The sequence below is a fragment of the Nocardiopsis alba genome (assembly GCF_000710955.1).
Lineage (GTDB): Bacteria > Actinomycetota > Actinomycetes > Streptosporangiales > Streptosporangiaceae > Nocardiopsis > Nocardiopsis alba.
On record NZ_BAZE01000010.1, the window covers coordinates 173,014 to 273,619 of the forward strand.

Sequence of the window (100,606 nt, forward strand, 5' to 3'; positions counted from 1 at the left end):
GAAACCCGAGTGGGGAGGCCTGATCGGGGAGAGGTCGTCCCTGCTCGGCCGGGTTTCGAGGGGGATGCGGGGTGGATCGTGGGCGAGGCCGCTCGTCCGCTTCGGTCGGTGGGTGGCGCCACGCGGATCCTCGACGTGGCGGGGGTTGCGTTGTCGTCGTGTGTGCGATCGGTGACCGTCTCGCTACAGTCTACGTCGATACCTATCGGGCGTTATGCCCAGTTTCACGATGCTTGATGTCGTCTCCCCCTCGAAGTGGTCCTCCTACCGCCTTCACATGCGAAAAGAAGGTCGGAGGGGGCCGAGAAACCTGGTGTACCAGGTTGTCCGACGGCGTGGCGCTCGCCCTTTCGGAGCGGATGATGACGACGAACGCGGGGGTCGTGTCCACGAAAACCTGGGAGGAACGTGACACTCAGTTGGCGTGCTCCAGAGCGCGCACCGACCTCCAACGTCGAGTGATCCTCCTGCGCAGCTCCACCACGCGACCTCCGTCACCCTTCGCCAGCGCCTCGATGGCGTCGGAGATCTCGGCCACCGAATGGTCCTCGCTCAGATGGTCGTCGCTGAGCAGATGGGGGAGCCCTCCGTAGTCCAGTTCGAGCAGGGACTCGGGGTGGGCCACCAGGGACAGCCACTCGATGAGCCGTTCGGTCGAGGCCGAGACGGCGTGGTCCCCGATGTGCTCGCGCAACACCGCCACGGTGTGCTCCAACCGTCGCCGGGCCTGCGAGGTCCGGGTCAGGTACAACAGGGTCCTGGTGGTCCCGGCCGACAGGACCAGACACCGCTCCCGATGCTCGAAGGGGATGAACCACGGCACCGGGATCGTCCAATTGCTCGACAGGATGCCCGGGCTGGTCTCGCCCCCCGAATCGCGCCATCGTCGATAGCCCACCTCGGCCCGAGAGACCTCGGTGGTGGGCACGAAGGCGTCGAGCAGGGGCTCGGGTGTGGCGTCGGAGAACTCCGCGAAGGCGCGCCACGAACGCAGACGGGTCTGCCACGGGCACACGTACAGTCGCTCGTTCACCCGGCGCAGATAGGCGTCGCGGCTCTCCTCCGGCGGGGCGATCACCGGAGGGGTCGTGATGACCCGCCCCAGGCTCTCGGCGTGCTCGGCGGTCAGCGCGTTGATCCGCTTGGGCCGGTTCCGGGACGCGGAGTATCCCTCCCAGTACCTGCGGTCATGGGGAGAGAAGGCCGTGATCGGCTGATAGACGCGGAGGTAGGCGGTGTAGGGCAGCACGATCGCATCGTGGCACAGATCGTTGCGTCAGGCACTCACCTTGGGAAAGGCCAGGTCGCAGGGGGTTTGGTACGCACGCCACATCCATCACCCCCGGGTGGCGTAGGCAGGGCGTGGTCCGACCAGGTACGGTTGTGTGTGTACGTAAGCTGACGCCTGCCGTCAGTCTCGTTTGACGGCCGTCAGCCTGGTAGTGCGGGTTAGTAAGTGATCTGGGGTTCGTCGGAACCCAATCGTTGAGGGGGTCGAGCCAATGGGGCGCGGCCGAGCCAAGGCCAAGCAGCAGAAGGTCGCCCGGAAGCTCAAGTACAGCACCGGTGGCACCGACCTTGATCGGCTGCGGTCGGAGCTGGGTGTCGCTGAGGGCGAGGGGTCTACCTCCGGACCATCCGGTCCGGAAGATCCTTACGCGGATGCTCACGACGACCTGGTCGACCGTTACGCGGATCTTGCCGACAAGTACTCGGACTCCGACAAGTAGTCGCACGTCGGCCGAGACTTTCAGGTCGCTCGGATGACAACCGCTGACCTGTAGCGGCCGCGGCTTTCTCATGGAAGTCGCCGCGGACAGGTGGATATAGCCGGTGCGAACCACTCAGGTGGTTCGCACCGGCTATATTCGCGTCCGTTTTTCTCACGCGTTCCGGTACTCGCCGTCGAGCACGGCCCGCCCGGAGCCGGAGGTCACCACACCCAGGCGCCACGCCGGGACCCCGCGGTCGGTGAGCACCTCCAGCGCGCGTTCGGCGTCCCGCTCCGCGACGATCGCCACCATGCCCACGCCCATGTTGAACGTGGACTCCATGTCCTCCCGGGACACGTCGCCCTCGCGGGCCAGGTATCCGAAGATCGGCAGCGGTGACCAGGTGGAACGGTCCAGTCGGGCGTCCAGGCCCTCCGGCAGCGAACGGGACAGGTTCGCGGCCAGACCACCGCCGGTGATGTGCGAGTAGGCGTGCACCTCCACCGCCTCGGTCAACGCCACACAGTCCTTGGCGTAGACCCGGGTCGGGGTGAGCAGGACCTCTCCCAGGACCCCGCCCAGCTCCGGGACCTCCGAGAACAGATCCAGGTCGGCGCCGTCCACGATGTGCCGCACCAGCGAATAACCGTTGGAGTGCGGACCGGAGGCGCCCATCGCGATCACGACGTCGCCCTCGCGGACCCGGTCCGGGCCGAGGATCGCGTCGCCCTCGACCACGCCGGTGCCGGCGCCGGCCAGATCGTACTCATCGGGGTCCATCGATCCCGGGTGCTCGGCGGTCTCGCCGCCGACCAGCGCGCATCCCGCCTGGTGGCAACCCTCCGCGATCCCGCCGACGATCTCCGCGATCCGCTCGGGCACCACGGAACCGGTCGCGATGTAGTCCGTCATGAACAGGGGTTCGGCGCCACTGACCACCAGGTCGTCGACGACCATCGCGACCAGGTCGATGCCGATGGTGTCGTGCGTGTCCATCTGTCGGGCGAGCATCACCTTGGTGCCCACCCCGTCGGTGGAGGTGGCCAGGACCGGGTCCTTGTACTTCGCGGTGTCCAGGCGGAACAGGCCCGCGAACCCGCTGGCGTCGGTGACCTGCTCGGGCCGGCGTGTCCGTGCGACGTGACGCTTCATCAGGTCGACGGCGCGCTCCCCGGCGGCGATGTCGACACCCGCGGCCGCGTACGCGCCCGTCGCCCCTGTGCTGTCGGCTGCCACGCGAGTTCTCCTCGTGATTCTCTGCGGTGATGTGCGGGAACGCTCCGCCGCCCCGTCTTCGGGAACGCCGGAGGAACCGGCCGGACGTGAACGTGGCGGGCCGAACGGCCCGCCACGTGGATCAATGGCCGCCTGCGGCCACCGTGGACCCCTCAGGGGTGCCACAGGACTTCTCCAGCAGGTACTTGCCCTGGGAGTCGGCGTCGACCTCCAGCGGGTAGACACCGTCGAAGCAGGCGCGGCACAGCCGTTCCTTCGGCTGCTCGGACGCGGCGATGAGCTCGTCCAGGTCCACATAGGCCAACGAGTCCGCGTTGACGGACTCGGCGATCTCGTCCACCGAGAGGTTCGCGGCGATCAGCTCGGCGCGGGTGGCGAAGTCGATGCCGTAGTAGCAGGGCCACAGGACGGGCGGGCTGGAGATGCGCACGTGCACCTCGGCCGCTCCGGCGTCGCGGAGCATGCGGACCAGGGCCCGCTGGGTGTTTCCGCGCACGATCGAGTCGTCCACGACCACCAGCCGTCGGCCCTCGATGACCTCGCGCAGCGGGTTGAGCTTGAGCCGGATGCCCAGCTGGCGCAGGGTCTGGCTCGGCTGGATGAAGGTGCGCCCCACGTAGGAGTTCTTCACCAGGCCCTGGGCGAACGGGATACCGCTGGCCTCCGCGTACCCCACCGCCGCGGGGGTGCCCGACTCGGGCACGGGGATCACCAGATCGGCGTCGACCGGGTGCTGCCTGGCGAGCCGGCGGCCGACCTCCACCCGGGTGGAGTTGACGTTGCGCCCGTTGATGGTGGTGTCGGGGCGGGCGAGGTAGACGTACTCGAACAGGCAGCCCTTGCGGCGGGCCGGGGCGAAACGGCGGGAGCGGACCCCGTCGCCGTCGATGACCAGCAGCTCTCCGGGCTCGATCTCGCGGACGACCTCGGCGCCCACGATGTCCAGTGCCGCGGTCTCGCTGGCCACGACCCAGCCGCCGGCGCCGGAGGTCTCACCGAGGCGCCCCAGCACGAACGGGCGGATTCCCTGGGGATCGCGGGCCGCGTAGAGGGTGTCCTCGTCCATGAACACCAGGGAGAAGGCGCCCTTGACCTGGGGGAGCAGTTCCAGGGCCGCGTCCTCCAGACGCAGACCCTCGCGGACCTTCGCGGCGAGCAGGTGGGTGAGGACCTCGGTGTCCGTGGTGGCCCCACCACGCTGTTCGGGCAGGGCGGCGGCCAGTTCGGGGGTGTTGATCAGATTGCCGTTGTGGCCGAGCGCCAGACCCCCCTCGCGCGCGGTGTAGAACGTCGGCTGGGCGTTCTCCCACACCGGCGACCCGGTGGTGGAGTAACGGCAGTGGCCGATCGCGAGGTGGCCTCTCAGAGAGTCGAGCGTCGCCTCGTTGAAGACCTGGGAGACCAGCCCCATGTCCTTGTAGACGACGATCCGCTCTCCATCGCTGGTGGCGATGCCCGCGGATTCCTGTCCGCGGTGTTGGAGCGCGTAGAGGCCGAAGTAGGTGAGCTTGCTGACTTCTTCGCCGGGTGCCCAGACCCCGAAAACGCCGCAGGCGTCCTGCGGGCCGCGTTCGAGCGGATCGAGGTCCATGGAGAGCCGGCCGTCGGAGAACGACACACGCACAGCTTAGCCGCTGGCCGATGGCGCACGGGCACGTGGGGGCGGGGTGGGGCCGGGAACCCCTCACAGGGCGGGGTCGGAGGGCCACAAGGGCAGTTGTCCGGAGAGGTCGGCCCGGACCCCGCTCGCGCGCACGTCGTGCCCGGCGACGGCCTCCTCCCAACCGAGCAGCCCACAGGCCAGGCGCAGCCAGGTGACGGGATCGGTCTCGACCACCCCGGGCGGGGTCCCCCGTGTGTGCCGGGGCCCCTCCACCGCCTGGACCGCCCCGTACGGAGGCACCCGTACCTCCAGGCTCCGACCCGGGGCCCGGTCGGCCAGGATCGCCAGGCTGCACCGCACCGCGGCCTTCACCGCGGGCCGCGACGGCCCCTCGGCGCGCAGGACCGCGCGGGCACAGGCGGCCACGGCCTCCTCGTCGGTTCCGGAGAAGGGAGGTTCGCCCAGAGCGGAGAGCTGTTCGTCCAGAGCGGCGCGCAGACGCCGGACGGACGCCGGGGACAGAGCTGAAGGCATGCCCGAAGCCTACGGGCGCGACGACCCGCGCGCGCTGGAGAAAGGTGAGGACGGCCCCGCGAGAAGGCACGCCGACACTCGGGAGGGGCGGGTGACGATCGGGTGAACGGAAGGGGTACTTGTCATGCCGAGGAGTTGGACCCAAGGTGGACGTCGGAGGAGAGAGGTGGAGGAGTCCGCCTCTCTCCACCCCCCTGGGTGATTCCTGTCTCATCGTTCCGCTGGCCGGCCGGGGCGGGACACGGTAGCGTCCCGAAGCGTCCCGGTGTCGTTGAGATTGGGAGGATTGCGGTGGAACCCACGCCCTGCTGGTGTTCACCGCGCCGACACAGGCGGATGAACAAGGGGTGACCCGGACCGGACCCACCTCCCCCACACCGGGGCCCGGGCCCGGCGAGCCCTGCGCTGTCGCGCTGAAGCAACTGGTCAGCGCCCTTAACATCCACCAAGGAAGACCACCGCACCATCGGGAGAACGACGTGCGCCTGCGCTTGCGCCCGCGTGATGACAGCTACTACGAGATGTTCACCGACTCGGCGAACAACCTGGTCATCGGAGCCCGCCTGCTGGTGGAACTGATGAGCGACGGAGCCGACCGGGAGGCCATCACCGAGAAGATGCGTGCCTGCGAGCACGCCGGTGACGACGCCACCCACGCCATCATGCGCCGACTCAACAAGAGCTCGGCACCTCCGCTCCACCGCGAGGACATCTACCGTCTCGCCTCCAACCTCGACGACGTCATGGACTCGATGGAGGCCGCCGTCGACCTCATCGGCCTGTACGGCCTGGAGCGTCTCCCCAAGGGGATCATCGACCAGATCGAAGTGCTCGAACGCGCCGCCGAACTCACCGCGGAGGCCATGCCCCGGCTCCGGACGATGAAGGATCTCACCCGCTACTGGATCGAGATCAACCAGCTGGAGAACCAGGCCGACCGCATCTACCGGAAACTCCTCGCCAAACTGTTCAGCGGCGAGTACGACGCCCTCACCGTGCTCAAGCTCAAGGACGTGATCGAGGAACTCGAGACCGCCGCCGACGCCTTCGAACACGTCGCCAACACGGTCGAGACCATTGTGGTCAAGCACGGATAAGGCCGGGGTTAGTCCGGGGGTCGGTGCACACGCCCTCCCGTGCCGGTCTCCGGGTCAGGGGTTCTCGGCGTAGGCCTCCAGGGTGATGGCCAGGGCCAGCCGGGCGCGGGGGTCGTCCAGGCGCAGTGCCGTCACGTCGGCCATCCTGCGCATGCGGTGTCGGATCGTGTTCGGGTGGACGCCCAGCTCGTGGGCGGCCCGGTTCGGGTCGCCCTGGGCGCCGAGCCAGGCGCGCAGCGTCTCGGCGTAGCGGGTGCCGTGCTCGGCGTCGTAACGGGTCAGGTCGGCGACCGGGCCGTCGGCCGGCCGACGGCCCGAGGCGGAGGCCATCCGGAGCCGGTGCACCAGGACCTCGTCCCAGGACTCGTCGTAGGCCACGGCGGGCCGGTCGGTCCCGTCGGGGCGGTCGGCGTGCAGGGCGAGGCTCTCGTCGGCCTCGCGACGGCTCGCGGGCAGCCGCGCCAGGTCCGCCGGGCCTCCGATCCCGGCGTTCACCACCACGTGCGGGGGCAGCCCTCGTGTGGTCTCGGCCACCCACGCGCGCGCCGGGGCCGGGTCGGCTCCGCAGGGCAGCACCGTGTAGACGGTGCTGCCGAACACCGTGCTGCGGCCCGGCCTCGACCAGCCGAAGCCGGTGGTGGCCCGCTCGAAGGTCAGCAGGGTGGCGGAATGGCGCTCGTCGGACGTGTGCGCCTGGAGGGCGACCACACGGTGGGGCGTCGCCGCCAGCCCGAGCCGTCCGGCCGCCTCGGTCGGATCCATGGCCCCGGCCAGCAGCCGGTTCACCAGGTCCGACTCCACCTGGCGTTCCAGGTCCGCGCTCACTCGGGTGCGCAGCATGTGCAGCGCGACGGTCCGGGCGCCCTCGGTCAGCAGCGTCGAACGCTCGGGGTCCAGTGGACGCTCGCAGGACGTCCACAGGGAGCCCAGGAACTCGCGACCCACCCGGACGGCCACGGCGGTGCGGCCGCCCAGGCCCAGGGACGGCTCCGGCGGCAGGAACAGGGGCTCGTTCGAGGACTCCAGGTGCGCGGTGACCCCCTGGCGTTCCAGATGGCGCTGCATCTCGTCGGAGACGCGACGGCCGAGGATGGTGTCCAGCCGGGCCCGGTCGGCGTCGGTTTGTCGGTCGGAGTAGGCGAGGAGCCGGTAACGGGGGTCCTCGATGGTCACCGCCCCGCCGACCTGGGAGGCGATGGTGTCGGCCAGCGCGGGCAGGTCGGCCGGTCCGCGCCCGGCCTCCGTCTCGCCGCCCTCCAGCACCAGTCCGTAGACCACTCCGGCGACCTGACCCCACGAGACCGACGTGTCGACCACCAGAAGGGCGATGCCGTGCTCACGGGCCGCCTCGGCGGCCTCGACGTAGGGCTCGCCGCTCTCGGCGGCCTCCGGAACATGCGGTGGCCGCACCACGACGGCCATGGCGCGGGCACGCTCGGCGAGCGCGACGGCGTGCGCCGGGTCGCTCACCCCCATGGCCAACAGGACGTCGCCCTTCTCCCGGCCGGGGACCCCGGGGTCGTGCAGGGCCACGCCGCGCAGTACCGTTTCCGGCGACGGTCGTGGTCCCACCAGACGGGTCCCGTATGTGCCGAGGATGGTGACCAACCGGTCCAGCAGAACCATCCCGCCACCCCTCCCATTGTTCGAAACCCACTTCACACTAGGGCGAAATTGTGCTGTCCTGACAAGGATCTTCCCGTGTCGACGGGGGAGACTCGGAGCGGGCGCGGCACCGGGTCCGCTCATCAGCATGCACTAGGGAGAACGAGCCATGTCCGTGAAGGGCGCGGGGGTACCGCGTACCGTCATCGTCGTCGGCGCCGGGATCGTGGGCCTGTCGACCGCCTGGTACCTCCAGCGGTACGGGGTCGGGGTCACGGTGGTCGAACGCGACACGGTCGCGGCGGGATCGTCCTGGGGTAACGCGGGCTGGATCGCTCCAGGGTTGACGATTCCACTGAACGACCCGTCGGTGTTCGGCCACGGGGTGAGGGCCCTCCTCGACCCCCAGGCGCCGTTGTCCATTCCGCCCACCACCGACACCGGTCTGCTGGGCTTCCTGGCCGCCTTCGCCATCAACAGCAGGCGGTCCACCTGGGAGAGGGCGCTGGTCGGCAACGTGCCGCTCAGCTCCGTCAGCCTGGACGCCTTCACCGAGCTGACCGAGGCCGGTGTGGGTCTGAAGGACGGCCCCAAGACCGAGGACGCCCCGGTCACGGCCCTGTTCACCAGCGAGAAGCGCGCGGCGCACCTCCTGATGGAACTGGACCAGGTGCGGGCCGCCGGACTGCCTCTCTCCTACGCGGCCCTGGACGGAGAGGCGGCGCGCTCGCAGAGTCCGTTCGTCTCCGGGACCGTTCGGGCCGGGGTACGGATCGACGGGCAGCGCTACGTCAATCCGGGCCTGTTCACGCACGCGCTCGCGGACTCGGTACGGGAACGCGGCGGCAGCGTCGTCGAAGGCTTCCGGGTGACCGGGGTGGAGGCCCGCGGGGACGGCTTCCGACTCCGTTCGGCGCACGGCGAGACCGAGTCCGCGGACGCGGTCGTCGTGGCCACCGGTGCCTGGCTGGGACGTCAGGGACGCCCCTGGGGCGTCACCGTTCCACTCAGGGCGGGACGCGGATACAGCTTCACCGCCCCGACCGACGGTCCGGTACCCGGGCCGCTCTACCTGCCGGAGGCGCGGGTGGCGTGTACGCCTCTCGCCGAGGGGCTGAGAGTCGCCGGAACGATGGAGTTCCGGGACATCGACGCCCCACTCGCGGCGGACCGGATCTCGGCGATCGCGACCTCGGCCGCCCCCTACCTGACAGGGGTCGACCTGGAGGCCCGCACCGACACGTGGGTCGGCTCGCGTCCGGTCACGGCGGACGGACTGCCGGTGATCGGAGCCACCCGGATCCCGGGACTGTACGTGGCCGGCGGCCACGGCATGTGGGGCTTCACCCAGGGGCCGGCGACCGGCCGGCTGCTCGCCCGGGCGGTGGCGACCGGAAGCGTTCCGGCGACGCTACGCCCCTTCGACCCTCTCCGGTGAACGACGTTCTCGTCCACCGGGCGCCCCGCCGAACATCGGCGGGGCGCCCTTCCTCTTCCAAGGAGTCAACGATGTCCAACGACAGTACGGCCTGGCTCACGCCGGGCGCCCACCGTCGGCTCACCGTGGAGCTGGCCGCCCTCAACGGCCACACCGACACGGCCGAGGCCGAGAGTCTGGGGATCCGTCTCGCCGAGGGCAAGGACGCCCGTGAGGCGCGGATCCACAAGCTGGAGGAGCTCCTCAAGCACGCGGTGATCGGTGAGGCCCCGCCGGACGACGGCGTCGCCGAGCCCGGCATGATCCTGACCGTCCGCTATGGCGGCGAGGAGGACACGGAGACCTTCCTGCTCGGTGTGCGCGAGGGCGCGCTCGACGAGGAACTGAGCGTCTACTCTCCCCAGTCCCCGTTGGGGCAGGCCCTGCTCGGCGCGGTACGGGGCGAGGAGCGTTCCTATGCGGTCCCCAGCGGCCGGACCGTCAAGGTCACCCTCGTGGACGCGGTTCCCTACCAGGCCTGAAGCGGTGGGCCGCCCGTTGGAGGGCGGCCCACGCCGCGCTACGGTGAGGGCCCCGTGTTCGGAGGTGCCATGTCCGAAGAGATCACCCTCGACCTCGCCCGCCTGGTCCTGGAGGCCCAGCCGTTCAGCTCGCTGATCGGGGCGCGGCTGGTCGGTTTCGAGGAGGGGAGCGCCGTCCTGGAGGTGGACGTCCGGGACGAACTCCTCCAGCAGAACGGTTTCCTGCACGGCGGTGTGCTCTCCTACGCGGCGGACAACGCCCTCACCTTCGCGGGCGGCAGCGTCCTGGGCGCCTCCGTGCTCACCGGGGGGTTCACGATCGAGTACCTGCGTCCGGCGGTCGGCCGGACGCTCTCCGCCCGCGCGCACGTGGTGGAGTCCACGCGACGGCGCGCGCTGTGCCGCTGTGACCTGGTGATGGTCGGCGACGAGGGGGAGCGGACCGTCGCGGCGGCTCAGGGGACGATCACCCGGATCGAGTGAACCTCTCCTTTGAGCCAAGCGGGCGAATCGGGCATGGAAAAACAACCATCACATACGTGACATCACGCGGAGTGATGTGTGAACGTGGCGGAGTCACACTCTGTGCATGACGGCACATCGGCTCTGAAGTGGGTGCGCGACGATGGGGGACTTTCTCACCGGTGTCGAAGGCGGTCTTCGGATCGACTGGGCGACGATGCCGACCTACAACACGGTGATGGCGCTCGCGGCGGGGGCCGGCCTGATCCTGGTGGTGGCCCTGGGGCGCGCGCTGCTCCAGGGGCGCAGGATCGTCCCTGACGGCTGGGCGCTCGCCTTCGCGGCCCTGGGCCTGCTGTTGACGACGACCGGCCTGCACATGACGCTCACGTGGCCCCTGGCGGCCGGCGGGTTCCCCTTCGACAACATCATCTTCGGAGAGCCGAGCCTGGTGTTCGGTGTCCTCCTGCTGGTCGCCTCCTTCTACCTGTGGAAACGCGGCGAGGACCTCAACGGGCGTGAACGTCCCGTCGAGCACGCCGCCCGAGTGGCCGGCCCCGTCTCGGTGCTGATCTTCGGTATCGGCCTGGCCTCGTTCGGCATCGCCGCCGCCGGATGGGCCTTCACCCTGTTCGCCGCACCGCCGCAGGAACCGATCTCCGGCGTGTTCGGCGCCTACCCGTGGCTGGAGGCCACCTTCATCTCCGGCCTCTACGTGCTCGTGGGCATCGGCGCGGTGCTGTTCCCGTTCGCGCTCAGAGCGCTCGGCGGCCCCCTGTGGACCGTCATCGGGATCGTGTGGGGGATCGCCGGCATCGCGTTCCTGCTCTTCGGCGCGTTGAACTACTACACGCACATCGGCCTGGTCATCAACACCATGTGACCTCGTGAACCGCCCCGCGCCCGGGAGATCGGGTCACAGACCGCCGATCTCCCGGGCGGGGACGGTGCGTAGCGACAGCAGCGACACCAGGTACTCGAAGAACCCCTCGGAATCGATCTCCTCCACGACCCGGGCGTTGGCCTCCAGCCCGTGGACGCCCCAGGACATCGCCGAGTAGCCGCGGGTCAGCTCACCGGCGGTCTCCACGTCCACGTGGTAGGGCGTGGCCCTTCGCACCAGCTCCGGCCGGATCAGGGCCGCGGCGGTCAGGGAGTCGGGGTGGGTGGTGCCGTCGATCCCCACCTTGCGGTCGAACTCCAGCGTGGCCGAGCACACCCGGGTGAAGAACGAGGACAGCGGCGTCCCCAGAGCGGCGATCCGATCCAGCCGCTCCTGCCCGAACACCGCCTGCCGGAGCGTCAGCGGATCCCAGGGCACCACGGTGACGTCGAACCCGGCGGCGAACACCGACTTCGCCGCCTCGGGGTCCACGTAGAAGTTGAACTCGGCGGCGGCCGTGATGTTGCCCCGGCCGTTGTTGGAACCGCCCATGACGTACAACGCCTTCACGTTGTCGACGAAGGCGGGGTCCTTCGCGAGCGCCATGGCGATGTTGGTGAGCGGACCGATCGCCACGATCGAAAGCTCACCGGGGTTCTCAGCGGCCATCCGGACGAGGGCGTCCACCGCGTGCTCGGACTCGACGGCCAGACCCTCGCGGTCCATGTCCAGCCCGCCGGAGCCGTCCCCGTGCACGTTCTCCGCGCTCACCCACTCGCGTACGAGCGGGCGCCGGCATCCGAGGTGCACGGGCACCTCCCCGAGTCGCCCGGCGACGTTCAGGGTCAGGAGGGCGTTGCGCACCTGCTGTTCGAACCCGACGTTCCCGGCGACCATGGTGATCGCCCGCAGGTCCGCCTCGGGGTCGAGAAGACCCACCAACAGCGCCACGCAGTCGTCCTGCGCGGTATCGGTGTCGATGATGAGCGGCGTCGTCATGACGAGGTCCCGCCCTCTCCGTGTTCGTGCCGTTCGATCTACCCGAAGCGGCCGGTGATGTAGTTCTCGGTCTCCTTCTTCTCGGGACGGGTGAAGATCTGGTTGGTCTCGCCCATCTCGATCAGCTTGCCGGGCTTGCCCGGGGCGGAGAGGTTGAAGAAGGCGGTGCGGTCGGAGACGCGCGCGGCCTGCTGCATGTTGTGGGTGACGATCACGATCGTGTAGTCCTCCTTCAGCTTGTGAATGAGGTCCTCGATCGCCAGCGTCGAGATCGGGTCCAGGGCCGAGCAGGGCTCGTCCATCAGCAGCACGGACGGCTTGACCGCGGTGGCGCGCGCGATGCACAGACGCTGCTGCTGGCCGCCGGACAGACCCGAGCCGGGCTTGTCCAGGCGGTCCTTGACCTCTTCCCAGAGGTTGGCGCCGCGCAGGGACTCCTCGACGAGGTCGTCCGCCTCGGACTTGGGCATCCGCTTGTTGTTGAGCCGGGCCCCGGCGATCACGTTGTCGTAGATGGACATCGTGGGGAAGGGGTTGGCCTTCTGGAAGACCATGCCGATCTCGCTGCGGACCAGGACCGGGTCGACCTCGGCGCCGTAGATGTCCAGGTCGTCCAAGAGCACCTTGCCCTCGGCGCGGGCGCCGGGGGTGACCTCGTGCATCCGGTTGAGGGTGCGGAGGAAGGTGGACTTGCCACAGCCGGAGGAACCGATGAACGCCGTCACCGATCGCGGCTCGATGGTCATGGACACGTCCTCGACCGCGAGGAAGTCGCCGTAGTAGACGTGCAGTCCGGAGACGTCGATTCGTTTCGCCACAGGGTGTTCCTCGTGTGCTCTAGCGGGTCTTGGGTGCGAAGAGGCGGCCGATCACGCGTGCCAGGAAGAACAGCAGCATGACCACCAGGACCAGCGTCAACGCCGCCGCCCAGGCCCTCTCGTAGTTGACGGCCCCGCCCATACGGAACTGGGAGAAGATGAACACCGGCAGGTTCATCATCTGGCCGTCGAACAGGTTCCAGTTGATGGAGACCGCGGACGATCCCGCGGTGAGGACCAGTGGAGCGGTCTCTCCGATAACACGTGCGATGGCCAGCATGATTCCGGTGGTCAGACCGGCCGCCGAGGTGGGCAGTACGACCTTGACGATGGTGCGCCACTTGGGCACGCCCAGCGCGTAGGAGGCCTCGCGCAGGTCCTGGGGGACCAGGCGCAGCATCTCCTCGCTGGAGCGGACCACGACGGGGATCATGAGCACGGCCAACGAGATGGCGCCCGCGGCGCCGTTGGTCTTGCCGGGGCCGAAGAGCATCATCCACAGCGCCACGACGAACAGACCGGCGACGATGGACGGGATACCGGTCATGACGTCGACGAAGAACGTGATGACCTTCTTCAACCGCCCCTGGGCGTACTCGACCAGGTAGACGGCGGTGAGAACACCGATCGGCACCGCCATCAGGGTGGCCATGCCGGTGATGGCCAGGGTGCCGACGATGGCGTGGTAGACGCCGCCCGCGTCCATGCTCGGCAGGACGCCGTTCATCGACACGGTCAGGAAGTAGGGGCTGAACCGGTCCAGGCCCTTGTCGGCCACGGTGTACAGCAGGGACACCAGCGGGGCCATGGCCAGCAGGAAGCAGCCGTAGACGATCGCGGTGACCAGACGGTCCTTGGCCTTGCGGCCGCCCTCCACACGGACGGAGGCGGTCACGATGATCACCGTGTAGGCCACGGCGGTCAGTAGGGCCCAGGCGACCGGGCCGAAGGAGGAGAAGGCGGCCAGTACGCCGGCGACCACCAGGGCGGAGCCGGCGAGCAGCAGGAGCGGGAAGCGGCGCGGCAGGGCGCCGGTGCTGAGCTCGGTCCGGGAGCCGGCCTCCGAACCCGGGGCGGGAGGCTGCGTGGTCGTCATGCTCATGCGGACTCCTTGTTGCCCCGTGCCACGACGTAGCGGGCGCCCATGTTGACGGCGAGGGTGATCGCGAACAGGACCAGACCGGCGGCGATCAACGCCGACACCCCGTAGCCGGTGGCCTCCGGGTACTGGAGCGCGATGTGCGCGGCGATGGTCTGGTTACCGCTCTGCAACAGGTCGAAGGAGATGGCCAGGGAGGGGGAGAGGATCATGGCGACGGCCATGGTCTCGCCGAGCGCGCGGCCCATGCCGAGCATGGCGCCGCCGACGATCCCGGACTTGCCGAAGGGCAGGACCGCGAGGCGGATCATCTCCCAGCGGGTGGCGCCCATGGCGAGCGCGGCCTCGCGGTGTCCCTGCGGGACCTGCTGGAAGACGTCGCGGGACATCGCGGTGATGATCGGCAGGATCATGACGGCGAGCACGATGCCTGCGGTGAGCAGTGTGCGGGCCGAGGTGGAGGCGGGGCCGGCGAAGAGCGGGATCCAGCCCAGGTAGCGGGTCATGCCCTCGTAGACGGGGACCAGCTTCGGGGCGAGGATCATCATGCCCCAGAGGCCGTAGACCACGCTGGGGATCGCGGCGAGCAGGTCCACGAGGTAGCCGAGCGTGGCGGCGAGCCTGCGCGGGGCGTAGTAGACGATGAAGAGCGCGATGCCGATGGCGACCGGGGTGGCCAGGGCCAGCGCGATCGTCGCGGCGAGGACCGTGCCGAAGGCCAGGGCGGCGACACCGAACGACGGGTTCTCCCGGCTGTTGGCGTCCCACGACTGGTCGGTCAGGAAGTTGGAGGTGTTGGCCATCAGGGACGGCCAGGCCTGGACCAGGAGGAAGGCCGCCACACCGGCGAGGATCAGCAGGATCAGGATGCCCGAGCCTCGGGCGAGCCCGGCGAAAACGACGTCGCCGATACGGCGCTTGCCCGCGGGCGGTGGTGCCGCCTTGGGCGAGTCCGTGGTCGTCATGGATGCTCCGGTTCGGAAAGGGTTCGGGGCCGGTCACGCGAGGCCTGGGTGCCACCGCTCCGACTGGGCGCCGGGGCGGGGACGACCGCCGTGTTACGGAAGGATCGCCGAAGGCGCCCTTACCGTGACGATTGCGAAGGTAAGCGCCGGAAGTGACCAGTTCTCTCAGGGAAGATGAACGGAAGATGAACGTCGTGTCGCACCCTTGTGGCGGCAAGGGGTTCGATCGGTGAATGTGACGAGGCGCACGCCCGTGGGGTGTTCTCGGGGGTGCGTTCAGCCCTCGTGAGCGATAGGCGCGTACATCACGTCGGTGTCCCACATCGAGAAGCCGAGCGACTCGTACAGACGCACGGCGGCCCGGTTGTCACCGTCCACGTACAGGTGCACCCACGGCAGCCCGGAGTCGCGCAGGTGACGTAGACCGGCGAGGGTGAGGGCCCGGCCCAGACCGGTGCCCTGCCAGTCGGGGTCCACGCCCACCACGTAGACCTCGCCGACGGTCTCGTCGTCGCTCAGACCGGCGCCGTCGGCGTGGGTCTTGGTCCAGTGGTAGGCGGCGATCGTCCCGTTCTCGGTGGCGGCGACGAAGAAGCCGCGCGGGTCGAACCAGTCCTCGACCTCGCGCTGGAGCAGGTCGTCGAGGGTCAGGGAGCCCTGTTCGGGATGGTCGGCGAAGGCGCGGGAGTTCGCGGTCAGCCAGGCGTGTTCGTCCTGGCCGACGACGAAGGGGCGGATCCGCACCCGCTCGGCGACCTCGGGACGCAGCTCGGGTTCGGGGAGTTCCGGGGCGGTCCAGGGGCCTCCGGGCACCTCGGGGCCCAGGTTTCGCAGGGGCATCCGCATCTTGTGGAGTTCCCGGGCCGGGGTCCAGCCCTCGGCCTCGGCCGTGGCGACCGCCGCGGGGGTGCGCCCGTGGGCCCACACACGGATCCCGTTCGGTCCGGCGTCCTCTCGGATCGAACGCAACAGGGTCGCTCCGTATCCGCGGCCGCGCCGCTCGGGGTCGACGACGACCTCGCCGGAGTCGGGCTCGTCCTCGGAACGCTCGACGAAGGCGAAGCCCACGACGCGGCCCTCCTCGGCGAGGACGTGGAAGCGGCTGCTTCCGGCGGGGGCCCCGTGCCTGACCCGGAGCAGGGTCTGTTCGGACAGCGGGGCGACTCCGTCGGTGGCGCGGGCCGCCTCGGCGAGGACCAGGACGGGTTCGACCAGGTCGGAGGAGAGGTCATCGGTGACCGTCAGCGGGGTGCTCATGGCTCGGAATCCTAGATCCTGTTCGGCCTCGCGCGGGAGCCGGGCGCGTGCCGAACGTGCGATGGGGCGGTCAGCCCTTGCGGCGCCTGCCCTGGTACCCCGTTCCCAGGCGGACCCGACGGGTCGGCGCCAAGGGGGCGGCCAACAGCAGGGCCAGCAGGAACGCCGCGAGCAGGATCGCCGGGGTGATGGAGGGTCCCAGGTCGTCGTGGTCGGCGGCGACCTCGGTCTCGGCGTCGTCATCGGAGGTGGGGGTGACCAGGGGCAGGTCGGCCAGGTCCTCCGGGACCCCGGGAGCGAGTTCGGGCAGGTCGGCCTCGTCACGGGGCAGGGTCGGGGCCTGGGGGCCGCTGGTCGGGACGGTGCCTCCGCGCGGAACGTCGCCCCCGCCTCGGGACGGCGTGCGGTCGGGGGAGGGCCGCGGTGTGTTCGAGGGCCGGTCGGAGGGCGAGGCGGTCGTCTCCTCGCCGTTGGTCGGCGAAGGCGTCGTGGAGGGCCGGTCCGTGGGGGACGCGGAGTCGCTCGGGGAGGGGCTCCCGGTCGGCGGAGCGGTGGGGCTCGGCGACGCGGTGGGTTCCTCCGTGGGCCGATCGGTGGGGGGCTGGGTCGGAGGCTCCGTGGGTCTTTCGGTGGGCTCCTCGGTCGGGGTCTCCGTCGGCTCCTCGGTGGGCTCCTCCGTGGGCCGCTCGGTCGGCTCCTCGGTGGGGGTCGGCTCGGGTTCGGGTTCGGGCTCGGGGACGTCGATCCGCCAGGAGGAGGCCGCGGAGCCGCTCGGCTCGGTTCCGGCGCAGCCCTCCGCCTCGTCGGCGAAGGCGTAGGAGAGGGTGGCGGTCACCGTGGTCCCGTCGTCGGGGGAACCGCCCACGACGCCCGCGGGCGCGGACTCGCCGGGCGCGACCTCACGGGCGGAGAAGTCGTCCACCCGGAAGCCGGGATCGTTCACCTCCAGGGCCTGGAGGCACAGGGGCAGCGTGCCGCCGTTGGTCACCGAGAGCGGGTTGCCCGGCGCGGGCGATCCGGGCTCGACGGTGTCGGTGGTCCGCTCGAACGCCAGCACCACCCCGTCGGTGGGGGCGGCGTGGGCCAGGCCCGGGGGCGCGATCATGGTGGAGCCGATGAAGACCACGCCGAGCAGGGCGGGCACACGGCGGCGGAGCGGGGTGGGGTGGACGGGGGGTGTCGCGGCGGGGACGGGCATCGGGGCGATCTCACTCCTCCGGTGGCGCGCCAGGGCGTCTCGGTCCACACCCGGAGAGCTCCGCCGCGCCTGTCGTTACCCGCCGGGTGCGTCAACGATCTTAGGGCGTGAGGACTCCGAGTACGAGACTCCACACCGTCTGTTCCTCGACCGTTGGCTCTCCGGCGGGTTCCCGTCGCGACCCCGGTGGTACCGCTACGCGGTGCCGGCCTCCGCCGATCGCGCCTCGGCCGGCCCGTCGGTGAGCCCGGCCGGAGAGGCGGGGGCCTTGGCCACGGGGTCCGGCACGAACCGGTAGCCCACGTTGCGGACGGTCCCGATCAGGGACTCGTGCTCCGAGCCCAGCTTGGCGCGCAGCCGCCGGACGTGGACGTCTATGGTCCGGGTGCCGCCGAAGTAGTCGTATCCCCAGACCTCCTGGAGTAGTTGGGCCCTGGTGAACACCCGGCCGGGGTGCTGGGCCAGGAACTTGAGGAGTTCGAACTCCTTGAAGGTCAGGTCGAGGATGCGTCCGCGCAGTCGGGCGATGTAGGTGGCCTCGTCGATCACCAGGTCTCCCCGGCGGATCTCGCCGGGATCGTCGGCGCCGGCCTCGGCCGCGCCGACCGCCATCCGTAGACGCGCCTCCACCTCGGCGGGGCCCGCGTCGGCCAGGACGAAGTCGTCGATGGGCCATTCGGGTGTGAGCGCCGCGACGCCGCCTTCGGTGAGGACGGCCAGGAGGGGGCGGTCCAGGCCGGTGGTGTCGAGCAGGCGGCAGAAGTTACGGGCGGCCGCGAGGTCGGTTCGGGCGTCGACCAGAATGGCGTCGACCGGGCTTCCGGGCGTACCGCTCACCCCTGAGGCGAGGAGTGCGCCGGCCTCGGCGGGCGCCACGCGCACCGAGTGCAGGAGAAGCCCGAGTGCGGGCAGGACGTGATCGGACGGTTCGTTCGAGTTCGTCAGTAGCAGCAGCTGGCTCATGCGTCTCTTCTCGTCGGCCCGCGTCCGGCGGGCGATCGAAGGCGCCGTTGCCCCCGGTGAAGAATGGTCGAATACGTCGCCTCCGAGGACACCAAGGATAATCAACAGATGGCGAAGTGCACTATCAGGTACTGGGCATCGGCGAAGGAAGCGGCCGGGACGGCCGAGGACACGGTCGATGCCGGAACTCTCGAAGCCGCTCTCGAAGCGGCGCGCCGTCTGCACCCCGACGACCGTTTCCTGCGCGTACTGGGGGCCTCGTCGCTTCTCGTGGACGAGAAACCGGTCGGACGGAGAGAGCATGGCGGGATCGTGGTCGAGGACGGGACCGTGATCGAGGTCCTACCGCCCTTCGCCGGTGGATGAGCGGGGAGAGAACGTGGAGACGGAGCGGAACATGACGGGGACCTCGGTCTGGACGGAGCGGGCACGTGTGGTGATGCTCGGCAAGCCCGGATGTCACCTGTGCGAAGAGGCGTGGTCGGTGATCACCCGTGTGACGGACGAACTCGGAGTGGACCGCGCGGAGCGGAGCCTCGACGAGGTGTCCGAGGCCGAGCGCGAGGAGTACTGGGACAAGATCCCGGTGACGTTCGTCGACGGGCGTCGCCACGATTTCTGGCGGGTCTCCGAGGAACGGCTGCGCTCGGCCCTCTCCTCCTGAGCGTGCTCGGGAGGGCGACGGGTTCTCCCGCCCTTTTTCTCGGGGAACGAGCGCCACGTCGGGGCCGACGGGTTTTCCCTCCCGCCGGAAATGCCGATGATGTGATCTTTCGTTTTCGAGGGCCCTCGGGGAGGGGTGATTTGTGTGAACCCGCTCGTGGGCGCTCACATGCCACCCCACTTTGTGCGTGCTTTCACAAGCACGTAATCTGGAGTTCCCGTACATCCCGAAGGTCGGGGAACGCGCGGAACCGGTGGGTGAGGCCGGGGACGGGCGTGGCCCGCACCCCGCCCGAACCGACCCACCTCAGGAGCGCCCGCCTGTGATCAGTCGTCCGCCTCGACCCCGGGAAAAGGGAATACCGGAGGCCACCGTCGCCCGGCTCCCGGTGTATCTGCGAGCTCTCCAGGTCCTCCAGGACCGCGGCACCGCCACGGTCTCCTCGGAGGCCCTGGCCGGAGCGGCCGGGGTGAACTCGGCCAAGCTCCGTAAGGACCTGTCGCACCTGGGTTCCTACGGGACGCGCGGGGTGGGCTACGAGGTGGAGTACCTCATCTACCAGATCTCGCGTGAGCTTGGTCTCACTCAGGACTGGTCCGTCGCGATCGTCGGCATCGGCAACCTGGGGCGCGCTCTGGCCAACTACGGGGGCTTCGGCACCCGGGGCTTCCGGATCGCGGCCCTGCTCGACGCCGATCCGGAGGTGGTCGGGAGGACCGTCGCGTCGCTGGAGGTGAGGCATATTGACAGCCTGGAAGAGGTTGTGCATTCCAAGGGCGTGTCGATCGGGGTCATAGCCACACCGGCCGGCTCCGCCCAGGGGGTGGCCAGTCGCTTCGTCGAGGCGGGCGTGACCAGCATCCTCAACTTCGCTCCCGTCGTGCTGAATGTGCCGGACGGGGTCGATGTGCGTAAGGTCGACTTGTCCATCGAACTCCAGATCCTCGCCTTCCACGCGCAACGCAGGGCCGATGGCGACGGCCGCGAGGCGGAGCGGGTAGGGCTGGAGATGACGTAGACGTCCAGGGTCCTGCGGACCCGCACGGGCGGCGGCGAAGAGCGAGCGTGCGCCGCGTTTCGGGGGGCCGACGGCCGGGGGCCGCGGCCCTGCCCGAACATGGAGAGACTTAGTGCCTGCATAGGAGTACGGATGAGTGTCCTGGCCGTGGGGTTGAGCCACCGGAGTTCACCGGTGGCGCTGCTCGAACGCGTCGCGCTGAACGGGGAGGCGCGCAGCAGGGCGGTCGGGGAGATGGTCGGTTCCGACGCGGTCAACGAGGTCATGGTGGTCTCCACCTGCAACCGCACGGAGATCTACGCCGATGTCGCGGGCTACCACGACGGACTCGCGGCCATCACCGAACTCCTGTCCTGGCACAGCGGCGTGAGCCTGTCCGAGCTCTCCGAGCACCTCTACGCGCACTATGAGGACCAGGCCGTCCAGCACCTGTTCTCCGTCACCTGTGGACTCGACTCCATGGTGGTCGGCGAGGGTCAGATCCTCGGCCAGGTCCGCGACTCCCTCAAGGAGGGCCAGGAGACCGGCTCCGTGGGCCGCGTCCTCAACGACCTCGGCCAGCGCGCCCTGCGCGTGGGCAAGCGCGCCCACACCGAGACGCACCTCGACCACGCCGGCGCCGACATGGTGAGCTTCGGCCTCACCGTCGCCTCCAGACACCTCGCCGTCACCCCCAGCCCCGACCTCCCCTTCGGGTCGGTCACCCCGCCCGCCGGATGCCCGATGTCCGGCCAGGGACTCGCCGAGGCCGCCTCCGCCGAGCCGCGCTCCCTCACCGCCGACCTTCCCTCCGGCCCGCTCACCGGTACCCGCGTGCTGGTCCTGGGGGCCGGTTCCATGAGCGCCCTGTCCGCCAACACCGTCGCCCGTCAGGGCGCCGGAACGGTCATCGTCGCCAACCGCACCCACGAGCGCGCCGCGCGTCTGGCCGAGTGCCTCAACGAGGCCTACGAGACCGTCCGGGCCGACACCGTCCCCTTCGCCGACGCGGCCGAGGCCCTCCCCGACGTCGACCTCGTCATCTCCTGCACCGGAGCCCAGGGCCTCGTGCTCACCGCCGACGCCGTGGCCGACGCGACCCGGGGTCGTACCCGCCCCCTCGTCTTCCTCGACCTCGCGCTGCCCCGCGACATCGACCCCGCCGTCCGTGAACGCGAGGGCGTCCACCTCGTCGACATCGAGGACCTGCGTCAGGCCGCCGCGACCGGAACCGACACCGAGGCCGGCCGCTCCGGAGCGCTGACCCTCGTACGCGGGATCGTCGAGGAGGAGGTCGACGAGTTCCGCGCGGTACGCCGCGCCGACCAGGTCGCCCCCACCGTCGTCGCCCTGCGCGCCCAGGCCCGCGGCGTCGTGGACGCCGAACTCTCCCGCCTGCACGGTCGTCTCCCCGACGACCTCGACGAGCGCACCCGCGAGGAGATCGGCCGCGCCATGCGCCGCGTCGCCGACAAGCTTCTGCACAGACCCACCGTGCGCGTGAAGGAGCTGGCCGCCGCCCCCGACGGGGAGTCATACGAGGCCGCCCTGCGCCGATTGTTCGACCTCGACCCGAAGACCGCGGCCGACGCCGGGCGTTCCACCGCCGCGCGGCCCGCACAGGAGAAGGCATGACCGCCACCGCCGCCAAGCTCGGCACCCGACGCAGCACCATGGCCACCAACCAGTCCCAGAAGGTGGCCGACACGATCACCGAACGGACCGGCCACGCCATCGAACTGGAGCTGATCACCAGCTTCGGCGATGTCACCAAGGCCCACCTGACCCAGCTCGGCGGAACCGGGGTGTTCGTCAACGCCCTGCGAGACGAGCTGGTCGCCGACACCATCGACTTCGCGGTGCACTCTCTCAAGGACCTGCCCACCACCCCGGCCGACGGTCTGGTCCTGGCCGCCATCACCGAACGCGACGACCCGCGCGACGCCCTGTGCGCCAGGGACGGCCTCAAGTTCATGGACCTGCCCGCCGGTTCCAAGATCGGCACCGGCTCCCCGCGCCGGGTCGCCCAGCTCGCGGCCCTGCGCCCCGACCTGGTCTACGTGCCGATCCGCGGCAACGCCGAGACCCGCCTGGGCAAGGTGGCCTCCGGCGAACTCGACGCCGTGATCCTGGCCTACGCCGGTCTGGGCCGGGTGGGCCGCCGCGAGGACGTCACCGACGTCTTCGAGCCCGAGCAGATGCTGCCCGCCCCCGGCCAGGGCGCCCTCGCGGTGGAGTGCCGCACCGAGCGCGCCGACGGGGACCTGGCCTACCTGTCCTCCGTCGACCACGCGCCCACCCGCGCCGAGGTCGTCGCCGAACGCACCATCCTCGCGGAGTTGGAAGCCGGCTGCGCCGCACCGGTCGGCGCCTTCGCCGAGTACGGGGAGGGACGGCTGCGCCTGCGCGCCGCCGTCGTCGCCACCGACGGTTCCACCTCCGTCCGCCGCGAGCGGACCGTGGAGATGGCCTCGCCGGAGGACCTGGAGACGGCGATCGGGCTCGGCCGCGAACTGGCCCGACAGATGATCGCCGAAGGCGCCGACCGCATCGTCGCCGAGGCCTTCGCCGAAAGGGACAACCCCTGAGAACGACCCGGGCAGCACCTCGGCTGCCGGGGTGACACCCGCGCGGGTCGCCCCGACCATCACCGCCTCGGAGTTCGCGCCCCGAGGCGTGGGCGATCCACACAAGAGGAGCGAGTACGTGAACGCCAACGTCAACCCCCAGCCGGAGGACCCGCAGCGCGACGCGCGCGGAGCGGGCCACGTCGCCCTGATCGGCTCCGGTCCGGGCGGCGCCGACCTGTTGACGCTGCGCGGCGCAGAACTCCTGCGCCGCGCCGACGTGGTCATCACTCTGCGCGAGCCCGCGGCGGAGGAGCTCTCGGCCTTCCGTGAGGAGCTGCTCGCCCTGTGCCGTGAGGACGTCTCCGTGGTGGAGGCCGCCGAGTGCGGCGGCGACATCAACGCCCTCGCCGTCGAACACGCCCGTGAGGGGTGTCGGGTCGCCCGCCTGTACTCGGGCGACCCCTTCTTCGGCTGCCGCGGCGCCGAGCTCGTGGCCGCCTGTAAGGAGGCGGACATCGAGGTCGAGGTCGCGCCCGGGGTCTCCTCCGTCACCTCCGTGCCGACCTTCGGTGGTATCCCCCTGCTCGGGGACGACGTCGCCGAACTGCGCGTACTCCACGCCCGCCCGCACTCCGGCAAGGACGTCGACTGGCAGGAGGCGGCCGCCTCCGACGCCCCGCTCGTCATCCTGGGCGCCGACGCCCACGAGAGCGAGCCGCTCGAGCACCGCGGCCCCGGCTTCGACGTGGTGTGCAAGAACCTCATCGCGGGCGGTCGACCGGCGACCACCCCGGTCGCCGTCGTCCGGGCCGGCGGCACCACCCGACAGACCACCGTGACCTCCACGCTGGCCCGTCTGGTCGCCGAGCTCAAGTCCACCGACGCCAAGAACCACCACGTCACCGCGCCCGCCCTGATGGTCGTGGGCTCTCCGGTGGCCCGTCAGTCCGAGCTCTCCTGGTACGAGACCCGGCCGCTGTTCGGCTGGCGCGTCCTGGTGCCCCGCACCAAGGAGCAGGCGGCCTCCCTGTCCGAGCAGCTGCGCAACCACGGCGCGGTCCCCGAGGAGGTGCCCACCATCTCGGTGGAGCCGCCCCGGACCCCGCAGCAGATGGAACGCGCCGTCCGAGGCCTGGTCACCGGCCGCTACCAGTGGGTCGCCTTCACCTCGGTCAACGCGGTCAAGGCCATTCGGGAGCGTCTGGAGTCCTACGGTCTGGACGCCCGGGCCTTCGCCGGGGTCAAGGTCGCCGTGGTCGGAGACGCCACCGCGAAGGCCGTCCGCGACTTCGGTATCCAGCCCGACCTGGAGCCGCCGGAGGACGTCCAGTCCAGTAAGGGGTTGGTGTCGGTCTGGCCGCCCTACGACGCGGAGATCGACCCGATCGAGCGCGTCCTGCTGCCCCGGGCCGACATCGCCACCGAGGTGCTCTCGGCCGGCCTGAGCGACCTCGGCTGGGAGGTCGACGACGTCACGGCCTACCGCACCGTTCGCGCCGCGCCCCCGCCCCAGCCGATCCGTGAGGCCATCAAGGGCGGCGGCTTCGACGCCGTGCTCTTCACGTCCTCCTCGACGGTCCGCAACCTGGTGGGGATCGCCGGCAAGCCGCACAACACCACCGCCATCGCCGTGATCGGCCGAGAGACCGAGAAGACCGCCATCGAGTTCGGCCTGCGCGTCGACGTCGTGGCACCGAAAGCCTCGGTTTCCGCCCTGACGGAGGCTCTGGCGGAGTACGGTGCGGCCAAGCGCCGAGAGGCGATCGAGGCGGGCAAGCCCGTTCTGAAGCCGAGTCAGAAGCGTCGCGGTCGCCGCCGCAAGCTCTGACCGAGGGCACCACGACACGACGACACAGCAGTCCACTCCACGATCCGGGAGCATCCGAGATGACCTCTAACGACCACGACGCCGCGTTCCCCGTCGTCCGACCGCGTCGCCTGCGCCGGGGCACGGCGCTGCGTCGTCTGGTCTCGGAGACGCGGGTGCTTCCGGAGAACCTCATCCTGCCGATGTTCGTCAAGGAGGGGCTCACCGAACCGGTGGCGATCTCCTCGATGCCCGGCCAGGTCCAGCACACCCGGGACAGCCTGCGCAAGGCCGCGCGCGAGGCGGCCGAGGCGGGCGTCGGCGGGCTGATGCTCTTCGGCATCCCCGAGCACAAGGACTCCGTCGGCTCGCAGGCCGACGACCCGGACGGCGTCGTCCAGGTGGCCCTGCGCGACCTGGCCTCGGAGGTCGGCGACGACATCGTCGTCATGGCGGACCTGTGCCTGTGCGAGTACACCGACCACGGTCACTGCGGTCCGCTGGAGACCGACGGGCACGTGAACAACGACCTCACCCTGGAGCGGTACGCGTCCATCGCCGCCGCCCAGGCCGAGGCGGGGGCGGCCGTGGTCGCGCCCAGCGGGATGATGGACGGCCAGGTCGCGGCGATCCGCGCCGGACTGGACCGGGCCGGCCACCCCGAGGTGCCGATCCTGGCCTACGCCGCCAAGTACGCGTCCGTGTTCTACGGGCCCTTCCGCGAGGCGGCCGAGGGCGCTCCGCGGTTCGGGGACCGTTCCGGTTACCAGCAGGACCCGGCCAACGTCCGCGAGTCCCTGCGCGAGGTGGCCCTGGACGTGGCCGAGGGCGCGGACATGGTGATGGTCAAACCCGGCCTGGCCTACCTCGACGTGGTCGCCAAGGTGGCCGAATCCTCTCCGGTACCCGTGTCGGCCTATCAGGTGAGCGGCGAGTACGCGATGATCGAGGCCGCGGCGGAGAAGGGCTGGCTCGACCGGGAACGGGCGATCCTGGAGACCCTGACCTCCTACCGACGAGCTGGAGCGGAGCAGATCCTGACCTACTGGGCCACCGAGGCGGCACGTCTGCTGCGTTGAGCGCACCGGCTCGTCCCGGTCGCGGTCGCCGGGGGTTCGGGCCCCAGATCCGAACCCGGCCGCGCCCGCACCGATGAGACCGGGGAGCTCCTATGGCCGACGTGTTGTACCGAAGGAAACGCCGCCACGCGACGGACAGCATGCTGGAGTCCGCGCTGCGCTACGCCCGGCTCGGATGGCCGGTGGTCCGGGGCGCCTCCCCGGGGGAGGACCGCGCGTGTACGTGCGACCGGATGGGCTGTCCCGACCCGGCCGCCCACCCGGTCACCGCCGCTTGGGGCGTGGAGGCCAGCACCGACACCGAGACGATCCGCCGCTGGTGGACCGCGGCGCCCCACGCGAACGTGGTACTGCCGACCGGCCGCGTCTTCGACGTCCTGGACGTGCCCCGCGAGGCCGGTGTGATGGCCCTGGCACGGATGGGGCGCGCGGGGATCCCGGCGGGTCCGGTCGCCGCCATGGGGACCCGCTACCTGTTCTTCGTCGCCACCCGTTCCTCGGTGGACGAGGAGGAGTGGTGGTCCTGCCATCTGGACTGCGTACCCGAGGCCGTCGAGGAGATGCCGGGGCTGCGTTGGCACTGCCGGGACAGCTTCGTCCTCGGGGCCCCCTCGGCCCTGCCCTTCGACGACCGGGTCACCTGGATCCGCACCCCCTCCGACTCCGAGGGCTCCGTGCTCCTGCCCGACCCCATCGCCGTCCTGGACATCCTGTCGGACGCCAGCGAGGAGTTCTCCGCCCCCAGGCCCTGACCGGAACGGGGCACGTTGACCTCATCCGGCCACGACGGACGGGGCATGAGGGGTGATGCCCTAGCTTCGTTCGGGTGAGAGATCGCGCCGAGAAACACCCCCTGCCCCTTCGCCTCATGGTCCTGTGCGTCGCCATGGTGTTGTCCGTCGGCGCCTGCCGTGACGGGGACGATCAGTCCGTCGAGACTCCTCCCGAGACGTCCGACGCCCCGACGGAGAGCGGACCTCTGGCGGGCCGTGAGGACCTGGCCGCGTACGGGATCGCCTACCGCGTCCCCGAGGGCTGGGAGTCGATCTCCCCTCCACCCTCGGGGATGTCCCTGGGGTGGGAGGACGACGAGGTCGCGCACGTCCTCACACGCGCGGACGGCACCCACGTCGCAGCCGTCTCCGTCACCACGGTCGACGCGGAAACGTCGGACGGACGGGCCGTCTCGACCGCGGAGCTGGCGGTGAACCTGCGCCTGCTGCTCGGGCTGGCGGCCACGGACGCCCGGGACGACGCCCAGGAACAATATTCCGTGCCCGGCACCGAGGAGGCGACCCGTGTCGACCTCGTCTTCGATAGCCAGGACGCGACCCTGCTGTTGGTGGACACCGGTACCGGGGCCGCCGCGGTGCTCAGCGTGTTGATCGACCGATCCGCTCGCCCCACCCTCGACGAGGTCCCCGAGGGCATCACCGACGCGGTTCTCGCTTCGGTGAGCGTCGAGTGAGCCCACCACGGACCCTTGTCTCTCGGTCAGGTGTCCTGTCGGCCGACCCAGAGGGCCAGGCGGGTGCGATCGCGCAGATCCAGCTTGCGCAGGATGCTGGTGACGTGGTTCTTGGCCGTGCCCTCGGTGATGAACAGGGCACGGGCGATCTCCCGATTGGTGGCGCCCTCGCCCACCATGCGGGCCACCTCCCACTCCCGGTCGGACAGCGGTGTCGCCGTCTCGGAGACCGGGGGCGGGGCCACGGTGGTGTTCAGGGCCGCGACGAGCCGGTCGGCGGCCGGGCCGCCCAGGACCGTCTCGCCCCGCGCGGCCCGACGGATCGCCGAGACCAGCTCGTCGGGCGGCACGTCCTTGAGCAGGTAGCCTCGGGCGCCCGCGCGCAGCCCGCCGAAGACGAGCTCGTCGTCGTCGAAGGTGGTGAGGACGATGGCGGGGACCTTCGGATGTTCGACGCGCATCCGGGCGATGAGCTCGATCCCGTCCATGCGCGGCATCCGGGCGTCCACCAGGGCCACGTCCGGAGAGGGGTGCGCGGCCAGGAACTCCAGGGCCTCGACCCCGTCGGCGGCGTCACCGACGATCTCGATGCCCTCCTCGATCTCCAGCAGCTTGCGCAGCCCCTGTCGCAGCAGGATCTGGTCGTCCACGATCAGGACCGAAACCGACGTCACGCCGCACCTCCCGTCACGACCGTAGCGGCCCGTGCGACCGCCGGGACGGTCACCCTGAGCCGGAAGCCGCCCTCGGCCGGGCTCTCCGCGCTCATCGTCCCTTGTACAGAGGCCACCCGCTCTCGCAGACCGCGCAGGCCGAACCCGTTCCGGGCGGTCTCCTCGTCGGCGCCGTTCCCGTTGTCGGTCACCGTCACCGTCACGCCTTCGGGGGAGGAGGCCACCGTCACCTCGACCCGATCGCTCCCGGAGTGGCGCATCGCGTTGGTCAGCCCCTCCTGGAGCGCCCGGTAACAGACCAGCTCGGCCTCCTGCGACGGCTCCGGCCACTCCCCGGTCTCGGTGAAGACGATGCGCGCCCCGCCGCCGTCGAAGGACTCGGCCATCGCCCGCATGGCGGTCACGCCCGCGCGTCCCTCCAGCCGGAGAGGTCGTAGCGCCCTGACCCATCTGCGGGTGTCGGTGAGGGCCTCACGAGCCAGTTCCCGGGCCTGTTCGACCTCCTCCCAGGCGGACTCGGGGCGGGCGGTGCGAAAGCGTAGGGCGTTGGAGAGGTTCATGGTGAGGGCGGTGAGGTAGTGCCCGGTGCTGTCGTGCATCTCCCGGGACATGCGCGCCCGCTCCTCGGCGACGGTCAGTTCGCGTACCCGGTCGGAATGGCGGCGCAGCTCGGCGTGGGCCTCCTCCAGTTCGGCGAGGAGCTCCCGCGTGCGTTCGGCCCGTTGGGCGGAGATCACGAGTCCCATGTACACCAGCCCGGACAACAGGGCCAGCGTGGTGAGTCCGACCGCCATGGCCGCGCCGATGAACAGGTGTCCCTCGGGAAGGCCGATCGTCGTGATCGAGAACCCGATGAGGAGCGTCGCGTAACAGAGCAGGCCGGGGATCCCGAAGACCGCCACCGCGTTCATCGCGGCCACACAGACGAACAGGAAGGTGGTGTGGTTGCTGACGAACATCGAACACAGGCTCAGGAGGAGGAAGGTCGCGCTGGCGAGCCGTCCCGTCCAACGTGCCCCGGGGCTCCACGCCAGGAACGGCCACAGAGCGCAGGACAGGGTCAGGGCCACGCCGCTGGCGACGATGTAGACGATGATCAGGGGCCCGGCCGACCGGAGCTCCTCCATGCCCTCCGTGAACGCGGCGACCCCGAACATCAACGCGGTGGTGAGGACGGCGGCCCAGAAGAGCAACCCCAGGACCCGGGGCGGTCGGCCCTCCCGTAGGGCGACCCAGTCGGACAGGTCGGGGAACCGGCCGTTGTTCGTCATTGATCGAGGGTAACCGGGGGAGCAGGGCCGGGGCCGGCCGCCGAGGTCATGTCCGGGGCACGTCCACGACCATGACCTCCGGCATGCCCGAAGGCGCCCCGAAGCCATGACCGGAGCGTTCCTCCGGGGCGATGCGCCGATCCCGCGCGGCTCCGTAGCGTCGTTCGTGAAGGACGAGGGACGGAGGCGGAGCGCATGGGCGGAAGGACCTCGGGGAGGGTCCCCCTTCCCCGCTGGGGAACGCTGGGCACCCTGGCCACGGTGGTGTTCATGGTGGCGGTGTCGATCCATCTGTACCCCGGGCTCCCCGCCCGGGTGGACTCGGCGGAGTACGACATACTCCGCGGCTCCTCCGACCTGCCCGGATGGGCGGTCGCGTCGATCCTGCCCGCGGTGTCCCTGACCATGGTGGCCGTGTTCTCGCTGGTCTCGGTGGTGGGGGATCGGTTCCATCGGGCCTTGGAGACGCCCACACCGTGGTCGACGCGATCCCTGAGGCGGGTCGTCGACCTCTTCTCGCTGCTGTTGGCGCTGCTCTTGGCCGCGCTGCACGTCGTGACGCTGTACGAGGTGGCGGGCGGAGGCCCGTCGTTGCCCACGGACCGGATCGTCGCCCTGACCCTGGCGGCCTTCCTGGTGGGGATGGGGGCGATCGCCCCGCTCCTGCGCGCGGAACGGCCCGAGGAGACCCCGGCCGCGCGCTGGTGGGAACAGGCACGCGGGTGGGTGGGGGCGTCGATCGCCCTGGTCGGAGTGGCCACCGGGGTCATGGGACTCGTACTGCCCGACCCCACCGTCGCGGCCTACACGGTGATGCTGATGGGGCCCGCGATCCTCGTCGGCTGTGCCGTCCCCTTCGTCGGAGACCGGGAATGGAAGAAGGAGCCCAGGAGCGGCCCATGAAACACGAACACGTGATCACCACGAAGGGACTCACCCGGTCCTACGGGCCGGAGACGGGGATCTTCGACATCGACCTCGCGGTGCCGCGTGGCCGCGTTCTGGGCCTGGTAGGCCCGAACGGAGCGGGAAAGACCACCCTGTTGTCGATCCTCGCCGGTATGCGAGCGCCCGGAGAAGGGACGGTGTCGGCCCCCGAGGGGCGGGTCCTGCTCTGCCCCGACGTTCCCGACTTCGAACCCTGGCTGACCGCGGCCGAGGTGGTCGCCCTCAGCGCCCACATGGTCGGGGAGAAGGCCGGTGACGCCGAGATCGCCCGGGCTCTGGACCGCGTCGGGCTCGCCGAGGCCGCCGACCGGCGCAACGGCCGTTTCTCCCGGGGCATGCGTCAACGCCTGGGTCTGGCCGCCGCCCTCGTCTGCCGCCCCGAGGTGCTCATCCTCGACGAACCCGCCTCGGGCCTGGACCCTCAGGGCCGGGTGGACGTCCTCGACCTCATCACCTCGCTGAGAGGAGAGTGCACGATCATCGTCGCCAGCCATCTGCTCGGCGACGTGCAGAGGATCTGCGACGACGTCGCGGTGCTCGTCCGGGGCCGACTTGTCTACCAGGGGCCGGTCGCCGACATCGCCGACCGCGGCCGACCCAACGCCTGGTACCTGCGGACGCATGGACCGGTCGACCGTCTCGTCGGACTCCTGACGGCCGAGCCCTGGGTCACCCGGGCCTCCCGGGTGGAGGAGGACTGCGTCCATCTGGAGGCGGTGGACGCCGACTCGGGGGAGCTGGGGATCCCCCGGCTGCTCGCCGAACACGGGATGCCGCTGGTGTCCATGACCGGCTTCCAGGAGGACCTGGAGTCGGCGTTCCTCTCCCTCACGAACAGGACGGATCGATGAACGGCACGCTGTACCGGCTGGAGGCCCGGCGACTGCTCCGTACCCACACCCTGCTCGCCCTGGTGCTCGTCTTCGGGATCTTCGGGGCGGTCGGGCCGCTGCTCTCCTACTTCATGGAGGACTTCCTGACGTTGGCCGACCCTCGAGGGGAGTTGGCCGCCATGGACTTCCAACTGCCGGAGATGACCGCGGTCGACGCCCTGGGCTCCTACGTCGAACTGGCGGCCCCGGTGGGGACGCTCGTGGTGATCCTGGTGGCGACCATGGCCCTGACGGTGGACTCCGGGCCCGGACGGGCCGTCTTCTATCGGACCCGGGTCTCCGGGGCTGCGGAGATGCTCCTGCCCCGCTTCGTCCTTCCGGCGGCGGCCGCCGTCCTCGCCCACCTGGCGGGTTCCCTGGTGGCCTGGGCGCTCGCCTCGGCGCTCTTCGAACCCTTGTCGCCGTCGGTCCTGATCGGAGCCCTGATCGGCGGGGTCTTCCCGATCCTGGCCGTGGCGGTGGTGGCGCTGATGTCGTCCTTGATGCGCAACGCCCTCGCCGTGGTGGGGGCCTCCGCACTCGCCCTGATGCTCCTCTCGGGGATCGGGCAGATCCCCGCTCTCGCCGAGTGGGTGCCGAGCACGCTCATGCGCGGACCGGCCCTTCTGGCCGCGGGGGCGCCGGTCGGAGACCTCCTCCCGGCCGCGGCGGTCGGTCTCGTGGGAACCGCGTTGCTCCTGTTCGTGACGGTGAACAGGAGCGGGGCCCGAGAGATCTGACGGGGCTGCGGGGGCGGCGGTCCCCGCCGCCCCCGCCGTCTCAGAGCCTCGTGGCGTTGACGACGATGCCGTCGTGGTCGCTGTAGAGCCACTTGCCGGGGACGAACGTGACGTCGCCGAAGGTGACCGGGACGTCCGCACGTCCGGCGGCGTCCTTGAGCGACTTGCGCGGGTTGGAGCCCAGCGCCTTCACCCCCAGCTCCAGCCCGGCCAGTGCGACCGTGTCGCGGACCGCGCCGTTGACGACCACTCCGGCCCAGCCGTTCTCCACCGCCGAGGCGGCGATCATGTCGCCCATCAGGGCGGTGCGCAGAGAGCCGTTGCCGTCCACGACCAGCACGGCGCCGTCACCGGGAGTGGCGAGGATCCGCTTCACCAACCCGTTGTCCTCGTGGCAGCGCACGGTACGGATCGGCCCGGAGAAGACGTCGTGCCCGCCGTACCGACGGAACTGCGTCGAACAGCTGCGCAGGGTGTCACCGTGGTCGTCGATCAGATCCGCCGTGGTGAAGTTCGTGGCCATGACAACTCCGGTCTGTGGGAGACGGATGGACCCCGCCACGCTATCCACCTCCGTCACCACGCCTTTTGTTCAGGGGTGGCCGTCTCTTTCGTGGGGTTTCGTCATCTCTTTGGTCGATTTCCCCACCGGAACGGCTTTGCGGGCTTCGGGTTGATGACAGGATAAGGGCTTCCGTTCATTCGCCCGTGGGAGTCCCGTCACCGGGACGTCGCCCAGCCTTCTCCGCTGCACGCGCGACCTTCTCCCCGTACGACCCCAATGGAGAGAGATGGTCTCTGAGATCTTCGCCATCAGCGCCGCCTGGTCCCGGGCCGTGATCGAGTTCGCGGCCGGCCTCGATCCCTGGATGCAGACCGCCGCCGAGTGGGGTACCGACCTCTTCCTCGGTGTCTTCGCGCTCCTGTTCCTCATGGCCTGGTGGCGTGCCCGGTCCGCCGGCTCACGCCTGGTCGGCCTCGCGCTCTTCGCGCCGGTCGCCACCGTCATCGCCTACTTCGTCAGTCTGACGATCAAGTCCTTCTTCGAACAGCTCAGGCCATGTCAGGCCATGACCGACCTGACGACCATCGCCACCTGCGACCCCATAGGTGACTGGTCCTTCCCGAGCAACCACGCCGCCATCGCGGGCGCCGCGGCCGCGGCCATCATCGTGGCCTGGCGCCGCTACGCCTTCGCGGCGATCCTGTTCGCTCTTCTGGAGGCCTTCTCCCGGGTCCTCGTCGGCGTCCACTACCCGCACGACGTCACGGTCGGACTCCTGGTCGGCGCGATCGTCGCGACGCTGGTCAGCCTCGCGATGTCCCGCCCCATGACCCTCCTCGTCGACAAGGTGGCCGAGAACGACCGCCTGCGGCCCCTCGTCCGCTCCGGGGACCGCGTCGCCCAAGAGGCACCGAAACACGACACCTACGCCTAGGGATCCCTCTCCCCGTGCCCCGCCCCGTCCCCCGGTGGCGGGGCACACCCCTTCCCGGACCCGGAGTTTGAGAGCCAGGGGCCGTGGCATGCTGATGGTGGTGGGTTTTCCACACGGAAGATGGTGAAGCCACCCTGAAGCAAGGGAGTAGGCCCTCATGCTGCTGAGTTTTCGCGTGGAGAACCACAAGTCCGTCCGTCACGAGCAGCAACTCCTCCTCACCCCGACCTATGAGGACGCCCACCCGGAGAACGCCGACTGGGAGGCCACCACCGTCGCGGGGATCTTCGGGGCCAACGCCTCGGGCAAATCGAACCTGCTCGACGCCCTCGTCTACATGAGGGACACCGTGCGCTGGTCGATGAGCACGGGGGAGCCCGGCGGCGGCATCGCGCGATCGTCCTTCGCGCTGGACCTCGACGCGGACGAGGAGCCCTCCACCTTCGTGGTCGACCTGATGCTCTCCGGGGTACGGCACACCTACGGCTTCGCCGTCGACGACGAAAGCGTGGTCGAGGAGTGGCTCTACACCTACCCGAAGCGGCGTAAGCGCGTCCTCTTCGAACGTGACGGCGCGGAATTCTCGTTCGGAGAGGGCGTTCCGGCCAAACTCCGCCAGGTCAGGGACATCACCGGCCCGAACGTGCTCTTCTTGACGGTGGCCGCGCGCGCCTCCAACGCGGACGTGGAACCGATCTACCGGTGGTTCTCCGAGGCACTCCTCTTCGCGGAGGAGAGGGGGACCGCGGCGCCTTCTTGGTTGCGAGGCCGCCGAGCGACCGAAGAGCAGATGACGCGACTCGGCGAGCTGCTGAGCTCCGCCGGAACCGGTGTGCGGTCGGTGGAGCTGAGGAACCCAGGTGGGCTTTCCAAAGATGAGGAAGTCGAGGAAGAGACTCCATCAGGAGAGTTCTCCTCTGAGGACATGAACATCGTTATTCAAGCAAGCCTCCCTCCGCTAGACCGGAGGGTGCAGAGGCCAGTCAGATTGGACAGTCGGCGCCCATGGCCTCGCCCCGAACTTCTGTTCCACCACGGCGAGGGCGACCGCTCCCGTCCCCTGGCCTGGAGGGAGGAGTCCAAGGGAACCCGGACCCTCACCGCTCTCGGCTATGAGGCCCAGCGGGTCCTGGAGGCCGGTGGGGTCCTGATCGTCGACGAGATCGACGCCAGTCTGCATCCCTACCTCTCCGCCAGGGTGATCTCGCTCTTCCGGAGCGAGACGCACAACCCGCATGGGGCGCAGTTGGTCTTCACCAGCCACGACGCCGCTCTCCTTGGCAGGATCCGGGGGGAAGAGGTCCTCAAACGCGATCACATCTGGTTCGTGGACAAGGACGGAGAAGGTCGCAGCACCCTCTATCCGCTCAGTGACTTCAAGCCCCGGGGGGACGACAACCGGGCCCGTCGCTATCTCACCGGTCGCTATGGCGCGGTGCCCGACGTCGACGACGAACTGTTCCAGAGGGCTCTCGTCCGAAGGGTGGCGGAGGGCGACGACGGAGTCGAGGGTGTGACGGAGTGAGCCGACGAGCCGGACGGAGGCGGGAGAGCGACCTCAGGCGTCGTCCCGCGCGCCGCGAGGAACGACGGGTCTATCTGGTCGTCTGCGAGGGGGCGACGGAGAAGGGCTACTTCGACTCGATGCGCGGGCATCCGGAGGTTCGGATCCACACGGTGCACGTCAAGCGGGCGAAACACCCGCAGCGCGAGCGGGTGGTCCGTACCGCGAGGGAGGCGGACCGAGACGACTACACCGAGGTCTGGGCGGTCTTCGATACCGATGGGGACGATGTCACCGTGCTCTGTGACCGGGCGCGAGGGGAAGGTATCGAGACGGCCCCCTCGACCCCCTCCTTCGAGACCTGGCTTCTGCTGCACCTCACCGATCGACGTGCGGCCCTCATGACCGGTGCCAAGGCCGAGAAGGCCCTCAAAGCGCTTCTGCCCGGATGGTCCAAGGGGCGGACACGATTCGACGACTTCTCCCACGGCCTTCAGGACGCCCTCGACCGGGCGGAGAGCCTTCCACCGGGCAAGGATCCCGGCACGGAGGTGCACCGGCTCGTACGGGCTCTCCTTCGAACTTGAGAGGCCTGTGGGGGTGGGGGCATCGTGACCAGGTCTTCGGGGTGGGGCATGGACGGAACGGGGAGGACGGCTGACACACTGGTGAGGTGGGTACACAACAGACTTCCGCAGAGCTCTTCCAACGGGCGTCCGCCGTCGTCCCCGGCGGCGTGAACTCGCCCGTCCGCGCCTTCGGTGCCGTAGGCGGCACCCCTCCGTTCTTCGTCAAGGGCGAGGGCCCCTACCTCACGGACTCCGACGGTCGTCGCTACGTCGACCTCGTCTGCTCTTGGGGTCCGCTCATCCTCGGGCACGCCGAGCCCTCCGTGGTGGAGGCCCTCCACGGCCAGGTCGCGGCCGGGACCTCCTACGGGGCGCCGACGCCGGGCGAGGTCGAACTCGCCGAGCTGATCGTCGAGCGCGCCCCGGTGGAGAAGGTCCGTCTGGTCAACTCCGGGACCGAGGCGACCATGTCCGCGATCCGTCTCGCGCGCGGGTTCACCGGGCGGAGCAAGATCGTCAAGTTCGCGGGCAACTACCACGGTCACGTGGACGCGCTCCTGGCCGCGGCCGGTTCGGGTCTGGCGACCTTCGCCCTGCCCGACTCCCCGGGTGTGACCGGCGCCAGCGCCGCCGACACCCTCGTGCTGCCGTACAACGACGTGGAGGCCGTCGAGAACGCCTTCGCCGAGCACGGTGACGAGATCGCCTGCGTGATCGCCGAGGCCTGCCCCGCGAACATGGGGGTCGTCCCGCCCAAGGACGGTTTCAACGCCCGTCTCAAGGAGATCGCGCACGCCAACGGCGCCCTGCTGATCCTCGACGAGGTCCTCACCGGGTTCCGGGTCAGCGCCTCGGGCTGGTTCGGTCTGGAGGGCGTGACGCCCGACCTGATGACCTTCGGCAAGGTCATGGGCGGTGGCCTGCCGGCCGCGGCCTTCGGCGGCCGGGCCGACGTCATGGACCGTCTGGCCCCGAACGGCCCGGTCTACCAGGCGGGCACGCTGTCCGGTAACCCGCTGGCCACGGCCGCGGGCCTGGCCACGCTGCGCGGTGCCACCCCCGAGGTCTACGAGCACATCGACCGGGTCTCCGCCCAGGTCGAGGGCGAGGTCTCCAAGGCGCTGTCCGCGGCCGGGGTCGCCCACCGCGTCCAGGGCGGCGGGAACCTGTTCACCGTGTTCTTCACCGACCAGGAGGTCGTCGACTTCGACACCGCGCGTCGGACCGACACGAAGGTGTTCTCGGCGTTCTTCCACGCGATGCTCGACCAGGGCGTCTACCTGCCGCCCGCGGCGTTCGAGGCCTGGTTCTTCTCGGCCGCCCACGACGAGGCCGCGATCGACGTGGTGGTCTCCGCTCTGCCGAAGGCCGCCCGGGCCGCGGCCGAGGCCCAGGGCTGATCATGCTCGGACCCAGGACGGAAGGACTTCCACGATGACCACGACCACCGTCGTCCACCTGCTCCGCCACGGCGAGGTGTACAACCCCCGGAAGGTCCTCTACGGGCGGTTGCCCGACTACCACCTGAGCGACCGGGGCCAGAGGATGGCGGAGATGGCCGCCGACTGGTTCGAGGGGCACGACATCGCGGCCCTGTACTCCTCCCCGCTGGACCGCACCCAGGAGACCGCGGCCCCGCTGCGGAAGGCGTTCGATCTACAGGTGACCCTGGACGAGCGGCTCATCGAGGCGGCCAACAGGTTCGAGGGGATGTCGTTGTCGGCCTCCTCCGCCCGTGACCCCCAGGTCCTCAGGCGGCTCTACAACCCCTTCAGGCCCTCGTGGGGCGAGCCCTACCAGGAGATCGTCTCCCGCATGGTCGAGGTCATCAAGGTCGTCCGCCGTGAGGCCTGGGGTCGTGAGGCCGTGTGCGTCAGCCACCAGCTTCCGATCTGGATGGCCCGTCGCGCGGCCGAGGGCAAACGCCTCTGGCACCGGCCGGACCTGCGTGAGTGCAATCTCGCCAGCGTCACGTCGTTGACCTTCGCCGATCAGCGTCTGGCCAGTGTCAGTTACGCGGAGCCGGCGGCGGAGCTCTACGGCGACGGTCCGTCCGTTCCCGGGGCCTGACCGGCCCGGTCCCGGGCCCGAGGGCGCCGGGACCAGGTCTTTTTCGGCTCGCTCCACCTGGGGACTTCGTGGGTCCACCGGGTGGAGGCCGCATGTCACGTGGCGGGGTGTGTGTCCACGGGACACGCCCTACGGGTAAGCTAAGGCCACGGGTGCGGTAGACGTGCGTGCTCAGCGCAGTCCTCCCCGGGGCCCGCCCCGGTCGCACCGGCCGCGTGCCTCGTGTACGCGTGCCTCAGCGAGCCCAGCAACCGCATCCGAACCAGAAGGTGTCCGCCACCGGTGGTTCGGCATGTCCGTACTCACTCGTCAGCGAGAAGGTGATCCCATGGGTTCCGTCATCAAGAAGCGCCGTAAGCGGATGGCGAAGAAGAAGCACCGCAAGCTGCTCAAGCGCACGCGCGTCGCGCGTCGCAACAAGAAGTAGGACTGTTCGCGGCGAACGTCTCTCCGCGGGCGTGGGCGCGCTTCGAGCACGCCCCGGACGCGGAGACACTCTCTTTCCTCACCCGGCGTCGGCCGGGATGAAGGAATTCTCCGGGTGGGACGCCGTTGTCGTGTTCCACGGGTCGCGGTCGCCGCTTCACCCTCCCCGGGTGAACGGTCCGCGAGCCTCCCGGAACCACCACCGTCTCCTCCCAAGGAACGTGTCGCCATGGCTCGTGTCGTACTCGTCACCGGGGTCTCAGGTCCCCTGGCCGCCAGGGTCGCGCAGACCCTGAGCGAGAACCCCGGCGTCGGCCGGGTGATCGGCGCGGACTCCTCTCCTCCGCCCGCGGGCGTCGAGGGGATCGAATACCAGAACGTCGACCTGCACGACGGGAGTCTGGACCGCATCGTCGCCGAGTCCGGTGCCGAACTGGTCCTGCACCTGGGTCTGGACGCCACCGAGACCTCCGACCGGGCGGACGGCCTCCTGGGCACTCTGCGGGTCCTGGGCGCGGCCCAGCGTTCCGACACCGTCCGCAGACTCGTGGTCCGTTCCAACGCGGCCCTGAACGCCGATGACACCGCCGAGGTCGAACGGCACGTCCACGCGCTGCGACGCCGTCGGCCGGATCTCTCCGTGGCCGTCATGCGGCTCGCGAACCTCATCGGACCCTCCGTGGACACCCCTCTCACCCGCTACATGCACTCCCGCGTCGTGCCCACGGTGATGGGACGCGACCCCAGGGTGCAGTTCCTGCACGAGGACGACGGCGCCGAGGCGCTCGTCCGGATGGCGCTCTGCGAGGAGACCGGTGTCTTCGACGCCTGCGGGGCGGACACGGTACCTCTCTCCCACTGCCTGCGCAGGGTCGGCGGACAGCGTCTCCCCGTTCCCGCGCGCGGTCTGAGGGCGCTGCGGGGTGTGGCCCGGCATGGACGGATCGGTTACGCCGGCGCGAGCGCGGCACGGAGCGTCGAGGTCGGACCCCACGTCTCCCGTCTGGATCCGGCGCCGTTGTGCGCCGCCCTGGGCTGGGCTCCCGCCTACAGCTCCATCGAGGCCTTCGAGTCCTACGCGCACAGCCGCGGCCGTGCGGCCCGTGGCGCGGGTCTGCGTCCGATCCACGTCCTCGCCCTGGCCCGGGCCACCTTCGGTCGCTGACGGACGTTCCTTCCGCGCGGCTCTCAGCGCGCCGTGAGCGCCTTGCGGTGTCTGACCGCGCGTAGCGCCACGGCCCCGGCCACGGCGCCCGCCACGGCGGCGGGCACGGCCACCTTCAACGCCTTGCGATGCTTGCGGAAGTCGTGGATGGGCCATTCGTGGTTGCGCGCGTACCGGCGCAGGTCCCCGTCGGGGTTGACCGCGTGAGGGTCGCCGACCAGTGACAGCAGCGGCAGATCGTTGGAGGAGTCGCTGTAGGCCGAACAGGAGCGCAGGTCCCATCCCTGCGCGCCGGCCAGCGCCCGGACCGCCACGGCCTTGGCGGGGCCGTGCAGCAGGTCTCCGTTGAGCCGTCCGGTGTACACCCCGTCCACGGTCTCGGCCTCGGTGCCCAGCGCTCCGGTCAGTCCCAGCCTGCGGCGGATGATCTCCGCGAGCTCGACGGGGGTGGCGGTGACCAGCCATACGGGCCGGCCGGCGTCCAGATGTCTCTGGACCAGGGCGCGGGCGCCCTCCCAGATGCGGTCGGACATGGTGTCGTCGTAGATCTCCTCGCAGAGCGAGACGAGGTCGTCGACGTCGTGTCCGGCGACGAAGGCCAGGGCGGCCTCCCGGGCGGCGTTGATGTGCTCGGGCTGCTCGCTGCCGGTCACCCGGAACACCGTCTGTCCCCATGCGAAACGCATCAGGTCACGTGTGGTGAACAGGTCGCGGGAGGCGAGTCCCCGGGCGAAGTGGTAGATCGACGCGCCCCGCATCAGGGTGTTGTCCACGTCGAAGAAGGCGGCTCCGGGGCCGACCGGTTCCGGGGACGATACGTCCTGTGACACGGTTCTCTCCTGGCTCGGGTGGGGGAGGCGATCCTCCGATGGGCGGGGGTGACGCTCCCCGAGTACTGTGAGCCTAAGGCCCTCCGGATGCCTCATGCGGCCTCCGTGCCCTGACACCAAACCTGGTGATGAAAATCACAGTGTAAGTCACGGTTTGCGCCTCCGTTCTGCGAGATCTCTCCCGGGAACGTGCCCTTAAAAGTGCATCCTGTGCACATCCACCCACTAACGTGCAGCATCATTATCGAGATGGTCACGGTAGGACTGACATTCATAAGCGCGTTGGTGGGCTGGAGCGCCACCGCCGCGCTGACCGCGTACGCCCAACGCCGCCCCGGTGTCGCCGCGATCGCGTGGTCGATCGCCGCCCTGGGGATCACGGTCGGTCTCAGCGCCGCGGTGATCGGCGTGATGTTCGACTTCGGCGGGGCCACCTTCCGGCTCCTGCACGTGGGCATCAGCCTCATCGGTCCCGTCTACCTGGCGTGGGGGGCCTTCGAGTACGCGGTTCGCGCGCCGAACGCCCGCTTCACCTCACGCCTGTTCCTCAGCGTCTTCACCATCGTCCCCCTGGTGGTACTGGCCGTCGATCGCGTCAGCGAGCGCTTCGGCGACTCCTTCCCCCCGCTGGAACACTACGACCTGATCCCGCGCGCGCTCGTGAACGGTGCGCAGGTCTTCGTCGTCGTCCTTCTCGTCACCGCGCTGGTCGCCGTCGTGCGCCGAGGCCTTGGAGGCCGAGGGAAGGTCGACCTGATCGTCGTCCTCCTGCTGCTCGTGGCCGCGCTCCTGTCCATCGTCGTGGGCCGTGCGGGCCTGGGCGCCATGGGACCGGTGCTCATGCTCGGCTCGCTCGCCGCTCTCTGGGGCGCGGGCGCGATGGCCGCCAAGCCCCGTCGTGACCCCTACGACGAGGTGGAGGACGACTACTACGACGACGAGTACGACGACGTGGACGACGAACTCGACGATCCGCAGGAGGAACCCGTGCGCCGTAAGCGCCGCCACGCCGAGAACCACGAGGAGGACCTCTACGGAGGGGCCCCCTCGGCCCCGCCCTCCAAGGTGCGCGGGGTCATCACGATCTATACGCTGGCCGAGGGCGAGGGCGAAGGGTTCGACCGGCTCGCCGCCGCCGTGGTCGCCCAGGTGTCCGCCCACGAGCCCGACACCCTGCTGTTCGCCGCGCACACCGTGCCCAGCGCGCCGCTACAGCGCATCGTCTACGCGATCTACCGGGACGAGCTGGCGCAGGAGGAACACGAGCGTCAGCCGCACATCCTGGAGTTCGGCCGCCTGCTCTCCGGGCACGTGGTCGCGACCAACGTGATCGAACTCTCCCTCGCCGACGCGGCGGCCAATGACGGCCTCGCGGCGATGCTGATGCCCCGCTGAGCGGGTCCGGCGTCCCCTCCGAACAGCCGTTTCGATGATGGCGTTCCTTCCCCTGTGCCGGGGAGGGAGACGCCCCCGGAAGTGCTCCCGCGTTCTCGACGCGAAACCGATCCCCGCCTTGTCGCAACCGATCCGGGGAGCGGGGCATCCAACGCGTGGTGAAGTACCCTTCCCTACAGGTTTTCCATGACCGGTGCCCATCGAGCACCGTTGGCGTGTGACCGAGACCGGCCGGATGACCCAGCCGAGAGGCGCGCCGGAGCGAAAGAAAGTGTGCTGGGATTCCGATGCGTAAGTTCCTTGTCGTCCTCCTGATCCTGCTCGCGGCGTTGGTCGTCGTGGCCGACATCGGGGCGCGTTCCTTCGCGCAGAGCACCCTCTCCGAACGGCTCGCCCAGCAGATGGACATGTCCGAGGAGCCGGACATCTCCATCGAGGGCTGGGCCTTCCTGCCCCAGGTGCTGAGCGGGACCTACACCGAGGTGAACATCGACGCCGCCAGCGCGACGATGAGCGGTGTCACGGTCGAACAGGTCGAGGCGACCGCCTCCGACGTCGAGGCGCCCCTGAGCGACCTCATGAACGAGCCCGACGTGGTCGCCGGCCAGGTCGACGGCTCCTTCGTGGTCCCCTACACCTACTTCAACCCGTACCTGCCCGAGGGCATGACCATCGGCACCGAGGAGGGCGACGCCCGCATCAGCGGTGAGCTCGCCCTGACCGAGCTGGGCCGCAGCATCCCGGTCTCCAGCGGTGTCGAGTTCACCGTCGACGGCGACGTCCTCACGGTCACCCCGGTCGACATCCAGATCGGCGATCTGCCGATCGACCTCGGGGACCAGGTCGCCGACGCACTGGGCTTCAGCGCCCAGGTGCCCGAGCTCCCGCTCGGCCTGTCCGTCACCGAGATGGAGGCCACCTCCAGCGGGCTGCGGATCACCGGCACCGGCTCGGACATCCCGCTGATGGGCTCCGAGGTCGCCTGATGTCCGTCGCGGTGGAGCGGCTCGGCGCCGAGGACATCGGCGCCGAGCCCGGCGCGAGGGCGACCCTCGTCCAGATCTCCAGCGCGTTCTGTCAGCCCTGCCGGGCCACCCGCCGGATCCTGGAGGAGGTGGCCGCGATGGTCGAGGGCGTGACCCACGTGGAGATCGACGCCGAGTCGCACCTGGACCTGGTGCGACGGCTGGAGATCCGCGGAACCCCGACGGTGTTCGTCCTGGACTCCTCGGGGCGGATCGTGCGGCGGGCCCAAGGGCAGCCCCGTAAGGCGGACGTGATCGCCGCTCTCGGTCGAGCCGTTCTCTGAGCTCCCGAACACGCGTTCTCGAGACGCCTCTCCCACATCCTGGACCCCATCCGTCTCCGGTTCCCCTTGTGGAGCGGGGACGATGGCTCCTCCTGTGATCCAGGACACCAGTGACAAGACGATGCCGTGCCTGTAGCGTCTAAAACGTGACTTCCTTGACGAGCGCGTATCTGACGAAGCGACGGGCGGTCGATTTCTGCCGCGTCGCCGCCGCGCTCTGTCCGTGTTCCTAGGGCGGACGGGCCTCGAGCCCGAGTCCGTTCCGTGCGACCGGATCCTTCGGTGCCCACACCCGCGGTCGAGATGACTTCCCGTACGTGTGGAACCCGGAGAACGGAGTCCCCTCATCCTCGTGGGTGATCGGACCCGAACTCCCCGTACACCGCGTATCCGGGCTCCGTGCGTCCACGTTCGCCCATCCCGAACAGCCCGTTCTCCACGTCCGATCGACACCCGAACCGGGTGCCACGGGGGTACCCCCCGAACGCCCCCGGACGCGGGAGCCCACCGGCGTACCCCGGTTCCGGCCCCATATCCGGAACCGACGCAACGACACACACGACACCGCACGTAGAAACACAGGAGGTTCCCCATGAGCCGCTCCGACGTCCTCGTGGACGCCGACTGGGTGGAGGCTCACCTGGACGACGCCGACGTCGTCCTCGTCGAGGTGGACGAGGACACGTCCGCCTACGACAAGGGCCACATCCGAGGCGCCGTCAAGATCGACTGGAAGACGGACCTCCAGGACCCGGTCCGTCGCGACTTCGTCGACAAGACCGGGTTCGAGAAGCTGCTGTCCGCCAAGGGCATCGGCAACGACGACCAGGTGATCCTGTACGGCGGCAACAACAACTGGTTCGCGGCCTACGCGTACTGGTACTTCAAGCTCTACGGCCACGACAACGTGCGCCTGCTCGACGGCGGCCGCAAGAAGTGGGAGCTCGACTCCCGCGAGCTCGTCGAGGAGGTCCCGGAGCGGGACGCCACCGAGTACCGGGCCCAGGAGCAGGACACCTCGATCCGCGCCTTCCGCGACGAGGTCGTCGGGGCCATCGGCGTCAAGGACCTCGTCGACGTCCGTTCGCCCGACGAGTTCACCGGCAAGCTGCTGGCCCCCGCGCACCTGCCGCAGGAGACCTCGCAGCGTCCGGGCCACATCCCGACCGCGCGCAACATCCCGTGGGCCAAGACCGCCAACGAGGACGGCACCTTCAAGTCCGCCGAGGAGCTGCGCGAGCTCTACACCGAGGCCGGGGTCGACCTGGACAAGGACATCATCGCCTATTGCAGGATCGGTGAGCGCTCGTCGCACACCTGGTTCGCGCTGCACGAGATCATCGGGCTGGAGAACGTCAAGAACTACGACGGCTCCTGGACCGAGTACGGCTCCCTGGTGGGCGTGCCGGTCGAGCTGGGGGAGGCCGAGGCCAAGTGACCGGTTGCGGAGCACCCGAGGGCGGAGTGGCCCTGGCCGACGTCGACGCCGGTGACCAGGCGGTCATCCAGGGCACGGTGACCCGGGACGGTCGACCGCTGCGCGGCGCCTACGCCCGGCTGTTGAACGAGTCCGACGACTTCGTCGGAGAGGTGGCCACCGGCGACGAGGGGACCTTCCGGTTCTTCGCCGCCGACGGCACCTGGAAGGTACGTGTCCTGGCCTCCCAGGGGTTCACCGGCGAGTACCCGGTCCTGGCCGAGGTCGGAAAGATCGTGAACCTCGAGGTCCAGGCCTGACCGTGCTCTGAGACCGAACGGTGCCGACGGCGCCGGTGACGACGGGGACCCCCGTCGCCGCCGGCGCCGTCGCGCCGTGTCGGGGAGAGACGCCCCGGAGAAGGGGCGACGCGCCCTGGAGCGGGCGTTCGCGCACGTGCCCGAGGGGTTGTCCACAGGCGGTGGTCCGGGACTGGAAAGCGGTGGGGCACCCTGCTTCACTGTGAGTGTCACGGTCACGCCATTCGGGGGTCTCGGACACGGAGCGTGTCCGAACCCCGGGCGGGTCGGCCGTGACGAGCGCGCAGGGTGTCGGCCACCGGTACCCGACCTCCGACCGTCCGGCGGCCGGAGCCCCCGCGTGGACGATTCCCCGGCGGTCCTCTCTCCCCGCCGTCGGGCAGGAGGTGTTCGGATGATGTCCACAGAACGGTCGTCGAAGGTCGACGTCGGTACGTCCCGGAACGATGCCGGGCGCACCTACCTCGGCTGGCGGCACAGGGTCCTCATCCCACCACCGGGTCCCGCACCGCGTCGTCCCGCGCCCGAGGACGCACACGGACTCAGCGAGGAGTGGATCGCGGGCCAACGCGACAGCGAGGCCCTCACCAACCGCCCCCTCTACTACGCCCTGGGCGGGCTCGCCCTGCTCGCTCTGCTGTTCCCCCTGCTGTGGTCGACACGCGTCCTGCCCGGACCACTGGCCCTGGGAGGGGTGTTCGCCTGCGCGGCCATCGCGGCACCGGTCGCCTTCGCCCTCGTCCAGAGCCGCCAGGTCATGGCCCGGCGTCTGGCCCGGGCCGAGGAACGCATCGGAGCGGAGCGCGCGGAGCGCGAACGGCTTCTGCGCGAGCGCCAGCACGACCACGCTCGGAAGTACACCGAGTGGCGGGCGGCCTGCCGCGCCTACGAGGCCCAGCCGCACTGGTACGGGGTGACGGTCCCCTCCGATACCTCGGCGGTCGTCGTGGTCGGCGGGACCGACTCCGGGTGGTCGGCCCTGCTCACCACGGTCGGGATCTCACGTCTGCGCGAGGGCGGCGACCTCACCGTCGTCGACCTCACCGGCCGCGGCGTCACGCGTGAACTCGTCCGGTTGGCCCGACGCTGCGCGGTGGGGCCCAGGCACTGGGTGCTCCCGGCCGACCTGCCCCGGATGACCCTGGGCACCGATCTGGACGCGGGGCAACGGGCGCGGATCCTCTCCGCGGTGGCCGCGGCCTCGGGGCGTGACGAGGATTCCGACGCCGACGAGACGCTCCTGCTGCGCCTGCTGGAGGTGCTCGGTCCGGACGTGGGCATCGACCGCCTGATCGGTGGTCTGCGCGCCCTGGTGACACCGGCCGAGGACATGGCCGAGGACGATCCGGCCCTGGCCCTGCTCGGCCCCCGGGAGCGTGAGCGGGTCCGCGAACGCTGTGCCGACGTCCCCGATGCCCGGGGGCGGGCATGGCGATTGGAACAACGGCTCAGTCCCTTCGAGGCCGTGGGCACCCGGGCCGAGGACGGCACCTACGCGCAGGTCAAGATCATCTCCACCGACCGGGCCTCCGGTCCGGGCGCGGCCCGGGTGTACGGCACCTACGCGGTCGCGGCGCTCAGCGAACTCCTGGAGGCGCGGACCCCGTCCAGGGGGTCGGCGGCGACCGCCTCCCGGAAGCGGAGGGAGCGGACCCGCACCGTGGTGGTCTGCGGAGCCGAGACCCTCCCCGAGGAGGAGGTCGACCAGGTTCTGTCCGCCGCAGAGGACGGCGGGGTGGAGGTGGTGCTCATGTTCCGGGAGGCGGTGCCCCTCGCGTTGCGTCATCTCGACGGCCCCTCCCGGCTCCCCGTGCTGATGCGTCAGTCCGGGCCGGAGGAGGGCGTCGAACGGCTCGCCGCTCTGGTGGCACGGGCCTCTGGAGGTCGAGGGGTCGACATGGCCGCGCACGGTCTCACCGAGGCGGTCGGCGGGGCCGTGGGCGAGACGGCGGCCGGGGGAGAGGACGGCGGCTCGGAGGGGGAGCCCGACGACGAGCCTCTCTTCCCTTCGCCGCACACCGAGTCCGGAGCGCTCATTCGCAACGCGGCCGCGGCCATCGCCCCGCTGGACCTGGTCCGCCATGTGAGATCCGCCACGGTGTGGGGTCGGGCGACGGCGAAGGCGGCCGAGGCCGACGCACCGAACCCGGAACGGGGCGCGGCGGGGGCGGACGCCGGGGGAACGGCCCCCGACACGGCCTCCCTGAGGTCCCTGGCGCCCACGACGGCTCTCGTCCTGACCCCCGACGGTCCGGTCCCGGCCGACACCAACCCGGGTATCCTCACCCTGGCCACCGCCACTCTCGCCACCGCCGAGGACCATCGGAACCCCGGCGTCGGCAGGGACGTTGTCCCCATGGGAGCGGAGGCGGGCGTCTCCCCGGAGTCACCGAGGGGACGGCGTTCCGGAGGCCTCGGCCGTGGAACGGCCCCCGCGGGGGGCGGCACACCGACCGACACGTCGGGGGACGGCGTGGTCCTCGAGGAGGATCGGGGCCCGATGACGGTCCCGGCCGACGACGGGCTCGATCCGTCGCAGGTCCCGCCCAACCTCGGGCCGCCGCCCGAGCGTTTGGACTGGCGGGTCTGAGCGTCGATGGAGAATAAGCTTGGCCTGACACATCGCCCGCCTTCGAAGCGCGTTCGTGCGGGTGATCTAGCGATCGTGGAGATTTGATGAGCGAGCTTCCCCTGCGCGCCCAACTGGCCTCGGTACTGGGCAGGAGCGCGGCAAGCCTGTCCAGGGCCACCGGACGAGGAGACGGCTCCGTCATCGGTGGACGCGTCGCCCTCAAGGTCGAACCGGACCTGCTCGCCAAGCTCGCCCAAGGGCGCAGGCTGGCCCTGGTCAGCGCCACCAACGGCAAGACCACCACGACCCGGCTCATCGCGCAGGCCCTGCGCGAGCTCGGTGAGGTGGCCACCAACGAGTACGGCGCGAACATGCCCACCGGGCACATCACCGCGCTCTCCGACAACAAGTCGGCGATCAACGGCGTGCTGGAGGTGGACGAGAAGTACCTGCCCCAGGTCCTCAAGGCCACCTCGCCCGCCTTCGTCGTGCTGATGAACCTCAGCCGCGACCAGATGGACCGCGCCTCGGAGATCAACCTGCTCGCGAAGAAGTGGCGTACCGCCCTGTCGCAGAGCAACACCCACGTGATCGCCAACGCCGACGACCCGCTCGTGGCCTGGGCCGGTCTGGGCGCCCCGAACGCCACCTGGGTCTCGGCCGGTCAGCGCTGGAAGGAGGACGCCTGGTGCTGCCCCGAGTGCGGCGGCCACCTCAAGCGTGACCAGGACCCGTACTGGGAGTGCCCCGAGTGCGGCCTCTCCCGGCCCGAGACCGCCTGGGCGGTGGACAACGACTCCGACACCCTGATCGCCCCCGGCGGTCAGCAGATCAAGCTCCGGCTCAACCTGCCGGGCGACGCCAACCGGTCCAACGCCGCGATCGCCGCCGCCACCGCGGCCGGGTACGGACTCCACCCCGAGCGCACGGTCGAGCGGTTGCGCGAGATCTCCTCGGTGGCCGGCCGCTACACCTCGGTGGTCACCATGGGCGTCGAGGTCCGTCTGCTGCTCGCCAAGAACCCGGCCGGTTGGCTGGAGTCCTTCGCGGTCCTCGACCCGCCGCGCGTCCCGGTGATCCTGGCGGTCAACGCCCAGATCCCCGACGGCAAGGACACCTCCTGGCTGTGGGACGTGGACTACCGCGTCCTCCGCGGCCGCCGGGTGTTCGTCATGGGCGAGCGTCGCACCGACCTCGCCCTGCGTCTGGAGACCGACGAGGTCCCCTTCGAGGTGGCCGACCGGGTGGACGAGATCCTGGGCCGCCTCAAGGCGGAGCGTCCCGACATCACCAAGGTCGACGTCATCGCCAACTACACCGCCTTCCAGCAGATCCGCACGGCGTACGGCCGCGTCCAGTAGGAGACCCCCATGTCGAACACCAGTAGTGCCCTGCGGATCGTGTGGATCTACCCCGACCTGCTCAGTACCTACGGGGACCAGGGCAACGTCCTCATCCTTCAGCGCCGCGCCGAGCAGCGCGGGATCCCCACCGAGATCGTGCGGGTCCACTCCAGCGACGCCGTGCCCGAGCAGGGCGACATCTACCTGCTCGGCGGCGGTGAGGATCGTCCGCAGATCCTGGCGGCCGAGCGTCTGCGCGCCGACGGCGGACTCGCCCGGGCCGCGGCCCGGGGCGCGTGCGTCTTCGCGGTCTGCGCCGGCTACCAGATCATCGGTGAGAGCTACGGCGACGACGAGGCCAACCCGCTTCCGGGCGTGGGCATCCTCGACATCCGCAGTGGTCGAGGCCAGACCCGCGCCGTGGGCGAGATCGTCGCCGACGTCGACCCCTCCCTGGGGGTGGGTCGGATCACCGGTTTCGAGAACCACCAGGGCCGCACCGCGATCGGTCCGCAGGCCCGTCCGCTCTCGACCACGGTGAAGGGCATCGGCAACGACGACCGCACCGAGGGCGCCTACCAGGGGCAGATCCTCGGCACCTACCTGCACGGGCCGGCGCTGCCGCGCAACCCGCAGCTGGCCGATCTGCTGCTGCGCTGGCGTGTGGGCGCGCTGAACCCGCTGCCGCCGGCGTGGGGTGAGCGTCTGCACGACGAGCGTCTGGCCGCGGCCCTGCGCTGATCGTCGAAGGACATGATGGAGCCCGGTGGGATCTCTCCCACCGGGCTCCATCATGTTCGTGTGCGGTGCGGCCGTCAGCGCGGTGTGCGGCGGAAGTCGCCGATGTCGGCGTTGGCGCCGGTGTCCGGGTCGACGATGACCTCCTGGCCGGCGGCGATGCCCTCGACGGTCAGGGTGGCGTCGGTGGGCACGGTCCGCTTCACCAGGCCGAGGGCGATCGGGCCGATCTCGTGGTGACGGGCGGAACCTCCCACGCGGCCGACCCGGCGGCCCTCCATCTCGATGTCGGCGCCCACGTGGGGGAGCCGGTCGGCGGTACCGTCCAGGTGCAGCATGACCAGCCGCCGGGGCGGGCGTCCCAGGTTGTGCACGCGCGCCACGGTCTCCTGACCGGGGTAGCAGCCCTTGTCCAGGTGGACGGCGGAGCCGATCCAGTCCATCTCATGGGGGATGGCCCGGTCGTCGGAGTCGATACCGGCCCGAGGCCGGTGGGAGGCGATCCGGTGGGCCTCGTAGGCCCACAGGCCGGCCGGGCGGGCCCCCGACCCGGTCAGACCCTCGGCGATGGCCACGAGGTCCTCTGAGGGGACGAACAGGTCGACCTGGTCCTCGGTGACGCGGGAGATCGGCCCCTCGACGGCGGCCAGGACCTCGTCCCGCTTCGGGCCGAGCACGCTGAGCACGGAGCGGCTCTCGGACAGGTCCTCGACCTCCACCCGCAGCATGAAGACCATCGAGTCCAGGAAGGCGGCCAGTTCCGCGCCCTGGCCCGGTTCGGTGTGGATCCAGGTGGCCTCGCCGTCGTCGACCAAGGAGAGGTGCCACCTCAGGTGGCCTCGAGTGTCCAGGATCAGGGCCTCGGTGCCCGTGCCCGGGGCGAGGCCCCGGGTGAGCTGGCTGGTGAGGTCGTTGAGCCAGCCCAGACGGTCGGGTCCGCTCACCCGCACCACGCCCCGGTTGCTCCGGTCGACCCAGGCGGCGGAGCGTTCGATCGCGCGGCCCTCGTGGGAGGGGTCGCCGTAGTGGGCGGCGACGTCGGAGTCGGGTGTCTCGGCGCTCACGGCACCGTGTGTGGTCAGCAGCGGCGAAGTCATACCGCCGAGGTTATCCGTAGCGGAGGTCGATGCGACAGGGCTTCGAAGCGGCTGCTCTGACCTGGGGATACACGTCACAGAAAAACATTTGCCCCGGGCCGGGAGGACGACATACCTTCGAGGCACGCAGGAAAGGAGGTGGTCCGAGAAATGATCGATTTCAGGACTGGCGAGGTGGCCGTCCGCTAGGACGACGCTGAGCGTTCGCTCGACGCGCGTCGTGGCGAATCCCAGACGGACACCCGAACCCCGGGCTGTCGGACCTGGTCCGACCCGACCCCGCTCAGGCGGGAACGGCCCGGGGTTCGTTCTGTCCGAAGACCCTCGAGGTCACTTCCCGTTGCCCGGGGTGCTCTCCGAGACCTTCTTCAGCTGAGCGGACATGTACGACTGGAGCCCGTGGCCGCGCGCGGCCAGGTCCCAGGCGTAGCCCAGGGTCTGGCTGCCGTCGTTGAACAGGCCGTACAGGCGGTGGGAGCCCTCGACCTCCAGGCCGGTGATGGTCCGCACGATGCCCGCGCTGCGCATCTCCACCCGGTTGGCGAACACGTTGCCCTCGTAGGACTCCAGATAGCCCTCGTTGTGGGCGATCATCACCTCGAGGTGGACGATGTTCTCCTCATCGTCCGCGGCGTACTGCGCGGTGTCCTCGGCGGACAGCGCACGCCAGTAGCCCGATTCCTCGGTGACCAGCTCACCGGTGGTCCCGTCGGGGTTCATACGCCAGGCCTTACCGGTGTAGGCCAGATAGGGCAGACCCGCACGCGGGCTGAACTCGACCTCCTGGCCGAACTGGAACTTTTCCTCTTCCACGTATCCGGCGACGCCGACGCCTTCCCAACGTCCGAACAGGAAGGACAGTTTCGCCAGATCAGGGTGTACCGCAGAGTCCATAACCACCGAGACTATCGGCGTCTCGGGGGTACCGGTGACGGTGCCGCGCGGGCGCTCCGGGCGGCGCCCCGGAGCCTTGGCCCGGCCATGCCCAATTGGCCCCGCTTTCCCGGAGAACTGGTAAAGATGGTGAACGGACACGGTGCGGCCACGGGGCTTGGAGTCGACCGCTGTCCCGACCTCCGACGCATTCTCCTAAGGGGCTGCCTGTGTTACTGGTGATCGGTGTGGCGCTGCTCGCCATCGCGGCGGTCCTGCTGCCACTGACCATCATCGGCCTGCGCCGTTGGCAGCGCCAGCGCGGGCTCGCCCGCCTGCTCCCCTCCGCGCTCGCCGACCGTGAGGGCCAGCGTGTGACCCTCACCGGGGTGGCCGCGCCCGGTCCCGGTGGAGGGCCCATCGAGTCCGGTCTGGCCGGTGTCGAATGTGTCTGGCACGGCCACGAGGTGCTCCGTCACTATCGCCCCCTGGCCCGCGACCAGGTCGAGGGCCAGGTCGTCGAACGCGCCTTCGACTCGATCGCCGACTACGGGTCCGATGACCTGTTCGGCCTGGTGGGGGAGGGGCGTCCGGCGGACGCCGAACGGATCTACGTCGACCCGGACGGTACCGAGCCGCGCGACGCCGAGCTCTGCCTCAAGCGTCTGGTCGGTCGGCCTCAGCCCGGGGTGGCCGCGGCGGCGGACGATCTCCTGTCCCGTGTCCGCAGCCCGATCTCCGGGGTCTTCCGAGGCGAGACCATCGAGTTCGAGTACCGCGAGTGGGTCATCCGGCAGGGCGCGCGCGTCCGTGTCACCGGCCTTCTGCGCGTGGTCGACGGCCGTGTGGTCCTGACCGCCCCGGACGAGGGCGGCCTGGTTATCGAACACGGTGTGCGCGAGCGCCCCTCGCGGGTCTCACCGCGTCGGACCGAGGCGCTGGCCCTCCTGACGGCCTTCATGGTCTGCCTGGTCGTGGGGGCGGCGCTCACCGTCGCCGGCCTGCCGCTAGGCTGAAGCACATGTCTCGTTCCCTGGTGATCAAGGTCACGGCCGGCGAGGATGCTCCCGAGCGGTGCAACCAGGCCTTCACCGTCGCGGCCGCCGCGTTGGCGAGCGGCGTCGACGTCTCCCTGTGGCTGACCGGCGAGGCGACCTGGTTCGCCGTCCCCGGACGGGCCGAGACCTTCGAACTGCCGCACGCGGCGCCCTTGGCCGACCTGCTGGCCTCCGTGCTGGCCGCCGGCCGGATGACGGTGTGCACTCAGTGCGCGGCCCGCCGGGAGCTCGGTCGGGACGACCTGATCGACGGTGTGCGTATCGCGGGGGCACCGACCTTCGTCGAGGAGAGCATCCGCGAAGGGGCCCAGGCCCTGGTCTACTGACGGTGCTCGCGGGGGCCGACTCCGAACGGACGACGTGCCCGCACCGCGAGGGCGGTACGGGCACGTGGAGGTCGGTTCAGTCGTGGTCCGGCGTCACTTCTTGCCCTGGTTGGCGACCGCCTCGATCGCGGCCTTCGCGGCCTCCGGGTCGAGGTAGGTGCCGCCCGGGTTCGTGGGCTTGAGGTCCTGGTCCAGCTCGTAGACCAGCGGGATCCCGGTGGGGATGTTCAGGCCGGCGATGTCGGCGTCGCCGATCCCGTCCAGGTGCTTGACCAGGGCGCGCAGCGAGTTGCCGTGGGCGGCGACCATGACGGTCCGGCCGGCGGCCAGGTCCGGGACGATGCGGTCGTACCAGTACGGCAGGGCCCGGTCGAGGACGTCCTTGAGGCACTCGGTACGCGGCAGCAGCTCCGGCGGGAGCAGCCTGTAGCGGGTGTCTCCGGCCTGCGAGTAGGGGTCGTCGTCGGCGATGGGCGGCGGCGGGGTGTCGTAGGAGCGACGCCAGATCATGAACTGTTCGTCGCCGTACTCGTCACGGGTCTGCGCCTTGTCCTTGCCCTGGAGGGCGCCGTAGTGGCGCTCGTTGAGGCGCCAGGTGCGTTCGACCGGAAGCCAGTGCAGGTCGGCGGTCTCCAACGCGAGGTTCGCGGTGCGGATGGCGCGCTTGAGCAGAGAGGTGTGCAGGATGTCCGGGGTCACCCCGGCGGACTTGAGCAGTTCACCGCCGCGGCGGGCCTCCTCTTCGCCCTGTGCGGACAGGTCCACGTCCACCCAGCCGGTGAACAGGCCCTTCGCGTTCCAGACACTCTCACCGTGTCGCAGCAGTACCAGAGTTCCCATGGGGACAAGCCTAGTCACTCGCCGATTCCGTTCGGCCGTCGCCCCGTGGCCGTTCGCGCGCGGGGCGGGCGGTTCCGCTCCCGGATCAGCCTTCGTCGGCGGTCTCGGCCAGATGGGCGAAGGCCCGCAGGTTCCGTGTGTCGTGGCCGCGCTCGGTACGCCACTTCCACTCCTTGCGGATCGCCGAGGCGAAACCGAGCTCCAGCGCCGTGTTGAAGTTCTCGTCGGAGTAGGTGAGCACGCATCCCAGCAACCGGTCGACCTCCTCCGGGGTGATTCCGGCCAGGGGGAGCCGGCCCCGGATGTACACGTCGCCGACCTCGTCGGAGGTGAACGCCATCCCGTACATGTCCGTGCCCAGGCGCGTCAGCCACTGATAGAAACCGGCGTGGTTCTCGTCCGGACGGCGACAGAAGAACGAGGTCAGGGTGAGACTGTGCGGCCCGGCCTCCAGCCAGACCAGGGTCTTGAGCTTGGCCTCGCCGGGGATCGTGACCAGGAAGGAGCCCTCACGAGGACGTTCGACCTCCAGGCCGGCCTCCGTCACGGCCTCGTCGATCGCCTTGATCGCGCTCTCACGCGCCGTCGTCTCCTCCACGTGCCTTCCTTCCTTTCCGGTCGCCGTCATCGGCCCGCGGCCTCGGCCAGGGGGAGGTCGTTCGGGGCGAGGGCGGACCGGTACACGTCCAACAACTCGTCCACGGTCCGAGACCATCCCAGGGTCGCCGCGTGCAGGGGCGCGGCCTCGGCCAGCTTGGCACGTCGGGCCGGTTCGTGGATCAGTCGGTGCAGCTCGGCGGCGTAGTGGCGCGGATCGTGCCCGTCGATCAGCACACCCGAGAAACCGTCGGAGACCGCCGTGGTCAGTCCGCCCACACGTGAGGCCACCACCGGGGTGCCGCACGCCTGGGACTCCACCGCGACCAGCCCGAAGGACTCGGAGTAGGACGGCACCACCGTCGCGGTGGCGGCCCGGTAGTAGTCGGCCAGGCGCGCGCGGTCCTGTGGCGGTTCCATACGCACGACGTCGGCGACGCCCAGCGATCGCGCCAGATCGTCGAGCATGCGGGGCTCGCGCGTCCCTCCGCCGGACAGGCCGCCGACCACACCCACCACGAGACGGTCGCGCAGGGAGGGGTCGCGTTCCAGGAGTTCGGCTGCGGCGCGGATGAGCACGTCCGGTGCCTTCAACCGCTGCACACGGCCGACGAAGAGCAGAAGGTGGGTGTCGCGGGGGAGACCGATCCGATCCAGCGCCTCGGTGCGCGATCCCGGGGTGAAGGTATCCAGGTCCACGCCGGGAGGGATCGTGTGGAGCTGATCACGGCGGGCGCCGTAGAAGTCGACGAGCTGACGGGCCTCGTCGTCGGTGTTGGCGATGAGCCGATCGGCCTGGCGGACCAGCTGGTCCTCTCCGCGCACCCGCTCCTCGGGTTCGGGGGTGTCGCCTTCGGCGAGGGCCGCGTTCTTCACTCTGGCCATGGTGTGCATCGTCTGCACCATCGGTACGCCCCAGCGACGGGCGGCCATCACACCGGCCCTGCCGGACAGCCAGTAGTGACCGTGCACGAGGTCGTAGTGGCCCGGGTCTCCCTGGGCCTCGGCTCTCAGCATGCCGAAGACGAACGGACACAGGTAGCGGGCGAGGGTGTTCTTGTCCAAGTGGCCGTAGGGGCCCGCGGGCACGTGCCGGACGTTCACCCCTGGGAAGAGTTCGACCACGGACGGAAGTGAGGGGGTGGTGGCCCGGGTGAACACGTCCACGGCCACTCCGCGTTCGGCCATGCGACGGGCCACCTCGACCACGTAGACGTTGAGGCCTCCGGCGTCACCGGTGCCGGGTTGGTCGAGGGGCGAGGTGTGCAGACTGACGGTCGCGATCCTCGAGGGGACCGCCGTCTGTTCTCCCAACGGAACGGGTCCGGACAACGGTGGTCCCTCCGGGTCGAGTGTGCGGGCAGTAGTCGACAACAGCGACGAAGGTACACACTGTTCCCGACCCGATCGTCCGAGGGGGCGGGGGTTGACGAACGGGGATATCAGGGTGAGGCGGCCCAACCGGAGACCAGAAAGTCCACGGCGTCGGGGAAGGTGCTCTTCCACGTGGTCAGATCATGGCCGCCCGGAGGCCGCAGGGTGGTGACCGTCATACCGCGTTCGGCGAGCAGCGAGGAGAAGCGTTCGGCCTCGCCGTGAATGGATCCCTCTTGGAGCGGCGTGTGGTCCTCACGGCCCTCCACCAGGAGGAACCGCAGATCCCGTGCCTTCTCCGAACCCAGGAGACGGTCGGGGGAGTGGCCGGTGGTGTTCTCGCCGAGGACGCCGTCGGGGTCGTCGACCCGGAAGTACCCCGCCCAGCTCACCACCTGGGAGTAGAGGTCGGGCGAGCGCAGGGCCAGGGCGGCCGCGCCGTATCCGCCCATGGAGAACCCGCCGATCGCCCGGAGCGATCGGGACCGGCGATGCTCCCCCTCCACGGCGGTGACGGCCGCTTCGGTGACGAACTCCTCCAGAGCGAAGCGGCCGTCATGGGCGTCGGCCCACTCCGTCGTGGAACCGTCGGCGACCTGGCCGTAGGGGGCGGCCACCACGAACTCGACCCCCATGCGGCACATCTGGCGGTCCAGGAGTTCGCCCACCCCCGCGTCCATGAGGGTGGTGTGGGTGGAGGAGGAACCGTGCAGCAGGTACAGCACGGGAAGGTCGGCGCTATCGGGCCCGGGGGGTCTGCGTATCCACAGAGGGCGTTCCTCCCCCGGGGCGCTCGGGCCGGGGAGGGCGACGATCTCGTCCCGGCCGGGTTCACCGCAGACCGCTACGTGCCCGGGGCGGGGGATCGGAGCGGGGGCGGAATCGGTGGGCGCGGGGGGCGGTACGTGGCCCAGGACCCTCTCGGGGTCGGGTTCGGTGAGCTCCGGCCCGAGCCGGTCGGCCGGATTCTCCTGGGCCGTGGTGGCCAGGGAGGCGGCGGTGAAGGCCACGGCGCAGGACGCGAGAAGCACGGTGACACGGCGGGAGAAGGAGACGAACACGTCGCGACCTCGGGGTTCGGGGGCACCGGTGAACGGTCTCGATACGACCGAGAATGTCACCCACTGTAGTCGAGTGGGGTCGTTGTGTGTGGAAGGTGCGGCGTGCCCTGGACGTCTCCTCCGAAATCCCCGCGGGTCCGCCGCTCTCCGTCAGACCGCCACCGGGTGCCGAAGGCGCAGCGCGTCGGGATAGGGGCGCAGGTAGGTCTGCCCACAGGCCCACTCCAGGTCCTCCGCCAGACAGTGGTGTCGCAACAGGGCCACCGGCAGACTGAGCGGACTCTGGCCCTCCCGGTACTCCTCGATTCCGGCCAGGAGATCGTGCCTGCGCGTGTCGTCCAGTGCCGGGCTCACCATGCCGAAGATGTGCTGGAGCACGTTGGCGTGCTTGCCCCGCGTGGTCCGCAGCGCGAGCGTCCGTTGGAAGGCCTCCGCGTAGGCGGCGGCGATCTCCTCGCGGTCGCCCCCGCCGGCCCGGGCCACGATCCGTCCCGTCTCCCGGTAGCCGTCCGGCGAGTGCGCCATCAGCTGGAGTTTGTGCCGAGTGTGGAACTCCACCAGGTCGCGCGGTCGCCATGCCCCTTCGAGTAGGGAGCGCAGTCGGGAGTGGGCGAACACCCGTTCCACGAAGTGCTCGCGCAGTACCGGGTCGGACAGCCGGCCCTGCTCCTCGACGGGCAGGAGGGGTAGAAGGGCGGTGAGCCTGGCCGCGAAGGCGCCCCGCCCGGTACCGCGTCGACGATCGCCCTTCTCGTCGAACACGGGCAGTGAGAGCAGCCCGCAACTCGGGGACTTGTTCTTGAGCACGTAGCCGTCCAGGCGGCGCAGCTCCTTGAGGTGGCGATCCGCGACACCCGCGAGGTCGTCGGTGTGGTCGACGCCGTCCTTGGTGGAGACCACCCGGTCCGAGCCGTCCGAGTCCCGCAGGCGCAGGGTCGGGCGAGGTACCCCCAGGCCGATCTCCGCCTCGGGGCAGACGGGGAGCCAGTTCACGTGTCGGTCCAGTTCGTCGGTGAGGAACCGGTAGCGCGAGTGCCCGCCGTTGTAACGCACCGGAGCGCCGAGCAGGCAACTGGAGACCCCGACCACGGGGCGAGGAGGCGGCTTCATGGTGGGGGCTCTACCCCGACCGGCGACGACCAACCGTCGACACGCACGGGCGGTAGTGTGATGATTCCATAGAGTGAAGGAGTCCTTTTGGGCACCCCCGTCCTCGTCCTCTTCACCCAGGACCTGCGCCTCCACGATCATCCCGCGTTGACCGCCGCGCTCGAAGAGTCCGAGACGGTCGTACCGCTCTTCGTCCTCGAACCCGGCCTCCTGCGTCGTGCCGCCCGTAACCGTCGGGCCTATCTGACCGAGGCCCTCGCCGACCTGCGCTCCGGCCTCCGCGACCTCGGTGGTGATCTGGTCCTGCGGCGGGGCGACACCGTGACCGAGGTGCGCGCTCTGGCCCGAGAGACCGGGGCCCGCGCCGTCCACCTGGGCGGGGGAGTGAGCCGGTTCGCGGCGCGGAGGGAGGCGGCCCTGCGCGCCACCGACCTCGAGGTGCGCGTCCATCCGGGGCCGACCATCGTGCCCCCCGGGGCGATCACACCGGCCAAGGGCGACCATTACAAGGTGTTCACGCCCTACTGGCGGGCCTGGGAGGCCGAGGAGCGACGGAAGATCCGGACCGCCCCCGCACGGGTCCGACCACCCGAGGGGATCGACCCGGGCCCGCTCCCCGACCTGGACGCCGAACCCGGCGGTATCGGGGCGCTCGCGCCGGAGAGGACACGGGGCGGTCCGACCCGGGCTCGCGAACGCCTACGGAGGTGGATCGACCGCGGCCTGGCCGACTATCCGGACCGGCACGACGATCTCCCCGGAGCGGCCACCTCGCACCTGTCCGCCGACCTGCGCTTCGGCTGTCTCTCACCGTTGGAGGTGGAGGCGGCGGCCCGCGATCTCCCCGGTGGTCCGGAGTACGTCCGCCAGCTCGCCTGGCGCGACTTCCACCACCAGGTCACGGCGGCCTTTCCGGAGATCGCCACCCGTGACTACCGCCCGCGCGATCGGGAGTGGCGCCACGACCCGGAGGCCCTGGAGGCCTGGAAGGAGGGACGGACGGGGGTCCCGATCGTGGACGCGGGCATGCGGCAACTGTTGGCGGAGGGGTTCATGCACAACAGGACCCGGATGATCACCGCCGCCTTCCTCACCCGGACCCTGCGCGTGCACTGGCGTGAGGGGGCCGCCCACTTCGACGCCCATCTCACCGACGGGGACGTCGCCGACGAGTACGGGAACTGGCAGTGGGTGGCCGGGACCGGCAACGACACTCGACCGAATCGAGCCTTCAACCCGCTGCGGCAGGCTCGCCGCTTCGACCCCGAGGGCGAGTACGTGCGGCGCCACCTGCCCGAACTGGCCGGACTGCCCGGTCGACGCGCCCACACCCCCTGGGAGGAGGCGGAAGGGGAGGGTACGGCCGGTTATCCACGACCGATCGCCGACCCCGGCCGCTGACCGGGTCCGTGTTCCCCGGCGTCGCGGGACGGTCCCGGAAGAACGTACGAGGGTCCCCCGTGGTCACCCCTCCGTCTCGGCCAGCCCGTCGATGACGTCGTCCAGCACCAGAGCGCGATCGGGGACCGACATCAGGCGCAGCTCACGTAGGGCGGGCACGGTGTCCACCTCCTGCGAGGCCGTCACCGTGCACACCCTCATGCAGTGACGTGTCGGCACCCACCACAGTTCCCGCTCGTCCATGGGGGCGACGCGGTACACCGTGGTCGGATATCGGGAGGGGCGGCCGGGCGAGTGCCAGCGCTGGACGCGGGAGAGGACGAAGCCGGTGAGCAGGGAATCGAAGATGCCGCCCGAGGCCAGATCGGAGAGGGCGTCCTCGTCGCCCTCGGCCCGGCAGTCGTCGCACCCGGCGAGCTCGGCGCGCAACAACCAACGGGCGCGCGCGTGACCCACCTCGGGGTTCTTGAGCCTGCTCGGATGCCGGTGTCCCATACAACGGAGGGTACGACGGTCCGTCGGGGCTCGGAGGTGGGACTCACGGGACCAGTGGGCAGGACGGGCGAGATCCGACACCCTCCCGGTACGGTGGAGTGACCGGGCCGCGCGAGGACGTCCCCGACCCGGGGGTCTCGAACCCCTTCCCCATAGGTCATCGCGAATTAACGTGGGGGTGCCACCGGGGGTAGTACTACCGCCCGTAGACTGGCGATATGAATCGGCTTGGCGAACTCGAACGCGCGGTGATGGATGTACTGTGGGCACGCAACGAACCAATGACGGTTCGCGAGGTCGGCAAAGCTCTCGCGGAGAGGGACCTGGCGCACACGACCGTCATGACCGTGCTCGACCGACTCGCCAAGAAGAAGGTCGTCACTCGGGCACGTGAGGGACGTGCGTGGCGGTACCGTCCGGCAGCCAGCCGTGAGAACTACGTGTCCGAGCTGATGTTCGACGCTCTCGGGCAGACGGTGGACCGTGACGCCGCCCTGGCCGCCTTCGTCCAATCCATGGACGGCCAGGAGGCTGAAGCGCTTCGGCGCGCACTCGCGGAAATCGAGCAGCCAAGGAACTAGGTCCGTATGGTCAGTGCCGCACTCCTCAGCATCGTCGCGGTCTGCTGCCTCGTCGCCATGGAAGCTCTCCACAGGGCGAAGTGGCCCTCCCGCGGCCCCTACACGGCCGTCATCGCCTGGCAGGCCCTCGGCCTGGCCTGGGGTGTCTCCACCATCGGTGCCCTGCTCGCCTTCGGACTGTCCTCCTACGAACTGGGGGCCGCCGGCGGCGTCATGGCCATGGTCTCCGACCTGATCACCGGCGAGTTCCTGCTCGCCGAGTTCTCCCAGGGGCTGGTGGGCATCAGCCACCTGGTCGCCATCGTCGTGGCGGTCACCCTGACCCTCGTGCTCTTCGCCGGACTGGTCGCCTCCTTCGTGCAGGTGGTCCGGGTCCGTCGACGCCACCACGACCTGCTCGAACTGGTCGCCAGCGACCACCCCGACGTTCCCGGCGCCCGCGTGGTCGACCATCCGGCCGCCGCCGCCTACTGCCTTCCCGGTGTCCTGCGGTCCCAGGTGGTGATCAGCGCGGGCGCTCTGGCGGTCCTCGACAACCGCGAACTGGCCGCCGTCCTCGCCCACGAGCACGCCCACCTACGGCAGCGGCACGACCTCGTCCTGTTGCCGTTCTCCTCGCTCAAGCGGGCCTTCCCGAAGGTGCGCCTGGTCCGCACCTACTACGAGACCGTGGCCCTCCTCATCGAGATGTGCGCCGACGACCAGGCCCGCCGTAAGAGCTCCTCCCGGGAGCTGGCGATGGCCCTGCTGCGCTTCGGCGCCGCCGGTCCCGCTCCGGTGCCGGCCGGCGCGATGGCCGCGGTCCAGCACGCCGAGCCGGACGTGATGCGTCGGGTGAATCGCCTTCTGCGCCCCGATGACGAGCTCCCCTACCACGCGGGTGCGATCATCATGGGCTCCTCGGCCTTCCTCTTGGCGGCCGTGACCTGTCTCTGGCACATTCCGGTCTGACGGACCGGTGTTTCGGGCCCGGGCCGAGGGGTAGCCCTCGAACACGCCCGAGGCCCCGATGGCTGTGATCCCTGCCTCCCACGGGCACGATTGTCGGATCCGGTCCGTTGACCGAGGAGAGGGGACGGAACCCCGCTCGGCCGCGCGTAGCTCTGGAGAGTGTCTTGTTTTACTGGATCTGGCAGCTCGTCTACCTGGTCACCTTCGTGGCCAGCCTCTACGCGTTCATCGAGGCGCTGCGCACCCCGCCGCAGGCGTTCGAGGTCATGGACAAGCAGACCAAGAAGCTGTGGGTGATCCTGACCGGTGTCGCCAGCGGTGTCTCCCTGCTCGCGGTCCTCACGGGTACGGGCATGTTCGTGATCCTCGGTCTGGTGGCCACGCTCATCTTCCTGCTGGACGTGCGTCCGGCGGTCAAGGGCGCGGGCGGCAACCGCAACAGCGGCCCCTACGGCCCCTGGTAGGAGACCGGACGCGGCCGCCCTCCGTGACGAGGTCGGCCCCCGCGCCGCCTACGGCCCTTGGCGGGGCGGCCTCTCGACCCCCGTGCTCTCCTCCTCGGAACGTTCCTTCGGCAGTACCCGCCACAACGCCTCGGCGTAGGCCGGGTCGCCGGTGTAGTACGAGTGGCCCAGGATCTCCGGTCTGCGCGCCTCGCCCGGAGGGGCGTCGTAGGAGCGCGGGTCCGGGAGCGGCTCGGCCGTGGCGACCGTCTCCGTGCCACTCGGACCTCGGCGACGCACGGGGCCGGCGATGGCGTCGGTGACCCGCCACAGGTTGCGCCAGGCCGAGACCCTCCCCGAGAGGTCGGCGAAGGCCGCCGGGCCGAAGTAGGCCGGGAAGTAGCGGGCGTACAGACGGTCCAGGGGAGAGCCGTGCGTGAGCAGTGAGACCCGCCCGCGGCATTCGTCGGGCAACTGCCACACCGTGGCCGCGGCCAGCACCGAACCCTGGGAGTGCCCGGAGAGCACCACCCCGGTGTTCTCCCCGGCCATCCTGCGCACCCTGGCGGTGAGCTGAGGAACGGCGCGCTCGGCGTAGGAGGGCGGGGCCAAGGGGTGCGCGGCCCGGGGCCAGAAGGTGCCCACGTCCCACAGCGCGCCCACCGCCTGTCGGGTCGGCCGGTCCCGATAGGCGCTGCGGCCGATCCACACCAGGGCGACCAGGGCGGCCCCGCCGATGAGCGATCCCACGGCCACCATGGCGTCGACGACGCTCTGCGCGACCCCCTGCACCCGGCCCGCGACCGCGGCCGGAGCGTCGACGGGGCCGGCCACGAGGGTCCCGGTGAGGATCGAGTACAGGGCCAGCCCGACCAGTGGTACCACCGGCAGCAGCAGTGTCGCCAGGATCCAGGGCACGGTCTCGGTCATCCGGCCCATCGCGCGGGCCCGGGCGATCTCCCGGGTCCGTCGGTCCTCGATCGGACGCGAGTACAGCGCGGCGACCTCCGGCAGCCGTGCCCGTGCCATGGCGCGCAGTTTCAGGGCCAGGACCAGGACGACGAGGGGCACGATGAGGGCCTCGAAGGAGAACGCCAACTGGAGCCAGGAGTAGGCGGTGGGCGGTGACAGGGTCACGCAACCGGCCTCCGCGGCGTCGATCGTGCCGCAGCCGCTCAGCCACCGGGCCCCCTGGTAGACCAGGGCGGCCGAGAAGCCACCGCCCAAGAGGATGCCCAGGGCGGCCGTGGACGGCCCGGCCAGACCGCGCATGGCGGTGCCCGAGTGCGGTCGGTCCGTCGCGAACAGCACCAGGGCCGCCACGACCAGGAGCAGGACCAGGGCCCCTTGGACGGCGAAGAGGGTGTTGAGCATGGTGCCGCCGCCGGGCAGCCTGCCCTCGGCGGTCCATCCGGGCCGAGGCCAGACCGTGTACACGGCCACGAGGACGGTCAGCGCCAGGGCGAGGTCGCGCAGGGCCCGGCAGAGCCGGTCGGCGCGTACGTTCCATCTCGGGTCCCGGCCGGGGATCAGCACGCTCGCGGTGCTCGCCGCGGTGACGACGCCCAACAGGATGGCCAGGGCCGTTCCCACCGCCCACGGCCCGGTCCCGGTCGCCCCCGGGGCGTCTCGACCGGCCAGATCGTGCAGTAGGGGCGGCAGAAGCAGCAAGGCGGCGACCGTCCCGACCGCGATCGCGATGTGCGCCGAACGGAGCCTCGCCATGATCTCGCTGTTGCGCCAGAAGTCGGGGTGGCTGAGCGGGGCGTCGTCGCTGTGGTCGGAGCGGACCGGACCGGTCACCACCTCGTAGTCGGCGGCCGTCCGGCGCGACAGTCGCCACAGGACGCCCACGACCGCGATCGGCAGCACGGCGCCGACCAGCAGGGACCATCCCGGGGTGGACAGGGGCGAGCCGGGGGCGACGAGGAAGGACGCCCAGGGCAGGGCCCTCGCGCATTCCCGTCCCTGACCGCCGCACTGCCAGGCGATCAGGTCCATTCCGACACCGGCGGCGGCCAGGGTGATGAGCATGGTCAGGGAGAGGGCCGAGAGACGGACCCCGGCCCCGTAGGCGATCCCGGCCGCTCTGGGCACCCCGGTGCGCTTGCCGTCCATGTGTCCCGGGCGCATCCAGTACGCCACGTTGATCATCATGAAGGGCAGCAGCAGGAGCCAGAAGGCCCGGGAGGCGCTGCCGGAGGTGAGGTTGCCCCAGGCGAAGATCTCTCGGCGCACACCGGGGACGGTCTCGGTGTCCGGTTCTCGACGCCAGCGGAAGAACCCGGCCAGCCGATCGCCGCCCACGCGCATGGCGGGCTCCACGTCCAGCAGCTCCTCGGCGTGGCCGCCGCTCACCCCGTGTACGCGCAACTCCACCCCGTTGGGCGTACGGGCCGCGGAGGGGGGATCGGCCGGTGGGGTGGGGGAGGGACGGGGGGTCGGGGAGGAGGGGACGGGCTCGTGCGAGCCGAGGGGGTCGGCTGTATCCGTCATGTCACCATGGTGCCACGCACCGTCGCCGCCGGTACAGAGGGCGATCCCGCCTGTGGACGGCGGATTCGTCACCTCGTTCAATCGACGAGCGAGTCGTCCTCCAGATCCCAGGTGTTGCACGACCCCGGCGACTGGCCCTCCCAGCCCTCGCGGGTCCACGTCACGCTGTTCTCGATGGAACCGTGCGTACGCTCCTCCTCGGCCCCCTCCTCACGGTCGGCGGTCGCGGCGGCGTCGTCCAGCAGGGTCTCCAGGTCGTCGTCGGAGAGCGGGTAGCTCACCCTGACCGAGCCCAGGAAGGCGCCGGCCAGGCAGTTGGCCTGAAGTTCGCTGCGACGGGTCCAGGCGTTGCGCCCGATGTCGGTCTCCTCCAGCCGCCGCTGATCGTGGTAGTACTCCAGCAGCCCGGACTCGCCCTGGACGTGGTGCCCGTACTCGTGGGCCAGCAGGGACGCGTACACCACGCTGTCCTCCGAGCCGTTCCACTTGTCCACCACGTCCTCGGTACCGATGTAGATGGCGCCACTGGCACGACAGTAGAAGGCGCCGGCGGCGGAGGGGTAGGAGCGGCACGGGCTCTCCCCGGGGTCGGTCCAGAACACCCGGTTCGGCGGGTCGAAGGGGATGCCCGCCCGCTCGAACTGGGTCTGCCAGGCGTCGTCCAGACAGTCGGCGACCATGTGCAGGAAGTGCTCCATCGAGCCGGGCACGTCCACGTCCAGTTCCGGTACCGGGCACGGCAACGGACTCAACCGTCCGGTGTCGTACAGCGGGTTGGCGACCAGGGCCGTCTCCCCCACGGGGCGGTCCGGGACCTCCGGAGCGTAGGGCCCCGAGCGGCCGGTCGGGGCGTCCAGGACCGCGCCGTCGGGGCCGGGGGAGTCGTCCCCGTTCCCCGAGGCTTCGGCGACCGTCTCCGAGGCGGGTCCCTCCTCCCGGGCCGTGCTCCACGCCAGCAGCGACAGCGCCAGCAGGGCCACGAGAAGGCCGCAGACGGCGCCGAGCACCCGACGGTGGGCCCGGTGGGTCCGGCGCGCGTGTTCCAGCCGTGAGACCCCGTCGGGCGTGTCCGGGACGAGGGGCCCGCTCACCGCACCAACTCCTCGCGGGCCTCCCAGGTGTTGCAGGAGGCCGGGCTCCTGCGGTCCAGGCCGTGTTCGGTCCACAGGCGCCCGTTCTCGACGGATCCGTGGGTGCTCGTGCCCGCGTGGTCGGAACGGCGCGCCACGTCGTCGAGGATGTTCTCCCGTTCGGAGGGCCCGTAGCCGAGGGAGTCCTCGGCCGCGCCCACGAACACGCCTCCCAGGCAGTTGGCCTGGAGTTCGTTGCGGCGGGTCAGTTCGTCGGCGGTCTCGTCGTCGGCGCCGGCCCGCAGGGAGTGGAACTCGGCGAGCATCCGTGACTGCCCCTGCACGTGATGGCCGTACTCGTGGCTGAGGAGGAACGTGTACGCCTCGGGGGCGTCGCTCCCGCCGGAGGCGGCCACGATGTCCTTGACCCCCAGGTACAGCCCCTGGTTGGCCTGGCAGTAGAAGGCCGCCGTGCCCTCGCTGGGGAAGGGGCCGCACGGGCTGTGCCCCTCCGCGTACCAGTACACCCGGTTGGGAGAGGAGAACGGCAGTCCGGCGTCGGTGAAGTAGTCTCCCCAGGCCGTGTCCAGACAGTCGGCGATCGAGTGGACGAACGCCTCCACCGAACGAGGATCCTCTTTGTCCAGCGGGGGAGGGGAGCAGGTCACCTCGCCCAGTTCGTCCGCCACGTACAGCGGGTTCTGGCCGAGGGGGTCGTCGATCGGAGCGTCCCCGCCCTCCGAAGGGGCGTGCGAGGCCTCCTCCGAGAGTAGTTCGGTGGGGTCGGTCCCGACCGGGTCGCCCCAGGCCGGAGCGGCCGCCGGTAACATCGCCGAGATCGCCAGGAACCCGGTGAATCCGATCGCGGCCAGCCCGGTGCCGAGGGACAGGGACACACCGAGCCCCATGCGCTGGAGGAGGCCGTGGCGCTCGGCCCAGGGGTCGAGGTCGGCCTCCGGGCGTCTCTCCCTCAGCACGGGGTCACACCCGCGTGTAGGGAGAGGGTCGGGAGCGTTCGGCACGATGGACGAGCGAAGACGGGACGGAGGGGTCCGGTGGGGACGGTGGAGGGTGACGTCGGATCGGCGCGCCGGTACGCGACGCCACGTGGGGCGGCGCCCTGCGGACGGGGTCCGGGGGAGGACCGGATAGGCTCTCGCGTCATGTGGTGGGTCGGCTCCTGGCGCCCGGCCGTTGCTTGGGCGACGGCCCTGCTCGTGTTCTCCTCGCTGGTCACGGCGGTCACCGTGGCGTGGTCGGAGGAAAGGGTCCACGCGGCGACGGCGTCCGCACCGGAGACCACAGTACCGGGGCGCGCCCCCGGGATCATCGCCGCCCGTGACGCCTCGGCCCCGGTGATCACCAACGAGATCGACCTCGAACTGGACCGGCACGGTGTCCTCGCGGGGGAGGAGGCGATCCGTTTCGAGGGGGAGGCCCCCGAGACCTTCACCCGGGCGCTCACCTCCACCATGATCTACGACACCGACCACGACCGCCGGTTCGAGATCGACGGTGTCTCGGCGGTCGACGCCGACGGCGCCACTCTGGACATCGAGACCGAGGAGGTCGACGGCGCCCTGCTGGTCCGTATCCCGACCGAGGGGACCCGGGGCGTACGGCTCTCCTACAAGGTGCGCGGGGCGGTCGGGGAGGTCGTTCAGGGCGTCCAATTGGAGTGGCGGGCGGTGGGCGCCTACAGTCACACCGTCCGCACCACCGACGTGACCGTCACCGCCCCCATGCCGCCCGAAGCTCTGTCGTGCCTGGCCGGGGAGCCGCGCAGCTCGATGTACTGCACCGCCTCCGACATGGGCGGGGAGGCGGTCGTCGCGCACTTCCTCCAGACCGACATGGACCCCAGCGACCGCCTCGACATCGTCGTCAACTATCCGCCCGGTACGGCGGAGGGCGAGCCCCTCCTGGACCGCCGCTGGTCGTTGGCCTCCGCCTTCGAGGTCACACCGGCCACCGCGAGTGTGTTCGGCCTGTTGCTGGTGGTCCTGGTGGGCGGCCTCGTCGCGCTCATCCGTCTGCGCGGCCGTGACGAGCGGGCCCTGCGACGTGAGGCCGCTCAGGGCGATCACGCCCCGCTCGAACCCGGCGAGCACGGCCGACTCCGCTTCCACGCACCCGACGACGTCCACCCCGGCCAGATCGGCACGCTGATCGACGAGCGTGTGGACATCGCCGACCTCACCGCCTCGGTCCTGGATCTGGCGGTGCGCGGCTACATCCGCCTGGAGGAGCTTCCGCACGAGCACTTCACCTCGGTGGACTGGCGACTGGTCCGTCTGGGAGGCCCGCCGGGCGACACCCTGCTGGCCTCCGAACGGCTTCTGCTCGACGCGTTCTTCGGAGAGGAACGCTCCGTTCGGTTGTCCGAGCTGGCCTCCCCCCGCTACTCCCGTAACCTGCCCGAGCGGATCGATCGGGTACGCGAGGAGCTGTACCAGGACATGGTCCGGCTCCGCTGGTTCTCCCGTTCGCCGAGTCGGGTCCGGAGCGTGTGGACCACCGCGGGCATGGCCACCACCGCGGTCGGGGTCGTCCTGACCGGGCTGCTGGCCGCGTTCACCGGCGCGGCCTTCACCGGCCTCGCCGTCATCATCGCGGGGGCCGCGATCACGGCCGGCGCCCAGTACATGCCGGCCAAGACCAGGCTGGGCAGTTCGGTCTACGCCCACACCATGGGCTTTCGCGACTACCTGTTGAGCCCCCGGGCCCAGGAGGCCCCGCCCGGACAGCGGGTGGAGCTCTACTCGCGCTGCCTGCCCTACGCGGTGATCTTCGACGACGTGGAGCGCTGGGCCGACATCCTGGCCTCGGCGGCCATCTCCGACCTGACCCCGGAGGAGCTCACCGGTGACGGCCTGGCCTGGTACACCGGCCCGCGCGAGTGGCGGATAGAGGACTTCGCCGACTCCATCACCACCTTCGTGGTCACCCTCAGCGGTGTCATCACCAACACCCGCCGCGCTCGCCTGCTCAACCAGCTGCAACGATCGAGATAGGAACGTCCCGGCCGGGACGAGAGGATCCGAGAGGAACGGGGGAGCCCATGCGCGCGGTCGTGCAGCGGGTGTCGCACGCGTCGGTGACGGTGGACGGCGAGGTGGTCGGGGAGATCACCCGTCCGGGCCTCATGGCCCTGGTGGGGGCCACCCACACCGACACCGAGGCCGAGGCCGCCAAGATCGCCCGCAAGCTCTGGACGCTGCGGATCCTGGAAGAGGAGCGGTCCTGCTCCGACATCGGGGCCCCGATCCTGGTGGTCAGCCAGTTCACCCTCTACGGGGACGCCCGGAAGGGCCGCCGCCCCACCTGGCAGGCGGCTGCCCCCGGACCGGTCGCCGAGCCCCTCGTCGACGCCGTCGTCAAGGAACTGCGCGACCTGGGGGCGGAGGTGGCCACAGGTGTGTTCGGGGCGCGGATGTCCGTCGGCCTGACCAACGAGGGGCCCTTCACCGTCCTCCTGGAGGTCTGAACCGGGGCGAGGGCCCCGTGTCAGACCGTCCGGTACCCAAGGGTGACGCGCGCCGCCACGTGCTCGGGAACGGGCAGGTCGTGGGCCAGGTCGGGGTCGGTGATCGGCGGGTCGAAGACCATACGTGTCGGGAGCACACCGGCCCAGATCGGGAGGGCGTGGTCCTCCGGGTCGTCGCCGGGCGGGCCCGTGCGCACCTTCACCGAGGCCTCCTCCAGGGACAGCGCCAGCACCCGGGTCGCGGCCGTCTCCTTGGCGTCGGGAAGACGCACCGTGTCCCACTGTCCGGGGGCGAGGTGTTCGGTGATCGCGCGTAGCGCGGCCTCGTGCTCCTCGGGGTCGGTGACCACGCGCGGTGTTCCGAAGATCATCGCGGAGCGGTGGTTCATCGAGTGGTGGAAGGCCGACCTGGCCAGCACGATCCCGTCCAGGAGGGTCACCGTGACGCACACCTCCCCCTCCTCTCGAAGAGAGCGGGCCCCGGTCGAACCGTGCAGGTAGAGGGTGTCGTCGATACGTCCGTATCCGGTGGGGATCACTCGGGGCGAGCCGTCCACGACGACACCCAGATGGCAGATCAGACCCTCGTCGAGCAGGTCGTACAGTTCGGTGCGGTCGGTCCGGGCCTTGTGCTTGGCACGCCGAAGACGCGTGCGTTCGGTGGCGGAGAGCATGGCTCCAAAGTAGAAAGAAGTGGACGTGCCGACCATGGCCACTTTCCACCCGGAACGGAGGACCACTTTGTCCCGTCCCGATGTCGACCCCGTGCTCCGGCTGGACCGGTCGGCCGCCGAGCCGCTCACCGCCCAACTGGCGTCGGGACTGCGCGAGGCCATGGTCTCCGAGGCGTTGCGGCCGGGGGAACGTCTTCCCTCCAGCCGAGCACTGGCCGCGCGTCTCGGGGTGAGCCGTACGGTCGTCACCGACGCCTACCAGCAGCTCTACGCGGAGGGTTGGCTGGAAGGGCGGCACGGCTCGGGCACCTTCGTGGCCGAACGGGAGCTCTCGAGCGCGCGGCACCGGCGCGACCTCGAACGTCGGGAGCGGGCGGCCCCGTCGAACGCGGAGGTCCGCGGACGGATCTCTCGTGAACAGGCCCGGAGCGAGGGTCTGGTGGACCTGCGCGCCGGTGCCCCCTGGGTCCACGACCACGATCGCGCCGCCCTGCGCCGGGCCTGGCGCCACGCGGCCGAACAGGTCCCTTCCGACGACCCTGATCCCCGTGGTCTGCCACGACTGCGCGAACTCCTGGCCGAACACCTGCGACGGTCCCGAGGGATCCACATCGGACCGGAGAACATCTTGGTCACCCGGGGTACCGGCAACGGCCTCGACCTGGTCGCGGCGCTTCTGGGACCCGGTGTCCGCGCGGGGGTGGAGGAGCCCGGCTACGGGCGGGCCCGTTCCATCCTGGCCGCCCGTGGGGACCACGTCGTCCCCTGCCCGGTCGACGGTGACGGTATCCGCCCCGAGGAGCTCCCCGACGATCTCGGTCTCGTCTACACCACGCCCGCTCATCAGTACCCGCTCGGCGGTCGACTACCGGTTCCCCGTCGCGAACGCCTTCTGAACTGGGCCGAGCGCACCGGGGCGCTGGTGGTGGAGGACGACTACGACGCCGAGTTCCGTTACGACGTCGCCCCTCTACCCGCCCTGTACGGGCTCGATCCGGCACGGGTGGTCCTTCTCGGCACCTTGTCCAAGACCCTCGACCCGGACCTGGGCATCGGCTGGATCGTCGCCGAACCCGATCTGGCCGACCGGCTGGCCCGGACCCGGGCGGAGCTGTCCGACCGCACCAGCGGGCCCGTGCAGGTCGCCACGGCGTTCCTGCTGGAACGTGGGGACCTGGACCGACACCTGCGGCGGATGAGACGCGAGTACGCCCGCCGCAGAGCCCTGCTGGTGGAACACCTGGGCCCCCGGCCGGTCGGCGACACCGCGGGTCTGCACGTCCTGCTGCCGTTGCCGGAGGAGGCCGTGGCGCCGGTGGTCGCCGCCGCCGCGCGTGAGGGGGTCCTGGTGGAGGACACCTCCCGCTCCAGCCACGCGGAGCCGAGCGTGCACGGGCTGGTCATCGGCTACGGGACGGCCTCCTACACGGGTCTGCGCCGGGCCTGCGAGGTCCTGGCCCGCGCCGTGGAACGGTACGCCTAGAAGAGTGGACATGAGAGATCCCGGACGGTGGTGCCACCGTCCGGGATCGGGTCGGAAAGAGAGGAAGAACGGGGAGACGGCGGCACGGGAGACCCGAGGGCCCCGGGCCGGGGGTCACTCCGCTTCGACGGTGACCGGCTCGAACTTGTACCCCAGGCCGCGCACCGTCACGATGTAGCGCGGGTGGCTCGGGTCCTCCTCGATCTTGGCGCGCAGGCGCTTGACGTGCACGTCGAGGGTCTTGGTGTCCCCGACGTAGTCGGCGCCCCACACGCGGTCGATGAGCTGCATACGGGTGAGCACCCGGCCCGCGTTGCGGAGGAGCACCTCCAGCAGTTCGAACTCCTTCAGCGGGAGCTGTACGTTGTCGCCGCGCACCGTCACCACGTGCCGCTCCACGTCCATACGGACGGGGCCGGCCTCCAGGGCGGCGGGAAGGACGACGTCGTCCTCGCCCCGACGACGCAGCACCGCGCGGATGCGCGCCACGAGCTCGCGGGAGGAGAACGGCTTGGTCACGTAGTCGTCGGCGCCCAGCTCCAGACCGACGACCTTGTCGATCTCGGAGTCCTTGGCGGTGAGCATGATGACGGGGACGTTGGACTTCTGCCGGAGGGTCCGGCAGACCTCCGTGCCGGAGAGCCCCGGCAGCATGAGGTCGAGCAGTACCAGGTCGGCCCCGGTCCGGTCGAAGGTCTCCAGGGCCACGGTGCCGGTGGGAGCCACCGCGACCTCGAAACCCTCCTTGCGCAGCATGTACGACAGGGCGTCGCTGTAGGACTCCTCGTCCTCTACTACGAGTACGCGCGTCACTGTGCCGTCTCCTGGTGGTTGTCGTTCCGGGACACGTCGATCTCCCGGCTCTCGGGTCTGGGCAGACGTAGAGTGAACGTCGACCCCGACCCCTCCTTGCTCCACACGGTCACTTCTCCACGGTGGTGGGTCATGATGTGCTTGACGATCGCCAGGCCCAGCCCGGTACCACCGGTGGCCCGGCTTCGAGCGGCGTCCACACGGTAGAACCGCTCGAAGATCCTTTCCAGGTCCTGCTGGGGGATGCCGATGCCCTGGTCGGCGACGCTGATGTCGATGCTCGACCGGGAGGTGCCCACGGACACCGCCACACGGGTGTTCTTCGGACTGTAGGCGACGGCGTTGGTGATGAGGTTGCGCAGGGCGGTGCCCAGCATCGCCTCGTCGCCGAGCACGGTCAGCCCCTCGGCGCCGCTGCCCACCAGTTCGATCCCCTTGGCGTCGGCCGGCATGCGCACCGCGTCGATCGCCTCTTCGACGACCGCCTCCAGGTCCACGGGCGCCGGTTCCGCGATGGGCTCGGCGCCCTGGATGCGGGAGAGCGTGATGAGGTCCTGGATGACCGCGGTCAACCGGGTGGCCTCGGTCTGCATGCGCGCGGTGAACCGACGGACCGCCTCCGGGTCGTCGCTGGCGTCCTGCACGGTCTCCGCGAGCAGGGACAACGCCCCCACGGGGGTCTTCAACTCGTGTGAGATGTTGGCCACGAAGTCGCGGCGGACCGCCTCGACCCTTCGGTGCTCCGTCTGGTCCTCGGCCAGGACCAGCACCAACCCGGTCCCGCCGAGTGGAGCGACCCTTACGGCGAAGGACGTGGCGTCGGGGCCGAACTTGCGGACGGCCACCTCGATGTCGGTCTCGCGGATGACCCCGTCCCGCCGGACCTTGCGGGCCAGCGAGAGGAGTTCGCCGATGACCAGCTCCTCACCGCGTACGAGCCCGAAGGCCCGCGCGGCCGAGGAGGCGCGCAACACCTTGTCGCCGGAGTCCAGGACCACGGCGGAGGAGGGAAGCGCTGAGAGCACCTCGGCGATACCGGGCGGGAGCGCGCCCCCCTCCTGGGAGGGGCTCGGCTCCAGGCGTCCGGATCGCGTACGGAAGAGCGGACCGGCGACCGCGGCACCGATGACGATGCCCAGGACGAGTCCGATGATGCCGGTCACGGCGGCGAGAAGTTCCCCTTGCACGATTCGATCGTAAACGTGCCGACTGGGGCTTTACCCGGTCAGGGCATGTGACACAACCGAGGTTCTTCCATCGTTCACCGATTCTTGGCCGATCCTTCAGATCGGCACTGCGAACATGGGGGACATGCGCGATACGTACCATGAGGACCTCGACAGCCTGGGCGAACGCCTCGTCGAGATGACCAGGCTCGCCAGGCACGCCATCGCGCGTGCCACGACCGCCCTGCTGGACAGCGATCTGACGGCGGCGCAGGAGGTGATCTCCGGTGACGAGGCGATCAACCGCCTGGACCAGGAGATCGAGGACACCGCCTTCAGTCTGATGGCCCGACAGCAGCCGGTCGCCTCCGACCTGCGCACGATCATCACGGCCCTCTACATGCGCGGTGACCTGGAGCGGATGGGGGACCACGCGGTCCACCTCGCCAAGATCGCCCGGCGCCGTCACCCCGACTCGGCCATCCCCAAGCCGGTCCGTTCGATCGTCCTGGAGATGGGACACCAGGCGGAGCTGCTCGTCACCAAGGCCGGCGAGGTCATCACCGAGAAGGACCCCGACACCGCCCTCGAACTCGACAAGGACGACGACCGGATGGACCGGTTGCGTCGCAAGTTGTTGCAGCGCATCCTCGCCCCGGAGTGGGAGTACGGGGTGGAGGCGACCATGGACGTCACCCTCGTCGGTCGGTTCTACGAACGCTTCGGTGACCATGCCGTGCACGTGGCCGACAACCTGGTCTACATGGTGACCGGAGAGAAACGCGAAGATTACGAACCCGAGGCCTGACCGCGGGTGCGTCGATGGGCCCTGGGACCTTCGGGTTCCGGGGCCCTCGGTGTTCTCGGAGCGGCCTGGGAGGGCGGATCGACGAGGGCGTGGTGGGGGTGTGGGGCGCGGTGGGACACGCCCGGGAGATCCGGCCGGGTCAATGGAGGGTCACCCCCGTCCGAAATCGTGACGTAGATCGCGATGGGGCCTCGCGGAGGGTGTCCGGAGGGAGGGCGAACCCTATCCGAAGACTATCTCCGCTTCGTCACGATCCGGCTGAACAGAGGGGGTTCCGGCCCTCTCGGAAGTGCTCTGACCAGGTCTCGGAGACTCCTCGGGTACACTTTGTCAAGCCCTGAAAAGTGTGGCTTGACCTGCATGTTCGCAAAGCTAATAGGTACGTTAAGTCACAGATTCATGGTATCCTTGTGGTAGCGGAAGGGGTACCTGTCACATGGCTTTCAAGGTCGGCGACACTGTTGTCTACCCCCATCATGGGGCTGCTCGTATTGAAGCGATCGAGACTCGCGCCATTAAGGGCGAGGAGAAGACCTATCTCGTTCTGAGGGTTGACAAAGGCGATCTGACGGTGCGCGTGCCGGCCGCGAACGCCGAGGAGGTCGGCGTTCGTGACGTGGTGGGGCAGGAAGGCCTGGACAAGGTCTTCGAGGTGCTGCGCGCGCCGCACACCGAAGAGCCCACCAACTGGTCCAGGCGTTACAAGGCGAACCTGGAGAAGCTGGCATCGGGCGACGTCAACAAGGTCGCCGAGGTGGTTCGCGACCTGTGGCGCCGGGACAAGGAGCGCGGTCTGTCCGCCGGCGAGAAGCGGATGCTCGCCAAGGCGCGGCAGATTCTCGTCAGCGAACTCGCGCTCGCGGAAAAGACCAACGAGGACAAGGCGGAAGCCCTCCTCGACGAGGTTCTGACGAACTGATACTCGCGGAATCACGTAATTCATGACGAAAATGCCTCGGGTGGGCGTCGGGACGGACGTCCACCCGTTTTCTCCTGGAAGAACACTTTTTCTCGCCGGTCTGGAATGGCCGGGAGAAGACGGTGTCAGCGGCCATTCCGATGGTGATGTCGCGGCCCACGCGGCCTGTGACGCTTTGCTGTCCGCGTGCGGCCTCGGAGACCTCGGGACCAACTTCGGCACCTCCGATCCCCGGTGGAAGGGCGCCTCGGGCGCGGCCCTGCTCACCGAGACCGTCGCGCGTGTGCACGCGGCCGGTTTCGAGATCGGCAACGTGGCCGTGCAGATCATCAGTAATCGTCCCCGGTTCACGCCCCGGCGTGACGAGGCGGAGAAGACGCTCTCCGAGGTCGTGGGGGCTCCCGTGAGCATCTCCGCGACCACCACCGACGGTCTGGGCCTCACCGGCCGCGGCGAGGGCATCGCGGCGGTCGCGACCGCCCTCTGCGCGCCCAGGGACTGACCGGACGATCGTCTCCGATGGGGGCCGTGCCCACCCGGCACGGCCCCCATCGGTGTGTCCGGACCCGGTATCCGGTCCACGGCCTGAGAGTCCCCGCCTACGCCCGAAACCCCTGGCCGCGTGGGGTGGGGCTCTGAGGTCGGGGTGCTCGTGCACAGGCTGTGGACGAGGCGAGGGGATCGCCGTCGCGCCGGCCCGCCGCGAGGGCCACGAGGTGTTCCCCCTTCGGGTCGCGGGGAGGGAGCGGACACACGTCGGCCCCGGCGCCCTGTGGCGGGCTCCGGGGCCGAAGAGGCGATCAGTGGTCCTCGGGCGGCAACGGCTCACTGCGCACCCGTCGGGACGGGGGACCCGAGGCGAAGTCCGGCATGGGCGGTCGCGGCGGTTTGAGCACCATGGGTCGCTTGCGCACCGGCACGGCGGGCTCGGAGGCGGTTCTCGGGGCGGGCCGGGGCTCCGGCTCCGGAGCGGGGGGTTCTTCCCGCTCGGGCTCGGGTTCCCGAGCCCGCTCCGCCGGTTCGGCTTCGGCGGGCCCGCTCGATGTCTCCGAGGTCCGCTCCGGATCCGGGTCCTCCTCCGGCTCCGGCCGCTTGGCCCCGAGGCGGAAGGCGGCGCGCACCGTGGGACCGGTGTCGTGATCCAGGGTGAGAGGGACGTTCGGGTCCTCGACCCGCCCCAGGGGCTCGACCGGCGGAACGACGTCCTCGTCCTCCGTGGCGGAGGAGCCGTCCTCGGGCGGCGTCCAGACCGGAGGGACGTAGTCGGCCAGGATCGACCCCGGTCCTTCGGCGGACGGGGGCTCCCACAGCGGCTCGTCGTCCTCGGGGTCGGCCGCGTCCGAGGGCGTGACCGACTCGACCTCGTCCGTCGACTCCGGACGCTCCTCGACCTCGGAACCCTCCTCCGCGACGGGGGCCTCCCACTCGGCGGGCTCCGGTTCGGCCGCCACCGGCGCGAGCGGAGGCGCCTCGGCCTCGTCCGAGACGGGATCGCCGACCTCGGGTTCGTGGGCGAACCCCTCGTCGAGACGGTCGTCGAACACCGGGACGTCCCGGTCGTCCTCGACCCGTTCCTCCGGTTCGGGCTCGGCCGCCGCGCGGGGCGCGGGCACGCTCTCGTTCCCGATCGGCTCCGGAGGGGGAGCGGCGGCCCCCGGCACGACCGGAGGCTCCTCGGCGGCCCGCTTGATCGGGTTGTCGCCCGTGCGGGAACGGCGGGGCAGGGGGACCATGGGTGCGCCGGCCCGTTCCTCGTCCTCAGCGGGAGCGGTCTTCTCGACCGGGGCCTCGACCCGGACCGGGGCGAGGGGCTCGGTGTCGGCGACGGTCTCGGCCGGTCGCTCGTCCTCGGCGGGCTCCGGGGCCGGGATCGGCTCGGTGGGCGCCTCGGAGTCGACGCTCTCGGACGTGTCCGGCTCACGCTCCTCCGGCACGTCCTTCCGAGCGGGCTCGGTGGACTCGATCACGGGCGGAGGCGAGATCCGCGAGCGGCTCTCCTCGTCGGACTCGGCGGCCGTCGGCGCGGGTTCGTCCCGTTCCGGTTCCCGCCCCAGGTCCAGCAGCCGGGTCTTGAGGGGCGGGGCCTTCCTCGCGGGCTCCGGCCTGGAGGTACCGCGCACGACCGTGGCGCGGTCGTCCGAGGGGACCGGGCGGGGTCGGGAGCGGCGGTTCCGCCGTCGGATGTGGGCGCGGACGGCGAGCCACAGCAGGAACGCCACCAACAGCGCGGCCAACGGGGCCACGGCCACCACCACGCGGAGCGCGCCGGGCGAGTTCTCGGCGATGGTGTCGACGCGTCCCGTGTTGTTGAGGATCATCGGCACGGCGGCGGCCAGCATCAGCGCGGGGATCACGCCGAGGTCGACCCACAGGCGTTCCCGTGGCGGTGCCGTGCGCAGCACGTAGCTCACCCAGAAGGCCATGAGGACCAGCAGGGTGAAGGTCACCGGGAACACGTGGGCCAGCGGGCTGTCCTCGTGCACGATCACGGCGAACGCGTAGATGCCTTGGTAGGCGAGGATGAGGGCGCACAGGGCGATGACACTGACGAACAGCGCGCCACCGACGAGAGCACCGGCTCCCGTGCCGCGACCCGCACTCCGACCGTTACGTGTCCCTGTCTCGGGGGCGTTGTTGTAAGGGGCCATCGTCACCGCAGCGTAGTCCAGGCGGTGGCACTAACACGAGATTCCGGCCGATTCCGGCTGCTTCCCGACCTCCGGAAGGAGGGGTGTTCTGTCCTGTTATGGAGTCATTGGCAGTGGGTGGTGAGTCGAGTCGAGGGGAAGTCGCCTTGGACGCGGGTGGCATCTCACATCCGAGCGGGCCGGATACGGTTCGGCATATATGGGGGCTCGGGGCTGTCCAGAGCGGATCGGGGTCGATCGGTGTTCCAGGTTTGTGACGCGCTCGTGAGGGGAAAGCGGTTAGTCTTGACAGCGTGAGTCTGCGCTTCTATGACACCAGTGCCCGACAGGTCCGCGAGTTCTCCCCACTCCGCGAAGGGTGTGCCTCCCTGTACCTGTGCGGTGCCACGGTGCAGGCTCCTCCGCACATCGGTCACATCCGCTCCGGAGTCAACTTCGACATCCTGCGCCGATGGCTGACCCACCTCGGCTACGAGGTCACCTTCTGCCGCAACGTCACCGACATCGATGACAAGATCATCGCCACGGCGGCGCGGGAGGGCGTCCCGTGGTGGCAGGTGAGCGAGCGCAACCAGCGCGCCTTCACCCACGCCTACGACGCCCTGGGCTGCCTGCCGCCCACCGTCGAGCCGCGCGCCACCGGCCACGTGCCGGAGATGATCGAACTGATGCGGCGCCTCATCGACGCGGGGCACGCCTACCCCGCCGACGACGGTTCCGGCGACGTCTACTTCGACGTCGGCTCCTACCCGGCCTACGGGGAGCTGTCCAACCAGCGCCCGGACCAGGTCGTGGAGGCCGCCGACACCGACCGCGAACGCGACAAGCGCGATCCCCGCGACTTCGCCCTCTGGAAGGGCGCCAAACCGGGGGAGCCCAGCTGGGAGACCCCGTGGGGACGCGGCCGCCCCGGCTGGCACCTGGAGTGCTCGGCCATGGCCACCAAGTACCTGGGGCCCAGCTTCGACATCCACGGCGGCGGCCTGGACCTGGTCTTCCCGCACCACGAGAACGAGCAGGCCCAGTCCCGGGCCGCCGGCGACGGCTTCGCCCGGTACTGGCTGCACAACGGTCTGCTGGCCGTCGGCGGCGAGAAGATGAGCAAGTCCCTGGGCAACTCGCTGCGCATCCCGCAGATGTTGGAGAAGGTCCGCCCGGTCGAACTGCGCTACTACCTCGGTCAGGCGCACTACCGCTCCACCATCGACTACTCCGACGCCGCGCTCCAGGAGGCCGCCTCGGCCTACCAGCGCATCGAGGGCTTCCTGACCCGCGCGGTCGAGGTCCTGGGCGAGATCACCCCCGCCGCCGAGGTGCCCGAGGCCTTCGCCGAGGCGCTCGACGACGATCTCGGGGTCTCTCAGGCCCTGGCGGTGGTCCACGGCCACGTGCGCGAGGGCAACACCGCCCTGGCGGCCGGTGGCAAGGAGCGTGTCCGGGAGCTGGCCTCCGAACTGCGCGTCATGCTGGGCGTGCTCGGACTGGACCCGCTCAGCGACCAGTGGGCCTCCGAGGGCCAGGGGCTGCGCGAGGTCGTGGACGCGCTCGTCGCCGTCGCCCTCGAACAGCGCCAGGCGGCCCGGGGCCGTAAGGACTACGCGGCGGCCGACGCCATCCGCGACCGGCTGACCGAGGCCGGCGTGGTGGTGGAGGACACCCCGCAGGGCCCCCGCTGGGACCTGCGACGCGGCTGATCGCGCCGACGGACGGGGCCGGGACGACCTCCCGGCCCCGAACGACGCGTGCGGTGGCACGCGACCATTAGGCTGGGGGTTTGCGCCGCCGCCCATCGGCGAGACGGCGACCCATCGGCCGGAAGAGTTCTTCCGGCATGCTCGCGACACGTATCAGGAGGCGGCGACCATGCCGGCGAAGAAGAGCAAGAAGGGCCCGACCAAGGGCAGCGGCGGTAAGAACCGGCGTTCACTCGAACCCAAGAGCGGTACCCTGCCCGCCGAGCAGCGTCACTGGTACGAGGGCAAGCAGCGGCACAAGGCCGCCAAGCGTCCCGCCGGCGGCGAGGGCCGCGGGAGCGGGCGTCAGCAGGAGCGTTCGCCCAACCGCCCGGACAACTCCGACCTGCTGATCGGACGCAACCCGGTCGTGGAGGCGCTGCGCGCCGGCATGCCGGCCACCCGCCTCTTCCTGTCCAACAGCCTCGACCCGGACGACCGCGTCAACGAGGCCGCCAAGATGGCGGGCGCCCAGGGCGTCGACGTGCAGGAGGTGACCCGCACCGAGCTGGACCGTCGCTGTGAGAGCAACGGTCTGCCCGGCGCCGCCCACCAGGGCATCGTGCTCCAAGTGCGGCCCTACCAGTACTGGGCGGCCGAGGGGCTGCTCGACCGGGCGCTGGAGTCCGACACCCCGCCGCTGATCGTCGCCCTGGACGGGGTCACCGACCCGCACAACCTGGGCGCCATCGCCCGCTCCGCCGCGGCCTTCGGCGCGCACGGCCTGCTCATTCCGGAGCGTCGCGCCGCCGGTGTGACCATGACCGCGTGGAAGACCTCCGCGGGCACCCTGGCCAGGCTGCCCGTCGCCCAGGCCACCAACCTCACGCGTGCCCTGGAGGCCTACAAGAAGGCCGGGCTGTTCGTCGCCGGTCTGGACGCCGATGGCGACATCCAGCTTCCCGACCTGGACCTGGCCACCGGGCCTCTGGTGATCGTGGTCGGCGCCGAGGGCAAGGGGCTGTCCCGACTGGTGCGGGAGACCTGCGACGTGATCGCGAGCATCCCGATCAGCGGCGCGGAGTCCCTGAACGCCTCCGTGGCCGCGGGTGTGTCCCTCTACGAGGTCGCCCGTCACCGTGGCGGCAAGGCCTAGAGATCGAACCGGCCCGGCTCGTGTCGCACGATCCGGGCCGACGCGCCCTCGGTGATCGGCGGCGGAACGAGGTCGAGTAGGACACTCGTCGTCGGAGCCGGTACCATTCGGGTGGACACTCCGGAGCCACAGGGCTTCGGCTGTCGGCCGACGTAGCTCAATTGGCAGAGCAATCGCCTTGTAAGCGATAGGTTAGGGGTTCAAGTCCCCTCGTCGGCTCTTCTCATGCCCGGCCTTTGTTCGGGCCGCGCCCCGCCCCGCGTATCGCCGGTGGCGGTCGTGTCCTTTCTCGGCGAGGGTCCGGTAGGGCCGCTCGCGGCCCCGGCCACCGCCGGGGCCGCTCCTCGGATACGGCTCAGTCGGTGTCCTTGGCCAGTGCGGCGATCAGTTCCAGGCTCTCCGTCTCGGGCAGGGCCGTCTCGACGAGGTCCTCGTAGATGGAGATGTAGGACTTGACCTCGGGTGTCTCGATGACGTTCACCGGTTTGGTGACGGTGTCGATGTAGACGTAGGAGTCGTCGAAGATGGTGAAGCCGTGCGGGAGGACCGGGTGCGGGACCCAGAGCGGGATCACCATGAGACCGATGGTGGGGTAGGTGCCCAGGTGCAGGAGACGTTCGTACTGGGTCCGCATCGTCTCCGAGGTGCCGAACGGGCGGCGTAGCGCGTATTCGGTGATGACGAAGCTGAAGCTCCGCTGTTTCTCGAAGAGGATGTTCTGTCGTTCCATCCGCAGGGCGATGCCCTCGGACACCTGTTCCGGGGTGATCGTGGGACTGGCCCGGATCACCTCTTCGGCGTAGGCGGCCGTCTGCAACAGGCCGGGGATCACGTCCAAGTGATAGCCGCGACGCCTGAGCGCCTCGCGTTCGAGATCGCGAACGTAGATCTGGCGCGGGCCTTTGCGCTCTTCCAACCACCGCCAGCTGCTGACGCCGACGTCGAGCTCGGTGAGCTCCGACGCCAGGCCCTCCTTGATCGCCGCGGTCGCCCCGTAGGTGGTGAGCAGGCGGGTGAGGAGCTCGTGCGACGGTCGGATGTGGCCGTTCTCGACGCGCGAGATGGTGGACTGGTCGGTGCCCGCCAGTTCGGCCGCCTCTCGGCCGCTCATGCCTGCTTCACTGCGCAGATTCTTCAGTTCTTGCCCGAATTGCCTTTGCCGCTTCCTCCGGTACTCACCCATTGAGTTCTGTCTGCTCTCCGCTATGCGTCCAGGTGGGGGCCCGCCTCCGTCCTGGGCATGATGGCCAGACGGGCCCCGCCCCTCCCGAGAGCCAGGGGATCACAGACCCCGCAGGATCTCCGCGGGCACCTCGATGACCGTTTCATGCTCGGGAGTGGGCATCGAGTCAACCGTAGCGCCTTGCACGAGGAATGTCCCCTTGTCGGTGCGGAACACCTTGGGGCAGCCCCCGTTTTCGCAGCCTCTAATCTGCTTCACCTGCATGGTCTCTTTCCTTTCCAGGCGTGGAGGGTAACTGATGATTAGAGAAGCATATTTCTCTTGAGGTTTCAATGTTTTCTACATGTTGGCAGTTAGAAGACTTGTAGAGTGCATACCTAAGGGTCGATGTTCGATTCTTGCGTTTACATCGATGTTGTTCATGTGATACCTGTGACCTACACCGGGGGGTGTTCCATGGGTGCTGTGGAGAGGTGGCTCGACCCGAGAGGCGATCCATCTCGGCAGGTCAGACGTTTTCTGGCCGAGAAACTGGGGCCCGGAGGGGAGGACTCGATCTGGTTGACGAGTCGGGTTGCCGAGGAGGTGGCCGGCTCGGGGGGAGTTCCCTGGAAGGTGGGCATGCGCAGAAGAGGGAGATGCGTACTGACCTGCCTGGACTATCGGCTGCCCTGGTCGGGAGGGGCCGGGAGCGGACCGGTGTTGTCCTCGGGGCTGATCCTCCTCCTCGCCAGGAGCACCGGCCGGTGGCGTCACTCGGACCATCCGCGTAAGGGCGTACGAACCCTGTGGTTGGAGATGGAGCTGGAGGGGCTCCGTTCCGAGTCGGCCGCGTGAACGGGCCCGTCGTCCGCGTCTTCGTGCGGACGGCGGGCCCCGCGCGGGTCAGCGCATCGCGGCCGCGGGCGGGCGTTCTCGAAGGGCCCCGTAGCCGAGGAAGTAGGCCGGAACGCGGCGGGCCCAGGGCAGGTGTTCGACCACGCGCAACGGAGCGGGCGGTTCCGTCGAACGCAGGTCGAGGCGTCCTTCCAGCGCGGGCAGGATCATCCTGCGGTGCGCCACGCGCTGGAAGCCCTGCACCAGGACCGTGACGGGCTGTCGCCGTCGCTGGACCGCCGCCACGTCGTCCCTGGTGACCCGGCCGCGGCGTAGCGGTGCCTGGAGATGGCGGGCGGTGGCGACCGCGTCCTGGATCGCCAGGTTGATGCCGATCCCGCCCACCGGCGACATCGCGTGCGCGGCGTCGCCGATGCACAGCAGGCCGGGGGTGTGCCAGCGGCGCAACCGGTCCACGCGTACGTCCAGCAGCTTCACGTCGTCCCAGTCGGCGACCAGGGAGCGCCCCTCCAACCAGGGGAACTGTCGTACGAGGGTCTCGTTGAACTCCTCCAGCGGGTGCGAGCGGTTCCGGGAGTCGGTGCCCTTGGGGATGATCGCCGCCGCCTGGTAGTAGTCGCCCCGGTCGATGAGGAGGCTGAACCTCCCCTCGCTCATCCGCCCGATGCCGCCGTCGGGGTCGTCGTCGTGGCGGGGCAGTCGGAACCACTGCACGTCCATCGGTGCGGAGAAGTCCCGTAGGCCCAGTCCGGAGAGCCCGCGCGCCAGGGAGTCGCGGCCGTCGCAGGCCACGGTGATGGTCGCGCGTATCTCGCCGGTCTCCCCGTCGCGGGTCCGGTAACGCACCCCGTTGATCCGGCCGCCCTCCTCGATGAAGGAGGTCGCCTCGGTGTTCATGCGCAGGGTGAAGCCGGGCTCTTCGGCCGCGGCCCCGGCCAGGAGGTCGAGCAGGTCCCACTGGGGGACCATCGCGATGTGGTCGTACGGGGCGGGCAGCTGGGTGAAGTCGGCCAGAGTGACCCAGCGGTCCTCGACGCCGACCGGGAGCCGGGCGCGGTCCAGCCGTCGTTGGGGCAGGCGCGAGAACTCCTCGGAGAGGCCGAGTTCGTCCAGCAGACGGAGGGTCGAGGGGTGCACGGTGTCGCCGCGGAAGTCCCGAAGGAAGTCGCGGTGCTTCTCCAACACGGTCACTTCGACGCCGCATCGGGCCAAGAGCAGGCCGAGCACGATCCCGGCCGGTCCTCCTCCGATCACGCAGCAGGTCGTCCGGGTCATGAGATCACCTCGACTGTGATCGACGGGTTCCGGATCTCCAACGTACAGAGCGTGGTGGTCGGTGTACAGGAGGCCGAGGCCCTCCCGCGGGGCCCGTGGGCCTCTGGTCGCGTCCTTTGAAGAGGAGACGGTGTCGATTCTTCTTGAACAAGACGAATCAGACTTTCCTAACGCGGGCTCGGAGAGCCTCGCCAAGAATTTTCAGGAAGTTCCACTGCGCTCGTGAGCAGTATGGGACTGCTGTGAACAGTGAGAATGCCGTCCCGCGTTGGGGGAACAAGGGTTGAAAACGCCCTCGGGAGATCCTTCTCCCGTTTGAGGTGGTCTCCACGGTGGCAAAATGACCAGCCGTAGGCGTCCTCGCCCGGGAATCACCCCTGATCGACCGCACCGACCCCTTCCCGCCCCTCCGCCCGGACCCTTCCCCGCCCCGGACCGACGCCCCAGGGTCCTTCGACGTCCTCCCCCGGCCGGTCCTCGACGTGAAACGACCAGCGCATGTTGTTGACAGACACAACGGTTCCAGTGGAACCCGACCCCGCACAGATCTGGACGTGGGTTCTGGCGGTGAGCACCCTCGTGCTCTCGGTCGTGGCGGTCCGCTCGCTCCTTCGTGAACGCCGGGCCCGTCGGGAGGCCGCGGAGGCGGCGCTCCGCGACGAGCGGCTGATCCAGGAGGCGCGTTCGGTCGCCGCCCACGCCGAGGCGCGGGCCGACCGGTTGCGGGCGGAGCTGTCCCGACGCGACAACGTCGGCAAGGTCGTGACCGAGGACGTGTTCCCCCTGGTGACCAGGCGGATCCGGGAGGGCGCCTCGGCCCAGACGGTCATGGCCGAGCTCGACGGCTCGGAGGGCACCGACCCGCTCGCCCGACCTCTCATCGAGTCGGTCACCGACACCCTCTGGCGGGGGCACCAGCAGCGTCGGCGGCTTCTCAGCGTGGTCAAGGGCTGCGCGGCCCGAGCCCGTGCCGGGGTCTCCCAGCTCCGCGCCGACGTGCAGGAACGTAGCGGCCGTTATTGGAGGACCCTCGACTCCCACGGCACGGGGGAGCAGGTACGCGAGGACTTCATGGTGATGGAGGCCGGTCTCTCCCGTTTGGAGATGCTCATCCAGCGTCTGCTCACCGTGGCCGAGGCCGACCGGATCGGCCGTAACTGGACCCAGCCTCTGCGCATCGAGCGTCTGGTGCGCGCGGCGGTCGGCAGTGTCCCCGAGTTCGCCCGGGTCCAGATGCACATGCCCAACACCCCGATCGTGGTCGAGGGGCGGGCCGTCAACTCGATCATCCAGATCCTGGCCGAACTGGTCGACAACGCCACCTCCTTCTCCGCGCCCTCCGAGGCCGTGGTGGTGCACTTCGAGAACACCGCGATGCGGCTCGGCGTGCACATCGACGACAGCGGCCTGGCCATGACCGAGGAGCAGCTCGCCGAGGTGCGCCGTCGCCTCGACCCGAACCGTCCTCCGGACATCGCCGAACTGTCCGCCAACCAGCTCGGTCTGCTCGTGGTCCGCAGGGCCGCCGACCCGCTGGACATCCGGGTGGACCTCTCTCCGTCGCCGCGCGGCGGCACGAGGGCGACCGTGTGGATCCCACGCAAGGGTCTGCTGCGCACCGACGAGGCGGCCGTGGGGGCGAGCGCCCCGGCCCTCTCGACGGGCACCCTCACCGCGGTGCCCTCGTCCCGGGCCCCGACCCCCGTCGGCGCCCCGCTCGCCGCGCTCCAGGACTCGTCACTCCCCGCCGACGACGCCGAGGACGACGAGGAACGCCCCCGATACCTGCCCAGACGACGTCGTGGCGCGACCCTCCCCGAGGAGACGGCCGCCCCCAGAACCGTCGAGCCGCCGAAGGACCGCGCGGCCACCAGTCTTCGCATCGCCCAGTGGCACGCCCACACACGGCCGACCTCGAAACCCGTCGCAGAGAATCGTGAGGACTCCTGAATGCAGACCAACCTGACCTGGCTCATGGACAAACTGCGCGAGCTGCCCGGGGTGCGCCACGTGCTCCTGCTGTCCACCGACGGTCTGGTCCGTTCCGCCGACAGCACTCTGGAGCGTGACGAGGCCGACGGTCTGGCCGCCTCCGCCTGTGGGCTTCTCGCCACGGGCGGGCAGGTCAACGCGGTGTTCGGCATCGAGGACCCGGTCCGCACCGTCGCGGTGGATCTGGACCCGCACCACCTGCTGGTGATGGGCGCCGGTTCGGGGTCGGCCCTGGCGGTGCTCGCCGACCTGTCGAGCCCCTCGGCCGACCTGGGAGTGGTCGCCACGGAGATGGGACGTCTGGTGGAACGTCTTCCCGAACAGCTCGCCACGCCCAGCCGTCACGTCGACGAGGCGGGGGCCCCGTGATAGATCCCGACGTGCCCGACGGCCTGTTCATGGTGGTCGGTGGGCGCAGCGGCACCACACTTCGGCTGGGTCCCTTCGCCCTGGTGGTGACCGAACGCGCCGACACCTCGGGGTTGTCCCTGGAACAGGCCGACATCGTGCGGATCTGTGACCGTCCGATCGCCCCGGCCGAGCTCGGCGCGCGGCTGGGGATCCCGTTGGGGGCGGTCACGATCCTGCTGGCAGACCTCGTCGACCAGGGGTACATCGCGATCCGTTCCGCCGACCGTCCCGCGAAGCGCGCGGCGTCGGGGTTCGCGTCCCCGGCCGATGACCGTCGACTCTTGGAGAAACTGCGTGTTGGGCTCATCAACCTCCCCGTATGAACCGTTGGCGCCGTCCGCGACGATCTCGATGAAGATCCTCGTCACCGGTGGTTTCGGCGTGGGCAAGACCACGTTGGTGGGGTCGATCAGCGAGATCACGCCGCTGACCACCGAAGCCGAGATGACCCAGGCGGGTGCCGGGGTGGACGAGGGGCTGGAACTCCGGCCGGACAAGACGACCACCACGGTCGCCTTCGACTTCGGTCGGATCAGCATCGACGAGCAGATCGTCCTCTACCTGTTCGGTGCCCCGGGGCAGAAGCGTTTCCACGCCCTGTGGGAACGCCTCTGCGAGGGTGCCGTGGGCGCGATCGTGCTCGTCGACACCCGTGACGTGGAGGGGTCGTTCGCCGCGTTGGACCGGGTCGAACGGGCCGGTCTGCCCTACCTCGTCGCGCACAACCCCTTCGGGGACGAGGCCGAGCGTTGGAGTCTGGAGGAGATCCGCGCCAGCCTGGACATCGACGCCGGTACGCCGTTGCTGCGCTGCGACGCCCGCGACCCGGGGCAGGTGCGCACGACCCTGGCCGAGCTGGTCGCGCACCGGCAACGCCTGCTGGAACAGGAGCCGGTGGGATGAGCGCCCCCGACACCGAGGCCGAACGTCCGGAGATCTCGATCCCCCTGCCGGAGACGCATCGGGACGCGATGCGGCTGGGCGACGAGGGCTATCGACGCGACTCGCCCGCCCTGTTCGCCGAGCTGCGTCGCCGACACGGGCCGGTGGCGCCCGTCCTGTTGGCCTGGGACGTGCCGGCCTGGCTGGTGATGGGCTACTCCGAGCTGCTCCAGGTCACCTCCGATCCCGACCTGTTCGCGCGCTCCTTCCGCCGCTGGAACCTGTTCGACGATCTGCCCCCCGAGTGGCCGATGTGGCCGTTGATCGGTGGCGGGTTCGCGTCGGAGGCGATGCTGTACACGGAAGGGGAGGAGCATCGGCGCCGTTCGGTGGTGTTCGCCGAGGCGCTCTCCCGGATCGACCAGTGGGAGTTCGAGGAGTTCTGTCAGCGGGCCTCGCACCGGCTGATCGAGGAGTTCGCCCAGGACGGCGAGGTCGAGTTGATCTCCGCCTACGCCCAACGACTGCCCGTGCTGGCGTTGGGCTGGATGGTGGGCGTCCCCGAGGAGTACCACGACGACCTGGTCACCGGCTTCCTCCAGCTCATGGGCGCGGGCGGCGACCCCATCGAGGGGATGGCGCGGGTCGGCGCCATCTGTGATCGGCTCGCCGAGCGCGCCATGAAGGAGCCCGGCCCCTACGTCGCCTCCCACCTGGCGCACAGCGGGCTCGGTCTCACGCACGGTCAGCTCAGCGCGGACATCTTCATCACCATCATCGCCGGGCACCAGACCTGCGCGGGCTGGATCGGCAACACCATCAGGCTGATGTTGACCGATCAGACCCACACCAACGCCCTCACCCGCGGCCGACGTTCGGTGACCGAGGCCGCCCGCGAGGTCCTCAAGGACGACACCCCGACGCAGATCTTCGCGGGACGCTGGGCGGCCCGGACGACCCAACTGGCCGGGACCACCATCCAGGGTGGGGACATGGTGCTGCTGGGGCTGGCCGCCTCCCACCAGGACCCGCTGTTCCGGCCGCCCGGCCGTCCCAGGGAGCGACACCACAGTCGCGCCTACCTGTCGTTCTCGCACGGCCCCCACGGATGTCCCCACATGGCCCGGGCCATGGCCGAGATCATCACGGTCGGTGGGATCGAGACCCTGCTCACCCACCTGCCCGACCTGCATCTGGCCGTTCCCGCGGACCGGTTGCGCTGGCAGCCCCAGGTCCTCATAAGGGCCCTGGAGACGCTTCCGGTCACCTTCACCCCGCCCACCATCTCCACCGACCCCCTGGGAGACTCACTGTGGCTCTGACCCTGTCCGGACCGATCCACCACCTCGATCCCCTCAGCCCGAACCTGCACGAGGACGCCGCGAGGATGCGCGCGCACGGTCCGATCGTCCCGGTCGAACTGCCCGGCGGCGTGGTGATGTGGGCGGTCACCGGTGACGAGGCCGGACGTAACGTCCTCAAGGACTCCGACCGTTTCGCCAAGAGCCCCTCGTACTGGAAGGCGCTCCAGAACGGCGAGCTCCCGAAGGACTGGCCGCTGTTGAGCCTGGCGGCCCCCGCCGGCAACGCCATCACCGTCGTCGACGGCCCCGAGCACCGGAAACTGCGCCGCCCCCTGTCCCAGGCCTTGACCGCCCGCCGGGTCGAGGCGCTCACCCCGGTGGTCGCCGCCCTGGTGGAGCGGCTCCTGGACGACCTGGAGCGGGCCGCCGACAAGGCCGAGGACGGCGTGGTCGACTTCCGCTCGCTGTTCGCCTGGCCGCTGCCGATGGGCGTCATCGGCCACCTGCTCGGAGTCGACGAGGCCGACCACGACGAACTGGGCCGGCTGTACACCGCCCTGTTCGACGACACCCTGGGCGACGGGCGCGACGCCGAACTGAGCCTGCACTCCTGGCTCGACGAGCACGTGTCCCGGCTGGAGCGCGAGCCCGGCGACGACATGATCAGCGCGATGCTCGCCCTGCCCCCCGAGGACCGGCTTCCCCGCGAGGACCTGGTCGTGACCATGTACGTGGTGCTGGCGGCCGGCCACGAGACCACCACACACCTGCTGGTCAACGCCGTGCGCGCGCTCAGTACCCGGCCCGAACAGCGCGACCTCCTGCTGTCCGGCGAGGTCCCGTGGGAGAACCTGGTGGAGGAGACGATGCGCTGGGACTCGCCCACCGCCAACTTCTTCACCCGTTTCGCCACCGAGGACATCGACGGCGCCGACGTCCACCCCGCCGCCGAGGGCGTGCGCATCGCCGAGGGCGACCCGGTGTTCATCTCCTACATCTCGATGGGACGCGACCCCGAGCGCTACGGTCCGACCGCGGGCGCCTTCGACGTCCGTCGCGGTGAGACGCACACGAGCTTCGGCTACGGCGCGCACTTCTGCATCGGCTCGCCCCTGGCCCGCCTGGAGGGCCGGATCGCGCTGGAGCGGATCTTCTCCCGCTGGCCCGACCTGGAGGTCGTGGGCGACGTGCCGCGCTCCCCGTCGATCGTGGTCAACTCGCACACCCGTCTCGACGTGCGGCTGCGGCCCGCCTGATCCGCACTTCGGATGAGCCGCCCCACCACCGTGGGGCGGCTCTCCATCCGCCCGCTCAGCCGGTGCCGAGGTAGCCGTTGGGGTCGAGCACGTACTTGCTCGCCGCCCCCTGGTCGAAGGACCGGTAGCCCTCCGGGGCCTCCTCCAACGGGATCGCCACCGCGTTGACCGCCTCCGCGATGCGCACACGGTCGTTGAGGATCGCCATCATCAACTGCCGGTGGTACTTCATCACCGGGCACTGGCCCGTGTAGAAGGCGTGCGACTTCGACCAGCCCAGCCCGAAGCGGATCGACAGTGATCCCACCTTGGCGGCCTCGTCCACCGCGCGCGGGTCGCCGGTCACGTAGAGACCGGGGATACCGATGGCCCCACCGGCCTTGGTGACCTTCATGGCGTCGTTCAGGACGCTCGCCGGCGCCTCCTGCCCGGCCTTCTCTCCGGAGCCGTGCGCCTCGAAGCCGACCGCGTCCACCGCGTGGTCCACCACCGGGGTGCCCAGGATCTCCGCGATCAGGTCTCCGGGGTCCCCCTGGGAGATGTTCACCGTCTCGCAGCCGAACCGGCGCGCCTGGGCCAGCCTCTCCTCGTTGAGGTCGCCGACGATGACCACGGCCGCGCCCAACAACCTTGCGGAGGCGGCCGCCGCCAGGCCGACGGGGCCCGCGCCCGCCACGTACACGGTCGACCCCACGCCCACCCCGGCGCTCACACAGCCGTGGAAACCGGTGGGGAAGATGTCGGAGAGCATCGTCAGGTCCATGATCTTCTCCATGGCCCGATCCCGATCGGGGAACCTCAGCAGGTTCCAGTCGGCGTAGGGCACCAGAGCGTACTTCGCCTGGCCGCCGACCCAGCCGCCCATGTCCACGTAGCCGTAGGCCGAGCCGGGGCGGTCGGGGTTGACGTTCAGACAGATCTCGGTGCGCCGCGCCTTGCAGTTCGTACATCGCCCGCAGGAGATGTTGAACGGTACCGAGACCAGGTCGCCGACCTTCACGAACTCGACGTCCGGGCCGGTCTCGACCACCTCGCCGGTGATCTCGTGGCCCAGCACCAGTCCCTCCGGCGCGGTGGTGCGCCCGCGGACCATGTGCTGGTCGCTGCCGCAGATGTTGGTCGCGACGACCTTCAGGATCGCGCCGTGCGGGACCTTGCGCCCCACGTTGGCGGGGTTGACCCCAGGGCCGTCCTTGAGTTCGAACTCCGGATAGGAGATGTCCTGGACCTCGACCCGACCGGGGCCCTGGTAGACCACTCCTCTGTTGCCGGTCATCTTCCTTCCCACCTCTCTGCCGTCGGGCGGCGAGGATCGTCCTTCGTGGAACGCCCTGTTCGGAGGGCGTCCTCCTGTCGTTTCCGCTGGAAGAGGCGGCTAACCGGAGCGGGTCGAGGACCGGCGGAAAAGAGGTGGATACGGCCCGTCCGCGCTTGGTAGCTTCCCGGCATGTACACGCCCACCCCGGACGACTGGCTCTCCATCAACCGCGCCAACTGGGACGAGCGGGTCCCCCTGCACGTCGCGAGCGACTTCTACGATCTGGAGGGCTTCCGCGCCGGTGAGGACGCCCTGCGCGACTTCGAACGCGCCGAGGTCGGCGACGTCACGGGGAAGACCCTGCTGCACCTTCAGTGCCACATCGGTCTGGACACGCTCTCCTGGGCCCGGCACGGGGCATCACGCGTCGTGGGACTCGACTTCTCCGGACCCGCCGTGGAGGTCGCCCGAGGTCTGGCCGCCGAACTCGGTCTGCCCGAGGAGCGGGCGGCCTTCGTGCACGCCGACGTGCACGATGCGGCCGAGGCCGTACCGGAGCGGGGGTACGACATCGTCTACACGGGGGTCGGCGCCCTGTGCTGGCTGCCCGACATCCGACGGTGGGCCCGGACCGCCGCGTCGCTGGTCGCCCCCGGCGGGTTCCTGTACCTGGCGGAGTTCCACCCGCTCACCGACATCCTCGACGACGAGACCGGCTCGCGGATCGTGGACGACTACTTCGCCCGACAGGCCTGGGTGCAGGAGTCCGCCGGTACGTACGCGGACCTGGAGGCCAGGACCGAGAACAACCGCAACGTGCAGTGGCAGCATCCGATCGGCGAGGTGGTCTCCGCTCTGGCCGCCGAGGGGCTGCGTCTGGAGTTCCTCCACGAGCACGACGTCTCGCTGTTCCCGCGCTTCTCCTCCTTCGAGAGGTCGGCGGACGGGTACTACCGCTTCCCGGAGGGTCGGCCCCGGGTGCCCCTCATGTACTCTCTGCGCGCGAGCAGGACGTAGTCCGCGCTAGGGAAAACGCGTTGACGGTCGTTCGCGCGGGCGGCAGTGTGGCGCCCATGAGTATGCGATTTCCCCTGGTGGGCGAACGGATCCGGATCAGGCCCTTCGTGCCCGAGGACCGGGACGCCGCCCACGAGGTCTACGGCGACCCCGAGGTGATGCGTTACGTCGCCTACGGCAAGGCGGCCTCTCCCGAGGAGACCGCCGCGATGGTGGCCGACTACATCCGTCATCAGGAGGAGCACGGCTACGCCTTCTGGGCGGTGGAGGAGATCGCCACGGGCCGGCTCATCGGCGACGCCGGTTTCGAGGCCCGCGAGGTGGGCGCCGAGTTCGGCTACACCCTGGCACGCGACCGATGGGGGAGGGGCCTGGCCACCGAGGCGGGCCGCCTGTGCGTGGCGGCGGCCTTCGACGAGCTGTCCCTTCCCCTGCTCACGGGGGTGGTGGACCCGGCCAACCCCGCTTCGGCGCGGGTCCTGGAGAAGCTGGGCTTCACCCCGGTGGGCGAGCGCGAGGCCTACGGGCGCCCGCACCGGGAGTACCTGCTCCGGGCCCCCTGAGTCGCCGGGGCCGGCCCGGTCAGTCCTCGGGCTCCCGGGGCCGGACCACGGTCTCGGGGCCCGGGTAGATGAGCCGTTCCTCACCATCGGGGAAGCGCACCAGGTAGGGCGGCCCGTCGTCGGCCCCGCGCACCTCGATGATCTCGGCCTCGTGCCCTCCCTCGACGCTGGTCACCCCGTGGGTGAGCAGACGGTCTCCGATGGACGCTCGCATGTGACCCTCCCGTGTCGACGGCCGGCCTCCCCCGGACCGGTCACAGTCGGGGTGGTACCCGGAGCGGGATCCGGACGAACCCGCACCACCCGGATCCACCTGGGGCGACGGCGGATCTAGGATGTTCGGGTGAACAAGGTCGCCCCGGTCATCGCGTTCGTCGCCTTCATGCTCGTCTTCGCCCTCACCAGGTCCCCGGTCCGGGACTTCCTGGAGTCCTGGGTGGAACTGGAGGGCGTCGTCCTCGGGCTGGCGTCGCTGGTCTCCTCCGGTGCTCTGGCCGCGCTCGTGGCCGGTGCCATCCTGTACGCCACCCGACTCTTCGAATAGCCCTCCCTCCCCCGGGAACGGGTGCGTCGAAGACGCCTCCGGGGTGCGTAGAGTGGCCTCTGTCCGGCACGCAGACGGGGGGACGACGCAGGCATGCCGAAGGATGGCGGGAAAAAGGGGATCTCCCCACTGCTTCTGGGGGGTGCGGTCCTCACCGCCCTCGTCATCGCGGTGGTCGTGGGGATCAGGCTCGAAGGCGGCGACGCCGACGAGGAGTCGCCGACCGAGATCGCCTCGACGGTGGACCACATCGACCCCGAACAGCGGGAGTGGGGTCAGGCCCTGGCCCGTCGCGACGCCGACGACCCCATGGCGCTCGGAGAGGCCGACGCCCCCGTGGTGCTGGTCGCCTACTCCGACTTCGCCTGCCCCTACTGCGCCAAGTGGGCCCAGGAGACCCAGCCCGAACTGGTCGAACGCTACGTCGAGTCGGGCGACCTGCGGATCGAATGGCGCGAGTTCCCCTACCTGGGCGAGTTGTCGCAGACCCTGTCGGTGGGCGCGGTCGCCGCCGGCGAGCAGGAGGCGTTCTGGGAGTACCAGGAGGCGGTCTTCGAGCGTCAGGAGGAGATCAAGTCCTCCGACGACCCCGACGGGATCCTCGACGAGATCGTCGAGGGGTTGGGCTTGGACGCCGACCGCTTCCATGAGGCCATGGAGGCGGACCGGAGCGGGATCGCGGTGGGCCACGACTTCGTCGAGGGGCAGCAGATCGGCGTGAGCGCCACCCCGGCCTTCATCGTCAACGGTGATCCCATCATGGGCGCACTGCCGCTGGACGTGTTCGTGCGCAGCGTCGACACCGCGCTCGCCGTCGCCGAGGAGTGACCGCGTGGACATCGGGTTCGTCGCCGCGCTGCTCGGTGGCCTGCTGGCCCTGCTCAGCCCGTGCAGCGCCATGCTGTTGCCGTCGTTCTTCGCCTACGCCTTCCGGGACTCGGGGCGGCTGCTCCTTCGCACCGGTGCCTTCTACGCGGGGCTGTGCCTGACGCTGGTGCCGCTCGGCGCGGGCTCGGCGATGGTGAGCACCCTCTTCTACGGCCACCGCGACCTGCTCATCATGGTCGCGGGCGGTCTGATCATCGCCTTCGGTGTCGCCCAGGTCCTCGGCCTCGGGTTCACCTGGGGCGTCCTCGCGCGGGCGCAGAGCCGTTTCGCGAGCGGTCGGGGGAACCTCTCCGTGCTGGGGCTCGGCGCGGTCTACGGGCTCGCCGGGTTCTGTTCCGGTCCGATCCTGGGCGCGGTGCTCACGGTCGCGGCCACCGGCACCCCGGTCAGGGGCATGCTGCTCATGGCCGCCTACGGGGCGGGGATGGCGCTGCCGCTCCTCCTGCTCGCCTCGCTCTGGGACCGCTATGAACTGGGGCGACGCTCCTGGCTGCGGGGGCGCACCGTGCGGATCGGGCCGCTGGCCACCCACACGACGGCCCTGCTCTCGGGTGCGCTCTTCATCGCGGTCGGGGTCCTGTTCGTGGCCTCCGACGGCACCGCGTCCTTCCCTCTGCCCGGGGCGGAGTGGGCGGCCGATGTCACCTACCGTGCCCAGGAGGCGCTCTCCCGGCTGGGGAGGGTCACCGATCTCATCGCTCTGGTCGCCTTGTCCGGCACGGTCTCCCTCGTGGTGGCGGGGAGCCTTCTCGCCGGCCGACGGGCCCGTCGCGAGGAGGACGAGGAGCCCGAACGGGTGGAGTAGGGCGTGGTGAAGCCAGAGGTCACAGGGATCTCTGTGACAGGAGTGACCTGAGAGCGACACCCTGCGTGGCCGTGTTCGGCCAAAAACCCTCGGCCGCCGGGAATCAGGCGCTCCGATGCGTAACATCTCTTTTCCACGAAGGGTCGGGAGGGCGAATCCTCACCCTCCGTGGTGGTGGATCGACCGGCGGTGCCCGGTCCGGTCGATGTGGCGGGTCGGGAAGAGACCCGCGTGGACGTGTACGGGCGCGTCCACGGCACAGGGCGTCCGGGCGGGCGTGTCGGGTCCGCCCGGACGCCCCCACCGCGTCCGGTCCCTCTCGAGAGGAATCGGACGAGTGGAACCCGGGTCCACCGGGGGGTGGCGCCATCGGGTGTGGAGCGGATGTTCTCGGGCCCGGGAAACGCCTGGGGGGAGGGGTTCGCGGGCGAAGGGGGAGAGGCCGTCGGCCCCTGCCGGGAGGCGGTCTGCGTTAGGTTGCCCGCCATGGATATCGCTATCACCTCCGGATACGTCGTGCCCGTCGTGGGAGACCCCATCGAGGGCGGGACGGTCCTCATCTCGGACGGGCGGATCACCGCGGTGGGCGCCGCCGACGAGGTCACCGTGCCCGAGGGCGTCGAGGTCGTCGACGCCGCCGGCAAGTGGGTCCTGCCCGGCTTCATCGAGGCCCATGGCCACGTCGGTATCTGTGAGCAGACGATCGGCCTGGCGGGTAACGACACCAATGAGATGACCGACCCCAACGGTGCCCGTATGCGGGCGATCGACGGCATCAACCCCGCCGACGAGGGTTTCGTCGACGCTCTCTCGGGTGGTGTCACCAGTTCCGTGATCAAGCCCGGTTCGGGCAACCCCATCGGAGGGCGGACCGTCGCCATCAAGATGTGGGGCCGGAGCGTGGAGGACCGGCTGCTCAAGGAGCCGGCCAGCGTCAAGAGCGCCCTGGGGGAGAACCCCAAGCGCGTCTACGGAAGTATGGACCGGCTGCCGTCCACGCGTCAGGGTGTGGCGGCGGTCATCCGTGACGCCTTCACCAAGGCGCAGGACTACAAGGCCAAGCGCGACCACGCCCGGAGCGAGGGGACCCCCTTCGACCGGGACAACACCCTGGAGACCCTCGTCCAGGTACTCGACGGCGATGTGCCCTGGTGCCAGCACGTGCACCGCGCCGACGACATGCACACCGCGATGCGGCTGGCCGACGAGTTCGGCTACCGGCTCATCATCAACCACTGCACCGAGGGCCACCTGCTGGCGGACGAGATCGCCGCACGCGAGATCCCGGTCATCACCGGACCGTTGATGATCAGCCGTTCCAAGGTCGAGGTCGGCAACCGCACCCTGGCCGGTCCCGGGATCCTGGACCGGGCGGGCGTCAAGGTCGCCCTGACCACCGACGCCCCGGTCATCCCCATCGAATACCTCGTCTACCAGGCGATCCTGTGCGTCAAGGAGGGCATGGACCGCGACTCGGCGATCCGCGCGCTCACCGTCAACCCCGCCGAGATCATGGGCCTGGACGACCGTGTGGGCTCGTTGAAGCCGGGTCTGGACGCCGACGTGGTGGTCTGGTCGGGCGATCCGCTCGACATCATGAGTCGCGCTCTGCGGGTGTTCGTCGGCGGCCGTGAGGTGTACACCTACGACGAGGAACGACGTGAGGGCGTGATGGCGGACCCGTACTACCGGGAGGGTTGATCTCGGAGACGGCGGCGCAGGTCATGGGGGTGTCCCATGGTCGACGTCCCGGGCCGGCCCGTCACCCCGGTCGTGTCCTCGCCGAACGTCGCGAATATGGGATATGACCGGGGCGGCGATATGTGGGATAACATCTCGACGCGCTGCGCACCGTAGGTGCTGTTCAGTGCCGTCCCGCCGGCGAGACGGTCGGGAAAACGTTACCCCGTGACAAGAACCGAAAATGAATCGAGGTGCGCTCCCGATGTCCTCTCCCCAGCTCGCGAGCCGTAGGGTCATGCTTCGTCCGACTCGTTTCGAGAACCGTGAAGAGATAATCGAGGTTCTCGATGGATCGGGTCTGGAGGATGTGAGGGGCGCCGGCGTCTTCCTCGGTTCCCTGCCGGATGATCTCGGTACTCTCGATGCCGCCTTCTTGGTCGAAGAGAGGTCCCAGGGCTCCACGGTCGGTGTGTGCGCCGTCTTCGGTGTCGATTCCGATGAGAAGTCCGCGCAGGTCAGCATCCTCGTGGAGGATGGCTCTCCCATCCTGGGAGTGGGGGTGGAGACCTATGTGTTCTTCATCGGACACGTCTTCTCCGAATGGGACGTGAATAATATTCACTTCTGGTCCACGGAAGAGCTCGTCGGAATGATCCCCGTCGGTCAGGCGGTGATCAGCGAGTCCAGGGGTGCGGGCGAGGAGCGGGACGGTGAATCCGCGAATCGCGCCAGGGCGTTCACCATCGAGCGAGAAGTATGGGAAATCCAGAGCCACCGATTTCGGAGCTGGATCATGCGCGGACCACAGAAGAGTCGGGCTTCGTAAGCCGTCGGCTCTGTCAGAAAGGGCGGATATTCATGGCCGCAATCGACCGGAACGAATTGCTCTCCCAGATCAGGGTGCAGGCCTACACCATCCTGATGTTCACCACCACCGAACCACAGATGGATCTCCCCGAGCCCAAGAGCATGAAGGACCTCGACTCCTTCTCCATCGTCCAGTTGCTCCTCGCCCTCGAGGACATCTACGACGTGATGCTCCTTGAGGAGATCACCTCGTTCCGCGGCGAGACCTTCGAGGACCTGGCCACCTTCATCACCGAACGGGTCTCCACCGGCGCGGCCGAGGTGTGACCGTCGGAGGCGGGGGAACCGCCTGGGACGACCGCGGTGACGGCGGGCTCCCACGGACACGACCGAGAGTCGTTCCGCGGGGGCCCGCCGTTCCATGTCAGCGGGTGAGGACCCACTTCATCCGCCAGGCTCCGAGCCCGAAGAGCACGACCGCGAACCCGCACAGGGCCCCCAACTGGGGCAGGATGTCGAGGATCCCGCCGCCGTGCCTGATGAGTTCGCTGAAGGCCTCGTACCCCCAGGCGTGCGGGGTGGCGTAGGCCGCCGTTCGGGACGGTCCGGAGAGCGCCTCCAACGGCACCATCGTTCCGCCGGCACCGGCGGCCCCAAGGCCCACGACCAGGGCCGCGGCCAGAGCGCCGCCCTCACTGCGGCACAGCGAGCCGATGAGCATGGCGGTACCCGCGCCGACGAGGCAGAAGGCCGCCACCACCGCCGAGATCGCGAGGGGGTCTCCCCACACCACCCCGAACAGCAGGGAGGAACCGACCAGGATGATGAGGGCCTGGGAGATCGTGACCACGAACCGGCCCAGCGCCTCCCCCGCGATCAGGGTCCTCAGGGGCGTCGGTGTGGAGTACATCCGACGGCTGAGCCCCTTCTGCCGCATCTCCACGACACCGATCGCCGTGGTCAGGGAGATGACGAAGGTGAACAGCAACAGCAGGGGAGGGGCGGCGAGACCGTACTGGCCGACGTCCTGGGGGAAGACGGCCTCTCCGGTGGTGACCGTCTCCACCTCGATGCCGGGGGGATCGGCCTCCTCGGAACGCCGCAGGTTCTCGTCGAACCCCTCGTCGCCGTTCTCGGAGGCGAACTGGGCCGCGCCGATCACCGACGCCTCCTGCGAGGCGATCGAACTCGCCCAGGTCCGGAGAGGGTAGGAGCTCCAGTCGTCGGGGCGGGTCACGAACCCGATCTCGACGGTCCCACCGTCGCGCAGGGTCTCGTCGTAGTCCTCGGGGATGACCAGACCCCCGTTGATCCGCCCCTGTTCGATCCGGTCGCGCAGCTGCTCGTAGTCGCCCAGACGCTCGATGGGAAAGCGTCCGCTCTCCTCCAGCTCGTCGGCCAGGCGTTCGGCGAGGGGCTGGTCCTGGCCGTTCACCACGAGTCCGAGCCGTTGCTGGTCCCCGCCGTAGGACATCCCCATCATGAAGACCATGATCAGGGGAAGGAGCAACATGAAGAAGATGTTGCCCCGATCCCGGAACGTTCGACGCAGGTTGAGTGCCGTGATGGCCAGCGTCTTGCTCATGCGTGCAGCATCCTTCCCATGCGGTTCAGCGCCACCGCGACGCCGGCCACGCCCATGGCCGACAGGACGCCGATCGGGAGGAGCAGGGACACGGCTCCGCCGCCCGCCGTCAGGTCCGTCAGACCTCGCAGGAACCAGTAGTGCGGGGTGACGTAGGTCAGGGCGGCCCAGGGGCCCAGATTGGCCAGGGGGAACAGGGCTCCGCCCATCAGCCCGAGCAGGAGGGCCACGACCGTCGACCAGTTGGTCGCCTGTTCGGAGTTGTCGGCGAACCCGGCCACCGCGGACACGATTCCGACCGCCGCCAGGACGGCCGCGACGGTCAGGGCGGTGACCCCGAGCGGATCACCCCATCGGGCGCCGAAGGTGAGGGTGGACACGGTGATGACCAGGCCCATGCTGACCAGCCCGAAGAGGAGCGTGCTCGCCAACCTGGCCATGAGGATCGTGAAGGTGCCGATCGGCGCCGCGGCCAACCGGACCAGGGTCCCGGTGCGGCGGTCCTCGAAGAGACTGACCACACCCGGCATCGCGGCGAAGAAGAGGAAGAAGACCGCCGCGCCCGCCGCGTAGTAGGTGGAGGAATCGAGCTGTCGCCGGTCCACGTCGGTGTCCTCGACGACCCTGACCGCGGTGGGGTGTCCGGCGGCCTGCTCGGTGAGCGTGGCCTCCTCCTCGGAGGAGGGATCGGTCGTCAGTACGGCGAGCTGTACGCGGTGGTGCTCGGACGCGAAGGCCTCCGCGATGCCGACCGCCACCTCGACCTCCTCGGGGGAGTCGACGTCGCCGATCACACGGATCTCGGCGGACTCGTCGTTCCGCAGGGCCTCGGTGAACCCCTCGGGGATGACGAAGGCCGCGGAGACGTCTCCGGAATCCACCGCCTCGTTCGCCTCGTCCTCCGAGGAGAGGGTCGTGAGTTCCACGATCCCCTCCTCTTCGAGGGATTCCAGGACCTCGTCCACGAAAAGCGAGGAGAGTTCACCGCCGTCGAGGTCGGAAACACCGTAGTGCGCGGTGAATTCCGTTTCGGGATCGCCGCCCAGAAGCATGTTCAGGAGAAAGGCGAGACCGAGGGGCAGCACGATGGCGAAGACCAGAAGGGTGCCGTCTTTGAGACGTTGGCGCAGGTCCTTGAGGACCAGGGTGAAGAAGGCGCTCATGGGTTCTTTCCTCATTCCCGCAGGGCCTTGCCGGTGAGGTGCAGGAAGACCGCCTCCAGGTCCGGTTCCTGTACCTCCACCGAGCGCAGAACGGCCTCGCTCGCGGTGACGACCTCCAGGATCCTCGCGATCACCGATCGCGCGTCCTTCAGGAGCAGACGGACCTCGGAGCCCTCCACGCTGACCTCCCGGACCTCGGAGAGTTCCTTCAGAGCTCGGACCGCCCGGTCCTTGCCGCCGCCCAGCGAGAGGACGATGGTGTCGTCCTCACCGACCTGGGAGATCAGTTCCCGCTGGGTCCCCTCGGCCTGGATCCGGCCGGAGTCGATGATGCCGACCCGGTCGCAGAGCCGCTCCGCCTCTTCCATGTAGTGGGTCGTGTAGAGGACGGACACGCCGTCGGCGGCCTGGCGTTGGATGCTCTCCAGGATCGCGTTCCGGCTCTGGGCGTCGACGCCGACGGCGGGCTCGTCGAGGATGAGGAGTCGGGGTCGGTTGAGCATGCCCACCCCGATGTTGAGACGTCTGGACATGCCGCCGGAGAACGTGGAGACGTTCTCCTTCGCGCGGTCGGTGAGATCGATGATCTCCAGGATCTCGCCGCATCTGCTGCGTGCCTTCGCCCCCGAGAGGCCGTAGAGGCGGGCGAAGAACATGAGGTTGTCCCAGGCGTTGAGGTCCGGGTACAGGGCCAGTTCCTGGGGGACGAAACCGATCTGTCCCTTGGTCGCCGCGTTACTCACACCGTGTTCCTGTCCGTCGATACGGACGGAACCGGAGTCGGCCTTGAGCACGCCGGCGATGATCGAGATCGTCGTGCTCTTGCCCGCGCCGTTGGGGCCCAGGAGACCGTAGGTCTCTCCTTTGTCGATATGGAAACCGACCTCGGCGACCGCTGTGTTCGAGCCGTAGCTCTTGGAGAGCTTCTCGACTTCTAGCAATGCCACGGTGACGTTCTCACCTTTCTCTTGTTCGACATCGTCGGATGATCGGCCACCGGTGTTCCGTAACACGGTCGGCGAATACGGCTGAGACGTTTCTGGGAACGGTCGTTCACCTTGGCCGATGCGCAGTGAACCACAAAGAGACGGGGGGAGAAGGCGGGCGCGGATCGCGACCATGCGTGAGCGGGCGATACGTATCCGTTCCGGTGAGGGCCGTGCTCTCAACGGGAGGGGGAGGCGGCGATCCGTTCCAGTTCCGCGGTCATGGCGGCGGGGGTGGGCCGGTCCAGCATCTGTTCGCGCAGCAGTGTCGCCCGTTCGGCGAGAGCGGGTTCGGTCAGGACTCGTTCGGATGCCCGCAGGATCTCGTCCGGGTCCGGTTCCACCACCAGACCGGCGCCCTGGCCCTGGATCAGTCGGGCGAGCATCGGTTCGTCGAAGGTCGGCCGGGGCACGAACAGTTGGGGCAGACCGTGCACGAGTCCGGTCCAGACGGTCCCCGTCCCCCCGTGGTTGATGGTGGCGGTGCTGGTCGCGGCCAGAGCGTGCAACGGCACGTAGTCCACCAACCGCACGTTCGAAGGCACCGTGCCCAAATCCTGGCGGGCCTTGAGCGGGACGGTGGCCACCACCTCGGCGTCCACCTGACCCAACGCCTCCAACACCTCGCCCAACGGCAACGTGTACCCACCGAACCGATCCGTGGCGCTGGTCCCCAACGTCAAACACAGACGCCGACCCTCGGGCCGCTCACGCAGCCAGTCCGGCACCACCGCGCGACCGTTGTAGGGAACGAACCGCATCCCCAGATACCGCACCCCCAACCGGTCATCGACCGGTATCCGCAACACGTCCGGGACCTGATCGATGGTGGCCTGACCCACCACCAACTCCTCGTCGAAACCAACCCCGTACCGGGCCGCCAACCCCGACAACCACTCACCCAACGGATCCTCACGGACCTCGGGGACCTGCTCCTCCATCCGCCTCAGGAACAACCCCCGGACTCTGGCCAGGGTGTCCACGCCCCAG

General features: G+C 70.0%; 103 protein-coding genes and 1 tRNA gene. 64 read left to right on the top strand and 40 right to left on the bottom strand.

From position 1 onward, the window contains the following. Positions 1 to 415: 415 nt before the first annotated feature. Positions 416 to 1,249 carry a DUF8083 family protein gene (locus TR33_RS18505; RefSeq protein ID WP_014908467.1) on the bottom strand — a complete coding sequence of 278 codons (834 nt, stop codon included), beginning with the start codon at positions 1,247 to 1,249 and terminating at the stop codon, positions 416 to 418. A gap of 253 nt (positions 1,250 to 1,502) precedes the next feature. On the opposite strand from TR33_RS18505, the gene TR33_RS18510 reads away from it, so the two are divergent. Further along, positions 1,503 to 1,730, top strand: coding sequence for a DUF3073 domain-containing protein (locus tag TR33_RS18510; RefSeq protein ID WP_014913176.1), 228 nt, complete (start codon positions 1,503 to 1,505; stop codon positions 1,728 to 1,730). 153 nt (positions 1,731 to 1,883) lie between these two features. Here TR33_RS18510 and purM read toward each other — a convergent pair whose 3' ends face one another. From purM to TR33_RS18525, 3 genes are all read right to left on the bottom strand, one after another. After that, positions 1,884 to 2,948, bottom strand: coding sequence for a phosphoribosylformylglycinamidine cyclo-ligase (purM, locus tag TR33_RS18515; protein ID WP_017533101.1), 1,065 nt, complete (start codon positions 2,946 to 2,948; stop codon positions 1,884 to 1,886). Positions 2,949 to 3,069: 121 nt separating this feature from the next. Further along, positions 3,070 to 4,566 (bottom strand): amidophosphoribosyltransferase, encoded by a 1,497-nt coding sequence (gene purF, locus TR33_RS18520; RefSeq protein WP_017533102.1) that lies wholly within the window; start codon positions 4,564 to 4,566, stop codon positions 3,070 to 3,072. A 66-nt stretch (positions 4,567 to 4,632) separates the two neighbouring features. Further along, on the bottom strand, positions 4,633 to 5,085 hold the full coding sequence (locus TR33_RS18525; RefSeq protein WP_042284440.1) for a sterol carrier family protein: 453 nt from the start codon (positions 5,083 to 5,085) through the stop codon (positions 4,633 to 4,635). 479 nt (positions 5,086 to 5,564) lie between these two features. On the opposite strand from TR33_RS18525, the gene TR33_RS18530 reads away from it, so the two are divergent. Further along, positions 5,565 to 6,182, top strand: coding sequence for a DUF47 domain-containing protein (locus tag TR33_RS18530; protein WP_014908919.1), 618 nt, complete (start codon positions 5,565 to 5,567; stop codon positions 6,180 to 6,182). 54 nt (positions 6,183 to 6,236) lie between these two features. Here TR33_RS18530 and TR33_RS18535 read toward each other — a convergent pair whose 3' ends face one another. Then, positions 6,237 to 7,808, bottom strand: coding sequence for a PucR family transcriptional regulator (locus TR33_RS18535; RefSeq protein WP_042284442.1), 1,572 nt, complete (start codon positions 7,806 to 7,808; stop codon positions 6,237 to 6,239). 148 nt (positions 7,809 to 7,956) lie between these two features. On the opposite strand from TR33_RS18535, the gene TR33_RS18540 reads away from it, so the two are divergent. The 4 genes from TR33_RS18540 (at position 7,957) to TR33_RS18555 (ending at position 11,091) form a co-directional block, all read left to right on the top strand. After that, positions 7,957 to 9,225, top strand: coding sequence for an NAD(P)/FAD-dependent oxidoreductase (locus TR33_RS18540; RefSeq protein ID WP_014909101.1), 1,269 nt, complete (start codon positions 7,957 to 7,959; stop codon positions 9,223 to 9,225). 71 nt (positions 9,226 to 9,296) lie between these two features. Further along, the gene (locus tag TR33_RS18545; RefSeq protein WP_014908583.1) at positions 9,297 to 9,746 is read left to right on the top strand and encodes a GreA/GreB family elongation factor; all 450 of its coding nucleotides are present in this window, start codon (positions 9,297 to 9,299) and stop codon (positions 9,744 to 9,746) included. A gap of 69 nt (positions 9,747 to 9,815) precedes the next feature. Beyond that, positions 9,816 to 10,229: a PaaI family thioesterase gene (locus TR33_RS18550; RefSeq protein WP_014910480.1), complete on the top strand. Its 414-nt coding sequence runs from the start codon at positions 9,816 to 9,818 to the stop codon at positions 10,227 to 10,229. A 142-nt stretch (positions 10,230 to 10,371) separates the two neighbouring features. Then, the gene (locus tag TR33_RS18555; RefSeq protein ID WP_042284445.1) at positions 10,372 to 11,091 is read left to right on the top strand and encodes a DUF981 family protein; all 720 of its coding nucleotides are present in this window, start codon (positions 10,372 to 10,374) and stop codon (positions 11,089 to 11,091) included. 33 nt (positions 11,092 to 11,124) lie between these two features. Here TR33_RS18555 and TR33_RS18560 read toward each other — a convergent pair whose 3' ends face one another. The 7 genes from TR33_RS18560 to TR33_RS18590 form a co-directional block, all read right to left on the bottom strand. Then, the gene (locus tag TR33_RS18560; RefSeq protein ID WP_014912221.1) at positions 11,125 to 12,090 is read right to left on the bottom strand and encodes a nucleoside hydrolase; all 966 of its coding nucleotides are present in this window, start codon (positions 12,088 to 12,090) and stop codon (positions 11,125 to 11,127) included. Positions 12,091 to 12,128: 38 nt separating this feature from the next. Continuing rightward, positions 12,129 to 12,908 carry a phosphate ABC transporter ATP-binding protein PstB gene (gene pstB / locus TR33_RS18565; protein WP_014913178.1) on the bottom strand — a complete coding sequence of 260 codons (780 nt, stop codon included), beginning with the start codon at positions 12,906 to 12,908 and terminating at the stop codon, positions 12,129 to 12,131. Positions 12,909 to 12,927: 19 nt separating this feature from the next. Further along, a complete protein-coding gene (gene pstA / locus TR33_RS18570; RefSeq protein WP_017533109.1) occupies positions 12,928 to 14,010 on the bottom strand; it encodes a phosphate ABC transporter permease PstA in 1,083 nt (360 codons plus the stop codon). After that, on the bottom strand, positions 14,007 to 14,972 hold the full coding sequence (gene pstC, locus TR33_RS18575; protein WP_014908526.1) for a phosphate ABC transporter permease subunit PstC: 966 nt from the start codon (positions 14,970 to 14,972) through the stop codon (positions 14,007 to 14,009). The genes pstA and pstC overlap by 4 nt, the downstream gene beginning before the upstream one ends. Positions 14,973 to 15,248: 276 nt before the next feature. Continuing rightward, a complete protein-coding gene (gene mshD, locus TR33_RS18580) occupies positions 15,249 to 16,229 on the bottom strand; it encodes a mycothiol synthase (protein ID WP_042284448.1) in 981 nt (326 codons plus the stop codon). Between the two features lie 70 nt (positions 16,230 to 16,299). Next, positions 16,300 to 17,427: a hypothetical protein gene (locus TR33_RS26425; protein WP_042284450.1), complete on the bottom strand. Its 1,128-nt coding sequence runs from the start codon at positions 17,425 to 17,427 to the stop codon at positions 16,300 to 16,302. Positions 17,428 to 17,622: 195 nt separating this feature from the next. After that, the gene (locus TR33_RS18590) at positions 17,623 to 18,390 is read right to left on the bottom strand and encodes a winged helix-turn-helix transcriptional regulator (RefSeq protein ID WP_014912544.1); all 768 of its coding nucleotides are present in this window, start codon (positions 18,388 to 18,390) and stop codon (positions 17,623 to 17,625) included. A gap of 108 nt (positions 18,391 to 18,498) precedes the next feature. Between TR33_RS18590 and TR33_RS18595 the strand changes: the two genes are divergently transcribed. From TR33_RS18595 to TR33_RS18635, 9 genes are all read left to right on the top strand, one after another. Next, positions 18,499 to 18,756: a MoaD/ThiS family protein gene (locus TR33_RS18595; protein WP_026124727.1), complete on the top strand. Its 258-nt coding sequence runs from the start codon at positions 18,499 to 18,501 to the stop codon at positions 18,754 to 18,756. 31 nt (positions 18,757 to 18,787) lie between these two features. Next, positions 18,788 to 19,054, top strand: coding sequence for a glutaredoxin family protein (locus TR33_RS18600; RefSeq protein ID WP_026124728.1), 267 nt, complete (start codon positions 18,788 to 18,790; stop codon positions 19,052 to 19,054). A gap of 322 nt (positions 19,055 to 19,376) precedes the next feature. Further along, positions 19,377 to 20,072, top strand: a complete 696-nt coding sequence (locus TR33_RS18605) for a redox-sensing transcriptional repressor Rex (protein WP_014910427.1) — start codon at positions 19,377 to 19,379, stop codon at positions 20,070 to 20,072. A 132-nt stretch (positions 20,073 to 20,204) separates the two neighbouring features. Then, a complete protein-coding gene (locus tag TR33_RS18610; protein WP_042284452.1) occupies positions 20,205 to 21,686 on the top strand; it encodes a glutamyl-tRNA reductase in 1,482 nt (493 codons plus the stop codon). After that, entirely contained in the window at positions 21,683 to 22,639 is a 957-nt protein-coding gene (gene hemC, locus TR33_RS18615; RefSeq protein WP_014911621.1) for a hydroxymethylbilane synthase, read from the top strand. Before TR33_RS18610 ends, hemC begins: the two co-directional genes overlap by 4 nt. Before the next feature lie 118 nt (positions 22,640 to 22,757). Further along, positions 22,758 to 24,449 carry a bifunctional uroporphyrinogen-III C-methyltransferase/uroporphyrinogen-III synthase gene (locus TR33_RS18620; RefSeq protein WP_042284511.1) on the top strand — a complete coding sequence of 564 codons (1,692 nt, stop codon included), beginning with the start codon at positions 22,758 to 22,760 and terminating at the stop codon, positions 24,447 to 24,449. A 59-nt stretch (positions 24,450 to 24,508) separates the two neighbouring features. Continuing rightward, entirely contained in the window at positions 24,509 to 25,507 is a 999-nt protein-coding gene (gene hemB, locus TR33_RS18625) for a porphobilinogen synthase (protein ID WP_017533115.1), read from the top strand. 92 nt (positions 25,508 to 25,599) lie between these two features. After that, a complete protein-coding gene (locus TR33_RS18630; RefSeq protein WP_017533116.1) occupies positions 25,600 to 26,259 on the top strand; it encodes a bifunctional DNA primase/polymerase in 660 nt (219 codons plus the stop codon). 74 nt (positions 26,260 to 26,333) lie between these two features. Beyond that, the gene (locus TR33_RS18635) at positions 26,334 to 26,975 is read left to right on the top strand and encodes a hypothetical protein (protein WP_234305886.1); all 642 of its coding nucleotides are present in this window, start codon (positions 26,334 to 26,336) and stop codon (positions 26,973 to 26,975) included. A 26-nt stretch (positions 26,976 to 27,001) separates the two neighbouring features. Here the strand turns inward: TR33_RS18635 and TR33_RS18640 are convergent, their stop codons facing one another. Together TR33_RS18640 and TR33_RS18645 are read right to left on the bottom strand one after the other, a co-directional pair. Then, complete coding sequence (locus TR33_RS18640) at positions 27,002 to 27,649, bottom strand: response regulator (RefSeq protein WP_014911990.1); 648 nt, start codon at positions 27,647 to 27,649, stop codon at positions 27,002 to 27,004. Continuing rightward, positions 27,646 to 28,920, bottom strand: a complete 1,275-nt coding sequence (locus TR33_RS18645; protein ID WP_017533118.1) for a sensor histidine kinase — start codon at positions 28,918 to 28,920, stop codon at positions 27,646 to 27,648. Before TR33_RS18645 ends, TR33_RS18640 begins: the two co-directional genes overlap by 4 nt. Before the next feature lie 195 nt (positions 28,921 to 29,115). On the opposite strand from TR33_RS18645, the gene TR33_RS18650 reads away from it, so the two are divergent. The 3 genes from TR33_RS18650 to TR33_RS18660 are packed head-to-tail and all read left to right on the top strand — an operon-like array spanning position 29,116 to position 31,480. Next, on the top strand, positions 29,116 to 29,823 hold the full coding sequence (locus TR33_RS18650) for a hypothetical protein (protein WP_017533119.1): 708 nt from the start codon (positions 29,116 to 29,118) through the stop codon (positions 29,821 to 29,823). Further along, complete coding sequence (locus TR33_RS18655) at positions 29,820 to 30,719, top strand: ABC transporter ATP-binding protein (RefSeq protein ID WP_017533120.1); 900 nt, start codon at positions 29,820 to 29,822, stop codon at positions 30,717 to 30,719. The genes TR33_RS18650 and TR33_RS18655 overlap by 4 nt, the downstream gene beginning before the upstream one ends. Beyond that, entirely contained in the window at positions 30,716 to 31,480 is a 765-nt protein-coding gene (locus TR33_RS18660; protein WP_017533121.1) for a hypothetical protein, read from the top strand. The genes TR33_RS18655 and TR33_RS18660 overlap by 4 nt, the downstream gene beginning before the upstream one ends. Positions 31,481 to 31,520: 40 nt before the next feature. Here TR33_RS18660 and rraA read toward each other — a convergent pair whose 3' ends face one another. Then, positions 31,521 to 32,003 (bottom strand): ribonuclease E activity regulator RraA, encoded by a 483-nt coding sequence (rraA, locus tag TR33_RS18665; protein ID WP_042284456.1) that lies wholly within the window; start codon positions 32,001 to 32,003, stop codon positions 31,521 to 31,523. 268 nt (positions 32,004 to 32,271) lie between these two features. Between rraA and TR33_RS18670 the strand changes: the two genes are divergently transcribed. The 7 genes from TR33_RS18670 (at position 32,272) to TR33_RS18695 (ending at position 38,653) form a co-directional block, all read left to right on the top strand. After that, on the top strand, positions 32,272 to 32,919 hold the full coding sequence (locus tag TR33_RS18670) for a phosphatase PAP2 family protein (RefSeq protein WP_017533123.1): 648 nt from the start codon (positions 32,272 to 32,274) through the stop codon (positions 32,917 to 32,919). A 157-nt stretch (positions 32,920 to 33,076) separates the two neighbouring features. Next, on the top strand, positions 33,077 to 34,444 hold the full coding sequence (locus TR33_RS18675; RefSeq protein WP_042284458.1) for an AAA family ATPase: 1,368 nt from the start codon (positions 33,077 to 33,079) through the stop codon (positions 34,442 to 34,444). After that, positions 34,441 to 35,010, top strand: a complete 570-nt coding sequence (locus TR33_RS18680; RefSeq protein WP_042284460.1) for an RloB family protein — start codon at positions 34,441 to 34,443, stop codon at positions 35,008 to 35,010. Before TR33_RS18675 ends, TR33_RS18680 begins: the two co-directional genes overlap by 4 nt. An 86-nt stretch (positions 35,011 to 35,096) precedes the next feature. Beyond that, positions 35,097 to 36,392, top strand: coding sequence for a glutamate-1-semialdehyde 2,1-aminomutase (gene hemL, locus TR33_RS18685; RefSeq protein WP_084570281.1), 1,296 nt, complete (start codon positions 35,097 to 35,099; stop codon positions 36,390 to 36,392). A 34-nt stretch (positions 36,393 to 36,426) separates the two neighbouring features. After that, positions 36,427 to 37,062 (top strand): histidine phosphatase family protein, encoded by a 636-nt coding sequence (locus TR33_RS18690; RefSeq protein WP_014909855.1) that lies wholly within the window; start codon positions 36,427 to 36,429, stop codon positions 37,060 to 37,062. 328 nt (positions 37,063 to 37,390) lie between these two features. Further along, positions 37,391 to 37,489, top strand: a complete 99-nt coding sequence (locus TR33_RS26125; RefSeq protein ID WP_013155353.1) for a 30S ribosomal protein bS22 — start codon at positions 37,391 to 37,393, stop codon at positions 37,487 to 37,489. Positions 37,490 to 37,717: 228 nt separating this feature from the next. Beyond that, positions 37,718 to 38,653 carry an NAD-dependent epimerase/dehydratase family protein gene (locus TR33_RS18695; protein WP_042284462.1) on the top strand — a complete coding sequence of 312 codons (936 nt, stop codon included), beginning with the start codon at positions 37,718 to 37,720 and terminating at the stop codon, positions 38,651 to 38,653. 23 nt (positions 38,654 to 38,676) lie between these two features. Here the strand turns inward: TR33_RS18695 and TR33_RS18700 are convergent, their stop codons facing one another. Then, positions 38,677 to 39,483 (bottom strand): HAD family hydrolase, encoded by an 807-nt coding sequence (locus TR33_RS18700; protein WP_014912502.1) that lies wholly within the window; start codon positions 39,481 to 39,483, stop codon positions 38,677 to 38,679. A 249-nt stretch (positions 39,484 to 39,732) separates the two neighbouring features. Here TR33_RS18700 and TR33_RS18705 point away from each other — a divergent pair, with 249 nt between their 5' ends. From TR33_RS18705 to TR33_RS18745, 9 genes are all read left to right on the top strand, one after another. Further along, a complete protein-coding gene (locus TR33_RS18705; protein ID WP_042284465.1) occupies positions 39,733 to 40,878 on the top strand; it encodes a putative quinol monooxygenase in 1,146 nt (381 codons plus the stop codon). A gap of 287 nt (positions 40,879 to 41,165) precedes the next feature. Then, positions 41,166 to 41,864 carry an LmeA family phospholipid-binding protein gene (locus TR33_RS18710; RefSeq protein WP_042284466.1) on the top strand — a complete coding sequence of 233 codons (699 nt, stop codon included), beginning with the start codon at positions 41,166 to 41,168 and terminating at the stop codon, positions 41,862 to 41,864. Continuing rightward, complete coding sequence (locus TR33_RS18715) at positions 41,864 to 42,187, top strand: TlpA family protein disulfide reductase (RefSeq protein ID WP_017533128.1); 324 nt, start codon at positions 41,864 to 41,866, stop codon at positions 42,185 to 42,187. Before TR33_RS18710 ends, TR33_RS18715 begins: the two co-directional genes overlap by 1 nt. Positions 42,188 to 42,333: 146 nt before the next feature. Continuing rightward, the gene (locus TR33_RS27510) at positions 42,334 to 42,420 is read left to right on the top strand and encodes a putative leader peptide (RefSeq protein WP_354896066.1); all 87 of its coding nucleotides are present in this window, start codon (positions 42,334 to 42,336) and stop codon (positions 42,418 to 42,420) included. A gap of 359 nt (positions 42,421 to 42,779) precedes the next feature. Beyond that, a complete protein-coding gene (locus TR33_RS18725) occupies positions 42,780 to 43,625 on the top strand; it encodes a sulfurtransferase (RefSeq protein ID WP_042284469.1) in 846 nt (281 codons plus the stop codon). Beyond that, positions 43,622 to 43,924, top strand: coding sequence for a DUF1416 domain-containing protein (locus TR33_RS18730; protein ID WP_014909091.1), 303 nt, complete (start codon positions 43,622 to 43,624; stop codon positions 43,922 to 43,924). Before TR33_RS18725 ends, TR33_RS18730 begins: the two co-directional genes overlap by 4 nt. A gap of 394 nt (positions 43,925 to 44,318) precedes the next feature. After that, positions 44,319 to 46,514, top strand: a complete 2,196-nt coding sequence (locus TR33_RS18735; protein WP_084570283.1) for a hypothetical protein — start codon at positions 44,319 to 44,321, stop codon at positions 46,512 to 46,514. 86 nt (positions 46,515 to 46,600) lie between these two features. Then, entirely contained in the window at positions 46,601 to 47,857 is a 1,257-nt protein-coding gene (locus tag TR33_RS18740; RefSeq protein WP_014909188.1) for a MurT ligase domain-containing protein, read from the top strand. 9 nt (positions 47,858 to 47,866) lie between these two features. Beyond that, positions 47,867 to 48,580, top strand: a complete 714-nt coding sequence (locus TR33_RS18745; RefSeq protein WP_014912774.1) for a type 1 glutamine amidotransferase — start codon at positions 47,867 to 47,869, stop codon at positions 48,578 to 48,580. Positions 48,581 to 48,654: 74 nt separating this feature from the next. Here TR33_RS18745 and ygfZ read toward each other — a convergent pair whose 3' ends face one another. Then, on the bottom strand, positions 48,655 to 49,674 hold the full coding sequence (gene ygfZ / locus TR33_RS18750; protein WP_017533130.1) for a CAF17-like 4Fe-4S cluster assembly/insertion protein YgfZ: 1,020 nt from the start codon (positions 49,672 to 49,674) through the stop codon (positions 48,655 to 48,657). Positions 49,675 to 50,004: 330 nt separating this feature from the next. After that, positions 50,005 to 50,568, bottom strand: a complete 564-nt coding sequence (locus TR33_RS18755) for a nitrobindin family protein (protein WP_014910261.1) — start codon at positions 50,566 to 50,568, stop codon at positions 50,005 to 50,007. Between the two features lie 209 nt (positions 50,569 to 50,777). On the opposite strand from TR33_RS18755, the gene TR33_RS18760 reads away from it, so the two are divergent. Continuing rightward, positions 50,778 to 51,563 (top strand): hypothetical protein, encoded by a 786-nt coding sequence (locus TR33_RS18760; protein WP_017533131.1) that lies wholly within the window; start codon positions 50,778 to 50,780, stop codon positions 51,561 to 51,563. A gap of 5 nt (positions 51,564 to 51,568) precedes the next feature. Beyond that, the gene (locus TR33_RS18765; protein WP_017533132.1) at positions 51,569 to 51,931 is read left to right on the top strand and encodes a DsrE family protein; all 363 of its coding nucleotides are present in this window, start codon (positions 51,569 to 51,571) and stop codon (positions 51,929 to 51,931) included. A gap of 93 nt (positions 51,932 to 52,024) precedes the next feature. Here TR33_RS18765 and TR33_RS18770 read toward each other — a convergent pair whose 3' ends face one another. From TR33_RS18770 to TR33_RS18790, 5 genes are all read right to left on the bottom strand, one after another. Further along, positions 52,025 to 52,771: a phosphoglyceromutase gene (locus tag TR33_RS18770; protein WP_017533133.1), complete on the bottom strand. Its 747-nt coding sequence runs from the start codon at positions 52,769 to 52,771 to the stop codon at positions 52,025 to 52,027. Positions 52,772 to 52,856: 85 nt separating this feature from the next. Continuing rightward, positions 52,857 to 53,399 (bottom strand): YbjN domain-containing protein, encoded by a 543-nt coding sequence (locus TR33_RS18775; protein WP_042284471.1) that lies wholly within the window; start codon positions 53,397 to 53,399, stop codon positions 52,857 to 52,859. After that, positions 53,396 to 54,700 carry a D-inositol-3-phosphate glycosyltransferase gene (gene mshA / locus TR33_RS18780; protein ID WP_042284473.1) on the bottom strand — a complete coding sequence of 435 codons (1,305 nt, stop codon included), beginning with the start codon at positions 54,698 to 54,700 and terminating at the stop codon, positions 53,396 to 53,398. The genes TR33_RS18775 and mshA overlap by 4 nt, the downstream gene beginning before the upstream one ends. Before the next feature lie 110 nt (positions 54,701 to 54,810). Further along, positions 54,811 to 55,803, bottom strand: coding sequence for an alpha/beta hydrolase (locus TR33_RS18785; protein WP_042284476.1), 993 nt, complete (start codon positions 55,801 to 55,803; stop codon positions 54,811 to 54,813). 150 nt (positions 55,804 to 55,953) lie between these two features. Beyond that, positions 55,954 to 56,913, bottom strand: coding sequence for a YbgA family protein (locus TR33_RS18790; protein WP_017533137.1), 960 nt, complete (start codon positions 56,911 to 56,913; stop codon positions 55,954 to 55,956). Positions 56,914 to 57,000: 87 nt separating this feature from the next. On the opposite strand from TR33_RS18790, the gene TR33_RS18795 reads away from it, so the two are divergent. Beyond that, a complete protein-coding gene (locus TR33_RS18795) occupies positions 57,001 to 58,314 on the top strand; it encodes a cryptochrome/photolyase family protein (protein ID WP_017533138.1) in 1,314 nt (437 codons plus the stop codon). Between the two features lie 63 nt (positions 58,315 to 58,377). Here TR33_RS18795 and TR33_RS18800 read toward each other — a convergent pair whose 3' ends face one another. Then, positions 58,378 to 58,809 (bottom strand): hypothetical protein, encoded by a 432-nt coding sequence (locus tag TR33_RS18800; protein ID WP_014911111.1) that lies wholly within the window; start codon positions 58,807 to 58,809, stop codon positions 58,378 to 58,380. A gap of 218 nt (positions 58,810 to 59,027) precedes the next feature. Here TR33_RS18800 and TR33_RS18805 point away from each other — a divergent pair, with 218 nt between their 5' ends. The 3 genes from TR33_RS18805 (at position 59,028) to TR33_RS18815 (ending at position 60,805) form a co-directional block, all read left to right on the top strand. Further along, positions 59,028 to 59,390, top strand: coding sequence for a BlaI/MecI/CopY family transcriptional regulator (locus TR33_RS18805; RefSeq protein ID WP_014909290.1), 363 nt, complete (start codon positions 59,028 to 59,030; stop codon positions 59,388 to 59,390). Between the two features lie 6 nt (positions 59,391 to 59,396). Continuing rightward, complete coding sequence (locus tag TR33_RS18810) at positions 59,397 to 60,341, top strand: M56 family metallopeptidase (RefSeq protein ID WP_014913414.1); 945 nt, start codon at positions 59,397 to 59,399, stop codon at positions 60,339 to 60,341. 164 nt (positions 60,342 to 60,505) lie between these two features. Further along, positions 60,506 to 60,805 (top strand): DUF2516 family protein, encoded by a 300-nt coding sequence (locus tag TR33_RS18815; RefSeq protein WP_014909848.1) that lies wholly within the window; start codon positions 60,506 to 60,508, stop codon positions 60,803 to 60,805. Positions 60,806 to 60,853: 48 nt separating this feature from the next. Here TR33_RS18815 and TR33_RS18820 read toward each other — a convergent pair whose 3' ends face one another. The 3 genes from TR33_RS18820 to TR33_RS18830 form a co-directional block, all read right to left on the bottom strand. Continuing rightward, complete coding sequence (locus tag TR33_RS18820; RefSeq protein WP_042284477.1) at positions 60,854 to 63,280, bottom strand: hypothetical protein; 2,427 nt, start codon at positions 63,278 to 63,280, stop codon at positions 60,854 to 60,856. A gap of 77 nt (positions 63,281 to 63,357) precedes the next feature. After that, the gene (locus tag TR33_RS18825) at positions 63,358 to 64,371 is read right to left on the bottom strand and encodes a neutral zinc metallopeptidase (protein WP_042284479.1); all 1,014 of its coding nucleotides are present in this window, start codon (positions 64,369 to 64,371) and stop codon (positions 63,358 to 63,360) included. Further along, positions 64,368 to 65,327, bottom strand: coding sequence for a neutral zinc metallopeptidase (locus TR33_RS18830; protein WP_014912414.1), 960 nt, complete (start codon positions 65,325 to 65,327; stop codon positions 64,368 to 64,370). Before TR33_RS18830 ends, TR33_RS18825 begins: the two co-directional genes overlap by 4 nt. Positions 65,328 to 65,513: 186 nt before the next feature. On the opposite strand from TR33_RS18830, the gene TR33_RS18835 reads away from it, so the two are divergent. Further along, the gene (locus TR33_RS18835; RefSeq protein WP_017533141.1) at positions 65,514 to 67,364 is read left to right on the top strand and encodes a DUF2207 family protein; all 1,851 of its coding nucleotides are present in this window, start codon (positions 65,514 to 65,516) and stop codon (positions 67,362 to 67,364) included. Positions 67,365 to 67,411: 47 nt separating this feature from the next. Beyond that, positions 67,412 to 67,837, top strand: coding sequence for a D-aminoacyl-tRNA deacylase (dtd, locus tag TR33_RS18840; RefSeq protein WP_042284483.1), 426 nt, complete (start codon positions 67,412 to 67,414; stop codon positions 67,835 to 67,837). Between the two features lie 20 nt (positions 67,838 to 67,857). On the opposite strand, the gene TR33_RS18845 is transcribed toward dtd, so the two are convergent. After that, positions 67,858 to 68,511: a pyridoxamine 5'-phosphate oxidase family protein gene (locus tag TR33_RS18845; protein ID WP_042284485.1), complete on the bottom strand. Its 654-nt coding sequence runs from the start codon at positions 68,509 to 68,511 to the stop codon at positions 67,858 to 67,860. Between the two features lie 34 nt (positions 68,512 to 68,545). On the opposite strand from TR33_RS18845, the gene pdxR reads away from it, so the two are divergent. Then, a complete protein-coding gene (gene pdxR / locus TR33_RS18850; RefSeq protein ID WP_042284516.1) occupies positions 68,546 to 69,994 on the top strand; it encodes a MocR-like pyridoxine biosynthesis transcription factor PdxR in 1,449 nt (482 codons plus the stop codon). A gap of 114 nt (positions 69,995 to 70,108) precedes the next feature. On the opposite strand, the gene TR33_RS18855 is transcribed toward pdxR, so the two are convergent. Continuing rightward, the gene (locus TR33_RS18855; RefSeq protein ID WP_014912466.1) at positions 70,109 to 70,807 is read right to left on the bottom strand and encodes a response regulator; all 699 of its coding nucleotides are present in this window, start codon (positions 70,805 to 70,807) and stop codon (positions 70,109 to 70,111) included. Then, positions 70,804 to 71,994 carry a sensor histidine kinase gene (locus TR33_RS18860; protein ID WP_014908148.1) on the bottom strand — a complete coding sequence of 397 codons (1,191 nt, stop codon included), beginning with the start codon at positions 71,992 to 71,994 and terminating at the stop codon, positions 70,804 to 70,806. Before TR33_RS18860 ends, TR33_RS18855 begins: the two co-directional genes overlap by 4 nt. 124 nt (positions 71,995 to 72,118) lie before the next feature. Between TR33_RS18860 and phoU the strand changes: the two genes are divergently transcribed. The 3 genes from phoU (at position 72,119) to ispF (ending at position 74,202) form a co-directional block, all read left to right on the top strand. Further along, on the top strand, positions 72,119 to 72,781 hold the full coding sequence (phoU, locus tag TR33_RS18865; RefSeq protein WP_014912175.1) for a phosphate signaling complex protein PhoU: 663 nt from the start codon (positions 72,119 to 72,121) through the stop codon (positions 72,779 to 72,781). 436 nt (positions 72,782 to 73,217) lie between these two features. Beyond that, positions 73,218 to 73,700: a CarD family transcriptional regulator gene (locus TR33_RS18870; protein ID WP_014910398.1), complete on the top strand. Its 483-nt coding sequence runs from the start codon at positions 73,218 to 73,220 to the stop codon at positions 73,698 to 73,700. Positions 73,701 to 73,731: 31 nt separating this feature from the next. Next, on the top strand, positions 73,732 to 74,202 hold the full coding sequence (ispF, locus tag TR33_RS18875) for a 2-C-methyl-D-erythritol 2,4-cyclodiphosphate synthase (RefSeq protein WP_187294578.1): 471 nt from the start codon (positions 73,732 to 73,734) through the stop codon (positions 74,200 to 74,202). A 298-nt stretch (positions 74,203 to 74,500) separates the two neighbouring features. Here the strand turns inward: ispF and TR33_RS18880 are convergent, their stop codons facing one another. After that, positions 74,501 to 76,348, bottom strand: a complete 1,848-nt coding sequence (locus TR33_RS18880) for a DUF2637 domain-containing protein (RefSeq protein ID WP_042284518.1) — start codon at positions 76,346 to 76,348, stop codon at positions 74,501 to 74,503. A 293-nt stretch (positions 76,349 to 76,641) separates the two neighbouring features. On the opposite strand from TR33_RS18880, the gene cysS reads away from it, so the two are divergent. The 3 genes from cysS to TR33_RS18895 all read left to right on the top strand — a co-directional run bounded on the left by cysS (position 76,642) and on the right by TR33_RS18895 (position 79,396). Beyond that, positions 76,642 to 78,042, top strand: coding sequence for a cysteine--tRNA ligase (gene cysS, locus TR33_RS18885; RefSeq protein ID WP_014908988.1), 1,401 nt, complete (start codon positions 76,642 to 76,644; stop codon positions 78,040 to 78,042). Positions 78,043 to 78,211: 169 nt separating this feature from the next. Continuing rightward, positions 78,212 to 79,177 (top strand): 23S rRNA (guanosine(2251)-2'-O)-methyltransferase RlmB, encoded by a 966-nt coding sequence (rlmB, locus tag TR33_RS18890; RefSeq protein ID WP_017533145.1) that lies wholly within the window; start codon positions 78,212 to 78,214, stop codon positions 79,175 to 79,177. A gap of 146 nt (positions 79,178 to 79,323) precedes the next feature. After that, positions 79,324 to 79,396: transfer RNA gene (locus TR33_RS18895), tRNA-Thr, on the top strand. A 136-nt stretch (positions 79,397 to 79,532) separates the two neighbouring features. Here the strand turns inward: TR33_RS18895 and TR33_RS18900 are convergent. Both TR33_RS18900 and TR33_RS26950 read right to left on the bottom strand, forming a co-directional pair. Continuing rightward, positions 79,533 to 80,360, bottom strand: a complete 828-nt coding sequence (locus TR33_RS18900) for a helix-turn-helix domain-containing protein (protein ID WP_267880663.1) — start codon at positions 80,358 to 80,360, stop codon at positions 79,533 to 79,535. A gap of 99 nt (positions 80,361 to 80,459) precedes the next feature. Continuing rightward, positions 80,460 to 80,624: a hypothetical protein gene (locus tag TR33_RS26950; protein WP_017533146.1), complete on the bottom strand. Its 165-nt coding sequence runs from the start codon at positions 80,622 to 80,624 to the stop codon at positions 80,460 to 80,462. A gap of 297 nt (positions 80,625 to 80,921) precedes the next feature. Here TR33_RS26950 and TR33_RS26690 point away from each other — a divergent pair, with 297 nt between their 5' ends. Continuing rightward, positions 80,922 to 81,197, top strand: coding sequence for a hypothetical protein (locus TR33_RS26690; RefSeq protein ID WP_159068803.1), 276 nt, complete (start codon positions 80,922 to 80,924; stop codon positions 81,195 to 81,197). A gap of 48 nt (positions 81,198 to 81,245) precedes the next feature. On the opposite strand, the gene TR33_RS18905 is transcribed toward TR33_RS26690, so the two are convergent. Further along, complete coding sequence (locus tag TR33_RS18905) at positions 81,246 to 82,472, bottom strand: FAD-dependent oxidoreductase (protein ID WP_042284487.1); 1,227 nt, start codon at positions 82,470 to 82,472, stop codon at positions 81,246 to 81,248. A gap of 525 nt (positions 82,473 to 82,997) precedes the next feature. Between TR33_RS18905 and TR33_RS18910 the strand changes: the two genes are divergently transcribed. From TR33_RS18910 to TR33_RS18935, 6 genes are read left to right on the top strand one after another with little or no spacing between them, the layout of a single operon-like run. Next, a complete protein-coding gene (locus tag TR33_RS18910) occupies positions 82,998 to 84,422 on the top strand; it encodes a sensor histidine kinase (RefSeq protein WP_042284489.1) in 1,425 nt (474 codons plus the stop codon). Continuing rightward, the gene (locus TR33_RS18915; RefSeq protein WP_017533150.1) at positions 84,423 to 84,833 is read left to right on the top strand and encodes a roadblock/LC7 domain-containing protein; all 411 of its coding nucleotides are present in this window, start codon (positions 84,423 to 84,425) and stop codon (positions 84,831 to 84,833) included. After that, positions 84,830 to 85,198, top strand: coding sequence for a DUF742 domain-containing protein (locus tag TR33_RS18920; protein ID WP_052358201.1), 369 nt, complete (start codon positions 84,830 to 84,832; stop codon positions 85,196 to 85,198). The genes TR33_RS18915 and TR33_RS18920 overlap by 4 nt, the downstream gene beginning before the upstream one ends. 28 nt (positions 85,199 to 85,226) lie before the next feature. Beyond that, entirely contained in the window at positions 85,227 to 85,778 is a 552-nt protein-coding gene (locus TR33_RS18925; RefSeq protein WP_326337464.1) for a GTP-binding protein, read from the top strand. Next, a complete protein-coding gene (locus TR33_RS18930) occupies positions 85,775 to 87,079 on the top strand; it encodes a cytochrome P450 family protein (RefSeq protein ID WP_042284491.1) in 1,305 nt (434 codons plus the stop codon). Before TR33_RS18925 ends, TR33_RS18930 begins: the two co-directional genes overlap by 4 nt. Continuing rightward, on the top strand, positions 87,070 to 88,317 hold the full coding sequence (locus TR33_RS18935) for a cytochrome P450 (protein ID WP_052358203.1): 1,248 nt from the start codon (positions 87,070 to 87,072) through the stop codon (positions 88,315 to 88,317). Before TR33_RS18930 ends, TR33_RS18935 begins: the two co-directional genes overlap by 10 nt. A gap of 55 nt (positions 88,318 to 88,372) precedes the next feature. Here the strand turns inward: TR33_RS18935 and fdhA are convergent, their stop codons facing one another. Next, entirely contained in the window at positions 88,373 to 89,593 is a 1,221-nt protein-coding gene (fdhA, locus tag TR33_RS18940) for a formaldehyde dehydrogenase, glutathione-independent (protein WP_017533154.1), read from the bottom strand. A gap of 171 nt (positions 89,594 to 89,764) precedes the next feature. Between fdhA and TR33_RS18945 the strand changes: the two genes are divergently transcribed. After that, positions 89,765 to 90,592: a class I SAM-dependent methyltransferase gene (locus TR33_RS18945; RefSeq protein WP_042284492.1), complete on the top strand. Its 828-nt coding sequence runs from the start codon at positions 89,765 to 89,767 to the stop codon at positions 90,590 to 90,592. 56 nt (positions 90,593 to 90,648) lie between these two features. Further along, a complete protein-coding gene (locus TR33_RS18950; protein WP_042284523.1) occupies positions 90,649 to 91,155 on the top strand; it encodes a GNAT family N-acetyltransferase in 507 nt (168 codons plus the stop codon). Positions 91,156 to 91,174: 19 nt separating this feature from the next. Here TR33_RS18950 and TR33_RS18955 read toward each other — a convergent pair whose 3' ends face one another. Continuing rightward, the gene (locus TR33_RS18955; protein ID WP_017533157.1) at positions 91,175 to 91,369 is read right to left on the bottom strand and encodes a DUF1918 domain-containing protein; all 195 of its coding nucleotides are present in this window, start codon (positions 91,367 to 91,369) and stop codon (positions 91,175 to 91,177) included. Between the two features lie 129 nt (positions 91,370 to 91,498). Between TR33_RS18955 and TR33_RS18960 the strand changes: the two genes are divergently transcribed. From TR33_RS18960 to TR33_RS18985, 6 genes are all read left to right on the top strand, one after another. Continuing rightward, positions 91,499 to 91,699, top strand: a complete 201-nt coding sequence (locus tag TR33_RS18960) for a hypothetical protein (protein ID WP_042284494.1) — start codon at positions 91,499 to 91,501, stop codon at positions 91,697 to 91,699. Between the two features lie 93 nt (positions 91,700 to 91,792). Then, positions 91,793 to 92,527 (top strand): DsbA family protein, encoded by a 735-nt coding sequence (locus tag TR33_RS18965; protein ID WP_017533159.1) that lies wholly within the window; start codon positions 91,793 to 91,795, stop codon positions 92,525 to 92,527. A gap of 4 nt (positions 92,528 to 92,531) precedes the next feature. Next, positions 92,532 to 93,392, top strand: coding sequence for a cytochrome c biogenesis CcdA family protein (locus tag TR33_RS18970; RefSeq protein ID WP_042284496.1), 861 nt, complete (start codon positions 92,532 to 92,534; stop codon positions 93,390 to 93,392). A gap of 486 nt (positions 93,393 to 93,878) precedes the next feature. After that, complete coding sequence (locus TR33_RS18975) at positions 93,879 to 95,093, top strand: amidohydrolase (RefSeq protein ID WP_042284497.1); 1,215 nt, start codon at positions 93,879 to 93,881, stop codon at positions 95,091 to 95,093. Between the two features lie 244 nt (positions 95,094 to 95,337). After that, the gene (locus TR33_RS18980; RefSeq protein WP_017533162.1) at positions 95,338 to 95,901 is read left to right on the top strand and encodes a hypothetical protein; all 564 of its coding nucleotides are present in this window, start codon (positions 95,338 to 95,340) and stop codon (positions 95,899 to 95,901) included. 32 nt (positions 95,902 to 95,933) lie between these two features. Then, positions 95,934 to 96,209 (top strand): hypothetical protein, encoded by a 276-nt coding sequence (locus TR33_RS18985; protein WP_014911228.1) that lies wholly within the window; start codon positions 95,934 to 95,936, stop codon positions 96,207 to 96,209. Between the two features lie 97 nt (positions 96,210 to 96,306). Here the strand turns inward: TR33_RS18985 and TR33_RS18990 are convergent, their stop codons facing one another. From TR33_RS18990 to TR33_RS19005, 4 genes are all read right to left on the bottom strand, one after another. Beyond that, positions 96,307 to 97,467 (bottom strand): ABC transporter permease, encoded by a 1,161-nt coding sequence (locus TR33_RS18990; protein WP_014911772.1) that lies wholly within the window; start codon positions 97,465 to 97,467, stop codon positions 96,307 to 96,309. Beyond that, positions 97,464 to 98,630, bottom strand: a complete 1,167-nt coding sequence (locus TR33_RS18995) for an ABC transporter permease (RefSeq protein ID WP_017533163.1) — start codon at positions 98,628 to 98,630, stop codon at positions 97,464 to 97,466. Before TR33_RS18995 ends, TR33_RS18990 begins: the two co-directional genes overlap by 4 nt. 11 nt (positions 98,631 to 98,641) lie before the next feature. Beyond that, complete coding sequence (locus TR33_RS19000; protein WP_036567616.1) at positions 98,642 to 99,577, bottom strand: ABC transporter ATP-binding protein; 936 nt, start codon at positions 99,575 to 99,577, stop codon at positions 98,642 to 98,644. Between the two features lie 218 nt (positions 99,578 to 99,795). Next, the coding region (locus TR33_RS19005) for a nucleotide disphospho-sugar-binding domain-containing protein (RefSeq protein ID WP_042284524.1) at positions 99,796 to 100,606 on the bottom strand (811 nt) is incomplete at its 5' end.

Bases quoted from the DNA above. Each gene is read 5' to 3' on its own strand.
- dtd (WP_042284483.1), top strand. From the start codon at position 67,412: ATGCGCGCGGTCGTGCAGCGGGTGTCGCACGCGTCGGTGACGGTGGAC.
- TR33_RS18540 (WP_014909101.1), top strand. From the start codon at position 7,957: ATGTCCGTGAAGGGCGCGGGGGTACCGCGTACCGTCATCGTCGTCGGC.
- pstC (WP_014908526.1), bottom strand. From the start codon at position 14,972: ATGACGACCACGGACTCGCCCAAGGCGGCACCACCGCCCGCGGGCAAG.
- TR33_RS18995 (WP_017533163.1), bottom strand. From the start codon at position 98,630: ATGAGCGCCTTCTTCACCCTGGTCCTCAAGGACCTGCGCCAACGTCTC.
- TR33_RS26425 (WP_042284450.1), bottom strand. From the start codon at position 17,427: ATGCCCGTCCCCGCCGCGACACCCCCCGTCCACCCCACCCCGCTCCGC.
- TR33_RS18930 (WP_042284491.1), top strand. From the start codon at position 85,775: ATGAGCGCCCCCGACACCGAGGCCGAACGTCCGGAGATCTCGATCCCC.
- TR33_RS26950 (WP_017533146.1), bottom strand. From the start codon at position 80,624: ATGCAGGTGAAGCAGATTAGAGGCTGCGAAAACGGGGGCTGCCCCAAG.
- TR33_RS18510 (WP_014913176.1), top strand. From the start codon at position 1,503: ATGGGGCGCGGCCGAGCCAAGGCCAAGCAGCAGAAGGTCGCCCGGAAG.
- TR33_RS18975 (WP_042284497.1), top strand. From the start codon at position 93,879: ATGGATATCGCTATCACCTCCGGATACGTCGTGCCCGTCGTGGGAGAC.
- TR33_RS18715 (WP_017533128.1), top strand. From the start codon at position 41,864: ATGTCCGTCGCGGTGGAGCGGCTCGGCGCCGAGGACATCGGCGCCGAG.
- TR33_RS18645 (WP_017533118.1), bottom strand. From the start codon at position 28,920: ATGACGAACAACGGCCGGTTCCCCGACCTGTCCGACTGGGTCGCCCTA.
- TR33_RS18755 (WP_014910261.1), bottom strand. From the start codon at position 50,568: ATGGACTCTGCGGTACACCCTGATCTGGCGAAACTGTCCTTCCTGTTC.
- TR33_RS18955 (WP_017533157.1), bottom strand. From the start codon at position 91,369: ATGCGAGCGTCCATCGGAGACCGTCTGCTCACCCACGGGGTGACCAGC.
- TR33_RS18805 (WP_014909290.1), top strand. From the start codon at position 59,028: ATGAATCGGCTTGGCGAACTCGAACGCGCGGTGATGGATGTACTGTGG.
- TR33_RS18600 (WP_026124728.1), top strand. From the start codon at position 18,788: ATGACGGGGACCTCGGTCTGGACGGAGCGGGCACGTGTGGTGATGCTC.
- TR33_RS18900 (WP_267880663.1), bottom strand. From the start codon at position 80,360: ATGGGTGAGTACCGGAGGAAGCGGCAAAGGCAATTCGGGCAAGAACTG.
- TR33_RS18800 (WP_014911111.1), bottom strand. From the start codon at position 58,809: ATGGGACACCGGCATCCGAGCAGGCTCAAGAACCCCGAGGTGGGTCAC.
- TR33_RS18740 (WP_014909188.1), top strand. From the start codon at position 46,601: ATGAGCGAGCTTCCCCTGCGCGCCCAACTGGCCTCGGTACTGGGCAGG.
- TR33_RS18925 (WP_326337464.1), top strand. From the start codon at position 85,227: ATGAAGATCCTCGTCACCGGTGGTTTCGGCGTGGGCAAGACCACGTTG.
- TR33_RS18535 (WP_042284442.1), bottom strand. From the start codon at position 7,808: ATGGTTCTGCTGGACCGGTTGGTCACCATCCTCGGCACATACGGGACC.
- TR33_RS18695 (WP_042284462.1), top strand. From the start codon at position 37,718: ATGGCTCGTGTCGTACTCGTCACCGGGGTCTCAGGTCCCCTGGCCGCC.
- TR33_RS18985 (WP_014911228.1), top strand. From the start codon at position 95,934: ATGGCCGCAATCGACCGGAACGAATTGCTCTCCCAGATCAGGGTGCAG.
- TR33_RS26125 (WP_013155353.1), top strand. From the start codon at position 37,391: ATGGGTTCCGTCATCAAGAAGCGCCGTAAGCGGATGGCGAAGAAGAAG.
- TR33_RS18725 (WP_042284469.1), top strand. From the start codon at position 42,780: ATGAGCCGCTCCGACGTCCTCGTGGACGCCGACTGGGTGGAGGCTCAC.
- TR33_RS18945 (WP_042284492.1), top strand. From the start codon at position 89,765: ATGTACACGCCCACCCCGGACGACTGGCTCTCCATCAACCGCGCCAAC.
- pstA (WP_017533109.1), bottom strand. From the start codon at position 14,010: ATGAGCATGACGACCACGCAGCCTCCCGCCCCGGGTTCGGAGGCCGGC.
- TR33_RS18675 (WP_042284458.1), top strand. From the start codon at position 33,077: ATGCTGCTGAGTTTTCGCGTGGAGAACCACAAGTCCGTCCGTCACGAG.
- TR33_RS18670 (WP_017533123.1), top strand. From the start codon at position 32,272: ATGGTCTCTGAGATCTTCGCCATCAGCGCCGCCTGGTCCCGGGCCGTG.
- TR33_RS18705 (WP_042284465.1), top strand. From the start codon at position 39,733: ATGGTCACGGTAGGACTGACATTCATAAGCGCGTTGGTGGGCTGGAGC.
- TR33_RS18550 (WP_014910480.1), top strand. From the start codon at position 9,816: ATGTCCGAAGAGATCACCCTCGACCTCGCCCGCCTGGTCCTGGAGGCC.
- TR33_RS18905 (WP_042284487.1), bottom strand. From the start codon at position 82,472: ATGACCCGGACGACCTGCTGCGTGATCGGAGGAGGACCGGCCGGGATC.
- TR33_RS18770 (WP_017533133.1), bottom strand. From the start codon at position 52,771: ATGGGAACTCTGGTACTGCTGCGACACGGTGAGAGTGTCTGGAACGCG.
- TR33_RS18820 (WP_042284477.1), bottom strand. From the start codon at position 63,280: ATGACGGATACAGCCGACCCCCTCGGCTCGCACGAGCCCGTCCCCTCC.
- ispF (WP_187294578.1), top strand. From the start codon at position 73,732: ATGCCTCGGGTGGGCGTCGGGACGGACGTCCACCCGTTTTCTCCTGGA.
- TR33_RS18765 (WP_017533132.1), top strand. From the start codon at position 51,569: ATGTCTCGTTCCCTGGTGATCAAGGTCACGGCCGGCGAGGATGCTCCC.
- TR33_RS18810 (WP_014913414.1), top strand. From the start codon at position 59,397: ATGGTCAGTGCCGCACTCCTCAGCATCGTCGCGGTCTGCTGCCTCGTC.
- TR33_RS18845 (WP_042284485.1), bottom strand. From the start codon at position 68,511: ATGCTCTCCGCCACCGAACGCACGCGTCTTCGGCGTGCCAAGCACAAG.
- TR33_RS18990 (WP_014911772.1), bottom strand. From the start codon at position 97,467: ATGAGCAAGACGCTGGCCATCACGGCACTCAACCTGCGTCGAACGTTC.
- TR33_RS18915 (WP_017533150.1), top strand. From the start codon at position 84,423: ATGCAGACCAACCTGACCTGGCTCATGGACAAACTGCGCGAGCTGCCC.
- TR33_RS18690 (WP_014909855.1), top strand. From the start codon at position 36,427: ATGACCACGACCACCGTCGTCCACCTGCTCCGCCACGGCGAGGTGTAC.
- TR33_RS18950 (WP_042284523.1), top strand. From the start codon at position 90,649: ATGAGTATGCGATTTCCCCTGGTGGGCGAACGGATCCGGATCAGGCCC.
- pdxR (WP_042284516.1), top strand. From the start codon at position 68,546: ATGGCCACTTTCCACCCGGAACGGAGGACCACTTTGTCCCGTCCCGAT.
- mshD (WP_042284448.1), bottom strand. From the start codon at position 16,229: ATGAGCACCCCGCTGACGGTCACCGATGACCTCTCCTCCGACCTGGTC.
- rraA (WP_042284456.1), bottom strand. From the start codon at position 32,003: ATGGCCACGAACTTCACCACGGCGGATCTGATCGACGACCACGGTGAC.
- TR33_RS18965 (WP_017533159.1), top strand. From the start codon at position 91,793: ATGCCGAAGGATGGCGGGAAAAAGGGGATCTCCCCACTGCTTCTGGGG.
- TR33_RS18630 (WP_017533116.1), top strand. From the start codon at position 25,600: ATGGCCGACGTGTTGTACCGAAGGAAACGCCGCCACGCGACGGACAGC.
- rlmB (WP_017533145.1), top strand. From the start codon at position 78,212: ATGCCGGCGAAGAAGAGCAAGAAGGGCCCGACCAAGGGCAGCGGCGGT.
- fdhA (WP_017533154.1), bottom strand. From the start codon at position 89,593: ATGACCGGCAACAGAGGAGTGGTCTACCAGGGCCCCGGTCGGGTCGAG.
- TR33_RS18525 (WP_042284440.1), bottom strand. From the start codon at position 5,085: ATGCCTTCAGCTCTGTCCCCGGCGTCCGTCCGGCGTCTGCGCGCCGCT.
- TR33_RS18880 (WP_042284518.1), bottom strand. From the start codon at position 76,348: ATGGCCCCTTACAACAACGCCCCCGAGACAGGGACACGTAACGGTCGG.
- TR33_RS18560 (WP_014912221.1), bottom strand. From the start codon at position 12,090: ATGACGACGCCGCTCATCATCGACACCGATACCGCGCAGGACGACTGC.
- TR33_RS18745 (WP_014912774.1), top strand. From the start codon at position 47,867: ATGTCGAACACCAGTAGTGCCCTGCGGATCGTGTGGATCTACCCCGAC.
- TR33_RS18545 (WP_014908583.1), top strand. From the start codon at position 9,297: ATGTCCAACGACAGTACGGCCTGGCTCACGCCGGGCGCCCACCGTCGG.
- TR33_RS18650 (WP_017533119.1), top strand. From the start codon at position 29,116: ATGGGCGGAAGGACCTCGGGGAGGGTCCCCCTTCCCCGCTGGGGAACG.
- TR33_RS18790 (WP_017533137.1), bottom strand. From the start codon at position 56,913: ATGAAGCCGCCTCCTCGCCCCGTGGTCGGGGTCTCCAGTTGCCTGCTC.
- TR33_RS18595 (WP_026124727.1), top strand. From the start codon at position 18,499: ATGGCGAAGTGCACTATCAGGTACTGGGCATCGGCGAAGGAAGCGGCC.
- ygfZ (WP_017533130.1), bottom strand. From the start codon at position 49,674: ATGACTTCGCCGCTGCTGACCACACACGGTGCCGTGAGCGCCGAGACA.
- TR33_RS18710 (WP_042284466.1), top strand. From the start codon at position 41,166: ATGCGTAAGTTCCTTGTCGTCCTCCTGATCCTGCTCGCGGCGTTGGTC.
- TR33_RS18870 (WP_014910398.1), top strand. From the start codon at position 73,218: ATGGCTTTCAAGGTCGGCGACACTGTTGTCTACCCCCATCATGGGGCT.
- TR33_RS18980 (WP_017533162.1), top strand. From the start codon at position 95,338: ATGTCCTCTCCCCAGCTCGCGAGCCGTAGGGTCATGCTTCGTCCGACT.
- TR33_RS18660 (WP_017533121.1), top strand. From the start codon at position 30,716: ATGAACGGCACGCTGTACCGGCTGGAGGCCCGGCGACTGCTCCGTACC.
- TR33_RS18555 (WP_042284445.1), top strand. From the start codon at position 10,372: ATGGGGGACTTTCTCACCGGTGTCGAAGGCGGTCTTCGGATCGACTGG.
- hemC (WP_014911621.1), top strand. From the start codon at position 21,683: ATGACCGCCACCGCCGCCAAGCTCGGCACCCGACGCAGCACCATGGCC.
- TR33_RS18735 (WP_084570283.1), top strand. From the start codon at position 44,319: ATGATGTCCACAGAACGGTCGTCGAAGGTCGACGTCGGTACGTCCCGG.
- TR33_RS18775 (WP_042284471.1), bottom strand. From the start codon at position 53,399: ATGACGGCGACCGGAAAGGAAGGAAGGCACGTGGAGGAGACGACGGCG.
- TR33_RS18655 (WP_017533120.1), top strand. From the start codon at position 29,820: ATGAAACACGAACACGTGATCACCACGAAGGGACTCACCCGGTCCTAC.
- phoU (WP_014912175.1), top strand. From the start codon at position 72,119: ATGCGCGATACGTACCATGAGGACCTCGACAGCCTGGGCGAACGCCTC.
- TR33_RS18590 (WP_014912544.1), bottom strand. From the start codon at position 18,390: ATGAGCCAGCTGCTGCTACTGACGAACTCGAACGAACCGTCCGATCAC.
- TR33_RS18610 (WP_042284452.1), top strand. From the start codon at position 20,205: ATGAGTGTCCTGGCCGTGGGGTTGAGCCACCGGAGTTCACCGGTGGCG.
- TR33_RS18835 (WP_017533141.1), top strand. From the start codon at position 65,514: ATGTGGTGGGTCGGCTCCTGGCGCCCGGCCGTTGCTTGGGCGACGGCC.
- hemB (WP_017533115.1), top strand. From the start codon at position 24,509: ATGACCTCTAACGACCACGACGCCGCGTTCCCCGTCGTCCGACCGCGT.